Genomic DNA, 112,944 nt, shown 5'->3' with positions numbered 1-112,944 from the left:
AATTTCTTGCGGGACCAGCCCGATCATCGTGCGTGCAGCGCGGAAATCGTCCTTAATGTCATGGCCACCAACGGTCACTGTGCCACTGGTCGCGGTGGTGATGCCGCAAATGGTCGAGATCAGCGTCGTCTTGCCCGCCCCGTTGGAGCCTAGGAGAGCAAGGATTTCGCCCTGTTCGATCTGTAGGTTGACCCCTTTAAGCGCCTCGAAACCGCCCGCGTAGGATTTACGCAGGTTCTGAATATCCACGATTGTCGGCATGGTCGTCTCCGCTTTGGTAGGCGGGCAACCTAACTGGCTTTGGGCCGGGTGAACAGATGCCTTTAAGTCTTGGCGCGGCCGAACCAGCCCTTTTTGGTGGGGGCGTCTTCATCAGCTTCCGCGCTTTCGCCCGTCTCTTCTGTCGGACCTTCGAGCGAAGATTGCAGATTGTCGAAAAACTGATCCGCCATCTTTTTTGCGAAACCGTCGATGATCCGGCTGCCAAGCTGCGCCAGCTTGCCGCCGACCTTGGCCTCAACATCGTAACTGAGCTCGGTGCCGCCGTCCTTTTCGGCCAGCCGCACTTCTGCGCCGCCCTTGGCGAAACCGGCTGCACCGCCCTTGCCCTCGCCCGTGATGGTCAGCGCTTCGTTCGGCACCAAATCGGAGAGCGTCACGTGCCCCTTAAAGGTCGCCTTCACCGGGCCGACCTTTTGCACGACGGTGGCGTCATACCCCTCTTCAACCGAGCCAGTCACATCCTGCGCGCCGGGCACGCAGGTTTGCAGCATCTTCGGGTCGAGCAATGCGGCATAGACCTCGGCCGGGGTGGCGGCGATCTGGCGGGTGTCGGACATCTGCATGGCTGGCTCTCCCTTAAAGCGATGCGCCCAGCCTAGCGGGTAATTCTGCGCAAACCAATGTCAAAGCGCTGGACCTTTCCCGCCGGGCTGGTAGGTCTTTGCCATGATAACTACTTCCCATAACCGCGCTGGTCTGGCGATCGGGCTGATCCTTCTTGGCGTGGCCGCGATTTCGGTCAATGACATGCTGATCAAGCGCCTGTCGGGCGGCTATCCGCTGCATCAGATCGTTTTCACCCGCTCGGCCATCGGGATCGTGTTGGGGCTGTTGCTGGTCAAACTCGAAGGCGGGTTTCACCTGCTCAAGACGCGGCAGCCGGGGCTGCACCTGCTGCGCGGGCTGCTGATCGTGATCTCGAACATGTCGTTCTTTCTGGCGCTTTCGGTCCTGCCGTTGGCCGAAGCGACGGCCCTGTTCTTTGCCGCACCCCTGTTCATCACGCTGCTGTCGATCCCGGTCTTGGGTGAACAAGTCGGCCCGCTGCGCCTTGGCGCGGTGATCGTGGGGTTTGTTGGCGTGGTGATCATGATGCGGCCTTGGGCTTCTACGGCGACGCTCGACGTTTCTCGCTGGGTTTTGCTGCTGCCGGTACTTGCCGCGCTGACCTATGCGTTGAATCAGTTGATGACCCGCAAGCTCGGCGTGAACTCCAAAGCCTCGGCCTTGATGGTCTATATTCAGGCTACTTTTATTGCCGTATCGCTGGGATTTTTCCTTGTCGCGGGCGACGGGCGGTTTGTGGATGAGGGCAGCAATGCGTCACTCCAATTCCTGCTGCGCGCGTGGGTCTGGCCAGCGCAGGAGGATTTCCTCACCTTCCTTGGCATCGGCCTCAACATCGCGCTGATCGGCTACTGCCTGAGCCAAGCCTACCGGCTGGGCGACGCCGCCACCGTGGCCCCGTTTGAATATATCGGGCTGCCGCTGGCGGTTTTCTGGGGCTTCGTGATCTTCGGTGATCTGCCGGTTTGGGAGGTCTGGGTCGGGATCGCGCTGATCCTCGCCTCGGGCCTGTTCGTTTATCTACGCGAGCGCCAAAAGGCGCTGCGCGTGACACGTTTGCAGGGCGGGCGGCGGGCCTAGCGCGCCACCTCCACCACCACCTTGCCCGTCGCTTTGCGTTCGCGCAGGAGGGCCAGCGCCTCATTCGCCTGCACCAGCGGCATGACGTTGCTGACATGGGGTTTCAGCTTGCCCGCGACATACCATTTGATCAGCTCGGCGAAACTATCGGTCAGCACCGAGGGTTTAATCTTGGCATAGCCGCCCCAGTAAAAGCCCAACACGCTCAGGTTCTTGACCAGCAGGATATTCGCCGGGATCTGCGGCACCTCGCCGCTGGCAAAGCCCAAGGGGATCAGCCGCGCTTCGGGGTTGCAGGCGCGCATGGCAGCCTTGAACTGATCGCCGCCCACCGGGTCATAGACCACATCGGCCCCGCCCAATTCCTTGACGATGGCGCGGATGTCGTCGGTCTCGGAGTTGATCAGGTGATCGGCACCCGCCTCTTTGCAGACGGCGAGTTTATCAGCGCCGCGGGCCACCGCGATCACCTCGGCCCCCATCAGCTTGCCCAGTTCCACCGCCGTCAGCCCGATGCCGCCCGAGGCACCCAAGACCAACAGCCGCTCACCCGGTTGCAACCGCGCCTTATAGTCCAACGCGACATGGCTGGTGCCGTAAGCGATGAGGAAAGCTGCTGCATCCACGGCGGTCATCGCTTCGGGGATCGGCACGCAGACCGCGGCGGGAATGGCGGCATATTCGGCCAACCCGTTAAACCCGGTATAGGCTGCCACGCGCTGACCAACTTTCAGGCCATCGACCCCTTCGCCCAAAGCGGTGATCGTGCCCGCCATCTCCATCCCCAAGGTAAACGGCAGCGGCGGCTTTTCCTGATAGGTGCCCTTGATGATCAGCAAATCGCCAAAATTCAGCCCGCAGGTATCGACTTGGATCAGCACCTCGCCCTGCCCCGGCATCGGCATCTCAAGCTCTTGCAGGGTGAGCGGTTCGTCATAGGTGGTGACTTGCATGGCGCGCATCGGGCTGTCCTTTCGTGCTGCTTTGGGCTTGAAGAGGCCAGATGCCGCCGCACTTGGCAAGGCCCGAGGCGCGCGCCGCTGCGTCAGCCGGGCATGATCACCAGCCGGATGCCATAGGCCACCACCGCCAACAGGGCGACGCTGGCCAGCCAAAGCGCCACGAACCAGCCGCTGCGTTTCAGCCATTTTCCCATCAGTGATAGCCCTCCTCGGGGTCGATCTTGCCGCGGAACACCCAATAGGCATAGGCCGTGTAGCTGAGGATCAGCGGCAGCAGCACCAGCGTGCCGACCAGCGCGAACATCAGGCTTTCATCGGGGGCGGCGGCATCGGCGATGGTCAGGCTTGGCGGCACCATATGCGGGTAAAAGCTGATCCCGATGCCGATGAAGCCCAACACGAACAGCGCCTGCGCACAGAGGAACGGCTGAATGTCCGCCTTGCGTTGCAAGCCGCGCAGCATCCCAAAGGCCGCAAGCGCCACCAAAAGCGGCACCAAGCCGCTGAACAGCGCCGTGGGCCACGCGAACCACCGCTCGAAATAGACGGCATCGGTGAACGGCGTCCAAAGGCTGACCATCCCCATGAAGACCAAAGTCGCCACCGCCAGCGGCCAAGCAAGGCGGCGCATGTGGGCCTGAATGCGGCCCTCAAGCTTCATGTTGAGCCATGTCGCCCCCAGCAGCGCATAGCCCACGGTCACCGCCACCCCGGTCAGGATCGAGAAAGGCGTGAGCCAATCCCACCAGCCGCCCGCATAGGCGCGGCCTTCGATCTCGATCCCCTGCACCAGCGCGCCAAGGGCGATGCCCTGACAGAAGGAGGCCACCAGCGAGCCGCCGAAAAACGCCATGTCCCACAGGGGCTTCCAACGTTTGGTGCGCCAACGGTACTCGAACGCCACGCCGCGAAAGATCAGCCCCAGCAGCATCAGGATGATCGGCATGTAGAGCGCAGGCATGACAACCGCATAGGCCAATGGAAACACCGCAAAAAGCCCACCGCCGCCCAGCACCAGCCATGTCTCGTTGCCGTCCCAGATGGGGGCGACCGAGTTCATCATCACGTTGCGCTCGCCCTCGTCCTTGGTCATCGGAAAGAGCAGCCCAACCCCCAAATCGAACCCGTCGAGGACGACATATATCAGCACGGCACCGGCGATGATCCCGGCCCAGATGAACGAAAGTTCCAGTCCAAACATCTCAGCTATCCCCGCGCTTGTTTTTGACCGCTTTGTCTTTGACCGCCGCCTCTTCGCCGACAGCAAGGATCGGCCCGTCATCCTGCGCGGCGTCATCCTGCGCCGCGTCGCGTTCGTCTTCCAGCACATGATCCACAACCGGTTTGCGCATCATCGCCACGATATACCACGTGCCCGCGCCGAAGACGAAAAAGTACACCACGATGAAAGCGATCAGCGAGGTCGCCACGGCAGGTGCCTCAATCGGTGCAAGGCTTTCAGAGGTCCGCAGCAGCCCGTAAACCGTGAAGGGCTGCCGCCCGACCTCGGTCGTGATCCAGCCCGCCAGCACCGCGACAAAGCCGGTCGGCCCCATCAGCAGCGCCAACCGGTGCAACAGCGGCGCATCGTAAAGCCGCCCCCGCAGCCGCGCGAGTGCGGCCCAAAGACCCAGACCCAACATCGCAAAACCAAGCGCGATCATGATGCGGAAAGACCAGAAAACAATCGCGACGGGCGGCTCATCCTCATCCGGGATCGTGTCCAGCCCCGGTAGCGGCGCGTTCAGATCGTGCTTGAGGATCAGTGAAGAGAGCTTGGGGATCTCGACCGCGTAATCAATGCGCTTTTCCTCAGGGTTCGGGATGCCGAAAAGGATCAACGGCGCGCCATCTGGATGGCTGTCGTAATGCCCCTCCATCGCCATGACCTTGGCGGGCTGATGCTCCAGCGTGTTGAGGCCATGCATGTCGCCCGCGAGAATTTGCAGCGGCGTGACCAACAGAAGCATCCACATCGCCATAGAGAACATCCGCCGCGCGGCCCGGTCGGCGTGATCACGCAGCAGGTGCAGCCCGCCAACCCCGCCCACGACCAGCGCCGTGGTCAGATAGGCCGCCAGCACCATATGCACCAAACGGTAGGGGAATGACGGGTTAAAGACGATCGCCCACCAGTCCTCGGGCACGAATTGCCCCACGTCGTTGATGCCAAAGCCCGCAGGGGTCTGCATCCAGCTGTTGACCGACAGGATCCATGTCGCCGAGGCCAGCGTGCCCAGTGCCACCAGCGCTGTGGCGAACATATGCAGCCCGTCGCCGACCCTTTTGCGGCCAAAGAGCATGATGCCAAGGAACCCGGCTTCGAGGAAGAAAGCCGAGAGGACTTCATAGGCCATCAGCGGCCCGACAACCGGCCCTGCCTTGTCGGAAAACACCGACCAGTTTGTGCCGATCTGGTAGGACATGACGATGCCCGAGACGACCCCCATGCCAAAGGCCACGGCAAAGATTTTCTTCCAATAATTAAAGAGCTTCAGATAGGTTTCTTCGCGTTTCCACAGCCAAAGCGCGTTCAGCACGGCCAGAAAACTCGCCAACCCGATCGAGAAAGCCGGGAAGATGATGTGAAACGAAACCGTGAATGCAAACTGCACCCGCGCTAGGATTTCGGCGGTGTAACCGTCGAGCATGAGAAGCCCTCGCGTGTTGTTTCCTGACCTATATAGGACCGGGGGGAGGGAGAGGCACAGGCTAAATTGCCGCAGTCCTTTGCGCGCGCTAACTGTCGAAGGTTATCACGACGCGCAGCCCCGGCGCGTTGTCGATCAGTTCCAGCCTTGCCCCATGCAGTTTCGCCACCCCATCGACCAGCGCCAGCCCCAGCCCATGGCCCGGCGTGCCCCGGCTGCGGTCAAGCCGGTAGAGCCGCTGCAGCACTTTGTCGCGGTCCGCCGCCGGAATGCCGGGGCCGCTGTCCGCTAAAGTGAGCACGACCTGTCCTGCCGTCTGGTTCAACGATATCTCTACCGCTTCGGCATCGCCGGAATGGCGCAGAGCGTTCTCGATCAGATTGGCCAGCAGTTGGCCCAACAGCGCCCGGTCGCCGGTGACATGGGTCGGAGCCTCTGGCAGATCGCAGAGCAAGCGTTTGCCCTGCTCCCCCGCTGCGGGCTCATAAAGCTCGATCATGGTGCGGCAAAGCGCGGCCAGATCGACGGGGGCGAAATGGGCGCGGGCGTCGCCCTGCTCTACCTGCGCCAATTGCAGCAGGGATTGGAAAATGGCCGCGATACCGTCCAACTCGGCGCGGGCGCGGGCCAGCGGCTCGGCGCGGTCCTCGCCCGTGGCCTCGGCCCGATCCAGATCGTCCAGATGCACCGAGACACGCTGTATCGGCGTTTTCAGGTCATGCGCGATATCCAGTGACACCTGCCGCAGCGCCGCCACGGAGGTTTCCTGCGCCCGGGCCATCTGGTTCACCGCCTCTCCGATGCGCAGCAGGTCATCCGACCAGCGCGGCCCGGGCGATACCCTTGCTGCCAGATCGCCCGCAGTGAGCCGGTCCAGCGTGGCGCGGATCACCTCAACATGACGTTTAGAGCGTCGGGCAAGGATCAGCCCGCCCGAGAGCGCAATCAGCACCGTGGGCAGAAGGCTGACCAACAGAATGTTGACGAAAACCTCACGCAGGGCCGTGATCTCGGCCCGGCTGCGCGCGATGGTCAAAAGCCCGCCATAAAGCGTGTCGGTCAGGGTCAGGTAAACCCCGGTATACTGCGCCCGCGCCGCGCCGATTGAGACGATGTGATAGCCCTCGTTATCCCGCGCGATGGCCCCGTTGCCATAGATGCGACCATTAGGGCCGATGTAGCTTAGGATCAGCCGGTTGGGATCAGTCTCGCGCGATTCCGCCTCGACCAGCCGCGCCAATGCCGAGGCGCCCGGGGCGGCGCGGAAGCCTGCCATGTCTTGCGCCAGATCGGCCCGGATCGCCTGTTCGAACGATCGCTGGGTAACGGCATAGCTGGCCGCAAGGCTAAGCAGGCTAACGATGGTAAAGAGCAGCACCAGCAAAAGCGCCAACCGCAGCGGCATGGAACGCCACAACCCCGCCAGCCGCGCCTTCATGTGTCGATCCTATAGCCCGCGCCGCGCACGGTCTGGATTAACTCGCTGTCAAAGGGTCGGTCGACCTTGGCCCGCAGGCGGCTGATGTGGGTCTCCACCACATTGGTCATCGGGTCAAAGGAAATGTCCCAGACCGCCTCAAGCAGCATGGTTCGCGTTTGCACCCGGCCTTTCCGGCGCAGCAGATGCTCTAGTAAAGCAAATTCACGCGGTAGCAGGTCGATCTCTTGGCCTGCGCGCGTGACCCGGCGGCTGATCAGGTCCATCGTCAGGTCGCCAGCGCGGAGGGTCGTTTCCTGCTCCATCGCCTGCGGGCGACGCGCTAGCGCATTCACCCGCGCCGACAGCTCACCAAAGGCAAAGGGCTTGACTAGATAATCATCCGCCCCGGCGTTCAGCCCGTCGATCCGATCCTCCACCGCGCCCATCGCCGTGAGCAACAACACCGGCGTGGCATTGCCCGCCCCGCGCAGGGTTTTCAGCAGCGTCAGCCCGTCCAACTCAGGCAGCATCCGGTCAAGGATCAGCACGTCATATTGCCCGGTGGTGGCCTGCACCAACCCGTCGCGGCCATCGGCCACCACATCCACCGCATGCCCCTCTTCGCGCAGGCCGCGCGCGATATAGGTGCTGGTGGTGGTATCGTCTTCGACAACAAGCAGTTTCATCGCAGTCTCATGTAGGATCACCAAAGGTTTAGGGCAAATCCGCGGCCCACGCATCCTGCGGCCTGCATTCTCACAAATTTGTATAGCCCCTGCGACGGGGCTGTAAAACCTGCGCCCCAAATAGGGGTCCAGAAACACCGAATGCACAGCAAGGAGCATCTCATGAACCAGACCCTTTCCAAGGCCCCCCGCGCCGCCGCCCTTGCGCTGAGCGCCGCCGTCGCCGCGACCCCGATGCTGGCGCTTGCGCCCACAGCCGCGCTGGCCGTCCCGGCTGGTGGCTATGCCGACTTGGTCGAGGCCGTCTCTCCCGCCGTGGTCTTTATCGAAGTGACCGCGAAACAGCAAAGCGCGCAGATCCAGCAGCAACTGCCCCCCGGCATGCCCGAAGAACTGCGCCGCCGGTTTGAACATATGCTGCCCGACCAACCCGGCGCCGAGGCGACCCCGCGCCAAGGTCTGGGGTCAGGTTTCATCATCTCCGAAGACGGTCAGATCGTGACCAACCACCACGTCGTCGCGGGTGCAGAGACGGTGACCGTGAAGCTCGCCGATGGCCGTAGCTTTGACGCCGAAGTCGTGGGCAGCGACGCGATGACCGACATCGCCCTGCTCAAAGTCAAAGCGGATGTGGATCTGCCCAAGGTGGACTTTGGCACTTCCAAAACCCTGCGCGTCGGCGATGAAGTCGTCGCTGTGGGCAACCCCTTTGGCCTTGGCGGCACCGTGACTTCGGGCATCATTTCGGCCCTGTCGCGTGACATTCAGGCCGGGCCGTTCGATGATTTCATCCAGACCGACGCGGCGATCAACCGTGGCAACTCTGGTGGGCCGCTGTTTAACAACGATGGCGAGGTCGTGGGCGTGAACACCGCGATCCTGTCGCCGGGTGGCGGCTCTGTCGGGATCGGCTTCTCGGTGCCTTCTGACCTCGTGCAGACCATCGTGGCCGATCTGGCCGATGACGGCTTGGTCGAGCGTGGCTGGCTGGGTGTGCAAATCCGGCAGATGACCCCCGAGGTTGCCAATGTGCTGGGCTACGACGAGCCGCGCGGCGCGGTGATCGAAGCGGTTTCCGAGGACAGCCCCGCCGCCAAAGCGGGCCTTAAGAAGGGTGATATCATCCTGTCCTTCGGCGACACAGAGGTGGACGACCTGCGCGACCTGACCCGCGCGGTGGCAACCACCACGCCTGAGACGGCGGCAGAGGTTGTCGTGCTGCGCAAAGGGTCTGAGCAGACCCTCGACGTGACCGTGGGCACGCTGGAACCCAAGCCGGCGTGATCCATGCCTTCCCGGCGCCCCTCATGCCGCCGGGAAACCCCAGCCCTTAACCCTCGCCGGGGCTGGGCAGCCTGCCCCGGTGGTCCTGCACTGCCGGGGCTTTTTACGCGCGCTCGTTGTCTTCGACCGGGGCGGGCGGCGCATTGTGGATGTGAAAGCGCACCAGTTCCGCGACCGAATTCGCCTCAAGCTTGCGCATCACCCGCGCGCGGTGCACCTCAACCGTTTTGATGGAGATATCCATTTCACTGCCGATCTCGCGGTTCGAGAGCCCCGCCACCACCCGTTCAAAGACCCGATGCTCTTGCGGGGTGAGCCGGGCCAGCAGCTGCGCATTCTCCACCTCGGCCTCTTCGCTCTTGCGCCGTGCGGCGTCGGACTGAAGGGCGGTGTTAATGAGGTCGAGCATGCTTTGATTGTTGAAGGGCTTTTCGATAAAATCCACCGCGCCTGCCTTCATCGCCGTCACGGCGGTAGAGACATCGCCGAAGGCCGTCATCAAGATCAGCGGCACTTTGATCCCCCGCGCATTCAGCGCTTTTTGCAGTTCCAGCCCGCTCATCCCCGGCATCCGCACATCGCTGACGAGGCAGCAGTTGCCATTGTCCTCATAGCTGTCGAGGAACGCGGCCGCCGATGCAAATGGAATCGCGCGCAGCCCGACAGACCCCAGCAACCACACCAGAGACTCCCGCACCGCGGCGTCATCATCAACGACGTAAACGATCCCGTTTTCTGACATTTTACTTTTGCACCTCCAGCGGCAGACGCACGCTCAGGCAGGCCCCCTCTGCATCGGATTTCGTCACGGCGATGGTCCCGCCATGCGACAGAACGATCGTTTCGCAAATCGCCAGCCCCACGCCAAGCCCCTTGTCCTTGGTCGAGCGGAAGGCGCTGAAGGCCGTCTGCGCAGGCATGTCCGGGGCAAATCCGCGGCCCGCATCGGCCACGTCGATCACGATCTCCTCCGCCTCGCACCGCGCAGAAACCGAGACTTCGGCATCAGGGCGGCCCGCTTCTCGGCAGGCATCAATACCGTTCTTGATCAGGTTGATCAAAAGCTGCTCAATCTCGATCCGGGCGCAGGTCAACTCGACCTCCCCACATTGATCGTCGATCTCCACGGCAACGCCGGTGGCCGAGCTTTCCGGCTGGATCAACAGTTGCACCGAGCGCAGGATATCTTCGAAGCGCACCGCATGGCGGTCGGCATCGTCACTGTGCAGATAGTTCGACATGGACCGCAGGATGGCGCTGGCCCGTTCCGATTGGCTTTGCATATTATTAAGCACGGCGATCATATCCTCTCTCTCAAGCTGGTCGTTCTTGGCCCGCAACACACAGCCTGCGGCAAAATTGTGAATAGCCGCTAAAGGCTGGTTCAATTCATGGGCGATGGCAGCGGTCATCTGGCCCAATGTCTCGCGCCGGTTGAGCAGTTGCAGCGCCGTTTCATGGCGGTGCAGCCGCTCTTCGCGCTCGACCTTTTCGGTGATGTCGGATGCGATGGTCAAAAGCCCGCCTGCGGCCACGGGGTAATCCGTCACCTCCAGCCAGCGCCCCTTGGAAGATCGCGCGCGAAAGAACTTGGCCGGGGTGTTGCGCCGATCGCGCCGCTGCTCGCTCCAGCGGACCTTGCCTTCGGCGGTCGTGGCCAGTGTGCCGGTTCGCGTGAAATGCGCGAGCAACTCATCAAAGTGCTTTCCGATGATGTCGCCGTCCATCCCGGCGTAGGTCGCCCGGTATTCCTCGTTGCAATAGACCAAGCGGTCGTTGCTGTCGAAAAGCGCCACCATGGTCGAGATGGTCTCAAAAGCCAGCGCCAGCGCCTCCCGCGCGCTTTTGCGCTCAGTCTCGGCCATGGCGATTTCGGTCATGTCGAAACAGGTGCCGCGATAGCCTGCCAATTGAGCGTGGCTGTCAAAAAAGGGTTTGCCCGACATGTCGATTTGCCGCGCCCGCCCATCCCCGAGGGGCAGAACCAACCGCAAGTCCCGGAACGGCGCCCGGGCGGCCAACCTTTGCTGAAGCTGGTCGAAATCGCCTTGATCTTGCGCCAGATCGGCCTCGGCGAGGGTCTTGCCCAGAGCGAAAATTGGGGTTTCCGCGTCGGTTTGACGGCCCCCGCCGGACAGGAAGGTGAACCGCCCATCGGCGTCCATCTCCCAGACCCAATCGGTCGCGCTTTCGGTGAAATCGCGAAACCGGGTTTCGCTTTCCACCAGATCGGTGAGGACGTTCTGCTGATCCGTAACATCTTGGATCGCGGCCAAAAGATGCACCTGACGCCCCCGGTTCAAGCGGCGAATGCAGGTGCGCGCTTCGATCTGGCGACCGTTGGCGGCCAGAAACTTTACATTCTCGACCACGTCGCGCGGGCGGCTGCCAGCCATATGCAGGTTGTTGCGGATCGTGGCGCGGCTGCGCGGCTCGACAAAGCTTTGGCCCTGCTGCCACATCTCGCGCAGGCTCTGCGCATCGCGGCCCAAGAGCGCCTCCACCTCGGGAGAGACATCAACCAGCGCGCCCTCTTGATCCCATTCCAGATAGCCCACCCCCGCCACCTCAGCCGCGAGCGCGTGTTTCGCCGCGCTGACCTCTGCGTCATGCACCGCGTCCTGCGAGGCGGAACGGTCCATTATCATCACCAGCACCCCCACCACCTGCCCCCGGTCGGACAGGGGCTGATAGATCGCCGCCCCTTGGGAGCGGGCCAGAACCGGGCGCGAGAAATCAAAACGCCATGTGACCTGCCGCCCGGCCAGCGCCTTTTCGAGGTTGTCGGACACCTCCTCCAGCAGGTCCGACGGGATAATCTGCGACAGGTGTTTGCCCACGATCTCCTCGGCGGATCTCCCAAAGGAGGCGCTATAGGCATCATTGACGAAGGCATAGGTCATATCCGGTGTCAGAAAGGCCGCCTGCACCGGCACATCGTTCAGCAAATCGGGCAGTTTCCGGCGGGTCTCATCGGAGTTGGCGCTGCCCTGAAGCTTGCGTCGGTTGCGCATCACGCGCCAAACCTGCGCCACCAGAACGGCAAATGCGGCGGTCGCAAAGACCAGCTCGATCGGGTCACTATAGGCCCCGCCGCGCGGCGCAGACGCCAGCACCACGGCGATGTACAGCGACAAAACCGCGATCGCGCCAGCCACGGCAAACCGGTTGACCGCATCGCCAACCTGCTTTGCGATCATCACGCCGGACAAGACGATTCCACACAGCGCAATCAATGTGAACGCCGCGACCAAGCTCATGCGCACCTCTACTTTCCGTTGAAACTTCGGCTTTTTCCGCCGCCATGTCTATTAGGGGAAACCCTGACAGGCGGTCATTAACCATGTCCTTGGATGGCCATACGACCGACTGAAATGATATCGTGAAAATATATCCCGAAATTTCAGGACCTTGTTTGCCCCTGTAGGGGATAACCCTGATTTGGCTGGGGCTTTGCCCAATTGGCGTCGAAATTCGGGCTCGGTACTCTGTGCCCCACCACGGAATTGGCCGTGAGATTTAAGCTCAAAATGCGGATTAACCAGTGACAAATAGTGAAACCCCAGACTCGCAACCCTTTGAGGGAACGACGAAACAGAGCAAGGCGCCAACCAAAGCCGATCTGATGGAGATCCGCAGTCTCTACGCTCAGGCCGACGCAATGGCCGAGGCTGCCGAGAAACCCGACGATGAGGATCAGCCCCACGAGGCGGCCCCGCCCCCGGCGCAGTCAAAACTGCCCGACAGGCAGAGTGATGCGGGCTGAGCGCCGGGCGCGTCACTTAGAACTGTTGGACACCACATGATCGCTGTCGATGCCGCCCAGCGAATGAAACAGGCCAGAAGTATTGCTGACGCCGAATTTCTTGAGCAGTTTCGCGCGGTACACTTCAACCGTCCGGTGCGAGATGTCGAGGTTGAGCGCAATTTGCTTGCTGGTCAGCCCCTCCGCCAGATGGCTCAGGATCTCGCGCTCGCGCCGGGTAAGCGGCAGGTAGGGCCGCTCGCCGGAGAGATCGGCAAAGCTCCAGACCGCGCGGTCGAGCGGGCGTTCGGGCGTGAAGGAATGGCCCCGCACACGGCACCAAAACAGGCTGCCATCGCGCCGTGCCATGATGCGTTCGTCCCAATAGGTGTTGGTCTTGCGCAACTGGTCCACGCCCCGGTCGCGGATGTTTACGAACTCCTCATCCGAGGGGTAGAGAATGGCGAAAAGCTGGTCGCGCAGGTCGGCGCGCGCATAGCCGAACATCTGCGCAAAGGCATTGTTGCAATCGCGGATGCAGCGGTTCTCGGTCACCACCAGCCCGATGGGCGCATGCACAAAGGCAAGCTCTGCAAAGCGCCGCGTCTCGAAGCACTCATCGGTACGTATTTCCACCATCTTGCTCCGTTTATTTCTTTTTCGGATGCTGAAAACTTAAGCTAGTCGACGGGGGGAGACGGCGCAACATGGCGCTGGCCCGTTTAGGGAGGATACCATGAAGACACGCAAATGGATCGCCGCCGTTCCATGACCAAGCTGGCCCCGGTCGCACAGGTGCGGAGGCCGCCGTTGTCGCATTTCACCGACGGCGCGGATGGCAGCACCAACCGCGCGCTGAACCTGATACAGAAAGGCGCGCGCGGATGACCTCCCCCCGTTTCCATTTCATCCCCGTCATGGGACACGAAATCCATGTCACTGAATGGGGCGAGCGCAAGAACCCTGCCTTGATGATGCTGCACGGTCTCGCCCGCACCGGGCGCGACTTTGACGAGGTGGCCGCGACCTTGTCGCAAAATTTCCACGTGCTCTGCCCCGATATGATCGGGCGGGGCCGGTCGAGCTGGGGGGCCAGCCCTGAGGCGGAGTATTCGGTCGAACATTATGCGCGCATCGCGACAGGGGTGTTGGATCACTTCCAAATCGATCACGCCGCGTGGTTTGGCACCTCTCTGGGCGGCATGATCGGGATGCACATGGCTTCGGGGCCCGAGACCGCGCGGGTCAGCGCCTTGGTCGTGAACGACATCAGCCCCGAACTGCCCGCGACGGCGGTGAACCGGATCCTCTCCTATGTGGGCAGCCTGCCAGACTTTGGCAGCTTTGCCGAAGGTGAAGCGTGGCTGCGCCAGACCTATGCCCCCTTCGGCCCCGCCGCCGATGCCTATTGGCAGCGCATGGCGCGGTCTTCGCTGCGCCGCCGGGGGGATGGACGGCTGACCCTGCATTATGATCCGCGCATCACCGTGCAGTTCACCGCCTCAGCCCATGAGCTTTCCACTTGGGACCGTTGGGACCGGACCACCACGCCCACGCATCTTTTGCGGGGCGCCCGGTCGGACCTGTTGCTGCCCGAGGCTGCAGAGCGCATGACCCAAAGCGGCCCGCGGCCCGGGATGAGTGAATTCCCCGACTGCGGCCACGCGCCCAATATGTCCAACCCCCAAGATATCGCCCTTTTGCACCGCGTTTTGGCTGAATTGCTGGGCCAATCGCCCCAAGGATAGAGGGCGTCACTTGCAAATTTGACGCTGTTGCTCAGCATTTGTCTGCATCCGGGTATTTTCCTTGCGTCAACAAACCCCCCTGCAGTCTAATACCCCAAGGGCGTATTCGGCACTAAGAAGGCCGGAGCGCAGAGGACAGAGACCGATTTGGGCAAAGCCGGCATGGAAAAAATGAGAAATGCGCTGTCTCAGCGTGCGAAACGGATTATCGTTTTGGTCGTGTTGTGCGGCGTTGTTCTGGGCTTTGGCCACCGGATCGAGACCCTGTCTTATCAGACCTACATGCAGAATCTGGAGCTTGATACCACCTTAGAGCTGATCGAAGTCCGCGAACAAATCCGCGCGGATATCTTTGACCAGATCCTGAAGCTGCGTGAGTTGGCCACGGTCATCAGCGAGAACCCCACGATCACCCAGTCCGAATTTAGCGCCCGCGCGGCAGAGTTCATGGCCGAGAACCCGGATGTGATTAACCTCGCCGTGGCCCCCGACCTCGTCGTGACAATCGTCCACCCCTATGAGGCCAATCGCGGCGTGCTGGGGCTGGACTACCGCCAAAACGCGGCGCAACTGCCCAAGGTCGAAGAGACCCTGCGGACCGGCGAAGGGTTGGTGACCGGCCCGGTTGATCTGGTGCAAGGCGGGCGCGGGCTGATCCTGCGGCATCCGATCTTTGATTCAACCAGCACCGCCGCCGCCCCGAACGAACCTTGGGGCATCCTCTCCATGGTTGTGGATTACGACGCGCTCGTCACGCAGCTGCGCATCCCCGAACTGACCGAAAAATACGATCTGGCCATCCGCGAGCTGACCCCCGAGGGAGAGATCGAACAGACGATCATCGGCGACCCCGAGTTGACTTTGATCGACCCCATCGAGCTCGACTTCAACTTTGCTTTCGGCGCTTGGCAATTGGCCGCAACCGTCAAAGGCGGCTGGCCAGAGCATCGTCCAGACTTCTGGCTGAACTGGATTTTGCGCCTGCAAGGCGCCCTAGGGGTCACCATTTTTGCCTGGTATATCATCGGCTTGGCAGAGAACCGCAAACTCGCCGAAGAACGTCTGCGCACGGGCGTCGAGGCTTTGGACCATGGTTTTGTCATGTATGACGCCAAGGGCATTTTGGTGCTTTGCAATGAAAAATACCGCGAGATCCACGACTATAGCGAGGTGGTGAAGCCCGGATCATCCTATGAAAAGATTGTCCGTGACAGCATCCGCCGTGGGATCGTGCCCGATGCCGTCGGCAAGGAAGAGGAATGGATTCGCGTTTGGCTGGAGAAACGTGAGAACGGCGCATTTGAAACCGAACAGCGCATGCCCGATGGCCGCATCATCCGCACCTCGGACCGGCGGATGGAGGACGGCAGCGTCGTGGGTTTGCGCATTGACGTGACCGATCTGAAAAAGGCGCTGCTGACCGCCGAAGACGCGAACAAGGCCAAGACCGACTTCATGGGCGTGCTGAGCCATGAGTTGCGCACACCGCTGACGGTCATCTTGGGCCATGTCCGCCTTGCGCGGCATTTCGACCGCACCCCGGCAGCGCGCGATCTTCGTACCGCTATTGAGGCTGACCCCAAGACCCGTGAAACGCTGGCGCCCAAACTGTCCGCCACGATGGGCAAACTGAGCGATATCATGCAAACGGTAGAGCGTTCGGGCAATCACCTGCTGACCCTAATCAACGAGGTGCTCGATTTTGCCAAGATCGACGCAGGCAGCCTTTCGATCGCGATGGAACCAGTGCAGATCGACGATATCGTCACCCCTACCGCCGATCAGCTACGCCCGATGATCGAAGACAAGGGGCTGGAGCTAAACGTGAAATCGGCAACCGGCGTGATGCTGGCGGATGGAAAACGCATCCAGCAGGTGTTGATCAATCTGCTAAGCAACGCGACGAAATTCTCGGACCAAGGCACCATTTCGCTGACCTGTCGCATCCGCGGGGAAGTGGTTGAATTCCGCGTTACGGATTCAGGCATCGGCATCCCGGAAAACGAGTTGGAGCGCGTCTTCGAGCCCTTCCATCAGGTCGATTCCACCGCCACCCGCCGCTTTGGCGGCACCGGGCTGGGCCTAGCGATTTCACGCGATATCGCCACTGCCCATGGCGGCAGCCTTGTCGCCACCAGCATCATGGGCAAGGGCAGCAGCTTTTTGCTGACCCTGCCCCTGCGCCCCGCCATCGCTGTCGCCGCCGCCGAAGCGCGCGAGGCCGAGGTCGCCTAGACACCCGATCCTGTCACCCGCCATCGCCCTCGCCGGTGGCACCCGTGGCGGCTGGCCCCTTCAACGCACGGGCAGCCGCTCCACCACCTGCTCTTGCTCGCCCAACCCTTGGACGCTTAGCCGAACCCGGTCGCCGGGGCTAAGGTAGCGTGGCGGTTTGAACCCCATGCCCACGCCCGGTGGGGTGCCCGTGCAGATCAGATCGCCGGGCTCTAGCTGGATGAATTCGGACATGTAGGAAACGATCGTCGCCACATCAAAAACCATCTTCTCGGTCGTGCCGTTTTGCAGACGTTCGCCATTGATCTCGGCCCAGAGCGACAGTTTGCCGGGATCGCCCACCTCATCGCCCGTCACCAAAACCGGCCCTGTGGGGCAAAAGTTGGGAAAGCTCTTCCCCTTGACCCATTGCCCGCCCCGTTCGGCCTGCCAAGCGCGTTCCGACACGTCATTGACGACGCAATAGCCCAGCACATGGTCCAGCGCTTGATCACGGCTGACGTTCAATGCGGTATGTCCGATCACCACGCCCAACTCGACCTCCCAGTCGAGTTTGCTCATCTCTTTGGAGTAAAGGAGCGGATCATTCGGCCCGCAATAGGTGCGGCTGGCCTTGGTGAACAGGATCGGCTCGGTCGGCACGTCCATGCCCGATTCCGCCGCATGGTCGGAATAGTTCAACCCCACGCCCCAAATGTTGCGCGGCTGGCTGACCGGTGCAGCGATACGCTGGCCTTGGGTTTCGACCAGCGGCAGACCTTCCAGATCGACGCCATCCAATATCTTGCGCAATGTCGGAATGGTCTCGGGCGTGAAGTCTGGCACAAGGCTGCTCACATCCCGCGCCTGCCCTGCCGCATCCAGCACCACCGGCGTTTTTGCCCCGTCACGCGCCCCGTATCGCATCAATCGCATGGTCAACTCTCCCCTTTGGCGACCCTCGTTGGCGGTACCATAGCCATAGAAACGGCGATGACCACCGCTTTGCAAAGGTCACCGGTTTCTGCCCTCTTGAGGCAGGAGTTGCCGCGCTTGGCCGCCCTCTCCCGTCCGACACTCCACAATTATCTGCATTAGCGGGGCGAAAAGCCCCATTCTTGCCCCAATTTACCCGCTGCGGCATTGGCAGCAGAGCGTGAGGGGGATACCTTGGGTCAAACATCTGCCTTCTCGCCAAGTCAGGTGCAAAGACTACGACAGAGGCAATGATGAACGACTTTTACAACGCTTTGGCGGATTTCGATGATCCGCTGCGGCAACTCTATATGCTTGCTGTCGAGCCTGATCTTTCCGTCGAAGACAAAATCGCCAAGCTCTTGCAACTGGGCACAGAGGCGCTTGGTCTTGAACTCGGCATCGTCTCTCGCGTGGATCATCCGGTTTACGAATGTGTCTATGTCCACGGCCCTGACTGGGCGCCTGCCCCCGGCAGCACCTTTGACATCAATGGCACCTATTGCCTGCACACACTTGCCAATGCCGATGTGACCTCTTTCTACCACGCCGGTCAGCAAGAGATTTCGACCCATCCGTGTTATGAGAATTTCGGTCTGGAAAGCTATATCGGGGCGCCGCTGAAAACCGGGGACACGCTGTTTGGGACGTTGAACTTTTCCAGCACCGCCCCGCGCCCGGCCCCGTTCAGCAAGGCGCAGATCCAATTCGTCCAATTCCTCGCCCGGTGGCTGAGCAGCGAACTGTCCCTGCAATCCGAACGCCGCGCGCTGCGCGAACAGCGCGGGCTGCTCAAGGCAATGGTGGATGCCGTGCCCGAGGCCATCATCATGGCCGACCCCAACCGCCGTGTGGCGCTGGTGAACCCGGCGGTCGAAACCCTGTTCGGCTATGCCCCCGACGCGCTTTTGGGGCGGCAGACGGCCGTTCTCTATGAGACCCTCGGCAGCTATGAGCGCATGGGCGAAGAGCTGACAAATGCCAGCACGGCCAGCACGCAGGGCGCGTTTTCCGTTGCCTGCCGTCGCGCCGATGGCTCGACCTTCGAAGGCCAAGTCGCCACCGCCAAGGTCGAGACCGATCGCGGCGAGCATCTGGGCTATCTTGGCGTGGTGCGCGATGTCAGCGAACAGCGCGAATTTGAGCGCGCCAAGGATCAGCTTATCGCCACGGTCAGCCACGAGATGAAGACACCGCTGACCGCGCTTACCGGGGCGCTGCGCTTGCTTGAGGTCAGCCCCGGCGACCTGCCGCCGCAAAAGCGCAAACTGCTGGAACTTGCGCTGCGCAACGCGCGGGCTATCGATCAGATGGTGGGGGATATTCTGGATGTAGAGACCCTGCGCAGACCGGATCAATCGGGATTTTCTGAGCGCCCCTTGGCGCCATTGTTGGCCCAAGCCTCAGAGACCTTGGTCGCCTACGCCAAAGAGCGCGGTGTCGGTTTGGAAATGACCCCGTCCGAGGCCCCCGCCCCGCTTTTGCGGCTGCACGAGGGGCGGCTCATGCGGCTGTTGTCAAACCTGTTGTCCAACGCGATCAAAGCCTCTGACGAAGGGGGCACGGTCCAGCTTGGCCTGTCGGAGGATGGCACCGGGTTTTGGGTCAAGGACCACGGCAGCGGCTTGCCGTTGGAGCTGCAGCCGGTCCTGTTCGACCGGTTTTCCCGCGGGTCCAGCTACCGCGTCGAAGAAGGGCATGGGCTGGGCATGAGCATCGTCAAAGCCATCGTGGATCAGCACCTCGGCGAGATCCGTTTTGAAACAGCCGAGGGTGAGGGCACGACCTTTTTCGTGGACTTCCCCACTCTCAAAGGGCGGCCCGATGCGGTGGCCGTCTCCTGACGGCACATCCCAAGATCCCCCGACGCTAGACCAAGAGAGCCCGGAGCGCGTGCCCTGTGCGGTCGATCCCCGCGGGGGTGCTGACCACCGCCGCCAGTTGCGCACCACATCGGCAGCGTCGATATGATCGGTCAAAACCACCGCAGGTCCGCCCCGCGCTGCTCCGGATCAGTCGGGCTGGCAAGGCCAGCGCCACGCCCTCATCCCAATGGGCGATGATATTTTCCGCCTCTAGCCAGTGACCGGATCGGCACGATGTTAAACGTGAAACCAAAAGGTTTCGACAGACCGCTGAGCAGAAAGTGCAACGAAGGAAAGCCGTCTTCGGTGTAGGGTTGGCGCAATCAGCTGACCGAAGATGACATCGCGCCCTTTACCCGCGCGGTCGACCAACCCGAGCGCACATCGGACGCGGGGGAGAGCGAAAGCACTATGTTTGGCAGGAAAGGACAGTTTCCTGCGCCCGAAGGCCCGCGCCGGGCTAACCCGCCTCGCGTTTTGCCACCGTGCAAAGCCAATCGCGCACGATGATCGCAGCACTTGAAACCCCTTGGCGCGGAGAAAGCAGATAGAAATCCTGCCCGCCCTCCATCACATGATGCACGGGGCAAACCAACCGCCCCGCCTCAAGATCGCGCTGGACCAAAAAGCGGCTCGCCAGCGCCACCCCCTGCCCGGCGAGAGCGGCATCCAGACTGAGCGTTGTTTGGTTAAACCGAAGCCGCCGCGCTGGTTTTACGGCGCTGCCAAATGCTTCTTCCGCATAGCGCGGCCAAAGATCATGCGTGTCGTGGAGCAGGGTCAGTTGCTCCAGTGCCGCCGCATCCAGCGGCGTGCCGTCAGCCGTCAAACTGGGCGAGCAGACCGCCACAACCTCCTGCGCGAACAGCAGATCAGCCCGCAGACTGGCCCCGAAAGGCGGACGCGCCTGACGCACGGCAAGGTCGATCCCATCCGCATGAAAGCTCGCCACCCGCTCCGTCGCCGTGATGCGCAGGTCGATGCCGGGATGGGCTTCGGTGAAGTCTGACAAGCGGGGGATCAGCCATTTCGACGCAAAAGTCGGTGTCACGCTGACCGTCACCCGCGCGGGCGCGCTGCGCAGGGCATCCGTCGCCTCGCTCAACTGCTCAAAAGCCCGCGATACAGAGGCATGATAGGCCCGCCCTTCGTCGGTAAAGGCAAGGCCGCGCGGTTCGCGTAGAAACAGGCGCAGCCCCAGATGATCCTCCAGCCCGCGCACCTGCTGGGCGACCGCCCCTTGGGTGACGCCCAGTTCATCGGCAGCCGCGCGGAAGTTCATATGACGCCCCGCCGCGGCAAAGGCGCGAAGTCCGTTCAGGGGCGGCAGTGGAAAGTCTGGAGGCACGATAGAATTCCTACAGTCATACGACAATGCATCTGGCTGGCCAGCACAGCCTACCATGCCTAATTAAAAGACCATAGCACCGCAGCGCAATCGCTGCACAGCATATGGAGTATATCCGATGGCAACAGAAAAAGTAGCCCTGATCACCGCAGGCGGCAGCGGCATGGGCGCGGGGGCGGCCCGCAAACTGGCCGCTGATGGCTTTAAGGTCGGCGTGCTTTCCTCCTCCGGCAAGGGAGAGGCGCTTGGCACCGAATTGGGCGGCTTTGGCATCACCGGTTCGAACCAATCGCAAGAGGCGCTGGCCCAGTTGGTAGATGGCGCGATGGACCGCTGGGGCCGCGTTGATGTGCTGGTGAACTCCGCCGGACACGGGCCGAAAGGCGACATCCTAGAGATGACCGACGAAGACTGGCACGGCGGGCTGGATGTCTACCTGATGAACGTGATCCGCCCCACCCGTCTGGTGACACGAATCATGGCGGCGCAGGGCGGCGGCGCGATCATCAATATCTCGACATTTGCCACCTTTGAGCCGGACTCGCTTTTTCCCACCTCAGGCGTCTTCCGGGCCGGGCTCGCGGGTTTCACCAAGCTCTACGCAGATCAATACGCGGGCCAAAACATCCGCATGAACAACGTCCTGCCGGGCTTTATCGACAGCCTGCCCGAGACTGAAGACCGCCGCGCGCGCATCCCCATGGGGCGCTATGGCACCGAGGCTGAAGTGTCTTCGCTGATCGGCTGGCTCGCCTCCGAAGGCGGCGCCTATGTCACCGGGCAGAACTGGCGCATCGACGGCGGGCTGACCCGTGGCGTCTGAGGCGATCGCGCGCGCGGCCCCTGCGCAGCTGGCGTTCTGGGTCAAATGGGTGGCTTCGGTGATCCAGATCCTTGGCTATGCCGCCACCGGCTTTGGCTGGACGCCTTGGAACCTCTACCTCTTTGTGGTGGGGGTTCTGGGCTGGCTGATCGTCGGGGTGCTTTGGAATGATCGGGCGATAACGCTGGTCCATCTCGTTGCCATGGCCGCGATGCTGGCAGGCACGGCGAGCCAGTAGCGGGTAGGCAATCCACGGGTTTTGATCCGGGCCGCCTTATGGAACGCCCTTGCGGATTGCCCACACCCTCGGAATAGTGCGGAGAAGCGTGCAATTTGAGGCGGCCATGACTGACATACCAAAACATCCCATGCGCCGCCTGCTGACAAGCTTCGCCATCTGGTTTTTGGTGGTGACCTTCGTGGTGCTGATTTATGCCAAAGGAGACGACCCCATGCCGCTGAGCGTCCTCAGCCGTCTTGGGATTGCCGCCGCCATCGTTGCCTTTGTGAACATTCCGCTGATCCGCAAGATCGGCCATATCTACCTGCACACGACACCCGATGACGGTGATCTCGACGACTAGCCACTCTGTCGCCGCCTGCCTTGCACCCTGCGGAAATCGACCCATATCTCCTTTACAACGGACAACCGCGAGAGACCAACATGGGCTATGTAAAGACAGCGATGCTGATGGCGGCGATGACCGCGCTTTTCATGGGGGTTGGCTACCTGATCGGCGGATCGGGTGGCGCGCTGATCGCGCTCGTGGTGGCGGCGGGGATGAACGCCTTTACGTGGTGGAACTCCGACCGCATGGTGCTCAAGATGCACAACGCGCAGCCGGTTTCCCCCAATGACCGCACCGGGCTTTACGCCCTCACGGCCGAGCTTGCGCGGAACGCGGGCCTGCCCGAACCGAAGGTCTATCTGATCGACACGCCGCAACCCAACGCCTTTGCCACCGGGCGCAACCCGGCCAATGCTGCCGTGGCGGTAACAAAAGGGCTGATGCAAAGCCTCAGCCGCGAGGAACTCGCTGGTGTTATCGCGCATGAACTCGCGCATATCCGCAACCATGACACGGCGATCATGACCGTGACCGCGACTTTCGCCGGGGCGATTTCTATGCTGGCGAACTTTGCGTTGTTCTTCGGCGGCGCGCGTGAGCGAATGGGCATGATCGGCACGCTGATGATGATGTTCCTCGCCCCCATGGCCGCCGCATTGGTGCAGATGGCGATCAGCCGGACGCGGGAATATGCGGCGGACAAAGCCGGGGCAGAGATCTGCGGCCACCCGCTCTGGCTGGCCTCAGCGCTTGAGAAAATCGCGATGGGCGCCGCGCGGATCGACAATCACGCCGCCGAGCGGAACCCGGCCACGGCGCATATGTTCATCATCAACCCGCTGCACGCGCATAAACATGACAGCCTCTTTGCCACACACCCGGCGACGGAAAACCGCATCGCAGCCCTGCGTGCGATGACGCCCACGGCGGCCCCGGTGCGGGCCGAGAGCGCCCGCCCCACCACCAGCAGCCGTATCCCCAAGGCTGGCAGGCGGGGTGACGCTGGGCCGTGGCGCTAAGCCGCGCTCAGCCCCGCCGCCAGTAAGCTGTGCAAATCTGGCGTGTCTTGTCCATGCCGAGGGTGGTTTTGAAATGCCCCCGCAACTGCTGGGCGTTCTGGAACTCTCCGGCGAAAAAGGCATAGCCCAAACCGTCATCCGTCAGCGCCTGCGCATGGCCAAGCACCTCGGCTTCGAACGCGGCGGGCGGCAGCGCATGGACGCGCAGCTTGGTCTTGGGCAGGTAGTCCCGATAGGACACGCCGCGCGGCAGGGCGGCCACCACATCGCCCACCGCATCCTCTGGCAGGCGCGCCAAAAGCTGCGCCACAGCGGGCAGCCCCGTGCCATCTGCGGCCAGAAAATAGGAGGAGGCTTCGGGCAAGGCGCTGATGCCCACCGGCCCCATCGCCCCGATCCGTTGCCCGGCATGGGCGTTCTGCGCCCATTGCGAGATCAGGCCCGATCCATGGCGCACCACGTCGATATCGACCTCCTCGCGCGCGGCGCGGATGTTCTTGAGCGTCACATAGCGCGCGTGCAACTCATCCGCGCCCTTTGGCCAGACCGGCGCACCGTTGGCACCCATCACAGGCCACACCGGTGCGCGGCTGAGATCGCGCGGCAGGATCAACCGCAGATGCAGCCCCTGCGCGGCGAGTTCGGCAATGTCAGGGTAATGCAGGGTGACGCGCTGCATCCCCTCGAACAGTATTTCACTGTTCAGCACAGTCAGCAGGCGAAAGTTCTGCGGCGTGGCACCGGCCTCTTGCGTGATGCCCTGCCAGCGGATGCGATCGGCCAGCGCGGGATCAAACTCTGCCACGTGATGCACCATGCCCTCTTTCGAGAATTGCATGGCGTTTTCGCCGGGTGCTTGAAGGCTGACTTCCAGCCCCCCCGCGCAGAGATCGAACTCCACCCGGTAGCCGTCTTGCTCAAACACATGACCGGTCGCCCCTTTGGCGCGAAACGCCATGCCGTGGTCATCAACAAGATGCGACAGGATCCGCGAGAGCATCTCCTGCGGCGCGTCCATCGGGATGGTAGTCTTGGCTTTGGCGATGGTCATCTGGGGCTCCTCCCGGTCAAAGAAAAGCGCGGCACACGAGGGTGGTGCCGCGCTTTAGGCTCACCAGCTATGGGCCAGCTTCAAGGTGACTTCACGACCGGGGCTGTAGAAGTCAGCGTAGAAACCGCCGTAGGAGGTGTGCTTTTCGTCGAACAGGTTGGTGACATTGGCCGACAGGGTGGTCTGCTCGGACAGGTCATAGCTTACGGCGGCATCCACCACGACAAAGCTGCCCGTCTCGCCTGTGGCGTTGCTGTCGCTGTAGTAATAGCCGCTGTTGAACCGCGCGCCCAACCCAACCGTCAGATCACCACGGCCAAGGTTTTCCCATGTACGGCTGGCCCAGATCGAGGCGACATTTTCAGGCACCAGACCGGGGCGGTTGCCAACGTTGCCGGAGGTGCCGTTCTCTTTGATCTCGGCATCCAGATAGCTGTAGGCGGCGGTGAGGGTATAGGCACCCATCTCGGCTTTGGCTTCCAAATCGATGCCGCGGACACCGATTTCACCGATGGTTTCCGGCTGGTTGGTCGCCGGATTGGTGCGGGTGATGTTGCTTTTCGACAGGTCATAGACCGAGGCCGTCAGCAGCGCATTGGTGCCCATGGGCTGCCATTTGGTACCCAGCTCAAACTGCTCGCCCTCTTCCGGCTCGACGCCAAAGCCTGCGGGCACGACCGACTGCGCGTAGTTCCCAAAAACCGAAACGTTCGGCTTGATCTTATAGGTCAGGCCCACGCGGCCTGTCGTCTCGCTGATGTCGTTGGTCTGCACCGTACCGGCAAGGTTGTTGGTTTCGGTTACGTCGATCCAGTCGTGACGCAGCCCGAAGGAGGCGATGAAACGTTCGTTCCAGTTCAGCTCTTGCTGAAAGTAAAGCGCCTTGCCTTCCGTCTCTGTATCGAGATCGGCAAAAATCGGAACGCTGGTGGGACGGCCTGTGTAGCTTGGGTTGTCGCGGTCAACCGACGGCGCCGCGCCATAAAAGCGTTGATCGGTCTCGTCGGACCACGAGAATTCGACCCCCGCCGTGGTGGTGCTGGCTGCACTGCCAAGGAAGCCCTCATAGGTCAGATGCAGGTCGGAGATCATGTTCTCGCTCGTGCCGTCGCTGGCAAAGTACGCGCGGTCCACCATGCTGTCATTCGGGGTATAGTCGCTGACATAGGCATAGCCGAAGTCATCCGCGCCGTCGCTGTAGCGCAGGGTGCCGCCAAAGCTCAGCCCGTTGCCGAAGTCATGCGCGCCCAGAACGGAAACGGTGGTCCGTTCGGTGCCGCGGTAGTTATAGTCCGGCTCGCCGTAGAACACGTCGCTGCGGTCAAAATCGCCGCCCGCCGGGAAACCACCGCTGCCGGGCACGGAGTCGCGGTCAAGGTGATCGACGATCACGGTCAGCTCAGAGGCATCGGAGGGACGCCATGTGAGGCCACCCATCGCGAAGATCTCGTCATTCTCGGAATAGGGGTACTCAAGCTCGCCATTGCGCAGCAGGCCGGTGAAACGGTAGCTGAGCGTGCCTTCTTCATCCAGCGTGTCGCCGAAATCTACGCCGGTTTCCAAGCTGCCATAGGAATCCACCGAGGTGTAGACACTGCCAAAGCGTTCGTCGCGCGGGCGTTTGGTGACATAGTTGACCGAGCCGCCGGGGTCGGACAGGCCAAAGGTCGAAGACGATGCGCCCCGGATGACTTCCACACGCTCAAAAGCAAAGGGCTCTTCGCGGATGGCCCCAAAGTTCGGGCCCAATGTCAGCCCATCTCGGTAGGTATAGGCCTCGAACCCGCGCAGAATGAAATAGTCGAACCGGTCGTCCGCGCCATAGCTGTCGGTGCTGGCGCCGGCGGTGTAGTTCAACACCTGCTCCACGCTATCCGCGCCGCGCGCTTCGATCTCGCGGCTGGTGATAACAGAGACGCTGGCCGGGATATCAATGATCTCTCCCGACAGTTTGCCGCCGCTGCTAAGTTCGCTGGCGACCACGGTTTCGGCATCCGCCGCGCCTGAGGTTTGCGCGCTGGTCTCTAGGATCACGTCGTCCAACTGGTAGGTCTCTTGCGCGGAAACTGCGCCCGGCACCAGCGCCGTACAGCATAAAAGCGCCGTCTTGAGAGAGCCGCGCCCTAGTTGCAGGGGAATGAATTTAAAAGAGGACATGGCGGTCTCCGTAATAACCTAGTGAATCAGTCGGGATTTTCTTACCCCTATGATACGGAGGGCGCCAGAGTCAATCTGACTAATTTAGTAAGTTATTTTAAGCTGCGACTTCTTTGCGTGATTGCCCGATTTTATGGCGCCCGATCGGCACCATGCAGGGGGTCTGCGAAACGGGGTCGCTGACAATACGGCACGACAGGCCGAAGACGGCTTTCACCAGGTCCTCTGTCAGGACCTCAGCGGGCGGCCCCTCCGCGCGGATGCCGCCATCGCCAACGGCGATCAGGTGGTCGGCATAGCGCGCGGCGAGGTTGAGATCATGCAGTACCATGACGATCGTCGTGCCCTGCGCGGTGTTGAGATCGACAAGCAGGTCCAGCACCTCGACCTGATGCGCGACGTCCAAAAAGGTTGTTGGCTCATCCAGCAACAACAGGTCGGTCTCTTGCGCCAAGGCCATGGCGATCCACACCCGCTGGCGTTGACCGCCCGACAGGGTATCAAGATCGCGCTCGGCCAGCTCTTCGGTACCGGTCGCCGCAAGCGCGCGGGCAACAGCGCGGTCATCCTCTGCCGACCAGCGCGAGAACAGCCCCTGATGCGGATGCCGCCCGCGCCCGACAAGGTCGGCCACGGCGATCCCCTCGGGCGCGATCGGCGATTGCGGCAACAACCCCATAACCTGCGCCAGCTTGCGCGATTTCATCTGATGCACCGACTGTCCATCGAGCAGGACCGCGCCGGATTTTGGCTGCAAAATCCGCGCCAGCGTCCGCAACAGGGTCGACTTCCCCGAGGCATTGCCGCCCACGATGGCGGTGATCTTGCCCGCAGGCAGGGTGAGAGAGACATCCTCCAAAATCACGCGCTTTTCATAGCCCGCGCCCAGATTGCGCGTTTCAAGACGGTGGTCGTGGGTCATAGCGTGCCCCCATTTCTATTGGCGCGGACGATGAGATACAAAAGGAAGGGCGCGCCGACCGCCCCGGTGACGACGCCAACAGGCAAGCGCGCGGGCAAGAGGAACTGCCCCACAAAATCGCCCGCGATGACCAGCACCGCGCCCACCAGTCCGGCCGCCAGAAGCAATCCGCGCGACCCCGGCAAGAGCCGCGCTGCAATGGGCCCCGCAAGGAAGGCGACAAAGGCAATCGGCCCGGTCGCAGCCGTCGCGATGGCCACAAGGCCGACGGCGGCCAGTGTCACCCGCAGCCGCGTGGCATCGGCCCGCACGCCAAGGGCTTCGGCAGTGTCATCGCCAAGGCGCAGCACCTCCAAATCGCGGGCGGTAACGGCCAGCAGCCCTCCGAATACCAACAGCGCCCCGGCCACGGGCAACGCTTGAACAAGCTGCATACCGTTGAGGCTGCCGGTCAGCCAGCGCATCGCCTCGGCCCGGTCCCATGCGGGCGCTTCGAGCAAGACATAGGCTGTCACACTATCGAGCATGGCCGAGACGCCTATGCCAATCAGGATCAACCGCGCCCCCGCAGCACCGCGGCGCGAGGACAGCGCCCAGATCAGCGCCGCGACCCCAAGCCCCGCCGCCACCGCGACGAGCGACACCAACCACCCATCGAGGGCCAGAATAACGATGGCAAAGACCGCCGCCGCCCCCGCACTTGCGCTGATGCCGATGATGTCGGGGCTGGCCAGTGGATTGCGCAGCATGATCTGAAACGCCACCCCGCCCAAGCCAAAGCTGGCCCCAGCGAACAGCCCCATGACCGCGCGCGGCAAACGCAACTCGGTCACCACGAAAGCGGCATTCGCCTCCGGCGCACCGGTCAGCGCGGCCCAAACATCGCCCGGCGGCACGCAGCCCCGTCCGCAGCTGAGCGTCAGCAGCATCAGGCCAAGCACAAGCGCAGCCAGAAAGCCCAGCACCTGAAGGCGGCGCGCGGCCACGGGGCGGGTGCTGCGCGGGGCGGCGAGGGTCACATCGCTCATAGCCCACGCATCCTGTGATTGCGCACCGTCCAGATAAAGAAGGGCGCGCCGACAAAGGCGGTGACGATGCCCACGTCCAACTCATTCGGGCGCGCGATGACCCGGCCCAGCACGTCCGACAGCCCCAGCATGGAGGCCCCCGCCAAGGCCGAGAGCGGCAACACCAGCTTGTAATCAACGCCCGCGATCATCCGGCACAGATGCGGCACCACCAGCCCGACAAAACCAATCGGACCGCAAAGCGCCGTCGCCGTGCCGCAGAGGATCACCGCCCCCGCCGCGGCCATGACCCGCCCCAAGGCAACGCTCTGGCCAAGGCCGGTGGCCAGTTCTTCGCCCAAGGCCAATGCGTTGAGAACCCGGGCTGAGGCGAGGCTCAGCGCCAGCCCGACCAGCGCGAAGGGCATGGCGGGCAAAAGCGTCTCAAAGCTCGCGCCGCCGATGCCGCCCACCTGCCAAGATTGCACAGAGCCTGCGATATCATTGCGCGGCAAGACCACCGCGATGATGAAGGCCGACACCGCCACAGATGTTGCCGTGCCAGCAAGGGTCAGCTTCAGCGGTGTCGCCCCGCCCTGCCCGGCGGAGCCGATCAGATAGACGAAAATCGCGGTCACCCCCGCCCCGGCGACGCCGAGCCACAGAAAACTCTGCGCGCCGCTGATGTCGAACCAAGCGATGCCTACCACGACGAAAAGCGCCGCGCCCGCATTGACGCCCAGAATACCCGGATCGGCCAGCGGGTTGCGGCTGATGCCCTGCATCACCGCCCCCGCAAGGCCAAGCGCTGCGCCCGCCAAAACGGCCAGCGCCGTGCGCGGCATCCGCACCGCGACCGCCGCAGCGCCGATGGACTCGATCCGGCCAGTCATGCCCGCCCAGATCTCGGCCCAAGGCACCGAACGCGCGCCCACGGTCAGCGACAGGCCGGTCATCAGCAACAGCAGGCCCAGCAAAAGCGCGAGACCGGCCAGCCGTTGGGGGCGCTGCACCTGCATTATTCGCCGCGTGTGGCGGCCGCGCTCAGCCGTGCGAGGTAATCGTCGAGCACATAGTCGATCGACAGCGGCGTTGGGTTCGCGGCGGTGCCCATCGGGTCATTCGCCAAAAGCACGACCGAGCCACGGGCGACGGCGGGGAAACGCGCGATCAGCGGGTTCTTGGCCAGTTCGTCCAACCGCGCCTGATCACCATAGGTGACCACAACATCCACGTCTTCGAACAGATCGATCCGCTCTGCGCTGACCCGGCCCGAGTATTTACCAGCCTCGCTGGCCTCGCGCACCGCTTGGGGCGTCGCCATCCCGATGTCGGTCAGGAACTGCACCCGTTGGTCGGCGGCGGCGTAGAAACCGATGGTGCTGAGGTCGCGCGGATCGAGGTGAGTGACGAACATCCCAGTCTTGCCGGCCAGTTCGGGATGCTCTTCGCGGGCGGAGGCGATACGCTCTTCGATCTCGGCGACCATCGCGTCACCTTCTTCGGCCATGCCAAGGCCCGCCGCGTTTTGGCGGATCATCTCGCGCCATGTCGTCGTCCATGCGGCTTCGGGATAGGCGATGACCGGCGCGATGCGGCTGAGCGTCTCATAATCCGACTGCGACAGACCGGAATAGGCGGCAAGGATCACATCGGGCTGGGTGCTGGCCACGGCTTCGAAATCAATGCCATCGCCCTCGTCAAAGAGTGTGGGCACCTCTGCGTCCAATTCATCAAGCTTTTCGATCACCCAGGGCAACAGCCCATCGCCATCGTCGTCCCCCCAAGAGGCGCGTGCAAAGCCGACGGGCACGATCCCGAGCGCCAAGGGCACCTCGTGATTGGCCCAGCCGACCGACGCCACCCGTTCGGGGCGCTCTTCGATGGTGGTTTCGCCAAAGGCGTGTTCAACGGTGACGGGAAAGTCCTGCGCCGAGGCGGCAGTCGCGCCAAAGGCCAAGCAAATGAATGACAATGTTCTGAGCACTGCGGCCCCCTTAATCCGATTCTTTTAGTAAACTATTGTCTGTTATGCCGCAGCGGGCGCGGATGCAACAGGGCAGTTCATCGGATCATGGGGTTGGGCCGTACCAAAGCGAAGGTGCGCGCGGTCGGCCCAGATGCCGCTGCGACAAGCGTTATATTGACGGGTAGGTGAAACAGCCCCGCCAGACCGCCCGTATGCGCCCCCGGTTTTCCCCGAGGGGAGGGACAGGAAAACCGGTGGGGCGCATCGCTGCAAGTCTATCGAGGAGCCACTCCCTGGGGTAGGGGAACGGGCAGCAGCTCCCGAGAAGGCCCGTGTCGTGAAGCATATTCTCAGGCGAAACGGTCGAAATGAACCGGTTGCCAGCTTGGGACGCGGTCATTGTTCTGGTCAATGACGCCTTCGTGCAGACCCGTCTATCGGCGGGTATATCTAACTATAGATCGCGCTTTACATCGCTGCATCTGGGCGGGGGTATAAACGGGCTAGTCTTAAGGATAGGTTGCCGCCCCCCCCCCGGTCAGACACGCCCCGTTACAGACCGACCTGCGCCTTCATTGCCGCCAGCGTCGCGTCCCAAGTTTCGGGCAAAGCCTTTGACAGCCCGCGCGCTTCGTCGTCTTTGCCGGTCTTGCAGGCGGTCTCGATCTCTTTGAGCAGGCCGTGCAGCCGGTCCGCCCCAAGCATGCCGCACATCCCGGCCATGGCATGGGCCTGCGCCTGCAAATCGGGCAAGCCATCGGCGGCCATCAATGCGGGCAGGTCATCCGCGCCCTGATGGCCAAGCTTATCCACCCGCTCACGCAGTTTCTCCACGCCCAATAGGTCGATCAGGTCCGCGATCTGTTGTTCGTTCAACAAAGGCCGTTTCGCGGATTTCGCCTGCACCGATGTCTGCGCGCTGGCCAAACGCTCTGGCAGGGCCTGTTCCGGCATCACCTCACGCCCCGAAAGCTCGCGCAGCTTTGCACGCAGCACTTTCATATCCAGCGGCTTTTGCAAAAACCCCGACATCCCGACCGCGCTGAACTCCGCGCGTTCTTTCGGCAAGGCGTGGGCGGTCACGGCGATGATTGGCGTTTCGCGGTTGGGGCCTTCGCCGGAAAGAATCGCCTTGGTCGCCTGAATGCCATTCACCTCAGGCATGGAGATATCCATGAGGATCGCATCAAAGGGCGCGCCTTCGGCAAGCTCAATCGCCGCGCGCCCACCGGTGGCAAGGGTGACATCATGGCCGATCTTCTCAAGCATTGCCATGATTAGCTCGCGGTTGATCTCATTGTCGTCCACCAGCAGAAGGTTGAGCCGCTTTGCCGGTAACGCCTCGACGCGCTTTTTCTGTGGGTCGGGGGCGGCGTCGCAGTCGACCTCTGCCAGATCGGCAAGCTTCACCGGCAAGCGCAGCGTGAAACATGCCCCCTCTCCCACGGTCGAGTCGCAGGTAATCTCGCCGCCCAACCGTTTGACCAAACGACGCACGATCCCAAGCCCCAAACCGGTGCCCCCGGTGCGCCGCTCATAGCGGCTGTCGAGCGAAACGAAGTCTTCGAAGATACGGTCGATATCCCCCGCCGGAATGCCGGGTCCGTCATCCTCGACCTCAAGGTGGAACTCCTCCCCTTCTGAGCCAGATTTGGCGAACCACCCGCGCAATGTCACATCACCGCCGGGGCTAAACTTGATCGCGTTGCTCAGAAGGTTGACCAAAATCTGCTGGATCGCCCGTGGGTCCGTCACGATGGCCTTGTCGTCCAACTGCGTCAAATCTAGGTGCAGCCGCGTGCCCCCGGCCTCGGCCAGAGGGTCCATCGTGTTGATGATTCCCGCCATCAGCACCGTCATGTCACAGGTCTGACGCACCTGTTCATAGGTGCCAGCCTCACTGCGCTCGATGGCCAGCACGTCATTGATATGGCCCAACAAAATCTCACCCGAGGTCATCGCCGCATCGAGATAGCGCTTTTGCTCATCGTCAAGCCGGTCATCTTGCAGCAGTTGCAGGGCCGAGATCACACCATTGAGCGGCGTGCGCATCTCGTGGCTCATCATGGCGAAGAACCGAGATTTTTCCTGATAGGCGTCAAGCGCTTCATCCCGCGCGGCAATGATCTCGGCCTCGCGGAGGCGTTTTTCGGTGATGTCCCGGATATAAGCGATGAACAGCGCCCCCTGCCCCATGGGCGATTGCGACACGGACATCTCGACCGGGAAAATGCGCCCGGTTTGGTCGATCATTTCAAACTCGCGGCGGCCCTTATCGGCGACCTCCGTCTCTCCAGTCTGGCGGAATTTCTCAAGCCGTTCGCGGTGCACGCTGCGGTCGGCGGGCGGGATCAACAGGCTGATATAGTCCCTGCCCTTTGCGGCCTCATGGGTGATTCCGAATATCTCTTCGGCGGAGCCGTTGAAATCTTCGATCTCGCCGTGGTCGTTGATAACGACGATGGCGTCGAGCGAAGCTTGAAGGGTGGTGGCAAGGCGCAGGTGGTTTTCTTCAACCAATTGCGAGGTGCGGTTCAACCGGCTGGCCTGCCGCGACAGGCGGTAGACCGCGCCGACCAAGGCAAGGGTGACGATCAACACGATCGCCGCCATCACTTCGATCAGTCGCACGATCTCATGGCGTTCGTTTTGGGACATCTCGCTGGCGATTGCGATGGAGGCGAGGGCAATCTCGCGGGGCACGTCTTCGATGCTGCGCAACATGGCGTCGATATCGTCCAATGCCGCGATCAGTTCGGCATCAGAGCCGTCGATCGCAGGCAGGAACCCATCCAGCGAGGCCCGCAACTCGCGGATTTTCGGCTTGGCCTTTGCGTTGTTGCGCACCCGTTCGGCCAGCAGAACGCGGCTATAGAAGATGTCGAACCTTTCGCGGAACTCGTCCAGCGCCTCGGGCGTGGCGGATTTTGCCTGCGCCAGGGCGCGGTCGGTCTTGAGGAATTCGATCTCGATCTGCGTAAAGACCCATTCGGCATGGTCCTGCTGCGCACTGTCGAGCGCCTGAATCCGGTCCCAGACGTTATAGGCCAGATAGGCGGCGATGCTCATCCCCGCCACGAGGATAAGCATCAGTACCTGTCGGCTTCTGGCGCGCGCGGGTCCGAATTTTCCTGCGTCGTTCATCCAAGCCCTCTGCGCCATTGTCAGTTACTCGACACTAATGCGGTCAAGCTGCCAGATCGACCGGCTGTAGACCAGTTCAGTCTGGTAGGCGATGTCACTGTCGTAAGGGTAGACGACCCAAAGTGGCCCCTTGTCCCGGCGCGACATTTCCTCACCATTGGTGTGGTAGGCGATGATCGGGCCACCTTCGACGGCGTCGGACATTGGGATTTCCACGGCATAGTCATTGATGGCCGTCGCGGTGATCGTGCCGTCTTCGACGTTCAGCGTGTCGAAGAGATCCTTGAGAGAAACGCCTTCGAACTCCTGCGCGCCATCGGTCCAGATGGTTGTCGTTTCAAAGCTTGAGACCGGCATCGACTGCAGGTCAGACAGGGTAAAGTTATGGGTTTCACCGGCCAGCGTCACGTTGAGCACGGCCTCTTCGTCTTGGGCGGCAACCGCCGAAGCAAGGCCCATTGTGAGCGCGGCTGCGGTGATGGTCTTGCTAAGATTCTGAAAAATCATGTCTTGGTTCCTTATCTGGCGTTATGACCTGACCATACCCTGACCTAATGAGAGGCGCGAATGCGCAGAAGCGCATCCCCCCTATACCAAAGGATAGGCGCGCCTGCCCCCGAGCGCCCCGCCCTGCCATACCAAAGGATAGCGGCGCATGCCTTTGCGCCCTTTGTCCCTTGGGCTTTCATCTTTCTTTTCAAACGGGCACACTCTACCCATTAGAGAACGCCGGCCATTTGGGCTTCAGGAGATCTATTATGTCTTTGCGTATTTTAATTGCCGATGATCACGACATGGTTCGAGAGACCATTGCCATGTTCCTTGATGCCGATGGAGCGACCGTCACCGAAGCGGCATGTGATCTGGCCGGTGCCTTGGACAAGATCAAGTCCGAGCCGCCCTACGATCTGGTTCTGCTCGATTATACGATGCCCGGTATGAAGGGGCTGCAGGGCCTGCAAACCGTGCTTGGTATCAACGAGGGCCGCCCCGTCGGGCTGATTTCTGGCACCGCCACCCGGCTGATCGCCGAACAGGCGTTGGAAATGGGGGCAATCGGCTTTTTGCCCAAGACCCTGCCCGCCAAGTCACTGGTCAACGCGGTCCGCTTTATGGCCGCCGGGGAGACCTATGCCCCGGTCACCTTCATGTCGGGCAAAGACAATCCCGAAGAGACGGATTTCGAGAAAGCCTTGTCAGAGCGTGAGCGCCAAGTGCTGCGCGGATTGATGAGCGCGCAGTCGAATAAAGAGATCGCGCGCGACCTTGATCTGCAAGAAGTGACGATCAAACTGCACGTGAAAACACTTTGCCGAAAACTGGACGCAAAGAATCGTACGGATGCAGCGATCATTGCGCGCGACGCGGGCTTCGTTTGAGGCCCGTTTTCGCCGCCTGAAACGCCCCGGTCCGGACCCTGCGCGCCCCCCCGTAGCGCGCCCAATTTCCCCTCTGGCTTGTAAACCATAATCGCCCGCCCCGCGCGGGCGTTTTTGCGTTTAGCCTTTGACGTTTTGCACCGGATCAAAGATTCGGAAACTGCATTTTTCCCTGCAAAATTAACCATCTATCCGCCCCGCCCCCAGCGCCATTCCCGCGCCAAATGGTAGGCCGGGGCGCGACCCGATAGGGGCACCTATCCTTTCGACTAACCGTCTGACCAGAGGCTCAGCGAGTTAACCCTTCGCTCAGATGATATCGGTATCCGGTTCCCCGAAGATGAGAACAGGACAACGCAATGAGCGTGTCCATTCATTGCAACTGCCGGCTCTTCACCGGCCCACAAGGGAACTACTAGATGCGTATCCATATCTCCCAATTATCCAAGACACTCATTGCGAGTACGGCCTTGTCCCTCGCGGGTTTCGCGGCTGCCGCCGACGCGCTGACGAGCGAATTCTCCTTCCGCGTGGTGGAAACCAATGCCGAGGGCGAAGAAGTCCTCGTTGAGCGTGAAACGATCCGCCCGGGCGAGGTGATCTCTTATGAGCTGCGCCACCAGAACACGACCGAAGGCGCGATGGAGGGGCTCGTCATCGCCGCCCCGGTTCCCGATGGCGTCTCTCTCGCCCTTGGGGCCGAAGTGACCTCTGTCGCCGCGGTCTTTGAAGTCCAGGCCGAGATGGACCCAGAGCAGGAAGGGCTGGAATGGTCGACCGTTCCCGCCACCCGCAAGGTCGTCGATGCCAATGGCAATATGATTGAAGAGCCCCTTCCCGAAGAAGCCGTCGCCGCCGTGCGCTGGACCCTCTCGGAACCGCTCGAAGCAGGCGCCTCCGCCTTCAACAGCTACCGCGTGCGCCTGAACTAAATCCGGCGCCTCTCTCTCTCCACTCTCTCTCCAACTACTATAGAACTAGGGAATATTAACGTGAAAAACCATACAACCTTCCTGCGCTCCGTGAGCGCCGTTGCTCTGACCGCCGTGATCGGCACTGTCGCTTTCGCGGCACCCGAAGCGGGTTCGGTCATCGGCAACCAAGCCGTCGCGACCTATACCAACGCGGCGGGCGACACGATCACGGTAACCTCCAACACCGTTGAGACGATCGTTCAGCAAGTTGCTGGTGTCTCCATGACCTCGGACAACACGGAAACAATTGCCCCCGGCGGCAAAGCTTTCTTGCCTCACATCATCACCAACGACGGTAACGGTGCAGATGCATTCTTGCTGGAGGCGGCAGAAGACAGCAGCGGGACGCTCGATTTGCAGCCGTTGGTCTTTTATCCTGATGCCAATATGGACGGCGTGGCCGATAGCGCCACTCCGTTGACTGAAACACCAACTCTGGCACCCGGCGAACAGTTCGGCGTTGTGATCGAAGCCACCGCCCCTTCGACAGCGTCCGGTTCCGATACGATCACTGTGACAGCGACTTCCAACCTTGACGGTACCGTACTTATTACCAACACAGACACGCTGACAATCTCCAACGACGCGATTGTCGAGTTGGTCAAATCGATGACAGCGGACCCGGCCTCGGGCGGCAATCCCAACATCATTGACGCGGGCGACGAAGTGACCATCACGCTGACCTACTCCAGCACCGGTCTTGCTGCCGCCAACAACTACTCTGTGCAGGACGTGCTCGATGGCCGCCTGACCTACGTACCCGGCTCGGCCCGCTGGTCTGACTCCGCTACACCGCTGGACGATGACAACGGCTCCACCGTCGTGGACACCACAAACGGCTCCGGCGAGACGATCGCTTGGGACTATGATGATGGGCAAAACGTCAACTTCCTGATCTCCTCTGTCGGCTCTGGCCGCTCGGGCGAGGTGACCTTCCGTGCCGTGATCGCGGATACCGCCAATGCGGGCATCATCACCAACGTGGCGACCCAAGACGTTGACGGCACAGCCTTCCCGCCGTCGAACACTGCCTCTGTCACCGTCGACAACCAATATGCGGTGGCGATTGCCGATACCGCGATCAACTCCAACGGCACCGCCAATGCGGCAATTGCCTCGGGCACCGACGATGACGCCGCGAGCAACGATGTCGTCACGGAAACCGGCGATGTCTACCAAGGCGGCGTGATCCGTCAGGAATTCGTGCTGACCAACCTTTCCAACAGCCCGGACAGCCTGACCCTTGACGTGGCCAACGACGACTTCCCCGCGGGCACCACCTTCCGCTTTGTCGGCGCGGACGGTGTCACCCCGGTGGTCGGCTCTGTGGGCCCCTTGGGTATCGGTGACAGCGCGAAGGTGACGTTGATAGCCACCCTGCCGACCAATGTCACACCGACCGCCACCACCAACTACACCGCGATCCTTACCACGACCTCGGACAACTCGGGCGTCACTGACGTATCGACCGCCGAATTCTCCGGTGCGGTGCTTGCAGCTTCGGTCGACCTCGAAAACGCTGTCGTCGGTTCCGAAGGCGATGGCGCGGCTCCGACAAACGGTGGCAACCCGTGGGTCACCCAGTCGACAGACCCCGGCGCACCGGTCGTCTTTGACATGCTGGTCGAAAACAACGGCCCGACCTCGGACAGCTTCAACCTGTCGCTGGATCAAGCCCTGCCCGCAGGCTGGACGGTTGAGTTCCAACTGCCAGACGGGTCGATCGTGTCGAACACAGGCACCATCCCAGCAGGTGGATCGCAGGCTATCCGCGCGGTGATCACCCCGGCAGATGACGCCCTGCCCGGCGATACCTTGGTCGACATCGCGGTCGTATCTTCCGTCTCCGGACAAGGTGACCGTATCGTCAACCAAGTCACGGTCAACGAAATCTACGATGTGAAGATCATCGAAAACCAAAGCGCGCAGGCTTCGCCGGGTGGTATCGTGGACATCCTCCACACCATTTCGAACGAAGGGAACGTGGCCATCACCGAGGCGTCGATCACCGAATCCGGTCTGACCAACTTCTCCGGCGCGATCTTCTGGGACCAGAACGGCAACGGCGTGATCGATCCATCCGAGCCGGTGATCGACAACTTCGATGACCTGACCGACGGTGTTTCGCCGGGCGTCAACGGGCTTGCTCCGGGCGACAGCATCTCGCTGATCTACCGCGTGCAGACGCCATCGACAGCCACCCAAGGTGTCTCCGAAGTCGGCACGATCTCGATCAACAACACGTTGAACGGTACCGGGACCGATATCGACCAGACCAACAACGTCGTCGAAGACCGCGTGGTCATCATCTCGGGCGATGTCACACTGAGCAAGTATCAGTATATCGACGCGGGCTGCGATGGCACCGTGGGCACCTTCACCAAGACCCGTCTTGATGTCGAGCCCGGCCAGTGCATCCGCTACATGGTCGAAGCCGAGAACACGGGCGCCTCTGCGGCGGACAACGTGATCATCTCGGACGCCGCACCGGCCTATACCGCGGTCACGAACTGTGGCGGTGCCTGCCCAGAGAGCCTGTTCCCGGGCACCAGCACGGCCACCGTCACCTCGACCAACGTATCGAGCACACATGGCACGATCCTTCCCGGCGGCTTTGCCCGGGTAGAGTTCACCGTGCGGGTCGACGACTAACCGACCTCTCCGGTGCCCCCGGGCTGAGCAACGCTCACCCGGGGGCGCCCCCCCCTTCTACCCCCGTTTCCGTCTCCCCAATTATTTCATGCCCTTTTCCAGGGATCGCACAGGAGCAAGCTGATGCGCAGTTTCCTTATGTCTAAAGCCCGCCCGGCTCTGGCCCTGATCAGCGCCTCCGCAATGAGCCTGAGCCTTCTGCCCCACACCGCCGCCGCCGCCCCGGCCCCCGCCGGATCTTTCATCCGCAACGTGGCAGAAGTCAGCTATTTCAATACCTCCCTTGGCATCATGGAACGTGTCTTCTCAAACCCGGTTCGGGCCGAAGTCGCCGCAGTTCCCGGGCTGGAAGTGACCGGCTACTCCGACCTTCTGCTGACCCGCGGCGCCTTTGGCCGCTACCATTTCGACGTGATCAACACCGGCAACGTGCCGCTTTCCACATCGCTCAGCATTGGCGAACAGGGCAGCGCCCAAATGATGTCCCGCCAATCGCTTTTCCCCGACCTGAACGGCAACGGCCTGATCGATGTCGAAGACCGGGCGGTCGACATGTCCGCGCCCATCATGCTCGCGGCGGGAGAGCGGCTGCAACTGATCTATGAGTTCCGCATTTCCGCAGAGACCCCTGTAAGCACCCAGTTCGCCAGCATGTTGACGGCCTCTGCCGTGACCGAGGATGGCCAAAGCCTGAGCGAAGAAGCGGTGGGGGTCTCGCGCGTCGAAGAAGGCGGGCTCGAAGTTTCCAAAGAGCAGGTCGTCTCGGAAAACGACGAAGGCGCGCTCATCACCTACACCCTGCGGTTGCGCAACGACTCCGAGCGGGACGCCTTTGGCTATCCGCAGATCGACGGCCAGCCCATCGTGATCGACGGCACACCCCGGACCGGTGTCTTGCTGCGCGATGCGATCCCGCTGAATACCGTGTTCAACACGGTGCAGGATTCGGGGACCATGACGGCCCTCGTTCATATGCGCGGCGCCCCCGCGCACCAATACCTCAGCGTGGTCCCCGCAGGGCTTTCCCACGATGTGGATGCGGTGGCCTTCTTTCATGAGGGCGACTACGCCATCGGCCATGCCACCGATCCCAGCTTTTCGGTGCGCGTGCCTGCCGCCTTGGGCAAGGTCGAGGTGCACAACACCGCCTCCGCCTTTTACAACAACCAAGAGAGCACCTTACTGCTGGCCTCCAACACCGTGATCTATGACCGCGAGTCGGAGACAGCTGGCACATTGGTGTTCGAGCACCCCGAAACCGGCGCCGATCAGCCCTATGGCACACCGGGCAGCGACACCCGTCTGCGTCTCACCTCAGGCACTTGCAACGTCAGCACCGAGGTCGACAGCACAGCGGTGACGATCCGCAGCATGCTGACCGGCGACGTGGAAACGATCATCGCGACCGAGACCGGCGCGAATACCGGCATTTTCCTCACCCCCGCCCTGCCGTTGGCGCAGATGTCGCCCGCCGTCGCTGGTGATCAGGTCATGGCCACAGACTTTGGCGACAGCTTCATCGCCACGGCGACCTGCGACAGTGAGGTGCTTGAAGACGATCTGATGATCAACCCCGGAAATTTCCTGTTCAACTCCGTCTCGAACGCCCCGGTTGCCGATGTGTCTGTCGCCCTTGTCGATGCGCGTACGGGCAATGAAATGGCCCGCACGCAGACCGACCAACGCGGGTTCTTCACCTTCTCCGAAATGCCCGAAGGCGACTACCGCTATGCCGTGATGGATGCGCCCGCTTGGGTCTTCCCCTCCGCCCGGCTGGACTATGCCGGGATGGGCCGCAAGGTGATGGATGCAGGGTGGGGCAACGCCTTCAACCACGCGGGCGGCGCGCTTTTCGTCTCCGATATTCCGGTGGATCCGAATTACGGCACGCCGCTGGCCTTGGACAAAGCTGCGGACCTCGACAGCGTGGGCCATGGTGAATTCGTCACCTATACGCTCAGCTTTACCAACAACATGCATCAGGCCCTGATCGGTGGCGAGATCCTCGACCGCCCGGCCTATGGTGTGAACTTCGTTCCCGGCACGGTCACCCTTAACGGTGAGCCGCTGGACGATCCGCAAGAGATCGGCAACGGTGATCTGCGCTTTGACGTGGGCATGCTCGAACCGCTGACAAGCCATGAGCTGTCCTATGTGATGCAATTCTCTGCCGCAGCCCGCGAAGGCCGGATTGAAAACACCGCGATCCTTTCGGGCCGCCAAGCAGGCACCGGGGCGCTGCAACAGTCGCAGACCGCCCGCGCCATGGTACGGCTCGACAATTCGGGCGGCGTATTTGCCCGGCAGGGCACCGTTCTGGGCGCCGTGTTCATGGATTGCAACGGCAACGGTCTGCGCGACCGCGCCAAGGATGAGCCGGGCATTCCCGGCGTGCGCATCGTGACCCAAGAAGGGCTCTTCGTTGTGACCGATATCAATGGTGCCTATTCGCTCAACGGCATGCGCCCGGTGACCCACGCTTTCCTCGTGCAGCCCGAAACCCTCCCCGCTGGGAGTGCGGTGCAAGTGACCCGCACCAACGATCTGCGCCGCGGTGGGTCGCGCGTGGTGCCACTGAAAAAGGGCGAGCTTAGAACCGAGAACTTTGCCGTGGCCCAATGCACCCCCGAAGCGCTCAAGGAAGTCAGCAAACGTCGTAATCATTTCGCCGGAAAACGTCAGACCCCGGGCGTGAATGCAACCGATCTGCCGATCGACGGCCAGCGCAGCAGCACCCGGTCGGTGCGCGGCGAGGCTGGCATCGCCACCACCACCCAGCTGACCCCCGGCATGGTCGCCGCACAAAACGAAGAGGCCGGGGTCGACGCCTCCTCTGTGGCTCAAGCCGCCCGTGCCTCGGCGCAGCGCCAAACGCTCGACAGCATGATCCCTAACCTTGATAGCGCCCCCGGCTTTGTCGACTTTGCCGAAGACACCGCCGTCACCCGCGCCACCCAGAACATCCGGATTAAGGGCAAGGCTGACTTGACGCTGACGCTCTTGGTGAATGGCCGCGAGCTTGGCGGCGACCGGGTAGGAGAGCGCACCAGTCTGGAAAAGAACAACGTGCAGGCGCTGGAATATGTGGCGGTGAAACTGGGCTCGGGCGAGAACGTGCTGACCCTGGTGGGCCGTGACGGCTTCGGCATCGAACGTGTCCGCAAGGCACTGCGCCTTACGGCGCCCGGCAAACCCGCCCGGATCGAGATCCTCTTGCCGGAAACCGCCGCGGCCAATCCCGCTTCTGTGGTGCCGGTGGTGGTGCGCGTGCTCGACGCCCGGGGTCGCCCGGTGCCCGCGTCCGGCACGGTGACCCTCTCGGCCCGCCGGTCGCTTTGGGATGTGACCGACATCCGCAGCAGCGCGCCCGGCGTGCAGGCCTATCTCGACAATGGCGAGGCGACCTTTAACCTGATCCCACCGCAGGCCTCTGGCCCCGATCTGATCACCATACGGTCGTCCTTTGGCGAGGCTGAAGCGCGGCTGACCTTCACCCCGGATCTGAACGAACGGGTTCTGATCGGCGTGATCGAAGGCGCGGTATCGCTGAGCGGGGACGCGGGCAACGTCATCGAAGAAGACCGCATCAGCGCTTTCGAAGATACCACAACCGGGATCCGCGGTGAGCTTTACCTCAAAGGGGTGATCCGTGGCGACGCCCTGCTGACCCTGCGCTACAGCTCGGACCGTGACACCGAAGACAGCCTGTTCCGCGACATCCGCGGAGAGGAATACTACCCCGTCTATGGCGACAATTCCGAACGCGGTGCCGATGCGCAATCTTCGTCCAACCTTTTCGTGAAGGTGGAGAAGGGCCGCTCTTACGTGCTCTACGGCGATATCGCCATTGAGCCTGAAGCCAGCGCGCTGAAACTGGGTGGCCTGCAACGTGTCGCAACCGGCGCAAAAGGCCACTGGGAGAACGACCGCGTATCGGTCACCGTCTTTGCGGCCCGCACCGCGCAGGAGCAGCAGGAACAGGAAATCCGCGGGCGCGGTGTTTCTGGCCCCTATGACCTTGACCTGAGCGGCTATGTGCAGGGGTCCGAGCGTGTGGAAATCCTTGTTCGGGACGAAGATGGCGGCGATATCCTATCGGCCACGCCCCTGCTGCGCGGCACCGACTACTTGCTCGACTTCTTCCGCAACACGATCACCTTCGACACGCCGGTGCGCCAATTCGACCTTGACGGCAACCCCGTGTCAATCCGCGTGACCTATGAGGTCGAAGCCGAGGGCGCCGAGGCCTATTGGCTCTACGGAGGCGAGGTGAACTATGCCCTGTCCGAGCGGACCTCCATCGGCGCCCGTGCGGTGCATGCCGACGCCCCCCTTGGCAACACGGCCCGCCAGCGGATGCACTCTGCCTATATCCAGCGCGAAGACCGCCAAGGTGGTCTGTGGGAGGCCGAAGTCGCCCGCTCGGAAAACGCCATGGGCGAGAACGACACCGCCGCGCGCCTGTCCTACGAGCTGAAGACCGAGACCCGCCATTTCGCTTTCGAGGCGATCCACACCGGGCGCGATTTCTACGCTCAGGGCGGGCTGGCCCGCCCGGGCACCAGCCAAGTCCGCCTAAGCTATGGCGAAGAGATCGATCAGCGCAGCGACATCGCCTTTGGCGCGGAATACACCCGTGACCGGGTCAACGACAGCGCTCGGCTGACCGTGGATGCGATCTATTCGCGGCATCTGAGCAAGACCCTGCGCGGCGAGATTGGTCTTGAATACAGCCGCGACCGCACCGCCAGCGGCAGCGAGACCGACACCGCCCTCATCCTAGGCGCGCATTGGACCCCAGCGGCCCGTCCCGGCACCGTGATCGAAGCTCAGCTGCGCGCGCCGCTCGGTGGTGACGCCCCCACTGAACTGACCCTCGGCCTCTATGACGAGCCTAAGAACGGTTGGCGCGTCTATAATGAGATCGAGCTTCAATTCGGCAGTGACGAGCTGGTCACCCGCGCCGCCTATGGTTTCACCTACACGCTGAACGAATGGGTTACTGGTCGGACCGAGATGACCAAAGCCGGCGGCACAAGCGACACCACCATGGTGCAGGGTCTGTCGGTCGATTGGGACATCAACGAAAGCACCAATCTGCGCGCCGATCTCGAGCATTCGCGCAACCTTGAGACCGATGACGGTGAGCTAACATCATTCGCAATCGGCACAAGCTGGCAGTCGGCGGATGGCGATTGGGTCGGTGATGCCGAACTGGAGACCACATGGGAAGAGTCCGGCAAAACCCACTACGCCAGCATCGGCATCGCGGGCAATGTCACCCCGGACCTCACCGTTCTGGCGCGCAGCCGTGCCGCGCTTGATCGGCGCGATAGCGAAGACTCCCGCCGTATGCGCACCCGCATCGGCGCAGCCTATCGCCCCAAGGACAACGCCCGCCTTGATGTGCTGGCGTGGTACGAACACCGGCTGGAGGAGAAACACGCCAGCACGGAAACGCACCTATGGTCGATCGATGCGAATTACGAGATCGACGCCGACCTTCGGATCAACGGCAAATATGCCGGCCAGTACCAAAAGATCGGCACCCATGCCGGCGCGGCGGCCAATACCACCACGCAGTTGATCCAAGGCGGTCTGAACTACGAATTCGGCGATGACCGTTTCCAACTCGGCCTCAACGCCACGCATCTGTGGGACAGCGAGGGCAACTCTTCCAACGGGATCGGCGCTGAATTCGGCTTTACCCCGCGCGAAGGTATCCTGCTGGCGCTCGGCTACAACAAGGCCCGTGGCCGGGTGGCAGGGCAAAGCGGCCTCTATGACGAAGGGTTCTATTTCCGGTTCAACTTGCTGTTGGACAACTCACTCTGGACCCAGTTCGACCAGTTCCTCGGAAGCTGACCGGGAGACTCAGCCCCGAGGGAGAGCCACGTTCCAAGCGCATCTGGAACGTGGCTCATTTCTCTTTCAGAGCGCTGCTGCGCTCCAAAGGTGACCTGGCCTATTCCTAGCGCCGGACCAACTATCCTTTCGAGACGCTAACTAGCTGTCCGCATTAATGAAATATCGATTTTAAGCGCGCATGATCAGGGTCAACGCAACATCCAACCCAGATGGGAAACCCAGATGAAAAAGCTCGCTGCCAGCACTGCCTTTTGCCTGATCGCCGTCACCCTTTCCGGTGCGGCAAATGCAAATGATTTCGCCCGTTTCGACAGCAGGAAGATCGCCGTCACCGGCTTGAATTTCGCCCTGTCGCCCTCCGCTTCGGAGGACCGCATTTACCTTAACCGCAGCATGATCAAGACAACCGCCAAACGCGCACCGCGCAAGCTTGCCATTCCCACGCGCGGGGGGCCATCCGCCGCCGTGCGCCATGTCATCGCGTCGGCTGAGGCCGGGGGCAAAGGCTATGACGCGGTGCAACACGGGGCAAGGGTCAAGCCGCCGAAGCGCCCCACAAGCATGACCATCGGCGAAATCTACCGCTGGATCGCGGCCACCCCCGGCCAGCCCCATGCCATCGGGCGCTACCAGTTCATCCCCAACACCTTGAAAACGCTCGTCGCCGAAGCCGGGCTGAGCAAAAGTGACGTCTTTACCCCACAGGTCCAAGACCTGTTGGCCGACCTATTGCTCGAAGATGCGGGCTTTACCCCCTTCATGAAGGGTAAGATCAGTCGCCATCGCTTTATGGAGAACCTCGCCCGCATCTGGGCCGGGCTGCCCACGTCAACGGGCCGGTCCTATTATCACGGCCATGCGGGCAACCGGGCCGTCATCACGTGGAATGAGTTCGACAGCCATATGAAAAGCATTTTTGAAAACATGGCACTCGGCACCTCCTAACCACGCGCCCCCTTCTCTCTTTCTCTCTCTCTCTCTGTCTCCCTCCAGGCCAAAGCGTGCGTATTTTCGCCGCTTTGGCCACTTTTTTAGCTGCGGCGCTGCACCTCGCGCGGCATTTCCGAGAAGATTTCCAGACCATCGGCGCGCAGGATCACGATCTTCTCCAAGCGTACGGTGAATTTGCATTCCAGGTAGCTGCCCCGCTCGTTCGAAAAGACATTCCCTCGGCCAGTACCGGGTCGGAATGCGCAGCGACTTTACGCGGCTCATGTACGTCACTGCCAAGACCATGGCCCAGGCGGTGCAGGACAATCGCATCGTACCCTGCCTGCGTGATCACATCGCTGGTGCCCCAGCCCGCCGTCGCTACGATGGCCGTTACGCGCCAGATGGCCTGATGCCCGAACAACAGTTGAACCGATAAGGCCGCCCGCTAGTATGCCCTGGCGCTTTTTATTACGGCCTCGGCCAAAGACCGCTGCCTCCGGTAGGAGGGCGGAACCCAGCGGGTGTAGGCGTCGTTAACCCTATGAAGATGCACTAGGAGGAATGGCTCATGTGGACGTACGAATTCCTGATACTGATCACGGCCGCGGTGGCCTTGGTACTCGTGGCAAAGCAGCGCCCCCAGCCCCGGCAGGCCCGCGCGATTGCGCCCCGCCCTCGGGCAAACACCACACCCAAAACTCGGTATTGAGCGACTTTCGCCGATTTAGCTGCTCTGCTTTTAGCGCTTTCGCGATTCTACCCTCACCTTTCGGCCTCCGTCCTTGCCTGCACATCGGTTTCCGCCATGATGCGCGCAACAGAGGGAGCCGACGTTGGACACGATTGAATATTTCTACTCCGCCCATTCCGCTTACGCCTATCTCGGGCATCGCAAACTGCTGGAAATTTGCGCCGCCCGTGGTGCGAAGCTCATCCACCGTCCCTTTGATCTTTATCCGGTGATCGCAGCTGGTCGGGTGTCCCATTTTCGTGGCTTCACCCCCCATTATATCGACTATTTCTTTGGCAGAGAGATCACCCGTTGGGCGCAGTATCGCGGGCTGGACATCCTCAACCACCGCCCCACGCATCACGACAATACGCTCGACCTTTCAAACGGTTACCTAATCGCCGCAGCGCGGGCTGGGCGCGATGTCGATGCGCTTTCCTTTGCGATTCTTCAGGCGCATTGGCGCGATGATATCGATCTCGCGAATCCCGAGCATCTGCGCCGCGCGACCGCTGCGATTGATCCCGACAGCGACGCTCTGATCGCGCAGGCGACGGATGCAGACGTTCAGACCATTCACGCCGAGAACACCGAAGAGGCGATCGCCCGCGGCATCTTCGGCTCGCCCAGCTATTTTCTGAATGGAGACATGTATTACGGCCAAGACCATCTGGAATTGATGGATCACGCCTTTGACCAACCCTACCGCGACACGGGCTTTTACAACCCGCCGAAAGACGGGTGAGACGCGCCAAAAGCGCTGCGTTCTTCAATTTTGGGTAGTGGCGGACCGAGGAGGATTCGAACCCCCGACCCCCTGATTCGTAGTCAGGTACTCTATCCAGCTGAGCTATCGGTCCACTGAGCGGGGGTTTAGTCTTAGCCCCGGGGAGTTGCAAGCCCTCGTTTTGAGGAAATGCAATTTTATGCGAAAATCTATAGGGTGCCGTCCCCCTTGGGCAGTGTTATGTCAAAAACAGTCCCTTCCGGCCCACTGCTGCGCAGGGCCAAGGTGCCGCCGTGGCCGCGCACCAGTTCGGATGCGATCACCAGACCCAAGCCCGACCCACCTTTGCGCGCACCGCCCTGAAACGCGGTAAAAAGGTGCTCTCGCGCTTTCGGTGGCAGGCCGGGGCCGGTGTCGCTGACGGTGACGCACCACGCATCGCTCATATCCTCGGCCCGCAAATAGACTTCGCCCGGTTTGCCGGTGGCGGTAATCGCTTGCCGGGCGTTCCGCATCAGATTGGCCAGCACGCGGTACATTTGTTCGGGGTCCGCACGCACGGTCAGATTCGCGGGGATGTCGGCGGCAAAGCTGATGTCGCTTTCGGGGTCGGCAAGGCGTTCGCCGTCGATGACCTCTTCTACCAGTTCTTCCAGCAGCATGAGGGTCAGCGTCGGTCCCGGCTCTTCGGCCTTGCCGAAAGCCAGTGTCGATTCGCATAGGTGCACCGCACGGGTGATGGAACTGACGAGCTTGGGCGCCATGCGTTTGACCGTTGGGTCTTCGGACATCTCGATCCGATCGGTGAACAGCTGCGCCGAGGTGAGGATATTGCGCAGATCATGGCTGATCTTGCTGACCGCGCTGCCCAATTGGGCCAAACGCTCTTTCTGTTTCAGCGCCTGTGTCAGGTCCGTCTGGAGCTTCTGAAGCGCCACCTCAGCCTCGCGCAATTCGGTAACACTGGCGGAGGGCTCAATGATCCGCCGGGCGTCCTCGGGCGCGGCGGCGTAGCGCTGCATATGCCCTGCCACCCGCTTGATCGGCTTGAGCAGCAAAGCCCGCATAGCAAAAAACAAAAGCACCGCCGTGATGACTGAGATCACCGCCGAGAGGATGAGGATGCGAATCCCGTAGTCGAGCATGGCCACACGCATCGGCGCGGTCTCCATCGTGACTTCGATCAACAACCCCGCCTCGCGCACCGGGGCGCCGATCACGCGGACCACCTCATTGCCGGGCCGGAACAGTCGCAGCATGGCATCGCGGATCAACACCGTCGCCGAGGCATCGCGCAAATCATAGGTTTGCGACACCATCCGCGGCATCGGAGAGGCCAGCACCAATTGCCGCGCTTCGTCCCGGCGCAGTACCACGTTGAAGACCTCGGCGTTGCGCAGCAGCTCCGCCTCCAACTCCGGGTCGAGCATATCGTCGGCCAAAAGCGCCAGCGACGCGATCTGCGCCCGCTCCAGCCGGGTCAGCATATATTCCTCGCGGAACCGCGCGATGGAGGGGACGAAAATCAGCACTTCGGCCAGCATCACAAAGATGGTGGTGAGGATCAGCAAACGGCCAGAGAGCGAGTGAATCATGTGCTATCTCAGGGCAACAGGCGCTGCACGGCGCGCACAACCGTTTTAACCAACGCGCTTTCGAAGAGGCGCGGACTGAAATAGGCCCCCGCCGCGCGTTTGTTGACTTCCGAGATCGTGGGGTAAGGAGCGACCATAGCGGCAATCTGGCTCATCTTCATGTTATTGACCAGCGCAAGTGACCACAGGGTGATCAGTTCACCCGCCTGATGGCCGACGATGCTGGCCCCGACCGGGCGGCCCTTGACCACCATGACCTTGATGAACCCTTTGGTCTGACGTTCGGCGATGGCGCGGTCGTTGTGGTTATAGCGAAAACGCACGACCTCCAGTTTGTCGCCATGTTCTTCCCGCGCCTGCGCCTCGGTCAGCCCGACCTGCGCCAGCTCCGGCGCGGCATAGGTGACCCATGGGATATGGTGTAATTTGGTCTTGCTCGGCAGGCCAAAAAGGATCGAGCGGATCACAACCCCGGCGTGATAGCCCGCCACATGGGTGAATTGCAGCCCGCCTGCCACGTCGCCAATAGCATAGACGCGGCGGTTGCTGCTGCGCAGGCTGTCATCGACCTTGATGCCTGCTTTGGTGGTCTCTACCCCGGCCTTATCCAGGTCGAGCCGGTCGATGTTGCTCTTGCGCCCCACGGCCATCAGCAGATGCGAGCCCTTGACCACACGGCCATCCTTGGTCTCAACCGTGATCGCGCCCGCCGCGCCACTGACCTTGGCGGCATCGCTGCCTTCTTCAAAGACCACTCCCTCGTCCCGCAGGGTCTGCAAAACCACCTCGGACAATTCGGGGTCATCCTTGCCAAGCGCGCGGCTACCTTCGATCACGGTGACTTTGCAGCCCATTCGCACATGGGCCTGCGCCATCTCGATGCCGATGGGGCCACCCCCAATAATAATCAGATGCTCCGGCTTCTCACGCAGATCAAAGAGGGTTTCGTTGGTTTCATAAGGCACATCCTTCAGCCCCGGAATCGGCGGCACCAGAGGGGATGATCCTGTGGCGACAACAATGCGCCGCGCGGTGATGATCGTATCACCCGCCTGCACCTCTTTATCGGAAATGAAGCGCCCGTATTCGCGGATCACCCGCACGCCCAGTCCTTCAAACCGCTCAACCGAATCGACCGGCGCGATTTGCGAGATCACATTGGCCACGTGATCCTTGGCGGCCGCGTAATCCACCGCTCCGGCGGCATTCGCGACCCCATATTGCGCACTGTGCTGTTGAGCATGGGCGGTCTTGCCGGTCTTGATCAGCGCCTTCGACGGCACACAGCCATAGTTCAGGCAATCGCCGCCCATCTTGTGCCCTTCGAGCAAGGTCACATCCGCGCCCATCTGGACGCCCCCCGCCGCCACCGACAACCCGCCAGAGCCTGCGCCGATGATCAGAACGTCGGTTTTAATACGAGTGGTCATTTCAGCAGATCCTTCTTGCCGGTAAATGTCTTGATCACCACAGGCAGCAGCGACAGAACGCAAAGACCCAGAATGGGCAGCAAAATATGGGGTTCAAAGATGATCCCGAGGTCCGGCGTCTCACCTCGGGCAAAGACTGCACCTAGCCCAGCCCCGACTGAGGTAAAGACCAGCGCCCCCGCCATGATGCCGAAAAACGTGGAGATGGCGAAACGAAACAATGGCACGCCAAGGAATGCGGGCACCAGATTCGCAACGAAAAACGGCACCACCGGCACGAGCCGGATAAAGAAGAGCATCGACCACTGGTTATCGTCGATCCCTGCCTTGATCTTGCGCACCACCCCATCAGAGGCATCCATCCGCTCTTTCAGCCGGTCGCCCAGACCCCATTGCGCCGCCAGGAAGATCACGATCGCGCCGAGTGTGGCCCCACCCACGTTATATAGGACACCGGGAAACAGCCCGAACAGAAAGCCGCCAGTTAATGTCGCCACTGTGGCCCCCGGTAGGGAGAATGCCACGATCACTACATAGGCGGCGACAAAGACCAGCGCGGTCAGCAGGTAGTTGTTGTCGCGAAAGGCGATGAGCGCCTCACGATTGTCGCGCAGGGCGTCGAAACTGAGGTAATCGCGCAGGGTGAATGCGCCGATGGCGGCGACCACCACGATCACCGCAAGGGGCAGGTAGCGCATCAGCGCGGGCTTACTCTGGTCTTGACGGCTCATTTTAACACTTTCATTGGGCCTAGATCAGACCGTTTGTCGTTTCGTTAATGATGGCGTGAACCAGCGCGCAGGAACAGGCTCCTCACGCGCGCTTGATAGGACTTGTGCCCAGAGCCCCGATTCCGCAGGGTAGAAGGGCGAACTGAAACAAACCGCGCCCTTCTGACCGGCATTTTGTTGCAAAGCGCAGTTTTTCCGCCTCAGGGGGTTTGACTTGCGCGCCCCGCCCCATTAGAGGACGGGCTTGAATTGACGCTGGCCGCGGTGGAACCCTTCAAGTGATTCCGTGCCCAGCCAGCTTTAGATGGAGACGGAGCGATGAAACGCACCTTTCAACCCTCGAACCTCGTGCGCAAGCGGCGCCATGGTTTCCGCGCGCGCATGGCCACCAAAGCCGGCCGTAAGATCATCAATGCACGCCGCGCGCAGGGCCGGAAATCGCTGAGCGCGTAAGCGCCCTCGATCTTCGGAACCAGAGTATGACACCGCCGGAGGCACCCTTGAATGGCACTTGCGCCACGAAGGGGAACCCTGCCCCGGCGGTTTCTCTGCGTCTGGAAACCCTGACTAAACGGGCGGACTTTCAGCGTGCCAGCCGCGCCAAACGTGTGGCGACCCCCGGATTTATTCTACAAATGCGACCCCGCCGGGAGTTTGAGCCCAGTGCGGCGACCATTCGCGTGGGATTTACCTGCTCGAAAAAGGTCGGCAACGCCGTTGCCCGCAACCGCGCCAAGCGCCGCCTGCGGGAAATCGCACGGCTGACGCTGCCTCAGACAGGGCGCGCAGGCATGGACTATGTCTTTGTCGGGCGGCGCGAGGCGACAGCGGCCCTGCCTTTCGACCAGTTGCTAGCCGATCTCACCCGCGCGCTTGATATCCTGCACGGGGCGCGCAAATGACCCCCTTGGCGGCGCTGCTCGCCCTGCCGGTGCGCGGCTACCGGCTGCTTTTCAGCCCATGGGTTGGATACAATTGCCGCTACCAGCCCACCTGCAGCGCCTATGCGCTGGAAGCCTTGCAAAAACACGGTGGGCTGCGGGGTGGATGGCTGGCCGCACGGCGCATCGCCCGCTGCCACCCGTGGGGCCACAGCGGGATCGACAACGTCCCAGACTAGCGCCACGCTTGCGGCAAAGGGGTAAAATGCCCTAGGTGAAGCCAAGCAGATAGTGAGAGACCGACGATGCTGGACGAAACCAACGAGATTCACCCCCTCTTTGCCGGCGCACCGCAAAGCACCGAGTTCAAGAAACTGCGCAAGCGCATCGTCCGCATGACCCGCGAGGCGATCGACCAATACGGTATGGTCGAGCCGACCGCCGAGGGCGCGCCGAAACCCAAATGGCTGGTCTGCCTTTCCGGCGGAAAAGACAGCTACACCCTGCTCGCGATCTTGCATGAACTGCAATGGCGCGGCCTGCTGCCTGTCGAGCTTCTGGCTTGCAACCTCGATCAAGGCCAGCCGAACTTTCCGGCCACCGTGCTGCCGGAATTCCTTGAAAAGATGGGCGTTCCGCATCGCATCGAATATCAAGACACCTACTCAATCGTGATGGACAAGATCCCCGCCGGACGCACCTTCTGCGCCCTTTGCAGCCGTCTGCGCCGGGGCAATCTCTACCGGATCGCGCGGGAGGAAGGCTGCTCCGCCGTGGTGCTGGGGCATCATCGGGATGACATCCTTGAAACCTTTTTCATGAACCTTTTCCACGGCGGACGGCTGGCGACGATGCCGCCCAAATTGGTAAACGAAGAAGGCGATCTGCTCCTCTACCGCCCCCTCGCCCATGTGGCTGAAAGCGATTGTGAACGCTTTGCCACGGCGATGAATTATCCGATCATTCCCTGCGATCTTTGCGGGTCGCAGGACGGGCTTCAACGCCAGCAGGTCAAGGCGATTCTCGACGGATGGGAGGCCAATAGCCCCGGTCGTCGGCAAGTTATGTTCCGCGCCCTGATGAACGCCCGGCCCTCACATTTGCTGGATCCCGAGCTTTTCGACTTTGCCGGGCTTACGCGGAACATTGAGAGTACAGAGCAAGAACAATTTTAGATAATAATCCGCGAAAAACCGGTCTCTGTTAACCCACGACACACCCTAAAGGCGATATCCCACCCCCATCAGCGCAGGCATGGCGCGCATTGAAGAGGGATATCGCGATGGCACATTACCGCACCACTGGGCCCGGGCAACTGCGCCAGTCGCTCGCCGCATTGCTTAGCGGCCAGGCCGCTCTGGCCTTTCTCCCCGCGATGTCATTGCTGGCGTTTTGGATTGGCGGTGAAATGGCCCTGTTTGGCGTCTCCGCCGCGCTGCCGCTTCTTTTTCTTGCGGGGCAGCGGTTTGGCGAGGGGGCGACGTTTCCCCGTGACGCGCACACCGCCATACTACAGCGCAGCACCTTTGAAGAGCTGACCGAACAGGTCTTTCAAAGCGCCCGAACACAGGGGCGCTTGTCGGCAACAAGCTTTATCGCGCTTGAGGATTTTGACCAGATTATCGAACGTTACGGCCAATCTGCCGCAGATACGATTGCGCGGCAAAGCGGCGAACGGTTGCACAGCGCCCTGCGGGATGACGATATCATCGGCAAGATGGGCGAAGCACGTTTCGCCATCTGCACGACCCCGGTCCGCCAGCTTGATCTTGAGCTTTGCATTCAACTCGCCGGGCGGCTTCAGGCCACTTTGGAAGAACCGTTCTTTGTCGATGGAGTTACGATCTATCTCACGGCCTCCGTCGGATTTTGCCTCAACACCCGCGCCCCGGGCGGTGATGGCTCCGCTTGGCTTGCTGCCGCCGCCACGGCGCTGCGCAGCGGCCAGCGGCGCGGGCCATCTTCCATCCGCGCCTTCTCTGACCAGATGCGCCGGGAAACCGAAAGCCGCGCAGAACTGCGCGAGGAGGTCGCGCAGGCATTGGACAGCGGGCAGATTCAACCATGGTTCCAGCCGCAGATCTCAACCGACACCGGCCAAATCACCGGCTTTGAAGCACTGGCGCGCTGGAACCACCCGGTCCAAGGCATGATCCCGCCCTCCGATTTCCTGCCCGCCGTCGAAGAAGCTGGCCTGTTGGAGCGTTTGGCCGAGGTAATGATTTATCATTCCTTCGCTGCGCTCAAAGCCTGGGATAGCTCCGGCACCGAAGTGCCCCAAATCGGTGTGAATTTCGCAGGCGGCGAACTTGCCAACCCTCAGCTCATCGACAAAGTCACGTGGGAGTTGGACCGTTTTGATTTATCCCCCGAAAGGCTCGCAATCGAAGTACTGGAAACGGTCGTCGCTTCTGCCGCCGATGATGTGATCACCCGAAATATAAATGCCCTGCGCAAGCTCGGTTGCCGCATTGACCTTGATGATTTCGGTACCGGCCATGCCTCCATCGCGTCCATCCGCCGCTTTTCGGTAAGCCGGATCAAAATCGACCGTTCCTTCGTCATGAAGGCCGATCGCGACCCCGATCAGCAACGCATGATCAGCGCCATCTTGACCATGGCCGAACGCCTGGGCGTCGAAACCCTTGCCGAAGGGGTGGAGACGGTGGGGGAGCATGTCCTGTTGGCCCAACTCGGCTGTGACCACGTGCAAGGCTTCGGCATCGCCCGCCCCATGCCTTTTGAGCAAACACTTGATTGGATCGCCCGCCACAATGCAAAACTGCAAGATGTGCCCCGCATTATGAACGGGCGCGCCACATAGCGCCGCCGCCCTCGTCCGATATGCACGCGCCAAATGTAGCACGCCGTGCCTACCGCGAGCAGATGATACGCCCCTCGCGCCGAGGCCGCCAAACCCCTTCGGCCCCGGCCCAGTCAAAGCCAGTGCCACAGGCCACCCGCAACCGTCCCCGGCGAAACTCCGCAAAACCCATGCCAGATGGGCCAAAACCACGGTACATTGCCCCCAACCTTACCCGATTCCACTTGACCTTTGGCCCCGCACTCTGTTGAACCCCCGTGATATTCAAAGACATCAGGTGGCGGTCCCCATGGACGAACAGAACAAGAATCTCATCCTTGCCACGGCGCTCAGCTTTGCCGTCATCCTCGTGTGGTTCCTCCTGTTCCCGCCCCCCGAAGCCGACCCTGCGCTAGAACCCGGCACAGAGACCAGCCAAACCATCGAGGGCACCTCGGTCCCCGCCTCCACCGCCGACACCGCTGCCGCGCCCGGCACGGAGGATGGCGAAGGCGCCGCACCCGAAGGCCGCCGCGCGGCTCTGGCGGCTGCCCCCCGCGTGGCCATTGCGACCGACAAGGTCAGCGGCTCCATCTCGCTCATGGGGGGTCGGATCGACGACCTGAAACTGAACGACTACCAAACCACGCTCGACGCAGACGCCGAAATCGTGACCCTGCTCTCCCCCGAAGGATCGAGCGATGCCTATTACGCGCTGCATGGTTGGGCCGCAGGCTCTGGCCTTGCGCCCGATGCCGTGCCGGGTGTCGATACGCTCTGGACCCTGAGTGAGGGCGAAACACTGGGCGTCGACAGCCCCGTCACTTTAAGCTGGGACAATGGTGCCGGTCAGGTCTTTACCCGCACCATCTCGGTCGACGACGAGTATATGTTCGACATCACCCAGAGCGTGACCAACAATGGCGAAGGCGCGGTGAACCTCGCCCCCTTCGGCATGATCGCGCAACACGGGTTGCCCGAAGACCTGAAAAGCTTCTTCATCCTGCATGAAGGCGCCGTGGCCATGGCCAATGGTGAGCTTTCCGAAGTCGATTGGGACGACATCGCCGAAGCCGACGTGAACAGCACCTGGGGCCGCCCCGCCGTGGTCACCGAAGGCGTCACCGAGGGCTGGGTTGGCTTCACCGATCACTATTGGCAGGCCGTGCTGATCCCCGACGCGGGCGAGACCTTTGAGCAGGCGCTCACCTATGACCCGCGCGCCGACACCTACCGCGCCTTCACCCGCCAGCCGACCCGCTCGGTCGCGGCAGGCGAAAGCGTGAGCACCTCCAGCAAGTTCTTCGCGGGTGCGAAGGAGTGGGAAACCCTGCAGGATTACCAAGCCTCCGGTGTGGCCAAATTCATCGACAGCATCGACTGGGGTTGGTTCTTTTTCCTGACCAAGCCGATCTTTTGGCTGCTGCACAACCTCAACCAGCTCATCGGCAACATGGGCGTTGCGATCATCGGCCTGACGCTGCTGATCAAGGCGCTGCTCTTCCCGCTGGCCTATAAATCCTACGTCTCCATGGCGCGGATGAAGGAACTTCAGCCCGAAATGGAAAAGCTGAAGAAAGATGCGGGCGACGACCGTCAGAAGATGCAGCAGGGCATGATGGAGCTCTACAAGAAGAACAAGGTAAACCCCGCTGCGGGCTGTCTGCCGATCCTTCTGCAAATCCCGATCTTCTTCTCGCTCTATAAGGTGATCTTTGTCACGATCGAATTGCGCCACGCGCCCTTCTTTGGCCCGTTCCAAGACCTCAGCGCGCCCGATCCGACCTCGATCATGAACCTCTGGGGCCTGCTGCCCTATGCGGCCCCCGAGCCCGGCTCGATGCTGGCGCTGGTGTTCATCGGTATTCTGCCGCTTCTGCTGGGTATCTCCATGTACCTGCAGCAAAAGCTGAACCCGGCCCCCACCGATCCGACACAGCAGATGATCTTTGCTTGGATGCCTTGGGTCTTCATGTTCATGCTGGGCGGTTTCGCGAGCGGCCTCGTGGTCTACTGGATCGCGAACAACACGATCACCTTCACCCAGCAGTATCTGATCATGCGCAGCCAAGGGTACAAGCCTGACCTCTGGGGCAACATCGCAGGCGGCTTTAAACGCACGCCCAAGGGTGATGCCGCCAATGCAGATAGCAAACCCAAATCGGGCAAGTCGAAAAAGTGATGCAGGTCACCGCGCTCAACCGGCACCCGCTCAAGGCCCATGGCCGCGAGACGGTTGAGCGTGTGACCCTGCGCGCCGGGCAGTCGATGCCCTATGACCGGCTTTGGGCCGTGGCCCATGACGCATCCAAAGCCGCGCCCGGAGATTGGGCGCGGTGCTTGAATTTCACGCGGGGGGCGTCTTCGCCGCAGCTGCAGGCAATCACGGCCAAGCTGGATGAGGCGACAGAGAAGCTGACCTTGCGCCACCCGACGCGCGGCGAGATCACCTTTCACCCCGATCGCGAACAGGCCGCATTCCTCGACTGGGTGCGCCCCTTGGTGGCCGAAGGCCGCGCCGCCCCCGCAGATATCCTGCGGCTCGACGGGCGTGGCTATACCGACAGTGCCGAACCGACGCTCTCGCTCAATAGCCTGGCCTCCCATGCCGCGGTCGAAGCGCTTGCCGGCAGCCCGCTGCAAACCGCCCGCTGGCGCGGCAACATCTGGTTTGACGGCGCGGCCCCGTGGGATGAGTTCGAATGGATCGGACGCGACCTGAAAATCGGCGAGGCGCGGCTGCATGTGTCAAAACGCATCACCCGCTGCCTTGCCACGACCGTGAACACCGACACCGGCGCGCGCGACGTGGATACGCTCGCCGCGCTTGACCAATTGGGTCACCGAGACTTCGGTGTTACCCTGACCGTCACCACCGGCGGAGAGATCGCCGTGGGCGACGAACTGGAGCTGATTTGATGCAAGTGAACTACACCATTGCCGAGGAGCCGGACGCGCCGAGCGCCGAAAAAGGCCGGATGCTTTTCGCCGGTGAGACGACATTCGTCAAAGGCGTGGTGGCGATGGACGGGCTGCCGCCCCCAGACCGCATGGAGGTCTGCTTTGCGGGCCGTTCCAACGTCGGGAAATCGACGCTGATCAACGCGCTGACGGGCATGAAAGCACTGGCGCGGGCCTCGAACACGCCCGGCCGTACGCAGGAGATTAACTTCTTCACGGCCGGCGAAGAGCATTACCTCGTTGACCTGCCGGGCTACGGCTATGCCAACGCGCCGCTGCCGGTGGTCGAGAAATGGCAGCGTCTGCTCAAGCAATACCTTTCGGGCCGTCAAACTCTGCGCCGCGCCTTTGTGCTGATCGACGCGCGCCATGGCGTCAAAAAGGTCGACAACGAAATCATGTCCCTGCTCGACAGCTCTGCCGTGACCTTTCAGGTCGTGCTGACCAAGGCAGACAAGGTGAAAGAAGCCGAGCGCGAGAAAATCCTGACGCAGGTGAAAGACGCGCTGAGCAAACACCCCGCCGCCTATCCCGAGATTGTGGTCACGTCTTCGGAAAAGGGCTGGGGCATCCCTACCCTGCGTGCCATCATCGCCACGCTGGAATAGCACTTTCCGCCGTTATCGGCTTCCCATGGGTCAACAGATGAGAACGCAAGACATGAACCGCGACTGGATCGCCACTGCCCAAACCCTCAGCCAAGCACTGCCCTTCCTGCAACGCTATGCCGATGCCACCGTGGTCATCAAACTGGGCGGCCATGCGATGGGCAGCGACGAAGCGATGGACGAATTCGCCCGCGATGTGGCGCTGATGCGGCAGGTGGGTGTGAACCCGGTGATCGTCCATGGCGGCGGCCCGATGATCAACGACATGCTGGCGCGGCTGAACATCAAATCCGAATTCGTGAACGGCAAGCGGGTCACTGATGCCGCAACTATGGAAGTGGTCGAGATGGTGCTCTCGGGCCTCGTCAATGCGCGGATCGTGCAGGCGATTTCCGAACAGGGGGGACGCGCCGTGGGCGTCTCGGGCAAGGACAGCGGATTGATCGTTTGCGAGCCCGAAGACCCCGCTCTGGGCCTCGTCGGCAACCCGACACAGGTGAACCCGCGCATCCTGCGTGACTTTGCCGACAAGGGCATCATTCCCGTCATTGCACCGCTTGGCATGGGCCGGGGCGGTGAGACCTATAACATCAATGGTGACACCGCCGCAGGCGCCATAGCGGGCGCGCTGAAGGCCGACCGCCTGCTGTTGCTCACGGACGTGGCTGGCGTCAAAGATGGCGCGGGTGAGGTGGTGACCGATCTGACGGCGAGCCAGATCAACGACATGATCGCCGATGGCACCATTGCAGGCGGGATGATCCCTAAGGTTCAGACAGCACTAGATGCACTCGAAGGTGGCGTGCGCGCGGCGGTGATCCTTGACGGGCGGGCGCCCAATGCCTGCTTGCTGGAGCTTTTTACAGAGCACGGCGCGGGCAGCATCATTCGCAAAGGCTAAGGCAAAGCGCTTGCCCCCTGCCCCTGCTTCGCGCCTATGATGGGCCGAGCAGTGAAAGGAATGACATGCGCCGCCTGATCCTAATGCGACATGCGAAATCGGACTGGTCTCACGGCACCAGCGATCATGATCGCCCCCTGAACCCCCGTGGGCGTGGCGCTGCCGAAGCGCTTGGCAATTGGCTACGGGCGGAAGGGTTTGTGCCTGATGTGGGGCTCTGCTCCACGGCGGCGCGCACGCGCGAAACCTGCGCGCTTTTGAACCTGCCTGAAAGCTGCGCGGTGGAACACCTCCGCCAACTTTACCTCGCCGAACCCAATGAGATCATAGCAAACCTGCGCCAGCGGGCGTCTGGCGACACCCTGCTGCTTGTCGCGCATAACCCCGGTATTGCCGCTGCCGCAGCGCTGCTGTTGCAGCAGACGCCCGATCAGGATGCCTTTGACCGCTATCCTTCCGGCGCGACCACGGTGATGGATTTCGATATCGACAGTTGGGCCGACCTCGCCCCCGGTAGCGCTGCGCTGCACGCCTTTACCGTGCCGAAGCAACTGGTCTGAAACGCAAACGCCCCGACCGATTGGCCGGGGCGTTTAGTTCACGGTACTGGCGTAGCGCGGATCAGTGACCCAGAATCTGGCTCAGGAAAAGCTGTGTGCGCGGGCTCTGTGGGTTGTTAAAGAAGGCTTCCGGCTCGTTCTGTTCAACGATCTGGCCTTCGTCCATGAAGATCACCCGGTTCGCCACCTGACGGGCAAAGCCCATCTCGTGGGTCACGCAGAGCATCGTCATGCCCTCTTCGGCAAGCTCGATCATTGTATCGAGCACTTCCTTGATCATCTCAGGGTCAAGCGCCGATGTCGGCTCGTCGAAAAGCATGATGCGCGGGCGCATGCAGAGCGAGCGGGCAATCGCCACACGCTGCTGCTGACCACCCGAAAGCTGACCGGGATACTTATTGGCCTGATCGGGGATCTTCACCTTTTCAAGGAAGTGCATCGCCGTTTCCTCGGCTTCCTTTTTGGGTGTCTTGCGGACCCAGATCGGCGCCAGCGTGCAGTTCTCAAGGATCGTCAGATGCGGGAAGAGGTTGAAGTGCTGAAAGCACATGCCGACCTCGGAGCGAATCTTGTCGATGTTCTTGAGGTCCGAACTCAGCAGCGTGCCATCGACTTCGATGGTGCCCTTCTGATGCTCTTCCAAAGCATTGATGCAGCGGATCAGCGTCGACTTGCCCGAACCCGAAGGCCCGCAGATCACGATACGCTCGCCCCGGTGCACCGTCAGGTCGATGTCGCGCAGCACGTGGAACGCGCCATACCACTTGTTCATGTTCTCGATCCGAATCGCGACTTCGTCGGATACTTTCATTTGTGCGGTCTCAGCCATGCGAGAACCCTCCCTTAACGATGGTCAGTCGCAAGACGGCGTTCCAGCCACTGCGAGTATTGAGAAATGCCGTAGCAAACGATGAAGAACAGCACGGAAGCAAAGAGGAAAAGCTCCCAGTAGACGCCGTTCCAATCGGTCGAGGCCAAGATCGGGCCGCGGATCATGCCGATGATATCGAAGAGCGAGATCACCGAGACCAGCGTGGTGTCCTTGAACAGGCCTACCGCGATGTTGACGATGCCCGGGATCGAGATCTTCAGCGCCTGCGGCAGGATGATCAGCCGCATCGCCTGCGGGTAATCAAGGCCAAGGCTATCGGCGGCCTCGTATTGGCCCTTTGGCAGCGCGGCCAGACCGCCCCGGATCACCTCGGCGATATAGGCCGAAGAGAACATGGTGATCATGATCACGACACGGATGAAGAGGTCAACGCCCGAGCCCGGCGGGAAGAAATAGGCGAGCATCACGTTCGCCACGAACAAGAGCGTGATCAATGGCACGCCCCGGACGAATTCGATAAAGACCACGCAGATGCCTTTGACGATTGGCAGGTGAGACTGACGCCCCAAAGCCAGCGCAATTCCGATCGGCAGCGACAGTGACACACAGGTGATACCCAGCATCATATTCAGCATGAAGCCACCAAGGTCGCGGCTGGGGATCGCTTGCAGCAGTGGCGAGGCGGGGCGCAAAGCCTCCCCGATGAAGCCACCGATATACCAGACGATCACCGCAGCAACGAGGCCGCCCGCCAGCGCCATGGCAAAGCTTTTCTGCACCAGACGGCTATAGACGATATAGCCCGCGATCACCCCCAAGAGGGCAAAGATCGGCCCCCAGATTGGACCGCCCCAGATCAACCAGAAGGCCAGAAACGGGTAGACGCCAGTGAAATAAAGCAGCTTGCGCGGCAGGTCGATGAAGAGCACGGGGGCCACCGCAAGGAACAGCAGCACCAACGCGAGGGTCGGACGCCAGTATTGATCACTGGGATATTTGAACCCGAATAGGAGCTGATGCCAACGCTCACTCAGCACCGAGAAACAGGCGCCCGTAGCCCCGTCCAGTACTTCGCGACATTCAGACAGGCTGCTTGCCGACCAAACGCCGTTCAACAGCCATGGCAGAGAGCCGGCCAGCAAGAGATAGAGGAAATAAAGCGCCACCACCGTCAGCAGGGCATTCGCCCATGTCGGGAAGAGGTTGTCTTTCACCCACTTTACCGGGCCGCCCACCTTGTCCGGCGGTGCCGAAGGCGGCAGTGAGGTTTCGCGCACGAAGGCGATGGATTCAGCATGTGTGTCTGACATGGCTTAACGCTCCTTCAGCTTCGTTGCGTTGTTGTAGACGTTCATCACCATGGAGATGCCCAGCGAGATGACGAGGTAGAAGAGCATCAACAAGACGACACATTCGATCGCCCGCCCGGTTTGGTTCAGGGTGATCCCGCCCAGCGTGGCGGTGATGTCGGCATAGCCCACGAGAATCGCCAGCGAGGAGTTCTTGGTGATGTTGAGGTAGTTCGAGATCAGCGGCGGGATGATTACGCGCAGCGCCTGCGGCAGCACCACAAGGTTCATGATCCGGCCCGACCGCAGCCCCAAGGCAGCAGCGGCTTCGGATTGCCCCTTGCTGACCGCTTGAATGCCCGCGCGGACGTTCTCGGCGATGAAAGCACCGGTGTAGATCGACAGGGCGAACCACAACGCGATCAGCGGTGCACCAATCTGGATGCCGCCGCGGAAGTTGAACCCTTTGAGCGCGGGGTAATCCAGCCCGATCGGCATGCCCATGATGAAGAACATGATGATCGTCGGCAGCAACAAGATCGCGACCGAGGGCCAAAGCATCGGCAGCAGGCGACCGGTGTCATAAAGCAGTTTCGTCGCATAGCGGCGGTAGGCAAAGACGCCGATCACCGAGGCGACAAAGGTCGCCACCACGATCATCGAGCCCGGCCCCCAGACCGGACCGGGGATATAGACGCCCCGGTTGGTAAAGGCAAAAGACCCCAGCATCATGCTCGACGCCGGATCATCGCCCCGGAAGGCCGAAGGCGCGGGCATCGCGGCGGTCATGATGGTGTAGATGATCAGGATCCAGATCAGCACCGGGATGTTGCGGAAGATCTCGACATAGCCTGCCATCAGCTTGCGGATGAGCCAGTTGTTCGACAGGCGCAGAACCCCGGCGATGACGCCAAAGATCGTGGCCGTCACGCAGGCGAGGAAGGACACCAGCAGCGTGTTGATGATGCCGACCCAAGCCGCCTGAAGGTTCGACGATTGGCTGGTATAGGGGATCAGCGTTTGGTTGATGTCATAGCCCGCCGGGTTACCGAGGAACTGGAAAGAGATGTTCAACCCGGCGGCGCGAAGGTTCGCGGCAAGGTTCGATCCCAGATACCAGATCGCCGTGACCAGCAGCGCAAGTGCGATAACCTGAAAGGTAATCGACCGATAGCGGGTGTCGCTCAACAGCATAGATGGCCGGAACGACTCCTTGGGAGGGTCGGAGAATGTCGTCATGTATGTATCCCTGTGTTCCGGCTTGTTTTTTATTGGTGCATTTGGCGCACCTTGGCCGAATCATTTTTGGTCGTTGATCGTTTCTTCGATCGTGGGCTTTTATTGTCTCGTTGGGGTTTTGTCAGTCGTTTTTAGACCGTTTTTCGTGTCGCAAAGGCACTTCGCGCCCCCAGAGGCACAAAGGGCGCAGGAATTCCTGCGCCCCTGGGCTTGCTATTTAGCGGAAGGGCGGTGCGTAGAGCAGGCCACCGTCTGTCCACTGGGCGTTCAGCCCGCGTGCCAGACCGATCGGGGTCTCTTCGCCGATGTTCTTGGCAAAGATTTCGCCGTAGTTGCCTTCGGCCATGATGGCGCGCTTGGCCCATTCGGCGTCGAGGCCGATCATCTCACCCAAGGTACCTTCGGTGCCCAGAAGACGAGCGATCTCAGGGTTGTTGGTGTTGCCGGTCATCTCTTCGATGTTGGCGGATGTGACACCCAGTTCTTCAGCAGCGATCAGCGCGTTCAGCACCCAGCGGGTGATGTCGCCCCAGTCGTTGTCGCCGTGACGGACCAGCGGGCCGAGCGGCTCTTTCGAGATGATCTCGGGCAGCAGCACGTGCTCGCCGGGGTTCTCAAAAGTGGCGCGTGTCGCGGCAAGGCCGGATGCGTCTGTGGTGTAGGTGTCGCAGGCACCGGCAAGGTACTGCTGCTGGCCTTCGGCGTTGGTTTCGACAGGCACCGGCTCATAGCTGATGTTGTTCTTGCGGAAGAAGTCCGCGAGGTTCAGCTCGGTTGTTGTGCCGGTCTGGATGCAGACGGTCGCGCCGTCCAGATCCTTGGCCGAGGAAACGCCAAGCGCTTTGGGGACCATGAAGCCCTGACCGTCGTAGTAGTTGACGCCGATGAAGTCGAACTTCAGGTCGGTGTCACGGCTGAAGGTCCATGTGGTGTTCCGTGCGAGGAAGTCGATCTCGCCCGAGGCCAGCGCGGTGAAGCGGGTCTTGCCGGTCGTCGGCACGAATTCCACGGCGTTCTTGTCGCTCAGTACGGCGGCGGCAACGGCACGGCACACAGCCACGTCGAAACCTTCCCATTCGCCGTTAGCATTCGGCGCGGCAAAGCCAGCAAGGCCTGTGGTCACGCCACAGTTCAGCTTGCCGCGGGCCTTGACGTCATCAAGCGTGGCGGCACCAGCAGCACCGGCCGCAAGGCCAGCAACGGTCAGCGCGCCAAAAATTACGGTTTTTTTCATTTTTACCTCTTCCTGATAGTCCGCCACGTTCACTGGCGGTTAATCCGACGTCAGGTGACGCCGAAAGCGATCTTGCGCAGGGTTCCCCCTGCTCAATGAAAAGCAGTGTGGGCGGATTCAGGTTTGAAGGTCAAGGGCGCGATGGGCAAAATCAGGGCGGGTTTTCACATCGCATGGCAAAGCTTTTATCAAGTTAAGCAGCTTTGCAAAGCACGATAATTGCACATGCATGTAAAAACGCTTGTCGCTTGATTTCGGCCTCTTGCTCGGCCACGTCATCACGGCCCCACTGCTCGGCCTGCCAATTCTCATCCAGCCGCGACAAGGCCCAAATCTCTTCGGGGTCAAAGGCTTGTTCAAGCGCGGCAAAGCCAAGGATCAGCGAACCGGTGAGGCTGACAAGGTCATGAAATGCCGCCAATTCGAACGCATCGAGCCGCGCCGTCCGGCGGTGCAACTCGGCCAAGGCTTCGGGCGTTTGCGGGGCATGCATGATACCCTGTCGCGGCTCCAGACGGACGCCGAGTGTCTCTGCCGCCCAATCCAGCATCGGATCCCACTGCGCTGCCTGCCGGGCGACCAACTCTTCGGGGCTGTCGGCGCGGTAGCACAGCAGGTCACTGTCCCCATAGGCCGCCAGCATGTCGACGACCTCGGCCTTTTGCACCGCGACCTTGTCGATCGCGGCATTTGCGGTTTTCGTCACCGGCATTGTGCGGGGGTCGATCTGCTTTTCCTGCGCTTGCCATTCGGCGGCCACGGCATCGGCCATGGCGCGGGTCGGCAGGGTCAGAAGCCGCTTGGCCGGGGTCTTCACCCGGCGGCCATCCAATTCCACGGTGAAACCGTCCTCGACCGCGACCACGGCGGCGTCTTTCCAAAAGCGTTTGGCTTTCCAGTCACTCATGCGGGAATGCTCCAGATTTGTTCCAGCAGGGCGGGCAGCGCCGCGAAATCCTCAGCCAGATGCGCGGCAGCGGCCAACCGTTCCGGGCCGTGATAGCCCCATTTGACCCCGATCCCGGTCACCCCGGCGGCGGCGGCCATGTCCATGTCGAAAGAGGTATCGCCGATCATCACCGTCGCCTCCGGCCCCACCCCGGCATCGGCCATCGCCTGATGGATCATCGACGGATGCGGCTTGGAGGGGTGAAAATCTGCGACCTGCTGCGTGATGAAAAGCCCTCCCAGCCCGTGCCCGGCGATCAGCTTATCAAGCCCGCGTTTCGACTTGCCGGTGGCCACGCCCAACAGCACCTCCGGCTCGCCATGAAGACGCCGCAACGTGTCCAGCGCGCCAGGATAAAGCGGCGAGGATTGCGCCACGCCCGCCTCGGCCCGCAGGGTCATATAGGCGGCCTTATAGGCCTCCACCATCGCAAGGTGATCGCCGGTTGGGCGTGTGGGCGCCAGCACGGTCATTGCCACATCAAGCGACAGGCCGACGATCGACAGGATCTCGGCACGGCTCGGCGCGGGCGCGTCGACAGCCGCAAAGGCCGCCGTCATCGCGGCCACGATATCGCCTTGGCTGTCGACCAGCGTGCCGTCGACGTCAAAGATCACCAAACGCAGTGGCTTGCTCATTGCAGCGACTCAAATGGGTCTTCGTCGGCCAGATCTTCGGTCCAGCCAAAGGTGTCCCAGCTATGCGCCATATGTTCGGGCAACTCGGCGGTGATGGTAACCGTCTTGCGGGTATGGGGATGCTCAAACCGCATCATCCGCGCGTGCAGGTGCAGCTTTTTCGAGATGATCCCGCCCAGTTGCGCGCCCCAGCCGTCGCCGAGGTTCTCTTGCCCCGAGCCGCCGTATTTCCCATCGCCGACGATCGGATGCCCGATCTCGGCCATATGCGCGCGCAGCTGGTGCGTGCGGCCGGTGACTGGCTCCATCGCCACCCAAGACGCGCGCGAGCCGACGCGGAACAGCGTGGCATAGAGCGTATGCGCCCGTTTCGCGCCCGGCGTGTCATCCATATCGCGCGGATGCACGGCGATCATCTTCTCGCCCTCGCCGCTGCGGCCATGACCACCAGCTTTAACGAGACCGTATTTGATTTCGCCCAAGTACGGCGTCGGCACACCGGCGACGATGGCCCAGTAAATCTTGCGCGTCTCGCGGTGCCGCATCGCCGCTGTGAGCGCCTTGGCCGCCAGACGGGTCCGCGCCAGCAGCAGCACGCCCGAGGTATCACGGTCAAGCCGGTGCACCAGACGCGGTTTTTCCTCGGCGTCAAAGATCAACGCCTCAGACAACGCATCGACATGGCGGTCCGCCTGCCCTGAGCCGCCCTGCACCGCCAGTCCCGGCGGTTTGTTCAGCGCGATGACATGCTCGTCGCGGTAGATCACGCAGTTGCGGATCATCTTGGCATCAGCATCGGTAATGCGCGTCCGCTTTGGCGGCGGCGGCGGGGCGCTGTCGGGCAGCGGCGGCACGCGCACCTCTTGGCCGGCTTCGAGCCGCGTATTGGCCTTGACCCGGCCTCCATCGACGCGGATCTCGCCCTTGCGGCACATCTTCTCGATGAGCCCCTGATTGATCTGCGGAAACATCCGCTTGAACCAACGGTCAAGCCGCTGGTCGCCATCGCCTTCGGCGACGGTAATGGTTTGTACGCGGCTCATGCCAATACCTCTCGGGCCACCCAGAGGCCCAGCAAACAGGCGGCCAGCGACAAGATCACCGAGGCCCCCACATATGAAAATGCGACAGCGGCGCGGCCTGTCTCAAGCAGCCGCATCGTGTCGAGTGAAAACGCCGAAAAGGTGGTGAAGCCGCCCAGCAGGCCGGTCATCAGAAAGGGCAGCAACAGCGCCTTATCCGCCAGTGCGACCCAGACCACCCCAATTGCGAGCGAGCCCGCGACATTCACCGCCAGCGTGCCCAGCGGGAAGCCGACGGTCAGACCGACAAGGTAGCGCAAGCACGCGCCCAGAGCGCCGCCGAGCGCCACCATGATCAGTGTTTTCATCATCGACACCCCATCGCGCGGGCGCGGCCCGGAGTCAAGTTTTCCGCTTGGCCCGCAGCCCCGCGAAGTAATCTTGTCGTTTTTTCAACTCCCGTTCGAAGCCACGTTCGACCGGCTCGTAAAGGCTGGGGCGCTCCATCGTGTCGGGAAAGTAGTTCTGCCCCGAGAACCCGTCTTCGGCGTCGTGGTCATAGGCATAGCCGCTGCCGTAGCCCTGCTCCTTCATCAGCTTAGTGGGCGCGTTGAGGATATGCTTGGGCGGCGGCTCTGACCCGGTGCTGCGGGCCAGCCTGCGGGCCCCCTTGTAGGCTTTGTAGACGGCGTTGGATTTGGGCGCGAGGCAGATATAGGTCAGCGCCTGCGCGATGGCTAACTCCCCCTCGGGGCTGCCAAGCCGTTCGTAGGTCTCCCACGCCTGAAGGCAGAAAGCCTGCGCCTGCGGATCGGCGAGGCCAACGTCCTCAACCGCCATGCGGGTAATGCGCCGCATCAGGTAGCGCGGGTCCTCCCCCCCCTCCAGCATCCGGCCCAGCCAATAAAGCGCCGCGTCCGGGTCCGAGCCGCGCATGGATTTGTGCAGGGCGGAAATCAGGTTGTAATGCGAATCCCCCGATTTGTCGTATTGCGCGGCCCGCCGCATGAGCCGTTTCGACAGCCCCGCCTTGTCGAGCGGCGCATCGCCTTTCCACGCCGTGACCTGCTCGATCAGGTTGAGCAGCGCCCGCCCGTCGCCATCGGCCATCTCCAAAAGCGCCTCGCGCGCCTCGGGCTGCAACGGCAGGGGCTTGCCCAAATCGTGCTCGGCCCGCTCCGCCAATCGCTCCAGATCGGTGAGCGGCAGGCGTTCCAGCACCAGCACCTGCGCGCGGGACAGCACAGCGGCGTTCAATTCGAAACTCGGGTTCTCGGTGGTGGCACCGACCAGAAGGATCGTGCCATCCTCCATATGCGGCAAGAACCCGTCCTGCTGCGCCTTGTTGAAACGGTGGATTTCGTCGACAAACAAAAGCGTCCCCTGCCCCTGCCGCCGCCGCATCTTGGCCGCGTCGAAAACCTTTCGCAGTTCCGGCACGCCCGAGAAAATCGCGCTGATCTGCACGAAATGCAGATCGGTCTCATCCGCCAGAAGCCGCGCGATGGTGGTCTTGCCAACGCCGGGCGGCCCCCAGAAGATCAGCGAAGACAGCGCGCCCGCGGCCAACATCACCGACAGCGGCGCATCGGGGCCAAGCACTTTTTCTTGCCCAATCACCTCGGACAGCGCGCGCGGCCGCAACCGGTCCGCCAAGGGGCGGTGCCCAGCCTCTGCCGCTGGGTCGCCGTCACCAAACAGATCCGCCACGCTACCCCCTGAACCGCAGTGCGACACGCCGGTCGCCGCGTTGAATGACCATTTGAATGCGCCGCACCTCGCCCGACAGCAGGGCGGCCAAACTATGCGTCTCTGCCACCTCTACCCCATTCACCGAAAGGATCACATCACCATCCCGCAGCCCCACACGCGGGCCATAGCGGCCCGCATCCATGACCACGACGCCACTGCTTTCCAGCGGCAGGTTCAGTTCCGAAATCACCGCCGGATTGATTCGCGCAGCGCGCAATCCGGGCAAAAGGCTCCGGGTGCCCAACGTGACCTCGGCCCGGTCCGGTTCATCCGGGGCGGCGATCAGCGCCACCGTCATCTCTTGCAGAACGCCATCGCGCCTGACGCCCACACGCGCGGAATGCCCAAGACCGGCGACCGACATGCGGTAGATCATCTCTGACGGCGTATTGACCGGCTGGTCATCGACGCTGACGATGACATCCCCCACCTGCAGCCCCGCCGCGTTAAAGGGGCTGGCGCGATGCAGCCCCGAAACGATGATCCCGCCCGGTCGATCCAGCCCCAGCGGCCCGGCCATATCTGCATCCACCGGTTGCCCGGCCAAACCCGCCCAAGGGCGGCTGAACGCCACCTCCCCCGCGCGGGCCTGCGCGACAAAGGCCGCGACCAGATCAGCGGGGATCGCAAAGCCGATGCCGTTGCTGCCGCCCGAGCGCGTCAAGATCGAGGTGTTCACCCCGATAAGCCGCCCCGCCATGTCAATCAACGCCCCGCCCGAGTTGCCGGGGTTGATCGGCGCATCGGTCTGAATGAAATAGCCCTGCCCGCCATTATCCGCCGCCCCCGACCGCGCAAGACCCGAGACGATCCCACTCGACACCGTCTGCCCCACGCCGAAGGGATTCCCGATGGCCAAGGCAAGCTCACCCACCTCCACCGCGTCGCTGTCGCGCAACTCAAGAAACGGCAGGTCCGCCGCGCCTTCCAGCTTGAGAATCGCCAGATCGCTCTCCGCATCCCCCAAAAGCACATGGGCACTGAACTCGCGCCGGTCATTCAGGACCACACGGATATCGGTCGCCGTGCCCACCACATGATAGTTCGACACCACGATGCCATCCGCCGATAGAATCACCCCGGAGCCGAGCGAATTCTGCACGCGGGGCCGCTCTGAGAAGGGATCCCGAAAGAACCGTTCGAAAAACGGGTCGGCCTGAAGCGGCGTGCGCTGTGGCTTGGTCAGGATGCGGGCGTAGATGTTGACCACCGCGGGGGTGGCCTGTTTGACCAGTGGCACGAAACTCAACTGCATCTGCGCGGCGGAACTGGGCACCTGCTGCGCCGCTAGGGGGGCGGCAAGCAGCGTTAGGATCATCAGCAAATATCTCATGCCGTCAGATATGCGCAGCCGCCCCGGCTGGCGCAACTCCCATTTCGGAATGATCTTGAAATCTCTGCCGCGACAACGAAAAAGCCCCGCCAAATGGCAGGGCTTTCCATTCCGCAATCTGCGAAATCTTATTTTGCGGCGTCTTCTTCGGCCAGACGCGCTTTGTCGGCGGCGCCTTTGGCGTCGCGGTCGCGGTCGACGAATTCGATGATCGCCATAGGCGCCATGTCACCATAGCGGAAGCCAGCTTTCAGAACGCGAACGTAACCACCTTGGCGGTCTTTGTAGCGCGGGCCGAGGATGTCGAACAGTTTCGCGACATACTGGTCTTCTTTCAGCTTCGACGCGGCCTGACGACGGGCGTGCAGATCGCCGCGTTTGGCCAGCGTGATCATCTTTTCGATGATCGGCTTGAGTTCCTTGGCTTTCGGCAAGGTTGTTTTGATTTGCTCATGCTCGATGAGCGAGCCTGCCATGTTCGAGAACAGCGCTTTGCGGTGTTCATGTGTACGGTTCAGGCGGCGGTATCCACGTGCGTGACGCATTGTCTTACTCCAATCGTGAAGCCCTCTACGGGCGGTTTTGCTTTGTCTGGCCCGCGATGCGTGTCTTGGGCTCTCCTTGGGGCTTACGCCCGGTCGTAACGGCGCCCGATTTCTTTTGAAGAAATCGGCCCGGAAACTTTAAAAGTTTCCGGGTCCGTGTCTCTTAGAACGAATCCTCGAACTTCTTGGCGAGGTCTTCGATGTTTTCTGGCGGCCAGTCTTCGACATCCATGCCAAGGTGCAGACCCATGCCCGACAGCACTTCCTTGATCTCGTTCAAGGATTTGCGGCCGAAGTTCGGGGTGCGCAGCATCTCGGCTTCGGTCTTCTGGATCAGGTCGCCGATATAGACGATGTTGTCGTTCTTCAGGCAGTTTGCCGAACGCACAGACAGTTCCAACTCGTCGACTTTCTTGAGCAGCAGCGGGTTGAACTCAAGACCATCGTCGTCGTCCTGACGGGACGCCGATTCCGGCTCGTCGAAGTTCACGAAGATGCCCAGTTGGTCCTGCAGGATGCGCGCGGCAAAGGCCACGGCGTCATCCGGCGTGATGGAGCCGTCGGTTTCCACTTTCATGGTCAACTTGTCATAATCCAGCACCTGGCCCTCACGGGTGGGCTGCACGTCATAGGAGACCTTCTTGACCGGCGAATAGATCGCGTCGATCGGGATCAGACCGATGGGCGCATCTTCCGGCTTGTTCTTGTCTGCGGAGACATAGCCCTTGCCGGTGTTGACGGTCAGCTCCATGTAGACATCTGCACCATCGTCGAGGTGGCAGATCACGTGCTCGCGGTTCAGAATCTCGATACCGGCGGATTCGGAGATGTCACCGGCGGTCACAACGCCCGGACCTTTGGCAGAGATCGACAGGCGTTTGGGGCCTTCGACTTCCATGCGCAGGCTGACGCCCTTGAGGTTCAGGATGATGTCGGTCACGTCTTCGCGCACACCGGCGACGGAGGAAAACTCGTGCAGTACGTTGTCGATCTGCACAGATGTGATCGCCGCGCCCTGCAGCGAGGACATCAGCACGCGGCGCAGCGCGTTGCCGAGGGTCAGGCCAAAGCCCCGCTCCAGCGGTTCGGCCATGACGGTCGCCTGACGTGCGGGGTCGTTGCCCGGCTTGACGTCAAGCTGTTGCGGCTTGATCAATTCAGCCCAATTCTTGTGGATCATGCGTCCCTCCATCCTTGTTTGTGCCTCATGTCCAAATGACACAAACGCTCGAGGTTTCTGAAAAGCGGTATGGGGCCGCACGCAAGGCGCGACCCCATGTAAAACAGTCCCAGCTTAAACGCGGCGGCGTTTGGGCGGGCGGCAGCCGTTGTGGGCCATCGGGGTCACATCACGGATCGACGTGATGTTGAAACCGGCAGCCGCCAGAGCGCGGAGTGCGGATTCACGACCCGAACCGGGGCCCTGCACTTCGACTTCCAGCGTCTTGACGCCGTGATCCTGCGCCTTGCGGCCAGCATCTTCTGCGGCCATCTGAGCGGCATAGGGTGTCGATTTACGCGACCCTTTGAAGCCCATGGTGCCAGCGGAGGACCAGGAGATTGCGTTGCCTTGAACATCCGAGATTAGGATCTTGGTGTTGTTAAAGCTCGAGTTCACATGCGCCACGCCTGCGGCGATGTTCTTGGAGACCTTACGCTTGGTCTTTGTCTTATCGCGTGCCATTGATCAGACCCTCCCTTATTTCTTCTTGCCAGCAATGGCCTTTGCGGGGCCTTTGCGGGTGCGAGCATTGGTGTGGGTACGCTGACCACGAACGGGCAGGTTACGACGATGGCGCAGGCCACGGTAGCAACCAAGGTCCATCAGACGTTTGATGTTCATCTGCGTGTCACGACGCAGGTCGCCTTCGACGGTGTAGTTGGCGTCGATGTGCTCACGCACGGCCAGAACTTCGGCGTCGGACAGCTCGTTAACGCGACGGGTCGCGTCGATGCCAACGGCTTCGCAGATGGCTTTGGCGGAGGAGGTGCCAATACCGGTGATATAGGTGAGGGCGATTGGAACCCGCTTTGCAGTCGGGATGTTTACGCCGGCAATACGTGCCACGTTAGCTATTCCTTTTCGTTGCGGGTCCGTCGTTCCAGACCCTTTTTTCACAACACAAGCCCGAGGCGTTTGGGCCATCGGGCTGAGGCTGATCAGGTGATCTTGCGGGGCTGGGCGGAACCCTTGCCGCAATTTGATTCTCTTGCGAGATAGGGGTGACTATGAGGTTTTGCGCAGGGCGTCAAGCCTTGCACAAAACTCCCGTAGGATCGGCGGCGCGGAGCGAAAGGCGGCGTCGCCCCTGCCCCCACCACCGGGAAATCACTTATCGAGAATCTGCGCGATTGCGCCGCGGACTTCTTCGATCTGACCCAGACCATTCACACCGCTGAGCATCTCTTTGGCATAGTAATAGCCAATCAGCGGAGAGGTCTGTTTGTAGTAGGCCATCAGACGGGTTTTGAGGCTTTCCTCATTGTCGTCCGCGCGGCGCTTGAACTCGGTCCCGCCGCAGTTGCTACATTTACCATCTTCGGGGATCGGCTTGGTCAGGTCGTTGTAGACCTCGCCGCAGGACGCACAGGTCGAGCGTGCGGTGATGCGGGCGACCAGTGCCTCATCGTCGACCTTCATCTCGATCACGGCGTCGAGGGTCTGGCCCTCTTGCTGCATCAAATCGGCCAGCGCGTCGGCCTGCGCCAGCGTGCGGGGGAAACCGTCAAAAATAAAGCCGCCATGCTCGGCTTTGTCGGTAAGCTTTTCGCGGATCAGGCCGATGACGATCTCATCGGTGACCAGCGCGCCGCGGTCCATGACATCGGCCACGATCTTGCCCATCTCCGTGCCGCTGTCCTTGGCCTCACGCAGCATGTCGCCGGTGGAAAGCTGAACCATGTTGCGGGTCTCGACCAGATGACGTGCTTGGGTGCCTTTGCCTGCGCCCGGAGGCCCGAGTAGGATAATATTCATCGACGTACGGGGCTCCGTTTCTTGCGTGTACCTTTGCCTTTGCCCGCGCCTTTGCCGCGCAGCTGAGACTTCTCAAGCAGACCTTCATACTGGTGCGCCAGCAGATGGCTTTGAACCTGTTGGATCGTATCCATGGTGACCGAGACGACGATCAGCACCGAGGTGCCACCGAAGTAGAAGGGAATGGCGAACTGGCCGCGCAGAATCTCGGGCAGAACAGAGACCGCCGCCAGATAGGCCGAGCCGAGAACGAGGATGCGGTTGACCACATACTCCAGATACTCGGAGGTGCGCTTGCCGGGGCGGATGCCAGGGACAAAGCCGTTCTGGTTCTTCAGGTTGTCGGCCACGTCATCAGGTTTGAAGCTGACGTTGAAGGTATAGAAATAAGCAAAGAAGACGATCATCGCCACGAAGAACAGCAGGTAAAGCGGCTGGCCGGGGCCGAAGTTCGCCAGAAGCCAGGACATCACCGGGCTGGTGGAATTGCCCGAAAACGTGCTGACGGTAACCGGCAGAAGCAGCAAAGAAGAGGCGAAGATCGCCGGGATCACGCCCGCCGGGTTCACCTTTACCGGCAGGTGGCTGGTACCGCCGTCATACATCTTCATCCCGACCTGACGGCGGGGGTATTGGATGTGAATCTTCCGCAGCGCGCGCTCCATGAAGACCACGAACATGATCGTCGCAATCACCATGACCAGCACACCCACGATCACCGCAGGGCTGATCGCACCGGAGCGGCCCGAAGCGAAGAACTGCGCGATGGCGGCGGGAACCTCGGCGATGATGCCGACGAAGATGATCAGCGAGATGCCGTTGCCGATGCCGCGTGCGGTGATCTGCTCACCCAGCCACATCAGGAACATGGTGCCGCCGACGAGGGTAATCATACAGGCGGCGATGAAGCTAAAACCCATCTGCCCATCGGCCACGATGTCACCAGCCTGGAGGCTGACCGCAAGACCGTAGGACTGCAGGGTCGCCAGCGCCACGGTGCCGTAGCGCGTGTACTGGTTGATCTTCTTGCGCCCCTGTTCGCCCTCTTTTTTCAACTGTTCCAGCGCCGGGACCATGGAGGTCAGCAACTGAACGATGATCGAGGCCGAAATATAGGGCATGATGCCCAGAGCGAAGATACCCATCCGGCCAAGCGCGCCGCCGGTGAACATCGACACCATGCCGCCGATGCCTTGGCCCGCGCTCTCCATGAAGTCACGCAGTGCGCCGCCGTCGATGCCGGGCACCGGGATAAAGGTGCCAAGGCGGTAAACGATAAGCAGCCCGAGTGTGAACAGGATCCGATTGCGCAGGTCTGTTGCCTTACCCAATGCGGCCCAGCTCGTGTTCGCGGCCATGTTTTCGACGGCAGATACCATGAGGGGTCTCTTCTTTTGTTGCGAAAACGCCGCCCGGGCCGTTTTCCGGCGGGCGGCGTTCGGGAAAACTTGAGGTTATGTAAGCGGCTGGCGCGCCGCTCACAAGCCTTAAGGCCGCTTTACTCGGATGCCTCAGCCGCCTTGGGGGCGGTCACGGTCACCTTGCCGCCTGCCTTCTCGACCGCCTCAATGGCGGACTTGGAAGCGCCAGCGACGTTCAGGTCGATCTTGGAGGTGATGTCACCCTTGGCCAGAACGCGGATACCGTCCAGCTCACGACGGACCAGACCGGACGCGATCAGGGCGGCACCGTCGATGGTGTTGCCGGCGTCGAGCTTCTTGGCGTCGATGAATTTCTGGATCAGGCCCAGGTTCACAACAGCGAAAGATTTGCGGTTTGGCTTGTTGAAGCCACGCTTGGGCAGACGCTGGTAGATTGGCATCTGGCCGCCTTCGTAGCCGTTGATGCTGACGCCGGAACGGGATTTTTGACCCTTGATACCACGGCCACCCATCTTACCCTTGCCAGAGCCGGGACCACGGCCAACGCGCATACGCTTCTTGGTTGCGCCTTCGTTGTCGGAAAGTTCGTGCAGTTTCATGTCGCTTCTCCTTATGCCGGAAATGGCCCCCAGCGACGGGAGTGGCCAAACGCGGCGTTGCGATTCCATTGCGACCCAACACGGGCCACCGGGGGCGTATAGGGGATGGCGTGGCGGGTGACAAGGGGGGTGGCAGAGCCCCGGCCAAGACTCGCATTCAGTTAGAATTTTACAACGTAATACCAACCCGGATAGCTCTCTGAAACTTTGAGGTTGCTAGGGCCCGCAACTAAAGTTCAATCTTACCCCATGCGTTTTAGTATAGTGTGAGAGATTATGAGAAAAAGAGAATTGCTATTTCCGTTCATTTTGATGGCGAGTTCCATTCATGCTGCGGAAAACGACGAAACTGCTTTGTCGCGTTATGAGATATTTGATTCAGACAGCCAGCCGATAACGCTGGAAGACCTAGAAGCAATGGAAGATGAGTATGAAGCCCTACTGGACGCAAGCGATTGCACCGAAGCGCTTCCTAAAATCGTAGCGTTTGCCGAAACCGCAAATCGGGTGTCCAATTTGATCCGCCGCGGGAACGAACCTTATTACGATGCACGCCGAGATGATCAGAAGGTGATCGCGAGGGACCGAGCCTTACTAAATCAACTCGTCGCAGCGGAGAATGCGACAAATAATTTGGTAGCAAAAAGAAACGCAGCATGGGTGGAAGAGGCGAAGTGCCTGATCTTAGAAGGCGAACTGAATGCCGGCATAAACCGTCTTTATCGCGCCCTCGACTATATCGAACCTGATGACAGAGAACTTTGGGAGGAAGCAAGGACACTCCTTTGGGATCAAGTTGGTTTTGAGCCCCAGAACTGACCGAAAGAAAACAAAACGCCCCGCAGTTCCCTGCGAGGCGTTTTCGTAGAGTGGTCCCCCACCCTACCGCTGAACCAAAGTTCAGCCTTTCTCTTCGACGATCTCAACCATATGCGAGACCTTGTTGATCATGCCGCGGACGGAAGGTGTATCTTCCAGCTCACGGGTACGACCCATTTTGTTCAGACCCAGGCCAACCAAAGTTGCCTTTTGCTTGGCGGGGCGGCGGATCGGCGAGCCGACCTGCTTGATTACGAGTGTCTTGGCCATGCTTATGCCTCCTCAGCCACTTGTGCGGAGGACTCTACGTTGTCTTCACGCTTGGGCAGAATGTCAGCCACTTTCTTGCCGCGACGCTGCGCGACGGAACGGGGCGATTGCTCTTTCTTCAGACCGTCCAGAGTGGCGCGGATCATGTTGTAGGGGTTCTGCGAACCGACCGATTTGGACACAACGTCTTTCACGCCCAGCATCTCGAACACGGCACGCATCGGACCACCGGCGATGATACCGGTACCTTCAGGTGCTGTACGCATGATAACGCGGCCTGCGCCGTGGCGACCATGCATGTCGTGGTGCAGGGTGCGGCCTTCGCGCAGTTGAACGCGGATCATCTGACGCTTGGCTTGCTCAGTCGCCTTGCGGATGGCCTCGGGTACTTCTTTCGCTTTACCCTTACCAAAGCCCACGCGGCCTTTCTGATCACCCACGACCACGAGTGCGGCGAAGCCGAAACGCTTACCACCCTTAACGGTCTTGGACACGCGGTTGATCGCGACCAGACGGTCAGCGAATTCCGGGGTTTCGTCGCGTTGGTTGCGGCGGTTGCCCCCACGGTTGTCATCTCTTGCCATCTGGCATCTTCCTTTTTCTGTGGCCCTGAGGCCCATAGGATCAATCCTGGTGAGCCCTTGGCCCCCGGATCATCGAGAGGGCCAACCCGGCCCTCTTCGCAGGAAAGCTATGCGCGGGGCACAGCCTCCATATGAAAGCAGGTGCGTGGTTGCCCACGCACCGCACAATCAGATCTTCAAACCACCTTCACGCGCGGCGTCGGCCAGAGCCTTCACCTTGCCGTGGAAGAGGAAGCCGCCACGGTCGAAGTATGCTTCTTCGACGCCGGCTTTCTTGGCACGTTCGGCAATCGCGGCACCGACCTTGGTCGCTGCTTCGATGTTGTTCTTGCCGAAAACGCCCAGATCCTTTTCCATCGAGGAAGCGGAAGCCAGTGTCACGCCGTTCACATCGTCGATCAGCTGAGCCGAGATGTTTTTGGACGAACGGTGTACCGACAGGCGAAGACGCCCGGCGTTCACTTTGCGGAGTTTGTTCCGAACGCGCATGCGGCGTTTCAGGAACAGCTGTCTTTTGGTGTTTGCCATCTTTCCGTTCCTTACTTCTTCTTGCCTTCTTTGCGGAACACGAACTCACCCTTATAGCGGATGCCTTTGCCCTTATAGGGCTCGGGCTTGCGCCATGCGCGGATGTTCGCGGCGACCTGACCAACAAGCTGTTCGTCAATGCCTTCCACAACGATTTCGGTCTGCTTCGGTGCCGTTACGGTGACGCCTTCGGGCGCAACGTAGTCAACATCGTGGCTGAGGCCGAGGTTCAGTTTCAGCGTGTTGCCATTGACGGCCGCACGATAACCAACACCCTGGATTTCCAGCTCCTTCTTGAAGCCCTCGGTGACGCCGGTCACGAGGTTTTCAATCATGGTGCGGGACATGCCCCACTGCTGACGTGCGCGCTTGGACTTGCCACGCGGTGTCACAGAGATTGCATCGTCTTCGACCGTCAGGGTCACGTCGTCAGTTGCGCGGAAGCTGCGGGTGCCCTTGGGGCCCTTCACTTCGATCGTCTGACCGCTCACCGATGCCGAGACGCCCGAAGGCATGGCGACTGGTTTCTTACCAATACGAGACATTGTCTTCTCCTTAGAATACGGTGCAGAGCACTTCGCCGCCAACATTGGCAGAGCGTGCAGATGCGTCCGACATCACACCTTTGGAGGTGGAGACAATCGACACGCCGAGGCCCTGACGGACAACGGGGATGTCATTGACGGCCATGTAGACGCGACGACCGGGTTTGGAAACCCGCTTCAGTTCACGAATAACAGGTTCGCCTTCGTAGTACTTGAGGCTGATCTCGATGGCGGGGTGGCCATCGGCGCCCGTGACTTTTTCGTAGCCGCGGATGTAGCCTTCGTCGGCCAGCACGTCCAACACCCATGCACGCAGCTTGGAAGCCGGTGTGGAGACGGTGGATTTGCCGCGCAGCGAAGAGTTACGGATGCGTGTCAGCATATCTGCGATAGGATCGTTCATCTGATGCGCTCCTTACCAGCTCGACTTGACCATGCCGGGGATTTGGCCCGAAGAGCCGAGATCCCGCAGCGCGATCCGCGAAATTTTCAGTTTACGATAGTAGGCGTGCGGGCGGCCCGTCAGCTGGCAACGGTTGTGCAGACGCACAGCAGAGCTGTTGCGCGGCAGTTTCGCCAGTTTCAGGGAAGCGCGGAAACGCTCTTCCATCGGTTTGCTTTCGTCGCTCACGATCTCTTTCAGAGCCGCGCGCTTCTCAGCGTACTTTTTGACCAGTGCTTCGCGCTTCTTCTCGCGCTCAATCATGGATTTCTTAGCCATTTCTAATCCTTCCCGCGCTTATGAATTGAAGGGCATGTTGAAAGCTTTCAACAGCGCCTTGGCTTCAGCGTCGGTTTTCGCCGTGGTGGCGATCACGATGTCCATACCCCAAGTCTCGTCAACTTTGTCGAAGTCGATTTCGGGGAACACGATATGCTCTTTCATGCCCATGGCGTAGTTGCCACGGCCGTCAAAGCTCTTGCCCGAGATGCCGCGGAAGTCACGGATACGGGGCATTGCGATCGTGATCAGACGATCAAGGAATTCGTACATGCGGTCGCCACGCAGGGTAACTTTCGCACCCAAAGGCATGTCTTCACGCACGCGGAAACCAGCGATGGATTTCTTGGCCACGGTTGTCAGAGCCTTCTGGCCTGCAATCGCGGTCAGGTCTTCCTGAGCCGACTTGGCTTTTTTGCTGTCGCGCACGGCTTCGGCACCGCAGCCGATGTTCAGAACGATCTTGTCCAGCTTGGGGATCATCATGTCGTTCTTGTAGCCGAATTCCTCTTTCAGGGCGGCGCGGATCTTCTCGCGGTATTCGGCCTGAAGGCGGGGTGTGTAGGTTGCGGTATCAAGCATCGATCACGTCCCCCGTGGTCTTGGCAAAGCGCACTTTCTTGTCGCCTTCGATTTTGAAACCTACGCGCGTGGCTTTGCCGTTGGCATCCACCAATGCGAGGTTGCTCAGGTCGATCGGCATCGCCTTGGGGATGCGGCCGCCCTGAGATGTCTGTGTCTGGCGCGTTGCGCGGATGGCGATTTTCACGCCGTCAACGATGGCCTTGTTCGACTTGGGGTCAACAGACGAGATGGTGCCCGTCTTGCCCTTGTCCTTGCCGGACAGGACGATGACCTTGTCACCTTTGCGAAGTTTAGCAGCCATGATTACAGCACCTCCGGAGCGAGCGAGATGATTTTCATGAAGTTCTTCGCACGCAGCTCACGAACTACCGGCCCGAAGATACGGGTGCCGACAGGCTCGTTGTTGTTATTCAGGATAACAGCAGCGTTGCGGTCGAAGCGGATGGCGGTGCCATCTTCACGACGAACTTCTTTGGCAGTGCGAACGACAACGGCCTTACGGACGTCGCCTTTTTTCACACGACCGCGCGGGATGGCTTCCTTGACCGAGACGACAATGATGTCGCCGACGGATGCGTATTTACGCTTGGAACCACCCAGGACCTTGATGCACTGAACACGGCGCGCGCCGCTGTTGTCAGCAACATCCAGGTTGGTCTGCATCTGGATCATTTGGTTTCTCCCGACCTTCTGGGGGGCGATGCGGCCCTCATCCCAGGGTTTCGTTTAAGGGGCTCAGGCTTCGGCTTTGTCCGAAGTCAGAACTTCCCAACGTTTGGTTTTCGACTTGGGGGCACATTCGATGATGCGCACAGTGTCGCCCACCTTGAACGTGTTGTTCTCATCGTGAGCCCGGTACTTCTTGGACTTACGGATGGTCTTCTTCAGAACCGGATGCGTAAAGCGGCGCTCTACGGAAACGGAAACTGTTTGTGCGTTGGCGTCCGATGTCACGGTGCCTGTAAGGATACGCTTGGGCATGTTTCAGGCTCCTATTATTCGGCTGCCGCAGCAGCGGCTTTCTGGTTCAGCACGGTGTGGACACGGGCCACGTCACGCTTAACAGTCTTCAGACGTGCGGGGTTTTCCAACTGGCCGGTGGCCTGCTGAAAACGCAAGTTGAAGGATTCTTTTTTCAGGTTCACAAGTTCGTCGCGGAGCTGATCCGGCGTCTTGTCATGCAGTTCGCTGGCTTTCACGGCCTCTTCCTTTCAACATCACCAGTAGGCCCCTGTCAGGGTGACCATGATTCTGGTGGAGTTCATGATGAAAGGTGCCAATACGCGCTGAGGTCGCACATGGCAACCCCCGATGGCCCGGCGCCTGTGAATTAGGCGGGAAAGACGCTGGCGATAGGAACATGTTCCGCATAAGAAGGGCCTATGTCAAACATCAAATCGCTTTTCGCCACCCGCCTCTATCACGCCGCCCTGTCGGACCATGGCAAACCCATCGACACCGATGAACTGGCCGCCTCTTGTTTCTCGATCGCCGAGGATGATGAGGCCGGGCAGGATTGGTGCGAAGAGAACGGCTATGCGGGCTACACCTCTTATGCGTCGCTGGATGACCTGCCCTACCGGTTCCCGATCTTCAAGGATCTGGTCGCGGTGCTGGACAAACATGTGGCCGCCTTTGCCAAGGATCTCGACTTCGATCTGGGCGAGCGCAAGCTGGTGCTAGACTCCCTGTGGCTGAACATCCTGCCCGAAGGCGGCATCCACACCTCGCATATCCACCCCCACTCCGTGATCTCTGGCACGACCTATGTGACCATGCCCGAAGGCGCCAGCGCGATCCGCTTCGAGGATCCGCGCCTGCCGATGATGATGGCCGCGCCGGGCCGGGTGAAAGACGCCCGCGAAGAGCTGCGCCCCTTCATCTATGTCGCACCCGACGCGGGCGACGTGCTGCTCTGGGAAAGCTGGCTGCGCCATGAGGTGCCGATGAACATGATCGAAGAAGACCGCGTTTCGGTCTCGTTCAACTACAACTGGGCCTGACCGATGGCCGAGGACGTGAGCGCCCTCCCCCTGTCGGACCTGACAATCGACGCCGAGACCCGCCCGCCCCTGCCCGACATGGGCGACGTCACCGAGGCACAGCGACAAGCTGGGCGGCACCTTGCGGCGATCCACCGTCACTACCTCAGCGATCTATCACAAATCGCTCAGGTGATGACCCGCATTGAGGCCGGAGAGGCGCCCCCGGCTGAGCTTGCACATATCGTCCTGCATAGCCAGATGGCCCAGAATTTCGCCGCCGCCGGAACGCTCTGCGGTCAGCAATGCTGGGCGTTGACGATGCACCACAATATCGAAGAACAGAGCATTTTCCCGCAGCTGCTCGCGCGCGGGTCAGAACCGGTGCGCGCAATCGTGGACCGTCTGCGGGCCGAACATGAGGTCGTTCACGCGCTTCTCGAACGGCTGGGCGCGGCGGCGGACGGATTGACCGAGGCACCGAGCTCAGAACAATTCGCCGAAACCCGCGCGATATTCGACCAACTGGTCGCAGTGGTGCGCTCGCATTTCAAATTCGAAGAGACCGCCTTGGCCGAGGCATTGGGCGTCTATCAGGTCGACATCTGAGGCACCGCCCGGCGGCTATTTCAGTTTCTTCGCCGCCTCTTCCTGCGCCTTGACCGCTGCCTTTTCTTCCTTGGTCAGCTTGTTGCCCCACTGATTGTTGCTGAGCCCGAGATCACTGGGCATCGGCTTGGTCTTGCCCTTCTTCACCTCTCCGCCCTTGTCGAGAAACGCTTTGATGAGGTCTTCGTCGGTGTTCGGCTTTGGGACGTGCTTCATCGGGCTGGGCCTTTCCTGCGGCATGGGGTTAAGCAAAGGCTACCTAGATTAAAGCGCATTGGCCAGCGTTGCAGGTGCTGCTTGCCCCGCCTGCCCGATTGGTGAACATTCAACCTTTAGATTTATTTGAGTATCCACTGCCGATGTTTGTCCCGTTCCTTTTGCTCTTTATATCCCTCGCCCTTACAATCGCAGCCGCATCCACGCCGGGCTATGGGGACTTCAGCCTGCTCGGCGCGCTTTGTGTCATCGCCAGTGCGATCCTTCTGCTCTGGTCTTTCCGCGGCGCGCATCAGCAGCGGAAAAAATGGATCATCGTCGACGGCTCCAACGTCATGCATTGGAAGACCGGCGCGCCGGACATGAATGCGGTCCGGGACGTTGTGGATGAGTTACGCTCGAGGGGCTATTCCCCCGGCGTCGTGTTTGACGCCAACGCGGGCTATCTGCTCGCGGGTCGCTATCAACATGACAAGGCGCTGAGCAGACAACTTGACCTGCCGGTGGACCGGGTGATGGTCGTCCCAAAGGGCACGCCCGCGGACCCCTATATACTGCAATCCGCCCTAGACTACGGCGGGCAGGTCGTCAGCCGCGATCAGTTCCGCGATTGGGCGGAGGCCCATCCGGAAATCGCTGAGCCGGGACACCTGATCAAAGGCGGCTACCGGGATGGGAAACTCTGGCTCGACCTTGAGGCCGACGCGCTGGTCTGACAAAGCAAAACCCCCGCCGATCGCTCGACGGGGGTTTTATGTCTTTCAGCCACCCCTTACGGGGCTGCGGGCTTACCAGTCCTCGCGGACAACAACCCGAGTTTTGATCGGCAGCTTCATGGCTGCCAGACGCAGGGCTTCGCGTGCCACGTCTTCACCGACACCGTCGATTTCGAACATGATACGGCCCGGCTTGACCTTGGCTGCCCAGAAGTCGACGGAACCTTTACCTTTACCCATACGAACTTCGACGGGCTTGGAGGTGACCGGTACGTCCGGGAAGATGCGGATCCAGACACGGCCTTGACGCTTCATGTGACGCGTCATGGCGCGGCGTGCCGCTTCGATTTGACGGGCTGTAACCCGCTCCGGCTGCAGTGCCTTCAGGCCGTAGGTGCCAAAGTTCAGGTCAGACCCGCCCTTTGCCAGACCCTTGATCGAGCCCTTAAACTGCTTGCGGAATTTAGTACGCTTTGGTTGAAGCATTTGTCATTCCCCCTTAGCGACGACCGCCGGCACCGCGAGGTGCTGGGCCGTCTTGGAGTTCCTGTGCCTTACGGTCACGCGCGGCGGGGTCATGTTCCATGATCTCGCCTTTGAAGATCCATGTCTTGATCCCGATGATGCCATAAGCGGTGGCCGCTTCGACATGTGCGTAATCGATGTCGGCACGCAATGTGTGCAGCGGCACGCGACCCTCACGGTACCATTCGGTACGCGCGATTTCGGCCCCACCAAGACGACCCGCGAGGTTCACGCGGATGCCCAGTGCGCCCATGCGCATGGCGTTCTGCACGGCACGTTTCATGGCGCGGCGGAAAGAAACCCGGCGCTCCAGCTGCTGTGCAATGCTCTCACCAACAAGGTGTGCGTCCAGCTCGGGCTTGCGGACCTCAACGATGTTGAGGTGCAGTTCCGAGTTGGTCATCTTGGCGATCTTCTGGCGCAGCGTCTCGATGTCCGCGCCTTTCTTGCCAATGATGACACCGGGGCGTGCTGTGTGGATCGTGACGCGGCACTTTTTGTGCGGACGCTCGATGATCACACGGGCAACACCAGCTTGGTGGCACTCTTTCTTGATGAAGTCGCGGATTGCGAGGTCTTCGAGAAGAAGATCACCGTAATCCTTGGTGTCGGCGTACCAGCGGCTGTCCCAGGTGCGGTTCACCTGAAGACGCATACCGATCGGATTGACTTTGTTACCCATCAGGCTTGCTCCTCAACTTGACGCACTTTGATCGTGATCTCGGCAAACGGCTTGATGATCTTGCCGAACCGGCCACGGGCACGCGGGCGACCGCGCTTCATGGTCAGGTTCTTACCGACATAGGCCTCGGCCACGATGAGCTCATCGACGTCCAGGTTGTGGTTGTTCTCGGCGTTGGCAATCGCGGACTGAAGGCATTTCTTCACGTCCTGCGCGACCCGCTTCTTGGAGAAGGTGAGGTCGGTCAGCGCTTTGTCCACGGACTTGCCACGGATCAAAGCTGCAACCAGGTTCAGTTTCTGCGGGCTGGTGCGAAGCATGCGCAGTTTTGCCATTGCTTCGTTGTCTGCCACGCGGCGGGGATTCTTATCCTTGCTCATGGCTTATTTCCGCTTCGCTTTTTTGTCGGCGGCATGACCGTAGTAGGTCCGAGTCGGGGAGTACTCACCGAACTTCTGACCGATCATGTCTTCGCTGACGTTAACAGGGATGTGCTTATGACCGTTGTACACGCCAAACGTCAGACCCACGAACTGGGGCAGGATCGTGCTGCGGCGCGACCAGATCTTGATCACTTCGTTACGGCCGCCCTCGCGGGAAGCCTCTGCCTTTTTGAGGACATAAGAGTCAACAAAAGGACCTTTCCATACTGAACGAGCCATGAATTAACGCCCCTTCTTCTTGGCGTGACGCGAGCGGATGATAAGCTTGCTGGACGCTTTGTTCTTGTTGCGGGTCTTGGCACCCTTCGTCGGCTTACCCCAAGGAGTAACCGGGTGACGACCACCAGAGGTCCGGCCTTCACCACCGCCGTGCGGGTGGTCGATCGGGTTCATCACCACACCACGTACAGAAGGACGGATGCCCTTGTGACGCATGCGGCCCGCTTTACCGTAGTTCTGGTTGGAGTTGTCGGGGTTAGACACAGCACCAACGGTGGCCATGCATTCCTGACGCACGAGACGCAGCTCGCCGCTGCTCAGACGGATCTGAGCGTAGCCACCGTCACGACCCACGAACTGGGCGTAGGTGCCGGCGGCACGTGCGATCTGACCGCCCTTGCCGGGCTTCATCTCAATGTTGTGGACGATCGTACCGATCGGCATGCCCGAGAAAGGCATCGCGTTACCGGGTTTGATGTCCACTTTGGCGCCGGCGATGATTTTGTCGCCGATGGCCAGACGCTGGGGGGCCAGGATGTAGGCCTGCTCGCCGTCTTCGTACTGGATCAGTGCGATGAAAGCGGTCCGGTTGGGGTCATATTCGATCCGCGCGACAACAGCGGACATGTCCAGCTTGTTACGCTTGAAATCAACGATACGGTAGAGGCGCTTTGCACCACCACCTGTACGACGCATTGTGATTCGTCCGGTGTTGTTCCGACCGCCAGATTTGGTCAAACCCTCAGTAAGGGCTTTGACCGGGCGGCCTTTCCACAGCTCCGAACGGTCGATCAGTACCAGTCCACGCTGGCCTGGCGTCGTCGGTTTGTACGACTTGAGTGCCATGTTCTCTGTCTTCCGTTTGCTTGGCACGCATCCATCATGATGAAAGCGCGTTGGTTGTAGGGCCCCGAAGGTCCCCTGTAGGAGTGGTGGATGGGCTTAAATCTCTTGCGAGGCAGGCATCCCAACCACCGGGATCGTTCAAATAGCCAAACCCCGGACGAATCCGGGGCTTGAGCCGATGTGGCGACCTAGCAGGTTCAATTCTGCCCGTCCAGTGGGCATGGCGAAATTCCTCTCCCCTGCCCGCACAAAAGAAAAGAAGGCGCCGAAGCGCCTCCTTCCGTAGGTTTACCGATTACCCAAAGCGGGTATTAGTCAAGCCCAATGCTCTCGGCCAGACGCATACCGGGGTCAAGGATTTCAACTTCTGCTTCGTTGAATTCCGGCATGCTTTCCAGACGCTCTTCGGTGACGCCGGGGACGATCACTTCGTCTTCACGCATGATCAGCTTCTCAACCGGAATGGCGACTTCGTTTTCGCCCATCCCAAGGAAACCGCCCACGCCGATGATCGCAACAACGGTGTCGCCACGGACGCCGATAAAGTCGATCTCACCAACGTCTTCGCCGGTTTCGGTGGCGACGCTGCGGCCGGTCAGTTCTTCGGCGGTCAGGTTAAAGATCGGCAGACGCTGCACGTTCTCTTGATAGCGGGTGCGGTCTTCTTCGGCCATATTGCCTTGCTCATCAGCATTGAAGTCTTCCATCAGCACGCGGGCTTGCTCTTGCTCGACGTTGATCTCGGCGCCTTCGGCACCTTCTACGTTGACCTCAGGCGCTTCGGCTTCTTCGACGACGACATTCGCGTCTTCACCCTGCTGCACGTTCACGTTGGCTTCTTCCTGCTCAACAGCGACGCGGGCTTCTTCGGATTCAGCCACGTTCACATTGGCTTCGGCCTGCTCAACCGTCACGCGCGGCTCGGCTTCTTCGATGGTCACTTTCGGCTCGGGCCGCACGAATTTCACGACGGGTTCGGGCTGCTCCAGATCAACGATCGGCTCGCCTGTTTCCACATCAACCTGCGGCTTGGGAACCTGCACGGTCACGACCGGCTCAGGGATGCGCACGGTCACCTGCGGCTGTGCCTGCTCAACGGTGATGATCGGCGCCTGCTGCTGCACGCGAACGGTCGGCTCGGGCACGGCTACGGTTACTTCGGGCTGGCCCTGCTCAACCGTTACCACGGGAGCGTCCTGCGAAACGTTTACATCGGGCTCGGGCACGGTCACGTCAACTTGGGCGTCTTCCTGCTCAACAACCACTTGGCCGCCGGCTACATTAGCGGTTGCGGCTGCGTCACCTTCAACTTCGACTTCAGCTTCTGCTTCCATCTCGGCTTCGGCGTTGCGCTCGATGGTCTCTTCTACTTTTTCTGTTGCGTCCTGCGCCAGAACCGGAGCGGCTGCGAAAAGGGCAACGGCGGATACGCCGGCCATGAGTGTTTTGGTATAGATCATTAGGTCTCTCCCGTACTTTTTTAGGATAGTTGAGGCGCCCAGCACCCCGTCTTCCACGGTGAGACAACCGGCAGCTTTCCGCTCTGTTCCAAGAAAATTGATAGCATTTTTTCGGAACTTTCTAGGGGTCGCCACATGATTGAAGCAGGCCCCGACGGGATCGCGCCTGGGTAATGCCTCCCCCTAAAAACGCAAAAACCCCGCCGGTGCGGGGGTCTTACATCAGCGATATTTTAGGGCTTAAACGGCGCGGCGCGCCTGTGCGAATGATAACAGGCGCTTGCTCTTTTCATCCCACAGATGCAGCCGCGCATTGGCGAGGCTTTCGCGAATCGTCATCCGGTTCCCCTCGGCCAAGGCCACATGATCGCGCAGCACTTCCGGCAGGCGGTAGAACGGGATGCGGCTGTAAAGGTGGTGCACATGGTGAATGCCGATATTGGCACTCAGCCACTGCAAAGGCCGAGGCAGGATGTAATGCGACGAGCCGTGAAAGGCCGCGTCATGCAAATCCCACGCCTCATTTTCCTCCCAATGGGTCGTCTCGAACTGGTGCTGCACATAGAACAGCCACATGCCCGCCGTGGCCGCCAACAGGGTACTGGGGACAAAGATGAGCAGAATGGGCATGATCCCCCCGAAATAGAAGATCACCGCAAGTGCTGCGAGGATCGTCAGGTTGGTGCCCATCGCGCTTAGCCAATAACGGGTTTGCGCCATCAGCCCCAGCGGTACGCGGTTCTGCACGAAAAACAGGTAGCTCGGCCCAAGACCAAAAAGCACGACCGGATTGCGGTAGAGCCGGTACTGCAACCGCCCGAGCAGCCCAAGTTCGCGATACTCTGCAACGGTGAGTGTGTGAATATCGCCAATCCCTCGACGGCCAAGGTTCCCAGCCGAGGAATGGTGAATCGAATGGGTCCGGCGCCAAACGTCATAGGGCGTCAGTGTCAGCACCCCCAGCACGCGGCCCACCCAATCGCTGGTGCGACGGCTGCTGAAAAAGGCCGCATGGCCGCAGTCATGCTGAATCGCAAAAAGCCGCAGCAGGAAGCCTGCATTCACCAGCGAAATGCCAAGTGTCAGCCAGCCGCTGATCGACAACGCCCACCAAGCCAGTGCCCAAAGAAGGACAAACGGCCCGAGCGTGATCGCCAGTTCAAAACTGCTGCGCCAAGTGCTTGGCTCGCGGTAGCGGGCCAGCACGCGCACCCAGTCGCGCGCGTTCGACACGTCCGCAGACGCGCCGGGGGTAGATTTTTCGTGGGACATAGACCTGCTTTTTGTCGTTCTCCGAGGTCTTGTAGAGGAAAGCGCGCCGCAAGCAACGCCCCCGATGCCTTTTGCCGCTGCATAGCGTCATTTAGGCCGGAAACGGCCCATGCGGCAAAGCTTCCCACGGAACCGAAAGGCCAGCGCCTACGGCCCGCTGCCGGGGGGGGGCACCCTTCGTGGGGAAATCAAATGCGCGATCCCCAAAGGGTCAACCGCCACAACGGAAAAGGCCCCCGCAATGCGGAGGCCTTTCCCAAATACCAAACCGAAAGCTTACAGCCCGGTGGATACGTCGATTGTGTTGCCCTCTTCGAGCGTCACATAAGCCTTTTTCACGTCTTTACGGCGGCCCATCTGGCCCCGGAAACGCTTGACCTTGCCTTTGGTGATGGACGTGTTCACGGCCTTCACCTTGACGTTAAAGAGCGCCTCAACGGCCTCTTTGATCATCGGCTTGTTGCTTTCGATCGCCACTTCGAAAACGACAGCGTTCTGTTCGGACGCCATGGTTGCTTTCTCGGTGATGATCGGCTTGCGGATCACGTCGTAGTGTTCATGCTTGGCGCTCATTTCAGGCGTGCCTCCAATGCTTCGATCCCCGCTTTGGTGATCACCAGAGTGTCACGCTTGAGGATGTCATAGACGTTTGCGCCCATCGACGGCAGAACATCCAGCCCTTCGATGTTGCGCGCGGCCTGTGCGAAGTTCTCGTTGACCGAAGCGCCATCGATGACCAGCGCGCGCTTCCAACCCAGGTTCGACACCTGTTTGGCCAGAGCGGCTGTTTTGCCTTCGGATGTGGCTTCGTCGATGATGACCAGCGAACCGGCTTTTGCTTTGGCGGACAGCGCGTGGCGTAGGCCCAGCTTGCGGAACTTTTTGGTCAGCTCGTGGCCGTGGCTACGCGGGGTCGGACCCTTGTAGATACCACCCTTACGGAAGATCGGCGCGTTACGGTCACCGTGGCGTGCGCCGCCGGTGCCTTTTTGGCGATAGATCTTCTTGGTCGAGTAGCTGGTCTCGGACCGGGTCTTGACCTTGTGCGTACCCTGCTGCGCGTTGTTACGCTGCCAGCGCACGACGCGGTGCAGGATGTCGGCACGCGGCTCAAGGCCGAACAGTGCTTCGTCCAGGTCTACGGACCCGGCTTTGCCACCGTCGAGTTTGATGACATCGAGTTTCATGCGTCACCTTCTTTCTTGTCAGCGTCGGCATCGGAATTATCGGCATCCGAACCTTCAGCTGCGATTTCAGCTTCAGCGGCCTTCAGCGCTTCGGCTTCCTGTGCGGCTTGCTCTTCGGCCAAACGCTTGGCTTCGGCTTCTGCCTCTGCTGCGGCTGCGGCGGCTGCCTCTTCGGCGGCTTTCGCGGCTTCTTCAGCGGCGGATTTCAGAGCGGCGGGCAGAATCGCGTCTTCGGGGAACGGCTTTTTGACCGCATCTTTGACCGTGACCCAGCCACCTTTGGAGCCAGGAACGGCGCCTTTTACCATGATCAGGCCACGCGCGCTGTCGGTCTTAACGACTTCGAGGTTCTGCGTGGTAACACGGGCAGCACCCATGTGACCGGCCATTTTCTTACCTTTGAAAACCTTGCCGGGATCCTGACACTGGCCTGTGGAGCCGTGCGAACGGTGGCTGATGGAGACACCGTGTGTCGCCCGTAGACCGCCGAAGTTGTGACGCTTCATCGCACCAGCAAAACCTTTACCGATCGAAGTGCCTGCAACGTCAACGTACTGACCCGCGAAGTAATGGTCCGCGATGATTTCCTCACCAACGTCCAGCATCGCGTCCGCATCGACGCGGAACTCAGCAACCTTGCGCTTGGGTTCCACTTTCGCAGCTGCGAAATGGCCACGCATGGCTTGGCTTGTGCGTTTGGCTTTCGCCGAACCGGCACCCAGCTGAACGGCGGTATAGCCGTCACGGTCTGCGGTGCGCTGTGCGACAACCTGAAGCTTGTCCAATTGAAGAACGGTTACAGGAATCTGCTTGCCGTCTTCCATGAACAGCCGGGTCATGCCGACTTTTTTTGCAATAACGCCTGAGCGCAACATATGATTACCCTCCCGGCTTACGATTGCAGCTTGATCTCGACATCCACGCCAGCAGCGAGGTCGAGCTTCATCAGCGCGTCCACGGTCTGGGGGGTCGGATCAATGATATCCAGCAGACGCTTGTGCGTGCGGATTTCGAACTGGTCACGGGATTTCTTGTCAACGTGGGGACCACGAAGAACGGTGAATTTCTCGATTTTGTTCGGCAGCGGAATGGGACCGCGAACCGAAGCGCCTGTGCGCTTGGCGGTGCTGACGATTTCCTGAGTGGAGGCATCGAGCACCCGGTAGTCAAACGCCTTGAGGCGAATGCGGATGTTCTGGCTTTGAACGGCCATATGCATATCCCTTGTTTTGGGATTCTAACGGATTGGAGGAAGCAGGCTCATCCGGCCCCCTCATCGCGCCTTGGTATTAAATCAAACGGGGCGCGTCTAACGCACCCCGGTTCAATGGGCGTCCTATAGGGGGAATCGCAACAGGTGGCAAGAGGGTTCTAAAAACCCCCGTGTTTTTAGAACCAGTGCGCAAAGTCACGCCGGCCACGGCGTGACAGCGCACCCCGCCAACGTTCAATCACCACCGAAAACCACACTTAGCTTTCCCGTTTCACCGAAGCGTCCCAAAAAGCCCCCTCCCCCACAAAAGCAAAAGGCCGCAGCAAACGCTGCGGCCTTTCAAATCTCTCAGACGTCAGGCCCGAAGGCCCAGCCCAAAATCACTCGGTGATTTTGGAAACAACGCCCGCGCCAACGGTACGGCCACCTTCGCGGATCGCGAAGCGCAGGCCGTTTTCCATGGCGATCGGTGCGATCAGCTCAACGCCGAAGGACACGTTATCGCCGGGCATGACCATCTCGGTGCCTTCTGCCAGCTGAACGGTGCCGGTCACGTCAGTTGTACGGAAGTAGAACTGTGGACGGTAGTTCGCGAAGAACGGCGTGTGACGGCCACCTTCCTCTTTGGTGAGGATGTAGGCTTCGGCTTCGAACTTGGTGTGCGGGTTCACGGAGCCGGGCTTGCAGAGAACCTGACCGCGCTCAACGCCGTCACGCTCAACGCCACGCAGCAGCGCGCCGATGTTGTCGCCAGCTTCACCACGGTCCAGCAGCTTGCGGAACATTTCCACGCCTGTGCAGGTGGTTTTCTTGGTGTCGCGGATGCCGACGATTTCGATTTCGTCGCCAACGTTGATCACGCCACGCTCAACACGGCCGGTCACAACGGTACCACGACCAGAGATCGAGAACACGTCTTCGACGGGCATCAGGAACGGCTGGTCAACAGCACGCTCTGGTGTCGGGATGTAGTTGTCGACTTCTTCCATCAGCTTGCGGATCGCGTTCTCACCGATGTTTTCGTCACGGCCTTCCATCGCCGCCAGAGCGGAACCGGGCACGACGGGGATGTCGTCGCCGGGGTAGTCGTAGGAAGACAGCAGTTCGCGGATTTCCATCTCAACCAGCTCAAGCAGCTCTTCGTCGTCAACCTGGTCAACTTTGTTCATGAAGACGACCATGGCGGGGATGCCAACCTGACGGCCGAGCAGGATGTGCTCGCGGGTCTGGGGCATCGGGCCGTCGGCCGCGTTCACAACCAAGATAGCGCCGTCCATCTGAGCGGCACCGGTGATCATGTTTTTCACATAGTCAGCGTGGCCGGGGCAGTCGACGTGGGCGTAGTGACGTGCTTCGGTCTCATACTCGACGTGTGCGGTCGAGATGGTGATGCCGCGGGCCTTCTCTTCGGGCGCGCCGTCGATCTGGTCATACGCCTGGAAGTCACCGAAGTATTTGGTGATCGCCGCGGTCAGCGTGGTTTTACCGTGGTCAACGTGGCCGATTGTGCCGATGTTGACGTGTGGCTTGTTACGTTCAAACTTTGCCTTTGCCATGGTGTTGGCTCCTTTAGATGTTGGGTGGTGGGCTTAAAAACCCACCCTACAGAATGGGTAGGGCGGGGTTCACCCCGCCATCCCGGTTATGCAAATTTGGCCTGAATCTCGTCAGAGATGTTCTGCGGCACAGGCTCGTAGTGGTCGAACTGCATGGTGAAGTTCGCACGACCGGAAGACATCGAACGCAGCGTGTTGATGTAGCCGAACATGTTGGCCAGCGGTACGAAGGCGTCGATCGCGATGGCATTGCCGCGCGTGTCTTGACCCTGCACCTGACCCCGACGGGATGTCAGGTCACCGATGATGCCACCGGTGTACTCTTCCGGTGTCACAACTTCGACCTTCATGATCGGTTCCAGCAACTTTGCGCCAGCTTTTTTCATGCCTTCGCGCATACCCATACGGGCGGCGATTTCGAAGGCCAGAACGCTGGAGTCAACGTCGTGGAACTTACCGTCGATCAGAGCAACCTTGAAGTCGATGACCGGGAAGCCCGCCAGCGGACCGGAGTCCAGAACCGACTTGATCCCTTTTTCCACGCCCGGGATGTATTCCTTGGGAATGGCACCACCGACGATACGGCTCTCGAAGGAGTAACCTTCGCCCGGCTCGGTCGGCATCAGGATCATCTTAACTTCACCGAACTGACCCGAACCACCCGACTGTTTCTTGTGGGTGTAGGTGATCTCGGCTTCGCGGCTGATCGTCTCACGGTATGCCACCTGCGGTGCACCGATGTTCGCTTCAACTTTGAATTCGCGCTTCAGACGGTCCACCAGAATGTCGAGGTGAAGTTCGCCCATGCCCTTCATGATGGTCTGACCGGATTCCAGATCGGTTTCGACGCGGAAAGAGGGGTCTTCGGCGGCCAAACGGGCCAGACCTGCAGACATCTTTTCTTGGTCGGCCTTGGTCTTTGGCTCAACCGCGATCTCGATCACAGGATCGGGGAAGGTCATGGTTTCCAGAACCACCGGATCGTTGGCGGCACAAAGCGTGTCACCTGTGGTGGTGTCTTTCAGACCGGCAAGCGCGATGATGTCGCCCGCAAAGGCTTCTTCGATCTCTTCGCGGTTGATCGAGTGCATCATCATCATACGACCGACGCGCTCTTTCTTACCTTTGGTCGAGTTCAGAAGGGTATCGCCCTTCTTCAGCACGCCCGAGTAGATGCGGGTGAAGGTCAACGAACCAACGAAGGGGTCGTTCATGATTTTGAACGCAAGGCCAGAGAACGCCATGTCATCATCCGCGCGGCGCGGGATGTTACGGGTTTCTGTCTCATCGCCCGGCTTGAAGCCCATATAGTCGACAACGTCCAGCGGGCTGGGCAGATAGTCGATCACGGCGTTCAAAAGCGGCTGAACACCTTTGTTCTTGAAGGCGGAACCACAGAGAACGGGGATGAACTTGATCGCCAGCGTACCCTTGCGGATCAGGTCGCGCAGGGTGTCGACGTCCGGCTCGGCGCCATCCATCAGGTAGTTTTCCATCGCCTCATCGTCCATCTCGACCGCGGTCTCGATGAGCTTGGCACGCCATTCGTCGGCAGTGTCCTTCAGGCTGTCACGGATCTCGCGCTGTTCCCAGCCCGCACCCAGATCTTCGCCAGACCAGACCCATTCCTTCATGGTGACCAGATCAACGATGCCTTCCAGCTCGTTCTCTGCACCAATCGGGATCTGCACTGGTGCAGGCGTGGCACCTGTACGGTCTTTGATCATGCGAACGCAGTTGAAGAAGTCCGCGCCGATCTTGTCCATCTTGTTGACGAAGACGATACGCGGCACCTTGTAGCGGTCAGCTTGGCGCCACACGGTTTCGGTCTGCGGCTCAACACCGGCGTTGGCGTCAAGAACGGCAACTGCGCCGTCGAGAACCGCCAGCGAACGCTCAACTTCAATGGTGAAGTCAACGTGGCCGGGGGTGTCGATGATGTTCATCCGGTACTTGGTGTCGGATGTCGCATCGGCTGTGGGCTCTTCCTGGCGCTGCCAGAACGTGGTGGTCGCGGCGGAGGTGATGGTGATGCCACGCTCTTGTTCCTGCTCCATCCAGTCCATCGTTGCGGCGCCGTCATGCACCTCACCGATGTTGTGGGATTTGCCGGTGTAGAACAGGATGCGTTCGGAACAGGTGGTCTTGCCGGCATCGATGTGAGCCATGATGCCGAAGTTGCGGTAGCGTTGGAGCGGATAGTCGCGTGCCATGGGGCTGCTTCCTCGAAAATATCAGTACGAACAGATCGCGCCCGAAACCGGGCGCGACGTTGAAATTACCAGCGGTAGTGGCTGAACGCTTTGTTCGCGTCGGCCATCTTGTGCGTATCTTCGCGCTTTTTAACAGCGGTACCACGGGACTGAACGGCGTCCAGCAGCTCGCCTGCAAGGCGCTCTTCCATGGTGTTTTCGTTACGCGCACGGGCGGCTTTGATCAACCAGCGGATCGCCAGCGCCTGACGACGCTCGGGGCGCACTTCGACTGGGACCTGATAGGTGGCACCACCAACGCGACGCGAACGAACTTCGACCGACGGTTGGATGTTTTCAAGCGCTTCGTGGAACACTTCGATCGGGGCGCGTTTGATCTTGTCTTCGACGCGGGTCATCGCGTTGTAGACGATACGCTCGGCGACAGATTTTTTGCCGTCGATCATCAGGTTGTTCATGAATTTTGTGAGAACCAGATCGCCGTATTTGGCGTCTGGCAGGACTTCGCGTTTTTCAGCGGCGTGGCGGCGTGACATGTCAGTGTCTTCCTCTTGGCGGGTGGTGGGGCGCTGCCCCACCGAACATCGGGTGGAAAGGCGGGGCCGTGCCCCACCTGTGCGAGATTACTTCGGACGCTTCGCGCCGTACTTCGAACGACGCTGCTTACGGTCTTTAACGCCCTGCGTATCAAGAACACCGCGCAGGATGTGGTAACGCACACCCGGAAGGTCTTTTACACGACCGCCGCGGATCAGAACCACGGAGTGTTCCTGAAGGTTGTGGCTCTCGCCCGGGATGTAAGAGATGACTTCGAAACCGTTTGTCAGGCGCACTTTGGCAACCTTACGCATGGCCGAGTTCGGCTTTTTGGGTGTCGTTGTGTAAACCCGTGTGCAGACGCCGCGCTTTTGCGGGCACTCCTGCAGGTGCATGGATTTCGAACGTTTGACTTTCGGCTGCCGCGGCTTGCGGATCAGCTGTTGGATCGTTGGCATTCCGGATATATCCCCGTATCGCTCAGATTTTGTACACGGGGGATCCCCCATGCGGCTAATTTCGGTTACTTCATGCGTCCACAAAGCAAAATGACCGCAACGTTCCCGTACCGAGGAAAACGACGCGGTGGGTTAACAGAGGATCGGGCCAGTAGTAGGCCGGATCGTGACCACTTCAGTTATGAGTTCGGGCTGGCAGAGCGGCCTCTGCCTCCGAGATAGCGGGCGTATAGAGCGTTGCGCGGGGGCTGTCAACAGCACCACCCGGCCCGGCACCGCCGAGAGCGTGCCATCGCGTGCTCTGGCTGCGCCATCCGCCCCCTGCCCTGCTAACCCCCCTTGCCAGCGGCCGCACCCTGTCGCCATATTCGTCGAAGTTTTCCTTGAGGGGCAATACCATGCAAGCCATCGGCCTGTGCCGTTTTTCTTACCCCGCCCTTGGTGGATTTCAGGTGGGGCACGACACCACCGAGGAACGTATCGCCTACCTCTATGACGACGCCCGGCTTGAGGAGCGCTTCCGCTTGTTTGAGGCCGTCGCCCTGCCCTGCCTCAAAGCACAGTCAGACCCGGATTTCTCAATGATCTTCGTGATCGGCGACCAGTTCCCGGACCACCACGCACGCCGCCTCGAATCGCTCCTCGCCGACCTGCCGCAAGCGGTGATCCACCGCGAGCCGCCCCGCCAGCACCGCGAGGTGATGAAAGAGGTGCTGAACGCCGCGCGGATCAACCCCAAAGAGCCCTGTCTCCAATTCCGCTATGACGATGACGATGCGGTCTCGGTCGATTTCATTGCCCGGCTGCGGCGTACGGTTGAGGACAGCGCGGGGCTTTTGGCGGGTCAACGCTCGGTCGCTTTCGACTGGCCCAAAGGGTATATCGCGGAGTTCGGGCAGGGCGGCATCCGCGCGGCGGAAGTGTTCCGCCCCCTCAATGTGGCAGCCTTGGCGATGTATGTGAAGGGCGGCAGCCCGGTCACGATTATGAACTTCGCCCATGAGAAACTGCCGCGTTTCATGCCCTGCGTCAGCCGGCCCGACGCGGCGATGTTCGTGCGCAGCCACAACGGATCGAACGATTCGCGCCAAGGGCTTGCGCGGCATGTGGAGGTCGCGCCGCTAGACGCCGAAGGCGAAGCGCTGTTTCGGGAACGTTTCGCCATCGACAACGATCAGGTGCGGCGGGTCTTCTCGGCCTGAACCTTCAGCTTCCGCTCGCGGTAGAGGGTAAAGACCCCTGTGGCCACGACGATCCCCGCCCCGGTCAGGGTCAAGGCTCCCGGCCATTCGCCAAAGACGGTCCAGCCCAGCAGCAGCGCCCAAAGCAGGCCGGTATAGCGAAACGGCGCGACAAAGCCGATGTCGCCGACCCGCATGACCTGGATTGAAAAGAAATAGCCGCCCAAAACAAAGACCCCGGAGCCGCCGATCAGCGCCGCCACCGACGGGGTCACCGGCGCCCATGGTCCGCTGAGCGATGCCAACCCCGCCGCCGTCATCACCGACAGCGCGGTCACCAAAGTGACGGTCATGGAAGGCACCGCAGGCGACAAGGCGCGGGTCGACAGGTCACGGACCGTCACGCAAAGCACCGCGATCAAGACGTAGATCGACCATATGTTGAACCCCTCCGCGCCCGGCTTCACGATCAGCAGGACACCGCAGAAACCGATCCCAATCGCCACCAAACGCCGCCAGCCCACCGCCTGCCGAAACACCAATGCCGCCGCCAGCGTGACCGAAAGCGGCACCACCTGAAGGATGGCGGTGACATTGGCCAAGGGCATGTTGAACAGCGCGGTGAGAAAGAAATAAGCCGCCGCAATCTCGGCCACCGAGCGCAGGCCAATCACCTGCCAATCCCGCGGCAGGAGACGGAAATCAATCCGACCAAGCTGGCGGCTGAGGGCCAAGATCAGGACCGAGGTCGTCACCCCCCGCAGGAACAAAAGCTGAAACAGCGGCAGCGCCCCGTCGGTCATTTTCAGCAGCGTGTCGTTAAACGTGAAACAGGCCATCGAGGCGATCATCAGCAGCGCGCCGATGGTATTGGGGGACATGAAAGCGCTCCGGGAATAAACCGCGCGGCTTATATCGATACCGCTCCCGAATGACTGGCAGCGGGCACCAGAGCTGTCAAGAACGGGGGGCTGTGCAGGTTCACCGCTTGGCGCCCCTCAAATGCGGCATGGCGACTACGTACGACGTCTGCCCCTGCCGCAGTTGCCCGGTCTTACTGGTTGGACGCCTCCGCCACGGGCTGTTGCTGACTGGCCAACAGATTCCGAACCGTACTGCGCAGCAACCCCGGCTCGACAGGCTTCTGCATCACCGTCGCGGCCAGATTGCGAAAGGCGTCATAAACCTCAAGATCGCGGGTGCGGCCGCTGAGGAAGATAATAGGCGTTCCGGCGATGGCGGGGTTTTCGCCAAAGCGGTGCGCCAATTCCAAACCACCCATATCGGGCATGGAGATATCACTGATGATCAAATCGGGCTTCAGGTCATTCACCACCGCCAGCGCATCGCGGGCGTTCAGGCAGGAGACAAAGGTCAGCGATCTGTCGTCGGAAAAGATCATCTTTACCAATTCCAGAATGATCGGATCATCGTCGATATGTAGAATGCGAGACGTCATCTGAAGAACCTTACGACGGTTAAGCTTTCGCAAACCTATTGCCACTATGTGGCGGATGTAAGGCTACGGCGGCAAATTCCCGGCCATCTCGCTGGCGATGCGCATTCAAGGCTGCGGCACCGCGCATAAAAAAGCCCCCGCAACTTTCACTGCGGGGGCTTCTGATTTTCAGGTCAAACCTGCGATCAATCGCGGCTCTCGTCGTCACCGACCGGCGTGTTGAACACATCACCACCGACGATGTCGTCATCCGCGGATGCCGCAGGTGCTGCCAGTGCGGCGGCAGCTTCGGCCTCTTCGCGGCGCGCTTCGATCACGACGTTGTCGCGGTCTGTCGCCACTTTGCGCATCTGCTGGGTCGCCCCACCAGTGCCCGCCGGGATCAGACGGCCCACGATGACGTTCTCTTTCAGACCGACCAGCTTGTCCCGCTTGCCCTGAACCGAAGCTTCGGTCAGCACGCGCGTTGTCTCTTGGAAGGACGCGGCGGAGATGAAGCTGCGGGTCTGCAGCGACGCCTTGGTGATGCCCAGCAGGATCGGTTCGCCCTTGGCAGGACGGCCACCCTTCGACAGGGCCTTTTCGTTGGCCTGATCGAATTCCTGCTTGTCGACGTGTTCACCCTTGAGCAGCGTGGTGTCGCCGCTTTCTTGGATTTCCCACTTCTGCAGCATCTGACGCACGATGACTTCGATGTGTTTGTCGTTAATCTTCACACCCTGCAGGCGGTAAACGTCCTGCACTTCGTCAATCATGTATTCGGCCAAGGCTTCGACGCCCATGATCGCCAGAATGTCGTGCGGCGCGGGGTTGCCGTCCATGATGTAGTCACCCTTCTGCACGAAGTCGCCTTCGGCAACGGGGATGTGTTTCCCCTTGGGCACCATGTATTCAACCTTCACGTCCGGATCATCCGAGCTTTCGATCGCGATGCGGCGCTTGTTCTTGTAGTCCTTGCCGAAGCGCACATAGCCGTCGATTTCCGCGATGATGGCGTGGTCTTTGGGGCGACGTGCCTCAAAGAGTTCGGCCACACGCGGCAGACCACCGGTAATGTCCTTGGTCTTGGCACCTTCACGCGGGATACGCGCGATGATGTCACCGGCCTGAACCTCGGTCTGGTCCTCAACGGACAGAACCGCATCTACCGACATTGGATAGGTCACCGGGTTGCCCGCATCGTTGCGGACGGGTTCGCCATCTTCACCCACCAAGATGATCTCGGGCTTAAGCTCGTTGCCCTTGGGGGCCGCGCGCCAGTCGATCACGATCTTCTGGGTCATGCCGGTTGCTTCGTCGGTGTCTTCTTTGACCGCGATGCCCGAAACAAGGTCGACGTATTTGGTCATACCCGGTTTTTCGGCGATGATCGGCAGGGTGTAGGGATCCCATTCGAACAGCTTGTCGCCGCGTGCAACGCTGTCGCCTTCCTTGACGTGAAGCTTGGTGCCGTAGCCGATCTTGTGGCTGGCGCGCTCATCGCCGTTCTCATCGACGATCGACAGTTTCATGTTCCGGCCCATGACGAGCATTTCACCGGCGCTGTTTTCAAGCGTCTGCGCATTGTCGAACACGATTTTGCCGGACTGGCTGGCCTCGAGGAAGGACTGCTGACCACCCTGAGCAACGCCGCCGATGTGGAAGGTCCGCATCGTCAGCTGAGTACCGGGTTCACCGATCGACTGGGCCGCGATGATGCCGACGGCCTCACCTTGGTTAACCAGCGTACCGCGTGCAAGGTCACGGCCATAGCACATGGCGCAGACACCCTCTTCGGCATCACAGGTCAGCGGGCTGCGGATCCGTGCGGACTGCACCCCGGCTTCGTCGATGGCATCCGACATGCGCTCGTCGATCAACGAACCTGCGGGCACCAGAACATCCTCGGTGCCGGGCACCAGAATGTCATCCGCCGCAACACGGCCCAGCAGACGCTCGGCCAGCGAGGAGACAACCTCACCATCGTTGACAGCCGCTTCGGCAGTGATCGCAGTTTCGGTCCCGCAGTCATGCTCACGCACGATGCAGTCCTGGGCTACGTCCACCAGACGGCGTGTCAGGTAACCGGAGTTCGCTGTTTTCAGAGCGGTATCCGACAGACCTTTCCGCGCACCGTGTGTCGAGTTGAAGTACTCAAGAACGGTCAGACCTTCTTTAAAGTTCGAGATGATCGGCGTTTCGATGATGTCGCCATTCGGCTTCGCCATCAGGCCGCGCATCCCGCCCAGCTGTTTCATCTGCGTGACCGAGCCACGAGCACCGGAGTGGGCCATCATGTAGACCGAGTTCGGCTCTTTTTCGGAACCATTCTCGTGGTACGTAGTGGCCGAGATGGAGCCCATCATCGCCTCGGTGACCTTGTCGTTACACTTCGACCATGCATCGACGACTTTGTTGTACTTTTCGCCCTGAGTGATCAGGCCGTCCATATACTGCTGTTCAAAGTCCTTCACCTGCTCGCGGGTCTCTTCAACCAGCGGCCATTTCGTGTCGGGGATCAGCATGTCGTCTTTGCCGAAGGAGATGCCCGCTTTGAAAGCTTCGCGGAAACCCATGGTCATGATCTGGTCACAGAAGATAACCGACTCTTTCTGACCGCAATAACGGTAGACGGTGTCGATGACCTGCTGCACTTCTTTCTTACGCAGCAGACGGTTGACGAGGTCAAACGGCGCTTTCGCGTTCAGTGGCAGAAGCGCCCCAAGACGGATACGACCGGGGGTCGTGTCAAAGCGCATCATCACTTCGTTGCCTTCGGCGTCGATCTGTTTGATCCGCGCTTTGATTTTCGAGTGCAGGTGAACCGCACCGGCGTCGAGGGCGTGCTGCACCTCGTCGACGGAGCCGAAGACCATGCCTTCGCCAACCATGCCTTTGCGCTCAAGGGTCGTGTAGTAGAGACCCAAGATCATATCCTGCGACGGCACGATGATCGGTGCGCCGTTTGCAGGCGACAGAACGTTGTTCGTGGACATCATCAGAACACGTGCTTCCAACTGGGCTTCCAGCGAGAGCGGCACGTGAACGGCCATCTGGTCACCGTCGAAGTCAGCGTTGAAGGCCGAGCAGACGAGCGGGTGAAGCTGGATCGCTTTACCCTCGATCAACACGGGCTCAAACGCCTGAATGCCGAGACGGTGAAGCGTCGGCGCGCGGTTGAGCATGACGGGGTGCTCACGGATCACCTCATCAAGAATGTCCCAAACTTCGGGACGCTCTTTCTCGACCAGCTTTTTCGCCTGCTTCACGGTGGAGGACAGACCTTTGGCCTCAAGCCGCGAGTAGATGAACGGCTTGAAAAGCTCCAAAGCCATCTTTTTGGGCAGACCACATTGGTGCAGCTTCAACTCAGGGCCGGTCACAATGACCGAACGGCCCGAGAAGTCGACGCGCTTACCCAAAAGGTTCTGACGGAAGCGACCCTGCTTACCTTTCAGCATGTCGGACAGCGACTTCAGCGGGCGCTTGTTGGCACCGGTGATGACGCGGCCACGACGGCCGTTGTCGAACAGAGCGTCGACGGATTCCTGCAACATCCGCTTTTCGTTGCGGACGATGATGTCAGGTGCGCGCAGCTCAATGAGACGCTTCAAACGGTTGTTCCGGTTGATCACGCGGCGGTACAGGTCGTTGAGGTCAGAGGTCGCGAAACGGCCACCGTCCAGCGGCACCAGCGGGCGCAGTTCTGGCGGGATCACCGGGATCACGGTCATGACCATCCACTCAGGACGGTTGCCCGACTCGAGGAAGGACTCAACCACTTTCAGACGCTTGATGATCTTCTTGGGCTTCAGCTCGCCTGTCGCCTCTTTCAGATCGGCGCGCAGGGTCTCGGCTTCGGCTTCCAGATCAATGGCGGCCAGCATCTCACGGATCGCTTCGGCACCGATGTTGGCGGTGAAAGCGTCCATGCCATAGGCGTCTTGGGCATCCATGTACTCTTCTTCGGTCATCATCTGACCGTATTGAAGATCGGTAAGGCCCGGCTCGATCACGACGTAGTTCTCAAAGTAGAGAACACGTTCCAGATCGCGCAGGGTCATGTCCAGCATCAGGCCGATGCGCGAGGGCAGCGACTTGAGGAACCAGATATGCGCCACGGGCGACGCCAGTTCGATGTGGCCCATACGCTCACGGCGGACCTTTTGCAGCGTCACTTCGACACCGCATTTCTCGCAGACAACGCCGCGATACTTCATCCGCTTATATTTGCCGCAAAGGCATTCGTAGTCTTTGATCGGGCCAAAGATACGCGCGCAGAACAGGCCGTCACGCTCGGGCTTAAACGTCCGGTAGTTGATGGTTTCCGGCTTTTTGATCTCACCGAAGGACCAGCTGAGGATCCGCTCGGGCGAGGCCAAAGAGACCTTGATTTCGTCAAACGCTTTTTGCGGCGTCAGCGGGTTGAACGGGTTGTTTGTCAGTTCCTGGTTCATTTTCAAATCCTTGAAAGGGGTGCGTTGGGAGGGACCGGACCCGTTTTCTTTCGAAGAAAACGGGCCGGGATTTTTAAAAAATCCCGTTTACCGCGTCACTCATCCTCCTCCGCATCCAGGAGTTCCATATTCAGGCCGAGGCCGCGCACTTCTTTAACGAGAACGTTAAAGCTCTCTGGAATGCCCGCTTCGAAGTTATCCTCGCCCTTGACGATGCTTTCATAGACCTTGGTCCGGCCCGCGACGTCGTCCGACTTGACGGTCAGCATTTCCTGCAATGTGTAAGCGGCGCCGTAAGCTTCGAGAGCCCAGACTTCCATCTCACCAAAGCGCTGGCCACCGAACTGTGCCTTACCACCCAGCGGCTGCTGTGTGACGAGGGAGTACGGCCCTGTCGAACGTGCGTGGATTTTGTCGTCCACCAGGTGGTGCAGCTTGAGCAGGTACTTGACGCCGACAGTCACGGGGCGGGCAAACTGCTCACCTGTACGACCATCGAACAGCACCGACTGACCGGAGGTGTCGAACCCGGCCCGCTTGAGGCTGTCGTTCACGTCCGCTTCCTTGGCACCGTCAAAGACCGGCGTGGCGATTGGCACGCCGCGGCGCACGTTGCCAGCCGCTTCGAGCAGCGTGTCTTCATCCATGCCGCTGATGCCTTCTTCGTAGACATCATCGCCATAAGCCAAGCTCAGCGCTTCGCGAACTGGGGTCAGATCACCCGAACGGCGGTACTCTTGCAGCGCCTCGTCGACATTCAGGCCCAGACCGCGTGCGGCCCAACCCATATGCGTCTCAAGAATCTGACCAACGTTCATCCGGCTAGGCACGCCCAAAGGGTTAAGACAGAAGTCGACCGGGGTACCATCGGCGAGGAACGGCATGTCCTCCATCGGCACCACTTTCGAGATCACACCCTTGTTCCCGTGACGACCGGCCATCTTGTCACCCGGCTGCAGCTTACGCTTCACCGCGACAAAGACTTTTACCATCTTCATCACACCCGGGGGCAGATCGTCACCACGGCGTACTTTCTCGACCTTGTCCTCGAAACGTGCATCCAAGGTCCGTTTCTGGATTTCATACTGCTCGTTCAGGGCTTCGACGATCTTCGCGTCATCCTCGTCCTCAAGAGCCAGCTGCCACCACTGACCACGGGTCAGTGTTTCCAGCAGTTCCTCGGTGATCTGGCTGTTCGCCTTCACACCTTTGGGGCCTTTGACGGCGATTTTGCCAAGGATCATATCCTTGAGACGCGCGTAGATGTTGCGGTCAAGGATCGCCAGCTCGTCGTCCCGGTCACGGGCCAGACGTTCGACTTCCTCACGCTCGATCTGCAGCGCACGCTCGTCTTTCTCAACGCCGTGACGGTTGAAGACACGCACTTCGACAACCGTGCCGAAATCGCCCGGCTTCACACGCAACGAAGTGTCGCGCACGTCAGAGGCTTTCTCACCGAAGATGGCACGCAGAAGCTTTTCTTCCGGCGTCATCGGGCTTTCGCCCTTCGGGGTGATCTTACCCACAAGGATGTCGCCCGGCTCTACGTCCGCACCGATGTACACGATACCGGCTTCGTCGAGGTTGCGCAGAGCTTCCTCGCCGACGTTGGGGATGTCGCGGGTGATCTCTTCCGGCCCAAGCTTCGTGTCACGCGCGGCGACTTCGAATTCCTCAATGTGGATCGAGGTGAAGACGTCGTCACGGGAAATCCGCTCGGAGATCAGGATGGAGTCTTCGTAGTTGTAGCCATTCCACGGCATGAAGGCGACGACGACGTTCTTACCGAGCGCCAGTTCCCCCATGTCGGTGGACGGACCATCCGCGATGACCTGCCCCTTGGTGACCTTCTCGCCCACCTTCACCAGCGGACGCTGGTTGATGCAGGTGTTCTGGTTCGAGCGCTGGAACTTGCGCATGCGGTAGATGTCCACACCCGCGTCGCCCAGCTCAAGGTCTTCGGTGGCCCGGATCACGATACGCGACGCATCGACTTGGTCGATGATACCCGCGCGGCGGGCCGTGTAGGCGGCGCCAGAGTCGCGTGCCACCACTTCTTCGATGCCGGTGCCGACAAGCGGCGCCTCGGCTTGCAGAAGCGGTACGGCCTGACGTTGCATGTTCGAGCCCATGAGAGCGCGGTTGGCGTCGTCGTTTTCGAGGAACGGGATCAACGAAGCAGCGACCGAGACCAACTGTTTGGGCGAAACGTCGATCAGGTCCACGTTTTCCGTCGGGGCCAACGTGTAGTCACCGGACTGACGGGTCGAGACCAGTTCGTTGACGAACTTCATGTTCTCGTCGAGGTTGGCGTTCGCCTGAGCCACGGTGTGGCGCATTTCCTCGGTCGCGGACATGTAGTGCACTTCGTCGGTGACGGTGCTGTCTTTGACAACGCGGTAAGGCGTTTCGATGAAGCCGTATTTGTTCACGCGGGCAAAAGTGGCCAGCGAGTTGATCAGACCAATGTTCGGCCCTTCCGGCGTTTCAATCGGGCACATCCGACCATAGTGGGTCGGGTGAACGTCGCGGACTTCAAAGCCCGCACGCTCACGTGTCAAACCGCCAGGCCCAAGCGCCGAGAGGCGACGCTTGTGCGTCACTTCGGACAGCGGGTTGGTTTGGTCCATAAACTGCGACAGCTGCGATGAGCCGAAGAATTCACGCACCGCAGCCGCGGCTGGCTTAGCGTTGATCAGGTCTTGCGGCATCACCGTGTCGATCTCGACGGAGGACATCCGCTCTTTGATCGCACGCTCCATGCGCAGCAGGCCAACGCGGTACTGGTTTTCCATCAATTCGCCGACGGAACGCACACGACGGTTGCCGAGGTGGTCAATGTCGTCGATGTCGCCACGGCCATCGCGGAGGTCAACCAGCGCTTTGATACAAGCGACGATGTCGTCACGGTCCAGCGTGCGCTGTGTGTCGGGCTTGTCGAGTGCCAGACGCATGTTCATTTTCACGCGGCCAACGGCCGAGAGGTCATAGCGTTCGCTATCAAAGAACAACGTGTCGAAGAGCGCAGACGCGGCCTCGACGGTGGGCGGTTCGCCCGGACGCATGACGCGGTAGATGTCCATGAGCGCGGTGTCGCGGTTCATGTTCTTGTCCATCGCCATGGTGTTGCGCATGTAGGGGCCGACATTGACGTTGTCGATATCCAGCAACGGAATCTCGGTGATGCCCGCGTCGATCAGCTCTTTCGCGGTGCCGCCGATCAGGGTGCCGTCTTTGTCGTATTCCAGCGTCAACTCGTCACCGGCTTCGACGTAGATCGCGCCGGTTTCCTCGTTGATGATGTCACGCGCGACGAACTTGCCAACGATGTGATCGAAAGGCAGCAGGAGGTCTTTGACCTTGCCTTCGTCGAGCAGTTTTTTGACGGCGCGAGGCGTGACCTTTTTGGTCGCTTCGAACAGGATTTCACCTGTCGCTGCATCCACCAGATCATAGGTCGGACGGGTGCCGCGCACGCGGTCGGGGAAGAAGGGTGCAACCCAGCCCTTGTTCTTCTCCAGCGTGTAGGTGACCGTGTTATAATAGGCGTTCATGATCGCCTCTTGGTCCAGCCCGAGGGCATAGAGCAAGGTCGTCACAGGCAGTTTGCGGCGGCGGTCGATCCGGGCAAAGACGATGTCTTTGGCGTCGAATTCGAAGTCCAGCCAGGAACCGCGGTAGGGGATGATGCGGCAAGCGAAGAGGAGCTTGCCCGACGAGTGGGTTTTGCCCTTGTCGTGGTCAAAGAACACGCCCGGGGAGCGGTGCATCTGGGATACGATCACACGCTCGGTGCCGTTCACGACGAAAGTGCCGTTCGGCGTCATCAGGGGCATGTCGCCCATGAACACGTCTTGTTCTTTGATGTCTTTGACCGACTTGGCGCCGGTGTCTTCGTCCACATCAAACACGATGAGGCGCAGCGTCACCTTGAGTGGCGCGCTGTAGGTCATGTCACGCTGCTGACATTCCTCAACATCGTATTTCGGCTTTTCGAGCTCGTACTTAACGTATTCAAGCACGGAAGTCTCATTGAAATCTTTGATCGGGAAAACCGACTGGAAAACGCCTGTGATACCTTCACCAGCGGTGGGGGTCTCGGCGTCGCCGGAATTCAAGAACAGATCGTAAGAGGATTTCTGAACCTCGATGAGGTTCGGCATCTCCAGCACTTCGCGGATTTTGCCGTAATATTTACGCAGACGTTTCTGGCCAAGGAAGGATTGTGCCATGTGTCGTGTCACCTTTCGTGTCTCTTGCCGAGCGCATCAACCACCGGGGCCGTGGTGCGCGCCCATAAGAGCGGAAAATCCGGGTCAATTCTTGGAATGCGTCCCACTGCATCCCTTCCGACCATGGACCTCTCCAGAGAAATGCTCTGAGCTAGAACATTCGTCAAAACAGGTCAGGCTGGACAGGAAAACTCCCGTCCAGCCCTTGTTCATGCGTGGTGCACGTTGCCGCGCACCTCTGGCTTAGGCCAGCTCGACTTCGGCGCCAGCTGCTTCCAGCTTGCCTTTGATGTCTTCGGCTTCGGCTTTGTCGACGCCTTCTTTGATCTTGCCACCGGCTTCGACCAGGTCTTTGGCTTCTTTCAGGCCGAGACCTGTGATGCCGCGGACTTCCTTGATCACGTTGATCTTGGATGCGCCGGCGTTCTTCAGAACGACGTCAAATTCTGTCTTTTCTTCTTCGGCAGCGCCGCCATCAGCAGGACCAGCCATCATCACTGCGCCGCCAGCGGCGGGCTCGATGCCGTACTCGTCTTTGAGGATGGTTTTCAGTTCTTGTGCTTCAAGCAGAGTCAGACCAACGATGTCTTCTGCCAGTTTTTTCAGATCAGCCATGTTTAGCTCTTTCCGTTACGATATGTGTGTTCCAACGCGCGTGTTCAACCCGAGCGCCGGCTTGACGATATGCCTTACGCAGCCGCCTTGTCCTCGATCGTGGACAAGATGGATGCGATGTTGCTTGCAGGTGCGCCAATGGCCCCGGCGATGTTCGAAGCAGGTGCGCCGAGCATGCCCGCGATGGTGGAGATAAGCTCCTCCCGCGAAGGCATTTTCGACACGGCTTCGACACCAGCGGCGTCCAACGCGTTCTCACCCATGGAACCACCGAGGATCACCAGCTTCGGGTTTTCCTTGGAGAATTCCTGAGCAACCTTGGCCGCAGCCACAGGATCCTCAGAATAGGTCAGAACGGTCATACCCGTCAGAAGGTCAGCGATGCTTTCGCATGGCTTGCCCTCAAGGGCGATCTTGGCGAGCCTGTTTTTGGCAACACGCACGGCCCCACCGGCAGCGCGTGCGCGCGCCCGAAGGTCCTGCATTTCGGCAACTGTCAAACCGACGTAGTGGCTAACCACAACGACGCCAGAGCTTTCAAAGATCTGGCCGAGTTCGTCGACCAGCTGTTCTTTTTGTGCTCTATCCACAGTTTCACTCCAAATTTGGGGGTTGCCCCCCGGCTCAGTTCAGGATGCGGTCTTCTGCATCCCATTCGGGTCCAATGTCAGGGTCCCGGCCAAAACCGCCCGAGGGCAGAATTTTTCCGGTTTCCCATCTCAGGAAGGAATTATTCAGGCCATGGCCCAAACCCTCCGTCTCGGACAGACGCGCGGACCGATCTTTTGGTCCTTGCGTATCTGACGGCCGAAGCCGCCAAATCTCGGGTCGTAAGGTGGGAGGCTGGCCCCCACCCCACTGGATCACTCGGCGGTTGCGTTCTCGACAGCGACCGACACGCCTGGGCCCATTGTGGAGCTCAGGTTGATCTTTTTCATATATGTGCCTTTGGCACCGGCCGGCTTGGCTTTGGACACCGCGCCAACAAAGGCACGGATGTTTTCGGCCAGCTTGGCTTCGTCGAAGGACAGTTTGCCAACGCCTGCGTGGACGACACCGCCCTTTTCGGCCTTGAACTGAACTTCACCGCCCTTGGCCGCTTTCACGGCGTCGGCGACATCCATGGTCACGGTGCCAACCTTGGGGTTCGGCATCAGGTTACGGGGGCCAAGCACTTTACCCAGACGGCCAACGATCGGCATCATGTCGGGTGTCGCGATGCAACGATCAAAGTCGATCTTGCCGGACTGCACGGATTCCATCAGGTCTTCTGCGCCAACGATATCTGCGCCAGCCTTTTCGGCTTCTTCAGCTTTCGCGCCACGGGCGAAGACAGCAACGCGCATGGTTTTGCCGGTGCCGTTGGGCAGGCCGACAACACCGCGGACCATCTGGTCAGCGTGGCGTGGGTCAACACCGAGGTTCATCGCGATCTCGATGGTTTCGTCGAACTTTGCGTTGGCGTTTGCTTTGATGAGGCTTACCGCTTCTTCAACGGACAGGTCCTCTTTGCCAGCAAAGGCTTCACGGGCGGCGCGGGTGCGTTTACCAAGTTTTGCCATCTTACTTCACCTCGATGCCCATGGACCGGGCAGAGCCCAGGATGATCTTCATCGCCGCTTCCACGTCGTTCGCGGACAGGTCGGCAGCTTTTGCTTCTGCGATCTCGCGCAGTTGCTTGGTGGTCACGGTACCAACGGTTTCACGGCTCGGCGTTTTCGCGCCAGAGTTCACCTTGGCAGCTTTTTTCAGGTAGTAGGACGCCGGGGGCGTCTTGATGTCCATGGTGAAGGACTTGTCCTGATAGTAGCTGATCACGGTGGGGCACGGTGCGCCCGGCTCCATGTCTGCGGTCTTGGCATTGAACGCCTTACAGAATTCCATGATGTTGATGCCGCGCTGACCGAGGGCTGGACCCACGGGCGGGGACGGGTTTGCTTGACCCGCTTTAACTTGCAACTTCATCGTACCGACGAGTTTCTTGGCCATCTGACCATTCTCCTTTCAACACCCTTGGGGCGCGCCCCGCGGGATCTTCGTTGCGTGGTCCGGGTTGGGCGCCGCGGCGCACTTGCCTCCCACAATGACCGACACCGTTGAGGCGCCGGGATGGCGGACCTGAGCCCGCCTTACACTCAGATCTGCTTGTTGACCTGCGTGAATTCCAATTCGACCGGGGTTTCCCGGCCAAAGATCGAGACCGACACCTTGAGGCGCTGGTTATCTTCGTCGACCTCTTCGATCATGCCGTCGAAGTCCTCGAATGGACCGTCGGCAACCTTGACCTTCTCGCCGATCTCGAAGTGGATCAGCGTGCGTGGGGCTTCTTCGCCTTCCTGCACGCGACCCAAGATCGCCTGAACCTCGGCATCGCGCATCGGCATCGGGCGGCCTTGCGGGCCCAAGAAACCGGTGACGCGGTTGATCGAGTTGATCAAGTGATAGCCCGCGTCGGACATTTCCATATGCACCAGCACATAGCCGGGCATGAAGCGACGCTCGGTTGTCACCTTCTTGCCGCGCCGGACCTCGATCACCTCTTCGGTGGGCACCAGCACTTCGTCAATCTGGTCTTCAAGTTCCTGCTCGGCCACGGATGCGCGGATCTGCTCGGCAATCTTCTTTTCGAAGTTCGACAGGACACTGACCGAATACCACCGTTTTGCCATCTGAACTCTGGTCCCTGTCTTGCCATGCGGGCTGCCCCGGCATGTAAATTCGTCAATCACACGGAGCCTCGGCCCCGCAACATCTGAACAAAAAATCGGCGCGCAACTCGAATCGCCGCACGCCCCTTTTCAGGTCAGGTCTGCGCAATAGCCCGCGCAGACGCAGGTTTCAAGGGTGTAAAGATAAATTCACCCGAGCGGGCGATGCTTAGCCGAACATCCCAAGGATCTGCTGCAGACCGCCGCGGATCAGGATGTCTACGATCGCAAAGAAAACCGCCGTCAGCGCGGCGAGGATAAAGACCATCACAGTGGTCAGCATCACTTCGCGCTTGGTCGGCCAAACAACCTTGGCAACTTCGGTACGAACCTGCTGGATGAACTGAAGCGGATTGGTGGTGGCCATGACATCTTTCCTTGTTGCCCGATTGGGCGGATGTAACGGGTCCGCCCCCTAGTTTCAAGACACCATCGCGTGCAGCCTAGGCTTCGGAGTTGCGCAGACTATCAAATCGGCGATCGAGGGCTTCGTCATGGCGGGTCTCAGCCGCTGCCATCTCGCCAAAGTCCGGCAGATAAAGCCCGTCGACCATCCCTTCGGGAAAGCGATCAAGCACCGCATCCCATTTCATCGCGAATGCATCCAGACGTGCATGAAGCGCCGCCGCCCGCTCCGGCCGCCGCGCGGCATACCAGCGCCCAAGCGCCAGTGCGCGCCCCCAAAACCCGTCATAACCAAGGGCGAGAAAGACCCCCAGCGAGACGAACACCGCGATGAAAACCACGCCCAGTACTAACCAAGGCCGCATAATTACTGCGAGCGCAAGCAGGCTCAGCATAACCGCCCGAGGCGACGGTCGTTTCTTGGGCATCTTGAGCGGCAAACGTCTTGCGGATTTGCCTTTGGCAACCTCCGGCTCCGGCAGCTCGGGAAAGGCATTGCGTCCGGACCGCCGATGTTTAGCGGGAGGCTCCGGTGTGTCCATCCCGGTGCCCGCATGCCCCTCCGCCATCACGTTTCGGATCGCAGAAAGCGCGGTGGGGTCCAATTCAGATGCTGACGAAGGGGCAACCTTATCTGTGGGGGTCATCTTATCGATCTCTTTAGACAGTTGCGAAAGAGTTACCGATCTATTGCGCCCCCTGCAGGGCGGAAAATGGACAGTTCTTGGGCATAGTGGTTTTGCGCCCCCCCCCCAAACCCAAAACCGCCGCAGCTTTATAGCTGCGGCGGTTTTGTTATTTTTCTCATCGTTGAGAGATACTTTTTTTATCAGGAACTTATTAGGTTTGGCGATGACCTACTCTCCCACGTCTTAAGACGCAGTACCATCGGCGCTACGGCACTTAACGGCTGGGTTCGGGATGGGACCAGGTGTTTTGCTCGCGCTATGATCACCAAACCAAATAAATTCCTGAAAAAGCGCTCTGCGCAGCAGAGCGACGGGGTCACCACTGCAGCGCTGAGCGTTGTTTGTCCAAGTCATGTACCACTGATTGTATGTGTATGCTTTTGATTGATAAGTTGAAGTCTTGCTTCTACTGGATCAAATCAAGCCTATCGAGCAATTAGTACCAGTCAACTGAACGTGTTACCACGCTTACATCTCTGGCCTATCGACGAGGTGGTCTACCTCGGCTCTCAGGGATACCTTGTTTTGAGGGGGGCTTCCCGCTTAGATGCCTTCAGCGGTTATCCTGTCCGATCATAGCTACCCAGCACTGCTATTGGCATAACAACTGGTCCACCAGTGGATCGTTCACCCCGGTCCTCTCGTACTAGGGGCAACTCCTCTCAAGTATCCTACACCCACGGAAGATAGGGACCGAACTGTCTCACGACGTTCTAAACCCAGCTCACGTACCTCTTTAAACGGCGAACAGCCGTACCCTTGGGACCTGCTCCAGCCCCAGGATGAGATGAGCCGACATCGAGGTGCCAAACACTGCCGTCGATATGGACTCTTGGGCAGTATCAGCCTGTTATCCCCGGCGTACCTTTTATCCGTTGAGCGATGGCCCTCCCACTTGGGACCACCGGATCACTATGGCCGTCTTTCGACTCTGCTCGACTTGTCAGTCTCGCAGTCAGGCTGGCTTCTGCCATTGCACTCAACGAGCGATTTCCGACCGCTCTGAGCCAACCTTCGCGCGCCTCCGTTACGATTTAGGAGGCGACCGCCCCAGTCAAACTACCCGCCACACAGGGTCCCGGAACCGGATAACGGTCCGCGGTTAGACATCAAGCAGAACAAGGGTGGTATCTCAAGGGAGGCTCCACCGAGACTGGCGTCTCGGTTTCAAAGCCCACCACCTATCCTGCACATGTTCGGCCTAATGCCAGTGTGAAGCTGTAGTAAAGGTGCACGGGGTCTTTCCGTCTAACCGCGGGTAACCGGCATCTTGACCGGTAATTCAATTTCGCTGAGTCTATGTTGGAGACAGCGGGGAAGTCGTTACGCCATTCGTGCAGGTCGGAACTTACCCGACAAGGAATTTCGCTACCTTAGGACCGTTATAGTTACGGCCGCCGTTTACCTGGGCTTCAATTCAGAGCTCTCACCCCTCCTTTTAACCTTCAGGCACCGGGCAGGCGTCAGACCCTATACGTCGTCTTGCGACTTCGCAGAGCCCTGTGTTTTTAATAAACAGTCGCCACCCCCTGGTTTGTGCCCCCAGCCCCTAGTTGCCTAGGAACCGGGCCTCCTTCTCGCGAACTTACGGAGGTATTTTGCCGAGTTCCTTCAACATAGTTCTCTCAAGCGCCTTGGTATTCTCTACCTGTCCACCTGTGTCGGTTTAGGGTACGATCTAGCGATGGAGCTATTTCCAGGGACCTCTAAGCAGCCCATTCAATCCGATAAGGATGAACTACCCTCGAGATCCGTCACTTCCATCTGGCCCAGGAATATTAACCTGGTTCCCATCGACTACGCCTTTCGGCCTCGCCTTAGGGGTCGGCTTACCCTGCTCAGATTAGCTTTAAGCAGGAACCCTTGGACTTTCGGCGAGAGTGTCTCTCACACTCTTTGTCGCTACTCATGTCATCATTCTCACTAGTGATCTCTCCACCGGATCGCTCACGCGCCAGCTTCACAGAAAGCTCCTTGTGTCCAATCCGTCCCGAGGGACGATAAGGACACATGGAACTATG

At 60.6% G+C, this 112,944-nt stretch carries 112 protein-coding genes, 1 tRNA gene and 2 rRNA genes (2 of these 115 only partly in view); 32 read left to right on the top strand and 83 right to left on the bottom strand.

The features are described from left to right. Together T8A63_RS03005 and T8A63_RS03000 are read right to left on the bottom strand one after the other, a co-directional pair. On the bottom strand, positions 1–261 hold the 5' end (the start) of the coding sequence (locus T8A63_RS03005) for an ABC transporter ATP-binding protein (protein ID WP_300054828.1). It extends 669 nt beyond the left edge of the window; the window shows 261 of its 930 coding nt (coding positions 1–261); its start codon is at positions 259–261; its stop codon lies beyond the left edge, outside the window. 62 nt (positions 262–323) lie between these two features. Continuing rightward, entirely contained in the window at positions 324–845 is a 522-nt protein-coding gene (locus T8A63_RS03000; RefSeq protein WP_322344942.1) for a carbon monoxide dehydrogenase subunit G, read from the bottom strand. Positions 846–948: 103 nt separating this feature from the next. Between T8A63_RS03000 and T8A63_RS02995 the strand changes: the two genes are divergently transcribed. Beyond that, positions 949–1,929 (top strand): DMT family transporter, encoded by a 981-nt coding sequence (locus tag T8A63_RS02995; RefSeq protein WP_322344941.1) that lies wholly within the window; start codon positions 949–951, stop codon positions 1,927–1,929. Here the strand turns inward: T8A63_RS02995 and T8A63_RS02990 are convergent. The 6 genes from T8A63_RS02990 to T8A63_RS02965 form a co-directional block, all read right to left on the bottom strand. After that, complete coding sequence (locus tag T8A63_RS02990; protein ID WP_322344940.1) at positions 1,926–2,891, bottom strand: NADPH:quinone oxidoreductase family protein; 966 nt, start codon at positions 2,889–2,891, stop codon at positions 1,926–1,928. The two genes, T8A63_RS02995 and T8A63_RS02990, sit on opposite strands and share 4 nt — an antisense overlap. Before the next feature lie 83 nt (positions 2,892–2,974). Then, positions 2,975–3,085: a DUF2474 family protein gene (locus tag T8A63_RS02985; RefSeq protein ID WP_082849496.1), complete on the bottom strand. Its 111-nt coding sequence runs from the start codon at positions 3,083–3,085 to the stop codon at positions 2,975–2,977. Further along, a complete protein-coding gene (gene cydB, locus T8A63_RS02980; RefSeq protein ID WP_067629754.1) occupies positions 3,085–4,092 on the bottom strand; it encodes a cytochrome d ubiquinol oxidase subunit II in 1,008 nt (335 codons plus the stop codon). Before cydB ends, T8A63_RS02985 begins: the two co-directional genes overlap by 1 nt. 1 nt (position 4,093) lies before the next feature. After that, positions 4,094–5,542, bottom strand: a complete 1,449-nt coding sequence (locus T8A63_RS02975) for a cytochrome ubiquinol oxidase subunit I (RefSeq protein ID WP_067937870.1) — start codon at positions 5,540–5,542, stop codon at positions 4,094–4,096. Positions 5,543–5,630: 88 nt separating this feature from the next. After that, positions 5,631–6,980 (bottom strand): HAMP domain-containing sensor histidine kinase, encoded by a 1,350-nt coding sequence (locus T8A63_RS02970; protein WP_300054818.1) that lies wholly within the window; start codon positions 6,978–6,980, stop codon positions 5,631–5,633. After that, positions 6,977–7,648 carry a response regulator transcription factor gene (locus T8A63_RS02965; protein WP_322344939.1) on the bottom strand — a complete coding sequence of 224 codons (672 nt, stop codon included), beginning with the start codon at positions 7,646–7,648 and terminating at the stop codon, positions 6,977–6,979. Before T8A63_RS02965 ends, T8A63_RS02970 begins: the two co-directional genes overlap by 4 nt. Before the next feature lie 162 nt (positions 7,649–7,810). Between T8A63_RS02965 and T8A63_RS02960 the strand changes: the two genes are divergently transcribed. Then, positions 7,811–8,932 carry a Do family serine endopeptidase gene (locus T8A63_RS02960; protein WP_322344938.1) on the top strand — a complete coding sequence of 374 codons (1,122 nt, stop codon included), beginning with the start codon at positions 7,811–7,813 and terminating at the stop codon, positions 8,930–8,932. 103 nt (positions 8,933–9,035) lie between these two features. Here T8A63_RS02960 and T8A63_RS02955 read toward each other — a convergent pair whose 3' ends face one another. Beyond that, the gene (locus T8A63_RS02955; protein ID WP_322344937.1) at positions 9,036–9,674 is read right to left on the bottom strand and encodes a response regulator transcription factor; all 639 of its coding nucleotides are present in this window, start codon (positions 9,672–9,674) and stop codon (positions 9,036–9,038) included. 1 nt (position 9,675) lies between these two features. Beyond that, positions 9,676–12,192 (bottom strand): PAS domain-containing protein, encoded by a 2,517-nt coding sequence (locus T8A63_RS02950; protein ID WP_322344936.1) that lies wholly within the window; start codon positions 12,190–12,192, stop codon positions 9,676–9,678. Between the two features lie 365 nt (positions 12,193–12,557). Here T8A63_RS02950 and T8A63_RS02945 point away from each other — a divergent pair, with 365 nt between their 5' ends. Further along, positions 12,558–12,698 (top strand): hypothetical protein, encoded by a 141-nt coding sequence (locus T8A63_RS02945; protein ID WP_322344935.1) that lies wholly within the window; start codon positions 12,558–12,560, stop codon positions 12,696–12,698. Positions 12,699–12,710: 12 nt separating this feature from the next. Here the strand turns inward: T8A63_RS02945 and T8A63_RS02940 are convergent, their stop codons facing one another. Continuing rightward, entirely contained in the window at positions 12,711–13,316 is a 606-nt protein-coding gene (locus T8A63_RS02940; RefSeq protein ID WP_322344934.1) for a LuxR C-terminal-related transcriptional regulator, read from the bottom strand. Between the two features lie 111 nt (positions 13,317–13,427). On the opposite strand from T8A63_RS02940, the gene T8A63_RS02935 reads away from it, so the two are divergent. From T8A63_RS02935 to T8A63_RS02925, 3 genes are all read left to right on the top strand, one after another. Further along, complete coding sequence (locus T8A63_RS02935; RefSeq protein WP_322344933.1) at positions 13,428–13,565, top strand: hypothetical protein; 138 nt, start codon at positions 13,428–13,430, stop codon at positions 13,563–13,565. Next, positions 13,562–14,425, top strand: coding sequence for an alpha/beta hydrolase (locus T8A63_RS02930; protein ID WP_322344932.1), 864 nt, complete (start codon positions 13,562–13,564; stop codon positions 14,423–14,425). Before T8A63_RS02935 ends, T8A63_RS02930 begins: the two co-directional genes overlap by 4 nt. Positions 14,426–14,587: 162 nt before the next feature. Continuing rightward, positions 14,588–16,660 carry an ATP-binding protein gene (locus T8A63_RS02925; RefSeq protein WP_322344931.1) on the top strand — a complete coding sequence of 691 codons (2,073 nt, stop codon included), beginning with the start codon at positions 14,588–14,590 and terminating at the stop codon, positions 16,658–16,660. 60 nt (positions 16,661–16,720) lie between these two features. Here the strand turns inward: T8A63_RS02925 and T8A63_RS02920 are convergent, their stop codons facing one another. After that, positions 16,721–17,575, bottom strand: coding sequence for a fumarylacetoacetate hydrolase family protein (locus T8A63_RS02920; protein WP_300054802.1), 855 nt, complete (start codon positions 17,573–17,575; stop codon positions 16,721–16,723). Positions 17,576–17,868: 293 nt separating this feature from the next. Between T8A63_RS02920 and T8A63_RS02915 the strand changes: the two genes are divergently transcribed. Continuing rightward, the gene (locus T8A63_RS02915; protein WP_322344930.1) at positions 17,869–19,458 is read left to right on the top strand and encodes an ATP-binding protein; all 1,590 of its coding nucleotides are present in this window, start codon (positions 17,869–17,871) and stop codon (positions 19,456–19,458) included. A 481-nt stretch (positions 19,459–19,939) separates the two neighbouring features. Here the strand turns inward: T8A63_RS02915 and T8A63_RS02910 are convergent, their stop codons facing one another. Then, complete coding sequence (locus tag T8A63_RS02910; protein ID WP_322344929.1) at positions 19,940–20,827, bottom strand: LysR substrate-binding domain-containing protein; 888 nt, start codon at positions 20,825–20,827, stop codon at positions 19,940–19,942. Between the two features lie 118 nt (positions 20,828–20,945). Between T8A63_RS02910 and T8A63_RS02905 the strand changes: the two genes are divergently transcribed. The 4 genes from T8A63_RS02905 (at position 20,946) to htpX (ending at position 23,238) form a co-directional block, all read left to right on the top strand. After that, positions 20,946–21,650, top strand: coding sequence for an SDR family oxidoreductase (locus tag T8A63_RS02905; RefSeq protein ID WP_322344928.1), 705 nt, complete (start codon positions 20,946–20,948; stop codon positions 21,648–21,650). Next, positions 21,640–21,888 (top strand): DUF6552 family protein, encoded by a 249-nt coding sequence (locus T8A63_RS02900; RefSeq protein ID WP_322344927.1) that lies wholly within the window; start codon positions 21,640–21,642, stop codon positions 21,886–21,888. The genes T8A63_RS02905 and T8A63_RS02900 overlap by 11 nt, the downstream gene beginning before the upstream one ends. A gap of 106 nt (positions 21,889–21,994) precedes the next feature. After that, the gene (locus T8A63_RS02895) at positions 21,995–22,234 is read left to right on the top strand and encodes a hypothetical protein (RefSeq protein ID WP_300054792.1); all 240 of its coding nucleotides are present in this window, start codon (positions 21,995–21,997) and stop codon (positions 22,232–22,234) included. A gap of 80 nt (positions 22,235–22,314) precedes the next feature. After that, a complete protein-coding gene (htpX, locus tag T8A63_RS02890; RefSeq protein WP_067937842.1) occupies positions 22,315–23,238 on the top strand; it encodes a zinc metalloprotease HtpX in 924 nt (307 codons plus the stop codon). 7 nt (positions 23,239–23,245) lie between these two features. Here the strand turns inward: htpX and T8A63_RS02885 are convergent, their stop codons facing one another. From T8A63_RS02885 to T8A63_RS02850, 8 genes are all read right to left on the bottom strand, one after another. Continuing rightward, complete coding sequence (locus T8A63_RS02885; protein ID WP_322344926.1) at positions 23,246–24,289, bottom strand: siderophore-interacting protein; 1,044 nt, start codon at positions 24,287–24,289, stop codon at positions 23,246–23,248. Between the two features lie 60 nt (positions 24,290–24,349). Beyond that, complete coding sequence (locus T8A63_RS02880) at positions 24,350–26,446, bottom strand: TonB-dependent siderophore receptor (RefSeq protein WP_322344925.1); 2,097 nt, start codon at positions 26,444–26,446, stop codon at positions 24,350–24,352. A gap of 97 nt (positions 26,447–26,543) precedes the next feature. Further along, positions 26,544–27,368: an ABC transporter ATP-binding protein gene (locus tag T8A63_RS02875; RefSeq protein WP_322344924.1), complete on the bottom strand. Its 825-nt coding sequence runs from the start codon at positions 27,366–27,368 to the stop codon at positions 26,544–26,546. Further along, positions 27,365–28,396: a FecCD family ABC transporter permease gene (locus tag T8A63_RS02870; protein WP_322344923.1), complete on the bottom strand. Its 1,032-nt coding sequence runs from the start codon at positions 28,394–28,396 to the stop codon at positions 27,365–27,367. Before T8A63_RS02870 ends, T8A63_RS02875 begins: the two co-directional genes overlap by 4 nt. Then, on the bottom strand, positions 28,393–29,394 hold the full coding sequence (locus T8A63_RS02865) for an iron ABC transporter permease (RefSeq protein WP_322344922.1): 1,002 nt from the start codon (positions 29,392–29,394) through the stop codon (positions 28,393–28,395). The genes T8A63_RS02870 and T8A63_RS02865 overlap by 4 nt, the downstream gene beginning before the upstream one ends. Continuing rightward, complete coding sequence (locus T8A63_RS02860; protein WP_322344921.1) at positions 29,394–30,362, bottom strand: iron-siderophore ABC transporter substrate-binding protein; 969 nt, start codon at positions 30,360–30,362, stop codon at positions 29,394–29,396. Before T8A63_RS02860 ends, T8A63_RS02865 begins: the two co-directional genes overlap by 1 nt. A gap of 534 nt (positions 30,363–30,896) precedes the next feature. Continuing rightward, complete coding sequence (locus T8A63_RS02855) at positions 30,897–33,488, bottom strand: hybrid sensor histidine kinase/response regulator (RefSeq protein WP_322344920.1); 2,592 nt, start codon at positions 33,486–33,488, stop codon at positions 30,897–30,899. A 24-nt stretch (positions 33,489–33,512) separates the two neighbouring features. Beyond that, complete coding sequence (locus T8A63_RS02850) at positions 33,513–33,995, bottom strand: molybdopterin-dependent oxidoreductase (RefSeq protein ID WP_259946204.1); 483 nt, start codon at positions 33,993–33,995, stop codon at positions 33,513–33,515. Between the two features lie 251 nt (positions 33,996–34,246). Between T8A63_RS02850 and T8A63_RS02845 the strand changes: the two genes are divergently transcribed. From T8A63_RS02845 to T8A63_RS02825, 5 genes are all read left to right on the top strand, one after another. Next, the gene (locus tag T8A63_RS02845) at positions 34,247–34,867 is read left to right on the top strand and encodes a response regulator transcription factor (protein WP_067624320.1); all 621 of its coding nucleotides are present in this window, start codon (positions 34,247–34,249) and stop codon (positions 34,865–34,867) included. Positions 34,868–35,286: 419 nt separating this feature from the next. After that, positions 35,287–35,799 (top strand): hypothetical protein, encoded by a 513-nt coding sequence (locus T8A63_RS02840; RefSeq protein WP_067624323.1) that lies wholly within the window; start codon positions 35,287–35,289, stop codon positions 35,797–35,799. 60 nt (positions 35,800–35,859) lie between these two features. Beyond that, a complete protein-coding gene (locus T8A63_RS02835) occupies positions 35,860–38,493 on the top strand; it encodes a beta strand repeat-containing protein (RefSeq protein ID WP_067940693.1) in 2,634 nt (877 codons plus the stop codon). 123 nt (positions 38,494–38,616) lie between these two features. Then, positions 38,617–44,358 carry a hypothetical protein gene (locus T8A63_RS02830; RefSeq protein WP_322344919.1) on the top strand — a complete coding sequence of 1,914 codons (5,742 nt, stop codon included), beginning with the start codon at positions 38,617–38,619 and terminating at the stop codon, positions 44,356–44,358. A gap of 225 nt (positions 44,359–44,583) precedes the next feature. Beyond that, the gene (locus T8A63_RS02825; RefSeq protein WP_322344918.1) at positions 44,584–45,306 is read left to right on the top strand and encodes a hypothetical protein; all 723 of its coding nucleotides are present in this window, start codon (positions 44,584–44,586) and stop codon (positions 45,304–45,306) included. A 151-nt stretch (positions 45,307–45,457) separates the two neighbouring features. Here T8A63_RS02825 and T8A63_RS02820 read toward each other — a convergent pair whose 3' ends face one another. Continuing rightward, positions 45,458–45,646 carry a M24 family metallopeptidase gene (locus tag T8A63_RS02820; RefSeq protein ID WP_322345658.1) on the bottom strand — a complete coding sequence of 63 codons (189 nt, stop codon included), beginning with the start codon at positions 45,644–45,646 and terminating at the stop codon, positions 45,458–45,460. Positions 45,647–46,127: 481 nt separating this feature from the next. Here T8A63_RS02820 and T8A63_RS02815 point away from each other — a divergent pair, with 481 nt between their 5' ends. Further along, positions 46,128–46,769, top strand: coding sequence for a 2-hydroxychromene-2-carboxylate isomerase (locus tag T8A63_RS02815; RefSeq protein ID WP_322344917.1), 642 nt, complete (start codon positions 46,128–46,130; stop codon positions 46,767–46,769). Positions 46,770–46,807: 38 nt separating this feature from the next. Here T8A63_RS02815 and T8A63_RS02810 read toward each other — a convergent pair. From T8A63_RS02810 to T8A63_RS02795, 4 genes are all read right to left on the bottom strand, one after another. After that, positions 46,808–46,884 (bottom strand) — tRNA-Arg (locus T8A63_RS02810). Between the two features lie 76 nt (positions 46,885–46,960). Next, complete coding sequence (locus tag T8A63_RS02805) at positions 46,961–48,346, bottom strand: sensor histidine kinase (protein WP_067627229.1); 1,386 nt, start codon at positions 48,344–48,346, stop codon at positions 46,961–46,963. Positions 48,347–48,354: 8 nt separating this feature from the next. Next, entirely contained in the window at positions 48,355–49,776 is a 1,422-nt protein-coding gene (locus T8A63_RS02800; RefSeq protein WP_322344916.1) for a dihydrolipoyl dehydrogenase family protein, read from the bottom strand. Then, positions 49,773–50,507 (bottom strand): TVP38/TMEM64 family protein, encoded by a 735-nt coding sequence (locus tag T8A63_RS02795; protein WP_322344915.1) that lies wholly within the window; start codon positions 50,505–50,507, stop codon positions 49,773–49,775. The genes T8A63_RS02800 and T8A63_RS02795 overlap by 4 nt, the downstream gene beginning before the upstream one ends. Before the next feature lie 318 nt (positions 50,508–50,825). On the opposite strand from T8A63_RS02795, the gene rpmH reads away from it, so the two are divergent. The 10 genes from rpmH to T8A63_RS02745 all read left to right on the top strand — a co-directional run bounded on the left by rpmH (position 50,826) and on the right by T8A63_RS02745 (position 59,221). Further along, positions 50,826–50,960: a 50S ribosomal protein L34 gene (gene rpmH / locus T8A63_RS02790; RefSeq protein WP_007118882.1), complete on the top strand. Its 135-nt coding sequence runs from the start codon at positions 50,826–50,828 to the stop codon at positions 50,958–50,960. Positions 50,961–50,986: 26 nt separating this feature from the next. Continuing rightward, a complete protein-coding gene (rnpA, locus tag T8A63_RS02785; RefSeq protein ID WP_067941523.1) occupies positions 50,987–51,409 on the top strand; it encodes a ribonuclease P protein component in 423 nt (140 codons plus the stop codon). Then, positions 51,406–51,627 carry a membrane protein insertion efficiency factor YidD gene (gene yidD, locus T8A63_RS02780; protein WP_067626496.1) on the top strand — a complete coding sequence of 74 codons (222 nt, stop codon included), beginning with the start codon at positions 51,406–51,408 and terminating at the stop codon, positions 51,625–51,627. The genes rnpA and yidD overlap by 4 nt, the downstream gene beginning before the upstream one ends. Positions 51,628–51,693: 66 nt before the next feature. Further along, entirely contained in the window at positions 51,694–52,563 is an 870-nt protein-coding gene (gene ttcA / locus T8A63_RS02775) for a tRNA 2-thiocytidine(32) synthetase TtcA (RefSeq protein ID WP_322344914.1), read from the top strand. Between the two features lie 107 nt (positions 52,564–52,670). Then, the gene (locus tag T8A63_RS02770) at positions 52,671–54,212 is read left to right on the top strand and encodes a bifunctional diguanylate cyclase/phosphodiesterase (RefSeq protein ID WP_322344913.1); all 1,542 of its coding nucleotides are present in this window, start codon (positions 52,671–52,673) and stop codon (positions 54,210–54,212) included. 289 nt (positions 54,213–54,501) lie between these two features. Next, positions 54,502–56,373, top strand: a complete 1,872-nt coding sequence (yidC, locus tag T8A63_RS02765; RefSeq protein WP_067626501.1) for a membrane protein insertase YidC — start codon at positions 54,502–54,504, stop codon at positions 56,371–56,373. Beyond that, entirely contained in the window at positions 56,373–57,110 is a 738-nt protein-coding gene (locus T8A63_RS02760; RefSeq protein WP_322345656.1) for an MOSC domain-containing protein, read from the top strand. The genes yidC and T8A63_RS02760 overlap by 1 nt, the downstream gene beginning before the upstream one ends. Beyond that, positions 57,110–57,760, top strand: coding sequence for a ribosome biogenesis GTP-binding protein YihA/YsxC (yihA, locus tag T8A63_RS02755; protein WP_120351813.1), 651 nt, complete (start codon positions 57,110–57,112; stop codon positions 57,758–57,760). The genes T8A63_RS02760 and yihA overlap by 1 nt, the downstream gene beginning before the upstream one ends. A gap of 37 nt (positions 57,761–57,797) precedes the next feature. Next, the gene (argB, locus tag T8A63_RS02750; protein WP_201722024.1) at positions 57,798–58,661 is read left to right on the top strand and encodes an acetylglutamate kinase; all 864 of its coding nucleotides are present in this window, start codon (positions 57,798–57,800) and stop codon (positions 58,659–58,661) included. Positions 58,662–58,726: 65 nt separating this feature from the next. Next, on the top strand, positions 58,727–59,221 hold the full coding sequence (locus T8A63_RS02745; RefSeq protein WP_322344912.1) for a SixA phosphatase family protein: 495 nt from the start codon (positions 58,727–58,729) through the stop codon (positions 59,219–59,221). A gap of 61 nt (positions 59,222–59,282) precedes the next feature. On the opposite strand, the gene T8A63_RS02740 is transcribed toward T8A63_RS02745, so the two are convergent. The 17 genes from T8A63_RS02740 to rplO all read right to left on the bottom strand — a co-directional run bounded on the left by T8A63_RS02740 (position 59,283) and on the right by rplO (position 75,012). Beyond that, entirely contained in the window at positions 59,283–60,050 is a 768-nt protein-coding gene (locus T8A63_RS02740; RefSeq protein WP_067916165.1) for an amino acid ABC transporter ATP-binding protein, read from the bottom strand. Between the two features lie 14 nt (positions 60,051–60,064). Further along, on the bottom strand, positions 60,065–61,363 hold the full coding sequence (locus tag T8A63_RS02735; protein WP_067627541.1) for an amino acid ABC transporter permease: 1,299 nt from the start codon (positions 61,361–61,363) through the stop codon (positions 60,065–60,067). Between the two features lie 3 nt (positions 61,364–61,366). Continuing rightward, positions 61,367–62,581: an ABC transporter permease subunit gene (locus T8A63_RS02730; protein ID WP_322344911.1), complete on the bottom strand. Its 1,215-nt coding sequence runs from the start codon at positions 62,579–62,581 to the stop codon at positions 61,367–61,369. A gap of 217 nt (positions 62,582–62,798) precedes the next feature. Then, positions 62,799–63,815 (bottom strand): amino acid ABC transporter substrate-binding protein, encoded by a 1,017-nt coding sequence (locus tag T8A63_RS02725; protein WP_067622203.1) that lies wholly within the window; start codon positions 63,813–63,815, stop codon positions 62,799–62,801. A 193-nt stretch (positions 63,816–64,008) separates the two neighbouring features. Further along, the gene (locus T8A63_RS02720) at positions 64,009–64,722 is read right to left on the bottom strand and encodes an ATP12 family chaperone protein (protein ID WP_067622206.1); all 714 of its coding nucleotides are present in this window, start codon (positions 64,720–64,722) and stop codon (positions 64,009–64,011) included. Next, the gene (locus T8A63_RS02715) at positions 64,719–65,402 is read right to left on the bottom strand and encodes an HAD-IA family hydrolase (RefSeq protein ID WP_322344910.1); all 684 of its coding nucleotides are present in this window, start codon (positions 65,400–65,402) and stop codon (positions 64,719–64,721) included. The genes T8A63_RS02720 and T8A63_RS02715 overlap by 4 nt, the downstream gene beginning before the upstream one ends. Further along, on the bottom strand, positions 65,399–66,445 hold the full coding sequence (locus T8A63_RS02710) for an RluA family pseudouridine synthase (protein ID WP_067622210.1): 1,047 nt from the start codon (positions 66,443–66,445) through the stop codon (positions 65,399–65,401). Before T8A63_RS02710 ends, T8A63_RS02715 begins: the two co-directional genes overlap by 4 nt. Further along, positions 66,442–66,795: a fluoride efflux transporter FluC gene (locus T8A63_RS02705; protein WP_120351821.1), complete on the bottom strand. Its 354-nt coding sequence runs from the start codon at positions 66,793–66,795 to the stop codon at positions 66,442–66,444. The genes T8A63_RS02710 and T8A63_RS02705 overlap by 4 nt, the downstream gene beginning before the upstream one ends. A gap of 31 nt (positions 66,796–66,826) precedes the next feature. Then, positions 66,827–68,134, bottom strand: a complete 1,308-nt coding sequence (locus tag T8A63_RS02700) for a replication-associated recombination protein A (RefSeq protein WP_322344909.1) — start codon at positions 68,132–68,134, stop codon at positions 66,827–66,829. Position 68,135: 1 nt separating this feature from the next. After that, positions 68,136–69,509 carry a trypsin-like peptidase domain-containing protein gene (locus tag T8A63_RS02695; protein WP_322344908.1) on the bottom strand — a complete coding sequence of 458 codons (1,374 nt, stop codon included), beginning with the start codon at positions 69,507–69,509 and terminating at the stop codon, positions 68,136–68,138. 128 nt (positions 69,510–69,637) lie between these two features. Further along, entirely contained in the window at positions 69,638–70,054 is a 417-nt protein-coding gene (gene rplQ, locus T8A63_RS02690; RefSeq protein ID WP_300054741.1) for a 50S ribosomal protein L17, read from the bottom strand. A gap of 163 nt (positions 70,055–70,217) precedes the next feature. Beyond that, a complete protein-coding gene (locus T8A63_RS02685; protein ID WP_007118862.1) occupies positions 70,218–71,234 on the bottom strand; it encodes a DNA-directed RNA polymerase subunit alpha in 1,017 nt (338 codons plus the stop codon). A gap of 114 nt (positions 71,235–71,348) precedes the next feature. Beyond that, complete coding sequence (gene rpsK / locus T8A63_RS02680; protein ID WP_067622222.1) at positions 71,349–71,738, bottom strand: 30S ribosomal protein S11; 390 nt, start codon at positions 71,736–71,738, stop codon at positions 71,349–71,351. A gap of 15 nt (positions 71,739–71,753) precedes the next feature. After that, positions 71,754–72,122 (bottom strand): 30S ribosomal protein S13, encoded by a 369-nt coding sequence (gene rpsM / locus T8A63_RS02675; protein ID WP_007118860.1) that lies wholly within the window; start codon positions 72,120–72,122, stop codon positions 71,754–71,756. Positions 72,123–72,383: 261 nt separating this feature from the next. Beyond that, positions 72,384–73,031: an adenylate kinase gene (locus tag T8A63_RS02670; RefSeq protein ID WP_067622225.1), complete on the bottom strand. Its 648-nt coding sequence runs from the start codon at positions 73,029–73,031 to the stop codon at positions 72,384–72,386. Beyond that, on the bottom strand, positions 73,028–74,410 hold the full coding sequence (secY, locus tag T8A63_RS02665; RefSeq protein ID WP_067622228.1) for a preprotein translocase subunit SecY: 1,383 nt from the start codon (positions 74,408–74,410) through the stop codon (positions 73,028–73,030). Before secY ends, T8A63_RS02670 begins: the two co-directional genes overlap by 4 nt. A 119-nt stretch (positions 74,411–74,529) precedes the next feature. Next, the gene (gene rplO / locus T8A63_RS02660; protein WP_067622231.1) at positions 74,530–75,012 is read right to left on the bottom strand and encodes a 50S ribosomal protein L15; all 483 of its coding nucleotides are present in this window, start codon (positions 75,010–75,012) and stop codon (positions 74,530–74,532) included. 276 nt (positions 75,013–75,288) lie between these two features. On the opposite strand from rplO, the gene T8A63_RS02655 reads away from it, so the two are divergent. Next, positions 75,289–75,831 carry a hypothetical protein gene (locus T8A63_RS02655; protein ID WP_150119956.1) on the top strand — a complete coding sequence of 181 codons (543 nt, stop codon included), beginning with the start codon at positions 75,289–75,291 and terminating at the stop codon, positions 75,829–75,831. A gap of 81 nt (positions 75,832–75,912) precedes the next feature. Here the strand turns inward: T8A63_RS02655 and rpmD are convergent, their stop codons facing one another. From rpmD to rpmC, 11 genes are all read right to left on the bottom strand, one after another. Then, a complete protein-coding gene (rpmD, locus tag T8A63_RS02650) occupies positions 75,913–76,101 on the bottom strand; it encodes a 50S ribosomal protein L30 (RefSeq protein WP_007118856.1) in 189 nt (62 codons plus the stop codon). Between the two features lie 2 nt (positions 76,102–76,103). Then, positions 76,104–76,685, bottom strand: a complete 582-nt coding sequence (gene rpsE, locus T8A63_RS02645) for a 30S ribosomal protein S5 (protein WP_067267992.1) — start codon at positions 76,683–76,685, stop codon at positions 76,104–76,106. A gap of 168 nt (positions 76,686–76,853) precedes the next feature. Further along, positions 76,854–77,213, bottom strand: coding sequence for a 50S ribosomal protein L18 (gene rplR, locus T8A63_RS02640; RefSeq protein ID WP_067622237.1), 360 nt, complete (start codon positions 77,211–77,213; stop codon positions 76,854–76,856). A gap of 11 nt (positions 77,214–77,224) precedes the next feature. Next, entirely contained in the window at positions 77,225–77,758 is a 534-nt protein-coding gene (rplF, locus tag T8A63_RS02635) for a 50S ribosomal protein L6 (protein WP_067622240.1), read from the bottom strand. A 10-nt stretch (positions 77,759–77,768) separates the two neighbouring features. Continuing rightward, complete coding sequence (rpsH, locus tag T8A63_RS02630; RefSeq protein WP_067622243.1) at positions 77,769–78,161, bottom strand: 30S ribosomal protein S8; 393 nt, start codon at positions 78,159–78,161, stop codon at positions 77,769–77,771. A gap of 12 nt (positions 78,162–78,173) precedes the next feature. Beyond that, positions 78,174–78,479, bottom strand: a complete 306-nt coding sequence (gene rpsN / locus T8A63_RS02625; protein ID WP_007118851.1) for a 30S ribosomal protein S14 — start codon at positions 78,477–78,479, stop codon at positions 78,174–78,176. An 18-nt stretch (positions 78,480–78,497) separates the two neighbouring features. Then, on the bottom strand, positions 78,498–79,061 hold the full coding sequence (gene rplE / locus T8A63_RS02620) for a 50S ribosomal protein L5 (protein ID WP_067622246.1): 564 nt from the start codon (positions 79,059–79,061) through the stop codon (positions 78,498–78,500). Then, positions 79,054–79,365, bottom strand: coding sequence for a 50S ribosomal protein L24 (gene rplX / locus T8A63_RS02615; RefSeq protein WP_067267981.1), 312 nt, complete (start codon positions 79,363–79,365; stop codon positions 79,054–79,056). The genes rplE and rplX overlap by 8 nt, the downstream gene beginning before the upstream one ends. Before the next feature lie 2 nt (positions 79,366–79,367). Further along, positions 79,368–79,736 carry a 50S ribosomal protein L14 gene (gene rplN / locus T8A63_RS02610; RefSeq protein ID WP_005621870.1) on the bottom strand — a complete coding sequence of 123 codons (369 nt, stop codon included), beginning with the start codon at positions 79,734–79,736 and terminating at the stop codon, positions 79,368–79,370. Positions 79,737–79,799: 63 nt separating this feature from the next. Beyond that, the gene (gene rpsQ / locus T8A63_RS02605; RefSeq protein ID WP_067267977.1) at positions 79,800–80,045 is read right to left on the bottom strand and encodes a 30S ribosomal protein S17; all 246 of its coding nucleotides are present in this window, start codon (positions 80,043–80,045) and stop codon (positions 79,800–79,802) included. Between the two features lie 14 nt (positions 80,046–80,059). Then, on the bottom strand, positions 80,060–80,263 hold the full coding sequence (gene rpmC / locus T8A63_RS02600; protein ID WP_007118846.1) for a 50S ribosomal protein L29: 204 nt from the start codon (positions 80,261–80,263) through the stop codon (positions 80,060–80,062). 183 nt (positions 80,264–80,446) lie between these two features. On the opposite strand from rpmC, the gene T8A63_RS02595 reads away from it, so the two are divergent. Together T8A63_RS02595 and T8A63_RS02590 are read left to right on the top strand one after the other, a co-directional pair. Beyond that, positions 80,447–81,067, top strand: coding sequence for a TIGR02466 family protein (locus T8A63_RS02595; RefSeq protein WP_067622256.1), 621 nt, complete (start codon positions 80,447–80,449; stop codon positions 81,065–81,067). Between the two features lie 15 nt (positions 81,068–81,082). After that, positions 81,083–81,655, top strand: a complete 573-nt coding sequence (locus T8A63_RS02590) for a hemerythrin domain-containing protein (RefSeq protein WP_322344907.1) — start codon at positions 81,083–81,085, stop codon at positions 81,653–81,655. 15 nt (positions 81,656–81,670) lie between these two features. On the opposite strand, the gene T8A63_RS02585 is transcribed toward T8A63_RS02590, so the two are convergent. Further along, the gene (locus T8A63_RS02585; protein WP_067625860.1) at positions 81,671–81,871 is read right to left on the bottom strand and encodes a hypothetical protein; all 201 of its coding nucleotides are present in this window, start codon (positions 81,869–81,871) and stop codon (positions 81,671–81,673) included. A 143-nt stretch (positions 81,872–82,014) separates the two neighbouring features. On the opposite strand from T8A63_RS02585, the gene T8A63_RS02580 reads away from it, so the two are divergent. Continuing rightward, the gene (locus T8A63_RS02580; RefSeq protein WP_322344906.1) at positions 82,015–82,587 is read left to right on the top strand and encodes an NYN domain-containing protein; all 573 of its coding nucleotides are present in this window, start codon (positions 82,015–82,017) and stop codon (positions 82,585–82,587) included. Between the two features lie 72 nt (positions 82,588–82,659). Here T8A63_RS02580 and rplP read toward each other — a convergent pair whose 3' ends face one another. The 15 genes from rplP to rpsL all read right to left on the bottom strand — a co-directional run bounded on the left by rplP (position 82,660) and on the right by rpsL (position 95,198). Continuing rightward, complete coding sequence (rplP, locus tag T8A63_RS02575) at positions 82,660–83,073, bottom strand: 50S ribosomal protein L16 (RefSeq protein ID WP_007118841.1); 414 nt, start codon at positions 83,071–83,073, stop codon at positions 82,660–82,662. Between the two features lie 13 nt (positions 83,074–83,086). After that, the gene (gene rpsC / locus T8A63_RS02570; RefSeq protein WP_067625857.1) at positions 83,087–83,794 is read right to left on the bottom strand and encodes a 30S ribosomal protein S3; all 708 of its coding nucleotides are present in this window, start codon (positions 83,792–83,794) and stop codon (positions 83,087–83,089) included. Next, positions 83,794–84,174: a 50S ribosomal protein L22 gene (gene rplV / locus T8A63_RS02565; protein WP_067267968.1), complete on the bottom strand. Its 381-nt coding sequence runs from the start codon at positions 84,172–84,174 to the stop codon at positions 83,794–83,796. The genes rpsC and rplV overlap by 1 nt, the downstream gene beginning before the upstream one ends. 3 nt (positions 84,175–84,177) lie before the next feature. After that, entirely contained in the window at positions 84,178–84,456 is a 279-nt protein-coding gene (gene rpsS / locus T8A63_RS02560) for a 30S ribosomal protein S19 (protein ID WP_007118838.1), read from the bottom strand. A 3-nt stretch (positions 84,457–84,459) separates the two neighbouring features. Next, complete coding sequence (rplB, locus tag T8A63_RS02555; RefSeq protein ID WP_067625855.1) at positions 84,460–85,302, bottom strand: 50S ribosomal protein L2; 843 nt, start codon at positions 85,300–85,302, stop codon at positions 84,460–84,462. Between the two features lie 311 nt (positions 85,303–85,613). Next, positions 85,614–86,762: a PRC-barrel domain-containing protein gene (locus tag T8A63_RS02550; RefSeq protein WP_067625853.1), complete on the bottom strand. Its 1,149-nt coding sequence runs from the start codon at positions 86,760–86,762 to the stop codon at positions 85,614–85,616. Between the two features lie 240 nt (positions 86,763–87,002). Next, positions 87,003–88,034, bottom strand: coding sequence for a fatty acid desaturase (locus T8A63_RS02545; RefSeq protein WP_322344905.1), 1,032 nt, complete (start codon positions 88,032–88,034; stop codon positions 87,003–87,005). A gap of 276 nt (positions 88,035–88,310) precedes the next feature. After that, entirely contained in the window at positions 88,311–88,607 is a 297-nt protein-coding gene (locus T8A63_RS02540) for a 50S ribosomal protein L23 (protein ID WP_007118833.1), read from the bottom strand. Then, a complete protein-coding gene (rplD, locus tag T8A63_RS02535) occupies positions 88,604–89,221 on the bottom strand; it encodes a 50S ribosomal protein L4 (protein ID WP_067622160.1) in 618 nt (205 codons plus the stop codon). The genes T8A63_RS02540 and rplD overlap by 4 nt, the downstream gene beginning before the upstream one ends. Further along, positions 89,218–90,096, bottom strand: coding sequence for a 50S ribosomal protein L3 (rplC, locus tag T8A63_RS02530; protein ID WP_082849552.1), 879 nt, complete (start codon positions 90,094–90,096; stop codon positions 89,218–89,220). The genes rplD and rplC overlap by 4 nt, the downstream gene beginning before the upstream one ends. 17 nt (positions 90,097–90,113) lie before the next feature. Beyond that, entirely contained in the window at positions 90,114–90,434 is a 321-nt protein-coding gene (rpsJ, locus tag T8A63_RS02525; RefSeq protein WP_067267998.1) for a 30S ribosomal protein S10, read from the bottom strand. A 380-nt stretch (positions 90,435–90,814) separates the two neighbouring features. Further along, positions 90,815–91,990: an elongation factor Tu gene (gene tuf / locus T8A63_RS02520; protein WP_067622157.1), complete on the bottom strand. Its 1,176-nt coding sequence runs from the start codon at positions 91,988–91,990 to the stop codon at positions 90,815–90,817. An 86-nt stretch (positions 91,991–92,076) separates the two neighbouring features. After that, entirely contained in the window at positions 92,077–94,203 is a 2,127-nt protein-coding gene (gene fusA / locus T8A63_RS02515; RefSeq protein ID WP_067622154.1) for an elongation factor G, read from the bottom strand. Between the two features lie 65 nt (positions 94,204–94,268). Beyond that, complete coding sequence (gene rpsG / locus T8A63_RS02510; RefSeq protein ID WP_067267956.1) at positions 94,269–94,739, bottom strand: 30S ribosomal protein S7; 471 nt, start codon at positions 94,737–94,739, stop codon at positions 94,269–94,271. Positions 94,740–94,826: 87 nt separating this feature from the next. Continuing rightward, positions 94,827–95,198, bottom strand: a complete 372-nt coding sequence (rpsL, locus tag T8A63_RS02505; protein WP_007118826.1) for a 30S ribosomal protein S12 — start codon at positions 95,196–95,198, stop codon at positions 94,827–94,829. A 398-nt stretch (positions 95,199–95,596) separates the two neighbouring features. Here rpsL and T8A63_RS02500 point away from each other — a divergent pair, with 398 nt between their 5' ends. Then, positions 95,597–96,400 carry a putative rhamnosyl transferase gene (locus tag T8A63_RS02500; RefSeq protein ID WP_322344904.1) on the top strand — a complete coding sequence of 268 codons (804 nt, stop codon included), beginning with the start codon at positions 95,597–95,599 and terminating at the stop codon, positions 96,398–96,400. On the opposite strand, the gene T8A63_RS02495 is transcribed toward T8A63_RS02500, so the two are convergent. From T8A63_RS02495 to T8A63_RS02435, 13 genes are all read right to left on the bottom strand, one after another. Further along, on the bottom strand, positions 96,373–97,260 hold the full coding sequence (locus T8A63_RS02495) for a DMT family transporter (RefSeq protein ID WP_067622148.1): 888 nt from the start codon (positions 97,258–97,260) through the stop codon (positions 96,373–96,375). The genes T8A63_RS02500 and T8A63_RS02495 overlap by 28 nt on opposite strands. 173 nt (positions 97,261–97,433) lie before the next feature. Continuing rightward, a complete protein-coding gene (locus tag T8A63_RS02490) occupies positions 97,434–97,838 on the bottom strand; it encodes a response regulator (protein ID WP_300057264.1) in 405 nt (134 codons plus the stop codon). Positions 97,839–98,023: 185 nt separating this feature from the next. Further along, entirely contained in the window at positions 98,024–102,274 is a 4,251-nt protein-coding gene (rpoC, locus tag T8A63_RS02485) for a DNA-directed RNA polymerase subunit beta' (protein WP_322344903.1), read from the bottom strand. 95 nt (positions 102,275–102,369) lie between these two features. After that, a complete protein-coding gene (gene rpoB, locus T8A63_RS02480; protein WP_322344902.1) occupies positions 102,370–106,506 on the bottom strand; it encodes a DNA-directed RNA polymerase subunit beta in 4,137 nt (1,378 codons plus the stop codon). Between the two features lie 243 nt (positions 106,507–106,749). Continuing rightward, positions 106,750–107,121: a 50S ribosomal protein L7/L12 gene (gene rplL / locus T8A63_RS02475; protein WP_067622135.1), complete on the bottom strand. Its 372-nt coding sequence runs from the start codon at positions 107,119–107,121 to the stop codon at positions 106,750–106,752. 74 nt (positions 107,122–107,195) lie between these two features. After that, a complete protein-coding gene (gene rplJ / locus T8A63_RS02470; RefSeq protein WP_007118819.1) occupies positions 107,196–107,711 on the bottom strand; it encodes a 50S ribosomal protein L10 in 516 nt (171 codons plus the stop codon). Positions 107,712–107,984: 273 nt separating this feature from the next. Continuing rightward, positions 107,985–108,683, bottom strand: a complete 699-nt coding sequence (rplA, locus tag T8A63_RS02465; protein WP_322344901.1) for a 50S ribosomal protein L1 — start codon at positions 108,681–108,683, stop codon at positions 107,985–107,987. Between the two features lies 1 nt (position 108,684). Further along, positions 108,685–109,110, bottom strand: coding sequence for a 50S ribosomal protein L11 (gene rplK / locus T8A63_RS02460; RefSeq protein ID WP_067622128.1), 426 nt, complete (start codon positions 109,108–109,110; stop codon positions 108,685–108,687). A 146-nt stretch (positions 109,111–109,256) separates the two neighbouring features. Beyond that, positions 109,257–109,790 carry a transcription termination/antitermination protein NusG gene (gene nusG / locus T8A63_RS02455; protein ID WP_007118816.1) on the bottom strand — a complete coding sequence of 178 codons (534 nt, stop codon included), beginning with the start codon at positions 109,788–109,790 and terminating at the stop codon, positions 109,257–109,259. Between the two features lie 208 nt (positions 109,791–109,998). Next, on the bottom strand, positions 109,999–110,196 hold the full coding sequence (gene secE / locus T8A63_RS02450; protein WP_007118815.1) for a preprotein translocase subunit SecE: 198 nt from the start codon (positions 110,194–110,196) through the stop codon (positions 109,999–110,001). A gap of 76 nt (positions 110,197–110,272) precedes the next feature. Further along, a complete protein-coding gene (locus T8A63_RS02445; protein WP_322344900.1) occupies positions 110,273–110,881 on the bottom strand; it encodes a hypothetical protein in 609 nt (202 codons plus the stop codon). 197 nt (positions 110,882–111,078) lie between these two features. Further along, a 5S ribosomal RNA gene (gene rrf / locus T8A63_RS02440) occupies positions 111,079–111,193 on the bottom strand. A gap of 145 nt (positions 111,194–111,338) precedes the next feature. Next, positions 111,339–112,944: ribosomal RNA gene (locus T8A63_RS02435) — 23S ribosomal RNA — on the bottom strand; it runs 1,298 nt beyond the window's last position.

Source organism: Sulfitobacter sp. OXR-159, assembly GCF_034377145.1.
Lineage (GTDB): Bacteria > Pseudomonadota > Alphaproteobacteria > Rhodobacterales > Rhodobacteraceae > Sulfitobacter.
This window is presented reverse-complemented; position numbering and strand designations above follow the sequence as displayed.

What these genes read in the sequence shown, in the direction of transcription:
- argB (WP_201722024.1), top strand. Translation starts at nt 57,798, where the DNA reads ATGAGAACGCAAGACATGAACCGCGACTGGATCGCCACTGCCCAAACC.
- T8A63_RS02970 (WP_300054818.1), bottom strand. Translation starts at nt 6,980, where the DNA reads ATGAAGGCGCGGCTGGCGGGGTTGTGGCGTTCCATGCCGCTGCGGTTG.
- rpsC (WP_067625857.1), bottom strand. Translation starts at nt 83,794, where the DNA reads ATGGGTAACAAAGTCAATCCGATCGGTATGCGTCTTCAGGTGAACCGC.
- rpsK (WP_067622222.1), bottom strand. Translation starts at nt 71,738, where the DNA reads ATGGCACGCGATAAGACAAAGACCAAGCGTAAGGTCTCCAAGAACATC.
- rplF (WP_067622240.1), bottom strand. Translation starts at nt 77,758, where the DNA reads ATGTCTCGTATTGGTAAGAAACCAGTCGCCATGCCTTCGGGCGTCTCG.
- T8A63_RS02545 (WP_322344905.1), bottom strand. Translation starts at nt 88,034, where the DNA reads ATGTCCCACGAAAAATCTACCCCCGGCGCGTCTGCGGACGTGTCGAAC.
- T8A63_RS02490 (WP_300057264.1), bottom strand. Translation starts at nt 97,838, where the DNA reads ATGACGTCTCGCATTCTACATATCGACGATGATCCGATCATTCTGGAA.
- ttcA (WP_322344914.1), top strand. Translation starts at nt 51,694, where the DNA reads ATGCTGGACGAAACCAACGAGATTCACCCCCTCTTTGCCGGCGCACCG.
- T8A63_RS02905 (WP_322344928.1), top strand. Translation starts at nt 20,946, where the DNA reads ATGGCAACAGAAAAAGTAGCCCTGATCACCGCAGGCGGCAGCGGCATG.
- rpoB (WP_322344902.1), bottom strand. Translation starts at nt 106,506, where the DNA reads ATGGCACAATCCTTCCTTGGCCAGAAACGTCTGCGTAAATATTACGGC.
- T8A63_RS02825 (WP_322344918.1), top strand. Translation starts at nt 44,584, where the DNA reads ATGAAAAAGCTCGCTGCCAGCACTGCCTTTTGCCTGATCGCCGTCACC.
- T8A63_RS02495 (WP_067622148.1), bottom strand. Translation starts at nt 97,260, where the DNA reads ATGTCCCCCAATACCATCGGCGCGCTGCTGATGATCGCCTCGATGGCC.
- T8A63_RS02445 (WP_322344900.1), bottom strand. Translation starts at nt 110,881, where the DNA reads ATGACCCCCACAGATAAGGTTGCCCCTTCGTCAGCATCTGAATTGGAC.
- tuf (WP_067622157.1), bottom strand. Translation starts at nt 91,990, where the DNA reads ATGGCAAAGGCAAAGTTTGAACGTAACAAGCCACACGTCAACATCGGC.
- rplX (WP_067267981.1), bottom strand. Translation starts at nt 79,365, where the DNA reads ATGGCTGCTAAACTTCGCAAAGGTGACAAGGTCATCGTCCTGTCCGGC.
- rplV (WP_067267968.1), bottom strand. Translation starts at nt 84,174, where the DNA reads ATGAGCAAGGATAAGAATCCCCGCCGCGTGGCAGACAACGAAGCAATG.
- T8A63_RS02895 (WP_300054792.1), top strand. Translation starts at nt 21,995, where the DNA reads ATGACTGACATACCAAAACATCCCATGCGCCGCCTGCTGACAAGCTTC.
- T8A63_RS02735 (WP_067627541.1), bottom strand. Translation starts at nt 61,363, where the DNA reads ATGTCAGACACACATGCTGAATCCATCGCCTTCGTGCGCGAAACCTCA.
- T8A63_RS02870 (WP_322344923.1), bottom strand. Translation starts at nt 28,396, where the DNA reads ATGAGCGATGTGACCCTCGCCGCCCCGCGCAGCACCCGCCCCGTGGCC.
- T8A63_RS02800 (WP_322344916.1), bottom strand. Translation starts at nt 49,776, where the DNA reads ATGACCACTCGTATTAAAACCGACGTTCTGATCATCGGCGCAGGCTCT.
- T8A63_RS02845 (WP_067624320.1), top strand. Translation starts at nt 34,247, where the DNA reads ATGTCTTTGCGTATTTTAATTGCCGATGATCACGACATGGTTCGAGAG.
- rnpA (WP_067941523.1), top strand. Translation starts at nt 50,987, where the DNA reads ATGACACCGCCGGAGGCACCCTTGAATGGCACTTGCGCCACGAAGGGG.
- cydB (WP_067629754.1), bottom strand. Translation starts at nt 4,092, where the DNA reads ATGTTTGGACTGGAACTTTCGTTCATCTGGGCCGGGATCATCGCCGGT.
- rpsS (WP_007118838.1), bottom strand. Translation starts at nt 84,456, where the DNA reads ATGGCTCGTTCAGTATGGAAAGGTCCTTTTGTTGACTCTTATGTCCTC.
- rpsH (WP_067622243.1), bottom strand. Translation starts at nt 78,161, where the DNA reads ATGAACGATCCTATCGCAGATATGCTGACACGCATCCGTAACTCTTCG.
- T8A63_RS02875 (WP_322344924.1), bottom strand. Translation starts at nt 27,368, where the DNA reads ATGACCCACGACCACCGTCTTGAAACGCGCAATCTGGGCGCGGGCTAT.
- T8A63_RS02740 (WP_067916165.1), bottom strand. Translation starts at nt 60,050, where the DNA reads ATGGCTGAGACCGCACAAATGAAAGTATCCGACGAAGTCGCGATTCGG.
- T8A63_RS02795 (WP_322344915.1), bottom strand. Translation starts at nt 50,507, where the DNA reads ATGAGCCGTCAAGACCAGAGTAAGCCCGCGCTGATGCGCTACCTGCCC.
- T8A63_RS02935 (WP_322344933.1), top strand. Translation starts at nt 13,428, where the DNA reads ATGGATCGCCGCCGTTCCATGACCAAGCTGGCCCCGGTCGCACAGGTG.
- T8A63_RS02885 (WP_322344926.1), bottom strand. Translation starts at nt 24,289, where the DNA reads ATGACCATCGCCAAAGCCAAGACTACCATCCCGATGGACGCGCCGCAG.
- T8A63_RS02830 (WP_322344919.1), top strand. Translation starts at nt 38,617, where the DNA reads ATGCGCAGTTTCCTTATGTCTAAAGCCCGCCCGGCTCTGGCCCTGATC.
- T8A63_RS02865 (WP_322344922.1), bottom strand. Translation starts at nt 29,394, where the DNA reads ATGCAGGTGCAGCGCCCCCAACGGCTGGCCGGTCTCGCGCTTTTGCTG.
- T8A63_RS02955 (WP_322344937.1), bottom strand. Translation starts at nt 9,674, where the DNA reads ATGTCAGAAAACGGGATCGTTTACGTCGTTGATGATGACGCCGCGGTG.
- T8A63_RS02960 (WP_322344938.1), top strand. Translation starts at nt 7,811, where the DNA reads ATGAACCAGACCCTTTCCAAGGCCCCCCGCGCCGCCGCCCTTGCGCTG.
- rpsL (WP_007118826.1), bottom strand. Translation starts at nt 95,198, where the DNA reads ATGCCAACGATCCAACAGCTGATCCGCAAGCCGCGGCAGCCGAAAGTC.
- rplE (WP_067622246.1), bottom strand. Translation starts at nt 79,061, where the DNA reads ATGCTTGATACCGCAACCTACACACCCCGCCTTCAGGCCGAATACCGC.
- rpmH (WP_007118882.1), top strand. Translation starts at nt 50,826, where the DNA reads ATGAAACGCACCTTTCAACCCTCGAACCTCGTGCGCAAGCGGCGCCAT.
- secE (WP_007118815.1), bottom strand. Translation starts at nt 110,196, where the DNA reads ATGGCCACCACCAATCCGCTTCAGTTCATCCAGCAGGTTCGTACCGAA.
- T8A63_RS02715 (WP_322344910.1), bottom strand. Translation starts at nt 65,402, where the DNA reads ATGAGCAAGCCACTGCGTTTGGTGATCTTTGACGTCGACGGCACGCTG.
- T8A63_RS02730 (WP_322344911.1), bottom strand. Translation starts at nt 62,581, where the DNA reads ATGACGACATTCTCCGACCCTCCCAAGGAGTCGTTCCGGCCATCTATG.
- rpmD (WP_007118856.1), bottom strand. Translation starts at nt 76,101, where the DNA reads ATGGCCAAGACACTCGTAATCAAGCAGGTCGGCTCGCCGATCCGCCGC.
- T8A63_RS02945 (WP_322344935.1), top strand. Translation starts at nt 12,558, where the DNA reads ATGGAGATCCGCAGTCTCTACGCTCAGGCCGACGCAATGGCCGAGGCT.
- T8A63_RS02975 (WP_067937870.1), bottom strand. Translation starts at nt 5,542, where the DNA reads ATGCTCGACGGTTACACCGCCGAAATCCTAGCGCGGGTGCAGTTTGCA.
- T8A63_RS02805 (WP_067627229.1), bottom strand. Translation starts at nt 48,346, where the DNA reads ATGATTCACTCGCTCTCTGGCCGTTTGCTGATCCTCACCACCATCTTT.
- fusA (WP_067622154.1), bottom strand. Translation starts at nt 94,203, where the DNA reads ATGGCACGCGACTATCCGCTCCAACGCTACCGCAACTTCGGCATCATG.
- rpsG (WP_067267956.1), bottom strand. Translation starts at nt 94,739, where the DNA reads ATGTCACGCCGCCACGCCGCTGAAAAACGCGAAGTCCTGCCAGACGCC.
- T8A63_RS02930 (WP_322344932.1), top strand. Translation starts at nt 13,562, where the DNA reads ATGACCTCCCCCCGTTTCCATTTCATCCCCGTCATGGGACACGAAATC.
- T8A63_RS02720 (WP_067622206.1), bottom strand. Translation starts at nt 64,722, where the DNA reads ATGAGTGACTGGAAAGCCAAACGCTTTTGGAAAGACGCCGCCGTGGTC.
- T8A63_RS02710 (WP_067622210.1), bottom strand. Translation starts at nt 66,445, where the DNA reads ATGAGCCGCGTACAAACCATTACCGTCGCCGAAGGCGATGGCGACCAG.
- T8A63_RS02950 (WP_322344936.1), bottom strand. Translation starts at nt 12,192, where the DNA reads ATGAGCTTGGTCGCGGCGTTCACATTGATTGCGCTGTGTGGAATCGTC.
- T8A63_RS02585 (WP_067625860.1), bottom strand. Translation starts at nt 81,871, where the DNA reads ATGAAGCACGTCCCAAAGCCGAACACCGACGAAGACCTCATCAAAGCG.
- T8A63_RS02595 (WP_067622256.1), top strand. Translation starts at nt 80,447, where the DNA reads ATGTCAAACATCAAATCGCTTTTCGCCACCCGCCTCTATCACGCCGCC.
- rplR (WP_067622237.1), bottom strand. Translation starts at nt 77,213, where the DNA reads ATGGCAAACACCAAAAGACAGCTGTTCCTGAAACGCCGCATGCGCGTT.
- T8A63_RS02855 (WP_322344920.1), bottom strand. Translation starts at nt 33,488, where the DNA reads ATGAACGACGCAGGAAAATTCGGACCCGCGCGCGCCAGAAGCCGACAG.
- T8A63_RS02965 (WP_322344939.1), bottom strand. Translation starts at nt 7,648, where the DNA reads ATGAAACTGCTTGTTGTCGAAGACGATACCACCACCAGCACCTATATC.
- rplL (WP_067622135.1), bottom strand. Translation starts at nt 107,121, where the DNA reads ATGGCTGATCTGAAAAAACTGGCAGAAGACATCGTTGGTCTGACTCTG.
- rplQ (WP_300054741.1), bottom strand. Translation starts at nt 70,054, where the DNA reads ATGCGTCACGCACGTGGATACCGCCGCCTGAACCGTACACATGAACAC.
- rplN (WP_005621870.1), bottom strand. Translation starts at nt 79,736, where the DNA reads ATGATCCAGATGCAGACCAACCTGGATGTTGCTGACAACAGCGGCGCG.
- T8A63_RS02540 (WP_007118833.1), bottom strand. Translation starts at nt 88,607, where the DNA reads ATGAGCGCCAAGCATGAACACTACGACGTGATCCGCAAGCCGATCATC.
- T8A63_RS02580 (WP_322344906.1), top strand. Translation starts at nt 82,015, where the DNA reads ATGTTTGTCCCGTTCCTTTTGCTCTTTATATCCCTCGCCCTTACAATC.
- T8A63_RS02915 (WP_322344930.1), top strand. Translation starts at nt 17,869, where the DNA reads ATGAACGACTTTTACAACGCTTTGGCGGATTTCGATGATCCGCTGCGG.
- rpsJ (WP_067267998.1), bottom strand. Translation starts at nt 90,434, where the DNA reads ATGGCCGTTCAAAGCCAGAACATCCGCATTCGCCTCAAGGCGTTTGAC.
- T8A63_RS02725 (WP_067622203.1), bottom strand. Translation starts at nt 63,815, where the DNA reads ATGAAAAAAACCGTAATTTTTGGCGCGCTGACCGTTGCTGGCCTTGCG.
- T8A63_RS02670 (WP_067622225.1), bottom strand. Translation starts at nt 73,031, where the DNA reads ATGAATATTATCCTACTCGGGCCTCCGGGCGCAGGCAAAGGCACCCAA.
- yidC (WP_067626501.1), top strand. Translation starts at nt 54,502, where the DNA reads ATGGACGAACAGAACAAGAATCTCATCCTTGCCACGGCGCTCAGCTTT.
- T8A63_RS02920 (WP_300054802.1), bottom strand. Translation starts at nt 17,575, where the DNA reads ATGCGATTGATGCGATACGGGGCGCGTGACGGGGCAAAAACGCCGGTG.
- rplD (WP_067622160.1), bottom strand. Translation starts at nt 89,221, where the DNA reads ATGAAACTCGATGTCATCAAACTCGACGGTGGCAAAGCCGGGTCCGTA.
- rpsQ (WP_067267977.1), bottom strand. Translation starts at nt 80,045, where the DNA reads ATGCCCAAGCGTATCCTTACAGGCACCGTGACATCGGACGCCAACGCA.
- T8A63_RS02760 (WP_322345656.1), top strand. Translation starts at nt 56,373, where the DNA reads ATGCAGGTCACCGCGCTCAACCGGCACCCGCTCAAGGCCCATGGCCGC.
- T8A63_RS02990 (WP_322344940.1), bottom strand. Translation starts at nt 2,891, where the DNA reads ATGCGCGCCATGCAAGTCACCACCTATGACGAACCGCTCACCCTGCAA.
- rplB (WP_067625855.1), bottom strand. Translation starts at nt 85,302, where the DNA reads ATGGCACTCAAGTCGTACAAACCGACGACGCCAGGCCAGCGTGGACTG.
- rplC (WP_082849552.1), bottom strand. Translation starts at nt 90,096, where the DNA reads ATGTTGCGCTCAGGCGTTATTGCAAAAAAAGTCGGCATGACCCGGCTG.
- rpoC (WP_322344903.1), bottom strand. Translation starts at nt 102,274, where the DNA reads ATGAACCAGGAACTGACAAACAACCCGTTCAACCCGCTGACGCCGCAA.
- secY (WP_067622228.1), bottom strand. Translation starts at nt 74,410, where the DNA reads ATGGTATCTGCCGTCGAAAACATGGCCGCGAACACGAGCTGGGCCGCA.
- T8A63_RS02745 (WP_322344912.1), top strand. Translation starts at nt 58,727, where the DNA reads ATGCGCCGCCTGATCCTAATGCGACATGCGAAATCGGACTGGTCTCAC.
- T8A63_RS02940 (WP_322344934.1), bottom strand. Translation starts at nt 13,316, where the DNA reads ATGGTGGAAATACGTACCGATGAGTGCTTCGAGACGCGGCGCTTTGCA.
- T8A63_RS02850 (WP_259946204.1), bottom strand. Translation starts at nt 33,995, where the DNA reads ATGATTTTTCAGAATCTTAGCAAGACCATCACCGCAGCCGCGCTCACA.
- rplK (WP_067622128.1), bottom strand. Translation starts at nt 109,110, where the DNA reads ATGGCCAAGAAACTCGTCGGTACGATGAAGTTGCAAGTTAAAGCGGGT.
- rpsN (WP_007118851.1), bottom strand. Translation starts at nt 78,479, where the DNA reads ATGGCTAAGAAATCCATGATTGAGCGCGAGAAGAAGCGCGAAGCACTG.
- T8A63_RS02995 (WP_322344941.1), top strand. Translation starts at nt 949, where the DNA reads ATGATAACTACTTCCCATAACCGCGCTGGTCTGGCGATCGGGCTGATC.
- T8A63_RS02840 (WP_067624323.1), top strand. Translation starts at nt 35,287, where the DNA reads ATGCGTATCCATATCTCCCAATTATCCAAGACACTCATTGCGAGTACG.
- T8A63_RS02705 (WP_120351821.1), bottom strand. Translation starts at nt 66,795, where the DNA reads ATGATGAAAACACTGATCATGGTGGCGCTCGGCGGCGCTCTGGGCGCG.
- nusG (WP_007118816.1), bottom strand. Translation starts at nt 109,790, where the DNA reads ATGGCAAAACGGTGGTATTCGGTCAGTGTCCTGTCGAACTTCGAAAAG.
- rplA (WP_322344901.1), bottom strand. Translation starts at nt 108,683, where the DNA reads ATGGCAAAACTTGGTAAACGCACCCGCGCCGCCCGTGAAGCCTTTGCT.
- rpsE (WP_067267992.1), bottom strand. Translation starts at nt 76,685, where the DNA reads ATGGCAAGAGATGACAACCGTGGGGGCAACCGCCGCAACCAACGCGAC.
- rplO (WP_067622231.1), bottom strand. Translation starts at nt 75,012, where the DNA reads ATGAAACTGCACGAACTTTCCGACAACGAAGGCGCAACCAAGAAGCGT.
- T8A63_RS02770 (WP_322344913.1), top strand. Translation starts at nt 52,671, where the DNA reads ATGGCACATTACCGCACCACTGGGCCCGGGCAACTGCGCCAGTCGCTC.
- T8A63_RS02500 (WP_322344904.1), top strand. Translation starts at nt 95,597, where the DNA reads ATGCAAGCCATCGGCCTGTGCCGTTTTTCTTACCCCGCCCTTGGTGGA.
- T8A63_RS02985 (WP_082849496.1), bottom strand. Translation starts at nt 3,085, where the DNA reads ATGGGAAAATGGCTGAAACGCAGCGGCTGGTTCGTGGCGCTTTGGCTG.
- T8A63_RS02880 (WP_322344925.1), bottom strand. Translation starts at nt 26,446, where the DNA reads ATGTCCTCTTTTAAATTCATTCCCCTGCAACTAGGGCGCGGCTCTCTC.
- htpX (WP_067937842.1), top strand. Translation starts at nt 22,315, where the DNA reads ATGGGCTATGTAAAGACAGCGATGCTGATGGCGGCGATGACCGCGCTT.
- yihA (WP_120351813.1), top strand. Translation starts at nt 57,110, where the DNA reads ATGCAAGTGAACTACACCATTGCCGAGGAGCCGGACGCGCCGAGCGCC.
- T8A63_RS03000 (WP_322344942.1), bottom strand. Translation starts at nt 845, where the DNA reads ATGCAGATGTCCGACACCCGCCAGATCGCCGCCACCCCGGCCGAGGTC.
- T8A63_RS02550 (WP_067625853.1), bottom strand. Translation starts at nt 86,762, where the DNA reads ATGATCTATACCAAAACACTCATGGCCGGCGTATCCGCCGTTGCCCTT.
- T8A63_RS02925 (WP_322344931.1), top strand. Translation starts at nt 14,588, where the DNA reads ATGGAAAAAATGAGAAATGCGCTGTCTCAGCGTGCGAAACGGATTATC.
- rplP (WP_007118841.1), bottom strand. Translation starts at nt 83,073, where the DNA reads ATGCTTCAACCAAAGCGTACTAAATTCCGCAAGCAGTTTAAGGGCTCG.
- T8A63_RS02685 (WP_007118862.1), bottom strand. Translation starts at nt 71,234, where the DNA reads ATGATCCACAAGAATTGGGCTGAATTGATCAAGCCGCAACAGCTTGAC.
- yidD (WP_067626496.1), top strand. Translation starts at nt 51,406, where the DNA reads ATGACCCCCTTGGCGGCGCTGCTCGCCCTGCCGGTGCGCGGCTACCGG.
- T8A63_RS02695 (WP_322344908.1), bottom strand. Translation starts at nt 69,509, where the DNA reads ATGAGATATTTGCTGATGATCCTAACGCTGCTTGCCGCCCCCCTAGCG.
- T8A63_RS02655 (WP_150119956.1), top strand. Translation starts at nt 75,289, where the DNA reads ATGAGAAAAAGAGAATTGCTATTTCCGTTCATTTTGATGGCGAGTTCC.